Annotated in this window: 102 protein-coding genes, 8 pseudogenes and 1 riboswitch; of the genes and pseudogenes, 53 read left to right on the top strand and 57 right to left on the bottom strand. The window is 69.2% G+C overall.

Features of this window, described 5'->3' with window-relative positions; genetic code table 11:
• Positions 1-211: 211 nt before the first annotated feature.
• Positions 212-892 (top strand): snapalysin, encoded by a 681-nt coding sequence (gene snpA / locus M4V62_RS00535; RefSeq protein ID WP_249585184.1) that lies wholly within the window; start codon positions 212-214, stop codon positions 890-892.
• A gap of 290 nt (positions 893-1,182) precedes the next feature.
• Here snpA and fabV read toward each other — a convergent pair whose 3' ends face one another.
• The 5 genes and pseudogenes from fabV to M4V62_RS00515 form a co-directional block, all read right to left on the bottom strand.
• On the bottom strand, positions 1,183-2,391 hold the full coding sequence (gene fabV / locus M4V62_RS00530; protein ID WP_249585183.1) for an enoyl-[acyl-carrier-protein] reductase FabV: 1,209 nt from the start codon (positions 2,389-2,391) through the stop codon (positions 1,183-1,185).
• Positions 2,392-2,650: 259 nt separating this feature from the next.
• Positions 2,651-2,896 (bottom strand): hypothetical protein, encoded by a 246-nt coding sequence (locus M4V62_RS44065; protein WP_488212577.1) that lies wholly within the window; start codon positions 2,894-2,896, stop codon positions 2,651-2,653.
• Between the two features lie 154 nt (positions 2,897-3,050).
• Positions 3,051-3,614: a DinB family protein gene (locus M4V62_RS00525; RefSeq protein ID WP_249585182.1), complete on the bottom strand. Its 564-nt coding sequence runs from the start codon at positions 3,612-3,614 to the stop codon at positions 3,051-3,053.
• Between the two features lie 9 nt (positions 3,615-3,623).
• The gene (locus tag M4V62_RS00520) at positions 3,624-3,845 is read right to left on the bottom strand and encodes a DUF6233 domain-containing protein (protein WP_249585181.1); all 222 of its coding nucleotides are present in this window, start codon (positions 3,843-3,845) and stop codon (positions 3,624-3,626) included.
• 203 nt (positions 3,846-4,048) lie between these two features.
• Positions 4,049-6,199, bottom strand: a pseudogene (locus M4V62_RS00515) (FtsX-like permease family protein); the annotation flags it as partial.
• Between the two features lie 173 nt (positions 6,200-6,372).
• On the opposite strand from M4V62_RS00515, the gene M4V62_RS00510 reads away from it, so the two are divergent.
• The 3 genes from M4V62_RS00510 (at position 6,373) to M4V62_RS00500 (ending at position 9,872) form a co-directional block, all read left to right on the top strand.
• The gene (locus M4V62_RS00510) at positions 6,373-7,281 is read left to right on the top strand and encodes a zinc-binding dehydrogenase (RefSeq protein WP_249585180.1); all 909 of its coding nucleotides are present in this window, start codon (positions 6,373-6,375) and stop codon (positions 7,279-7,281) included.
• A gap of 99 nt (positions 7,282-7,380) precedes the next feature.
• Complete coding sequence (locus M4V62_RS00505) at positions 7,381-8,298, top strand: AraC family transcriptional regulator (RefSeq protein WP_249585179.1); 918 nt, start codon at positions 7,381-7,383, stop codon at positions 8,296-8,298.
• A gap of 77 nt (positions 8,299-8,375) precedes the next feature.
• Positions 8,376-9,872, top strand: a complete 1,497-nt coding sequence (locus M4V62_RS00500; RefSeq protein WP_249585178.1) for a HEAT repeat domain-containing protein — start codon at positions 8,376-8,378, stop codon at positions 9,870-9,872.
• 163 nt (positions 9,873-10,035) lie between these two features.
• On the opposite strand, the gene M4V62_RS00495 is transcribed toward M4V62_RS00500, so the two are convergent.
• Entirely contained in the window at positions 10,036-10,773 is a 738-nt protein-coding gene (locus M4V62_RS00495; protein ID WP_249585177.1) for a D-Ala-D-Ala carboxypeptidase family metallohydrolase, read from the bottom strand.
• Between the two features lie 141 nt (positions 10,774-10,914).
• Between M4V62_RS00495 and M4V62_RS43525 the strand changes: the two genes are divergently transcribed.
• Entirely contained in the window at positions 10,915-11,049 is a 135-nt protein-coding gene (locus M4V62_RS43525; RefSeq protein ID WP_283779055.1) for a hypothetical protein, read from the top strand.
• A gap of 76 nt (positions 11,050-11,125) precedes the next feature.
• Here M4V62_RS43525 and M4V62_RS00490 read toward each other — a convergent pair whose 3' ends face one another.
• Positions 11,126-11,545 carry an FKBP-type peptidyl-prolyl cis-trans isomerase gene (locus tag M4V62_RS00490; protein WP_249585176.1) on the bottom strand — a complete coding sequence of 140 codons (420 nt, stop codon included), beginning with the start codon at positions 11,543-11,545 and terminating at the stop codon, positions 11,126-11,128.
• Between the two features lie 409 nt (positions 11,546-11,954).
• Positions 11,955-12,632: an alpha/beta fold hydrolase gene (locus M4V62_RS00485; protein WP_249585175.1), complete on the bottom strand. Its 678-nt coding sequence runs from the start codon at positions 12,630-12,632 to the stop codon at positions 11,955-11,957.
• A gap of 144 nt (positions 12,633-12,776) precedes the next feature.
• On the opposite strand from M4V62_RS00485, the gene M4V62_RS00480 reads away from it, so the two are divergent.
• On the top strand, positions 12,777-13,175 hold the full coding sequence (locus M4V62_RS00480) for a helix-turn-helix domain-containing protein (protein WP_249585174.1): 399 nt from the start codon (positions 12,777-12,779) through the stop codon (positions 13,173-13,175).
• A gap of 101 nt (positions 13,176-13,276) precedes the next feature.
• On the opposite strand, the gene M4V62_RS00475 is transcribed toward M4V62_RS00480, so the two are convergent.
• Complete coding sequence (locus M4V62_RS00475) at positions 13,277-14,005, bottom strand: SDR family oxidoreductase (RefSeq protein WP_249585173.1); 729 nt, start codon at positions 14,003-14,005, stop codon at positions 13,277-13,279.
• Positions 14,006-14,080: 75 nt separating this feature from the next.
• On the opposite strand from M4V62_RS00475, the gene M4V62_RS00470 reads away from it, so the two are divergent.
• Both M4V62_RS00470 and M4V62_RS00465 read left to right on the top strand, forming a co-directional pair.
• A complete protein-coding gene (locus M4V62_RS00470; protein ID WP_249585172.1) occupies positions 14,081-14,458 on the top strand; it encodes a MerR family transcriptional regulator in 378 nt (125 codons plus the stop codon).
• Between the two features lie 198 nt (positions 14,459-14,656).
• On the top strand, positions 14,657-14,965 hold the full coding sequence (locus tag M4V62_RS00465; protein ID WP_249585171.1) for a hypothetical protein: 309 nt from the start codon (positions 14,657-14,659) through the stop codon (positions 14,963-14,965).
• A 108-nt stretch (positions 14,966-15,073) separates the two neighbouring features.
• Here the strand turns inward: M4V62_RS00465 and M4V62_RS00460 are convergent, their stop codons facing one another.
• Complete coding sequence (locus M4V62_RS00460; RefSeq protein ID WP_249585170.1) at positions 15,074-15,682, bottom strand: TetR/AcrR family transcriptional regulator; 609 nt, start codon at positions 15,680-15,682, stop codon at positions 15,074-15,076.
• 91 nt (positions 15,683-15,773) lie between these two features.
• Here M4V62_RS00460 and M4V62_RS00455 point away from each other — a divergent pair, with 91 nt between their 5' ends.
• Together M4V62_RS00455 and M4V62_RS00450 are read left to right on the top strand one after the other, a co-directional pair.
• Entirely contained in the window at positions 15,774-16,070 is a 297-nt protein-coding gene (locus M4V62_RS00455; RefSeq protein ID WP_249585169.1) for a putative quinol monooxygenase, read from the top strand.
• Between the two features lie 307 nt (positions 16,071-16,377).
• Positions 16,378-17,352: a CPBP family glutamic-type intramembrane protease gene (locus tag M4V62_RS00450; RefSeq protein WP_249585168.1), complete on the top strand. Its 975-nt coding sequence runs from the start codon at positions 16,378-16,380 to the stop codon at positions 17,350-17,352.
• 534 nt (positions 17,353-17,886) lie between these two features.
• On the opposite strand, the gene M4V62_RS00440 is transcribed toward M4V62_RS00450, so the two are convergent.
• From M4V62_RS00440 to M4V62_RS00425, 4 genes are all read right to left on the bottom strand, one after another.
• Entirely contained in the window at positions 17,887-18,561 is a 675-nt protein-coding gene (locus M4V62_RS00440) for an alpha/beta hydrolase (protein ID WP_249585167.1), read from the bottom strand.
• Between the two features lie 214 nt (positions 18,562-18,775).
• The gene (locus M4V62_RS00435) at positions 18,776-19,027 is read right to left on the bottom strand and encodes a type 2 periplasmic-binding domain-containing protein (RefSeq protein WP_249585166.1); all 252 of its coding nucleotides are present in this window, start codon (positions 19,025-19,027) and stop codon (positions 18,776-18,778) included.
• Between the two features lie 396 nt (positions 19,028-19,423).
• Positions 19,424-20,284 carry a SigB/SigF/SigG family RNA polymerase sigma factor gene (locus M4V62_RS00430; protein ID WP_425575248.1) on the bottom strand — a complete coding sequence of 287 codons (861 nt, stop codon included), beginning with the start codon at positions 20,282-20,284 and terminating at the stop codon, positions 19,424-19,426.
• Positions 20,285-20,420: 136 nt separating this feature from the next.
• Complete coding sequence (locus M4V62_RS00425) at positions 20,421-20,810, bottom strand: ATP-binding protein (RefSeq protein ID WP_249585164.1); 390 nt, start codon at positions 20,808-20,810, stop codon at positions 20,421-20,423.
• Positions 20,811-21,122: 312 nt separating this feature from the next.
• On the opposite strand from M4V62_RS00425, the gene M4V62_RS00420 reads away from it, so the two are divergent.
• Positions 21,123-21,296, top strand: coding sequence for a CsbD family protein (locus tag M4V62_RS00420; protein WP_249585163.1), 174 nt, complete (start codon positions 21,123-21,125; stop codon positions 21,294-21,296).
• A gap of 160 nt (positions 21,297-21,456) precedes the next feature.
• Here M4V62_RS00420 and M4V62_RS00415 read toward each other — a convergent pair.
• Positions 21,457-22,453 (bottom strand): annotated as a pseudogene (locus tag M4V62_RS00415) (phospholipase D-like domain-containing protein).
• A gap of 87 nt (positions 22,454-22,540) precedes the next feature.
• Between M4V62_RS00415 and M4V62_RS00410 the strand changes: the two are divergent.
• The 4 genes and pseudogenes from M4V62_RS00410 (at position 22,541) to M4V62_RS00395 (ending at position 26,037) form a co-directional block, all read left to right on the top strand.
• Positions 22,541-23,383: a DUF1206 domain-containing protein gene (locus tag M4V62_RS00410; protein ID WP_249585162.1), complete on the top strand. Its 843-nt coding sequence runs from the start codon at positions 22,541-22,543 to the stop codon at positions 23,381-23,383.
• A gap of 173 nt (positions 23,384-23,556) precedes the next feature.
• A complete protein-coding gene (locus M4V62_RS00405) occupies positions 23,557-24,360 on the top strand; it encodes an alpha/beta fold hydrolase (protein WP_249585161.1) in 804 nt (267 codons plus the stop codon).
• 2 nt (positions 24,361-24,362) lie between these two features.
• Positions 24,363-25,646: pseudogene (locus M4V62_RS00400) on the top strand (PP2C family protein-serine/threonine phosphatase).
• Position 25,647: 1 nt separating this feature from the next.
• Positions 25,648-26,037, top strand: a complete 390-nt coding sequence (locus M4V62_RS00395) for an STAS domain-containing protein (RefSeq protein ID WP_249585160.1) — start codon at positions 25,648-25,650, stop codon at positions 26,035-26,037.
• Positions 26,038-26,343: 306 nt separating this feature from the next.
• Here M4V62_RS00395 and M4V62_RS00390 read toward each other — a convergent pair whose 3' ends face one another.
• Together M4V62_RS00390 and yicI are read right to left on the bottom strand one after the other, a co-directional pair.
• Positions 26,344-27,459, bottom strand: coding sequence for an AI-2E family transporter (locus tag M4V62_RS00390; protein WP_249585159.1), 1,116 nt, complete (start codon positions 27,457-27,459; stop codon positions 26,344-26,346).
• Positions 27,460-28,476: 1,017 nt separating this feature from the next.
• On the bottom strand, positions 28,477-30,714 hold the full coding sequence (gene yicI, locus M4V62_RS00385; protein WP_249585158.1) for an alpha-xylosidase: 2,238 nt from the start codon (positions 30,712-30,714) through the stop codon (positions 28,477-28,479).
• 328 nt (positions 30,715-31,042) lie between these two features.
• Here yicI and M4V62_RS43795 point away from each other — a divergent pair.
• From M4V62_RS43795 to M4V62_RS00360, 6 genes and pseudogenes are all read left to right on the top strand, one after another.
• Positions 31,043-31,216: pseudogene (locus M4V62_RS43795) on the top strand (xylose isomerase); the annotation flags it as partial.
• Positions 31,208-31,519, top strand: a pseudogene (locus tag M4V62_RS00380) (xylose isomerase); the annotation flags it as partial. The pseudogenes M4V62_RS43795 and M4V62_RS00380, both read left to right, overlap by 9 nt.
• Before the next feature lie 124 nt (positions 31,520-31,643).
• Positions 31,644-32,909 carry an ABC transporter substrate-binding protein gene (locus M4V62_RS00375; protein WP_425575247.1) on the top strand — a complete coding sequence of 422 codons (1,266 nt, stop codon included), beginning with the start codon at positions 31,644-31,646 and terminating at the stop codon, positions 32,907-32,909.
• A gap of 10 nt (positions 32,910-32,919) precedes the next feature.
• Positions 32,920-33,879 (top strand): carbohydrate ABC transporter permease, encoded by a 960-nt coding sequence (locus tag M4V62_RS00370; protein WP_249585157.1) that lies wholly within the window; start codon positions 32,920-32,922, stop codon positions 33,877-33,879.
• A gap of 5 nt (positions 33,880-33,884) precedes the next feature.
• Positions 33,885-34,742 (top strand): carbohydrate ABC transporter permease, encoded by an 858-nt coding sequence (locus tag M4V62_RS00365; RefSeq protein ID WP_249585156.1) that lies wholly within the window; start codon positions 33,885-33,887, stop codon positions 34,740-34,742.
• Between the two features lie 26 nt (positions 34,743-34,768).
• Entirely contained in the window at positions 34,769-36,148 is a 1,380-nt protein-coding gene (locus M4V62_RS00360) for a GH1 family beta-glucosidase (protein WP_249585155.1), read from the top strand.
• A 64-nt stretch (positions 36,149-36,212) separates the two neighbouring features.
• Here M4V62_RS00360 and M4V62_RS00355 read toward each other — a convergent pair whose 3' ends face one another.
• Both M4V62_RS00355 and M4V62_RS00350 read right to left on the bottom strand, forming a co-directional pair.
• Positions 36,213-37,457, bottom strand: a complete 1,245-nt coding sequence (locus M4V62_RS00355; protein WP_249585154.1) for an ROK family transcriptional regulator — start codon at positions 37,455-37,457, stop codon at positions 36,213-36,215.
• Between the two features lie 174 nt (positions 37,458-37,631).
• Positions 37,632-38,504: a helix-turn-helix transcriptional regulator gene (locus tag M4V62_RS00350; protein ID WP_249585153.1), complete on the bottom strand. Its 873-nt coding sequence runs from the start codon at positions 38,502-38,504 to the stop codon at positions 37,632-37,634.
• 220 nt (positions 38,505-38,724) lie between these two features.
• Here M4V62_RS00350 and M4V62_RS00345 point away from each other — a divergent pair, with 220 nt between their 5' ends.
• The 3 genes from M4V62_RS00345 (at position 38,725) to M4V62_RS00335 (ending at position 40,357) form a co-directional block, all read left to right on the top strand.
• Entirely contained in the window at positions 38,725-39,045 is a 321-nt protein-coding gene (locus M4V62_RS00345; RefSeq protein WP_249585152.1) for a carboxymuconolactone decarboxylase family protein, read from the top strand.
• 74 nt (positions 39,046-39,119) lie between these two features.
• Positions 39,120-39,290 carry an AraC family ligand binding domain-containing protein gene (locus M4V62_RS00340; RefSeq protein ID WP_425575246.1) on the top strand — a complete coding sequence of 57 codons (171 nt, stop codon included), beginning with the start codon at positions 39,120-39,122 and terminating at the stop codon, positions 39,288-39,290.
• Between the two features lie 80 nt (positions 39,291-39,370).
• Positions 39,371-40,357 (top strand): aldo/keto reductase, encoded by a 987-nt coding sequence (locus M4V62_RS00335; protein WP_249585151.1) that lies wholly within the window; start codon positions 39,371-39,373, stop codon positions 40,355-40,357.
• Between the two features lie 205 nt (positions 40,358-40,562).
• On the opposite strand, the gene M4V62_RS00330 is transcribed toward M4V62_RS00335, so the two are convergent.
• Positions 40,563-41,018 carry a MarR family winged helix-turn-helix transcriptional regulator gene (locus M4V62_RS00330; RefSeq protein WP_249585150.1) on the bottom strand — a complete coding sequence of 152 codons (456 nt, stop codon included), beginning with the start codon at positions 41,016-41,018 and terminating at the stop codon, positions 40,563-40,565.
• Between the two features lie 72 nt (positions 41,019-41,090).
• On the opposite strand from M4V62_RS00330, the gene M4V62_RS00325 reads away from it, so the two are divergent.
• From M4V62_RS00325 to M4V62_RS00305, 5 genes are all read left to right on the top strand, one after another.
• Positions 41,091-41,882, top strand: a complete 792-nt coding sequence (locus tag M4V62_RS00325; RefSeq protein WP_249585149.1) for an SDR family NAD(P)-dependent oxidoreductase — start codon at positions 41,091-41,093, stop codon at positions 41,880-41,882.
• A gap of 141 nt (positions 41,883-42,023) precedes the next feature.
• Positions 42,024-42,191, top strand: coding sequence for a hypothetical protein (locus M4V62_RS00320; RefSeq protein WP_249585148.1), 168 nt, complete (start codon positions 42,024-42,026; stop codon positions 42,189-42,191).
• Complete coding sequence (locus tag M4V62_RS00315) at positions 42,175-42,966, top strand: PIG-L deacetylase family protein (protein WP_249585147.1); 792 nt, start codon at positions 42,175-42,177, stop codon at positions 42,964-42,966. The genes M4V62_RS00320 and M4V62_RS00315 overlap by 17 nt, the downstream gene beginning before the upstream one ends.
• Before the next feature lie 206 nt (positions 42,967-43,172).
• Positions 43,173-43,997 carry an alpha/beta fold hydrolase gene (locus M4V62_RS00310; RefSeq protein WP_249585146.1) on the top strand — a complete coding sequence of 275 codons (825 nt, stop codon included), beginning with the start codon at positions 43,173-43,175 and terminating at the stop codon, positions 43,995-43,997.
• Complete coding sequence (locus M4V62_RS00305; RefSeq protein ID WP_249585145.1) at positions 43,994-44,365, top strand: alpha/beta fold hydrolase; 372 nt, start codon at positions 43,994-43,996, stop codon at positions 44,363-44,365. Before M4V62_RS00310 ends, M4V62_RS00305 begins: the two co-directional genes overlap by 4 nt.
• A 218-nt stretch (positions 44,366-44,583) precedes the next feature.
• Here M4V62_RS00305 and M4V62_RS00300 read toward each other — a convergent pair whose 3' ends face one another.
• Both M4V62_RS00300 and M4V62_RS00295 read right to left on the bottom strand, forming a co-directional pair.
• Positions 44,584-45,702: a fatty acid desaturase family protein gene (locus tag M4V62_RS00300; RefSeq protein ID WP_249585144.1), complete on the bottom strand. Its 1,119-nt coding sequence runs from the start codon at positions 45,700-45,702 to the stop codon at positions 44,584-44,586.
• 7 nt (positions 45,703-45,709) lie between these two features.
• The gene (locus tag M4V62_RS00295) at positions 45,710-46,765 is read right to left on the bottom strand and encodes a ferredoxin reductase (protein ID WP_249585143.1); all 1,056 of its coding nucleotides are present in this window, start codon (positions 46,763-46,765) and stop codon (positions 45,710-45,712) included.
• 87 nt (positions 46,766-46,852) lie between these two features.
• On the opposite strand from M4V62_RS00295, the gene M4V62_RS00290 reads away from it, so the two are divergent.
• Positions 46,853-47,998 (top strand): PucR family transcriptional regulator, encoded by a 1,146-nt coding sequence (locus M4V62_RS00290; RefSeq protein ID WP_249585142.1) that lies wholly within the window; start codon positions 46,853-46,855, stop codon positions 47,996-47,998.
• Between the two features lie 140 nt (positions 47,999-48,138).
• Positions 48,139-48,477, top strand: coding sequence for a thioredoxin family protein (locus M4V62_RS00285; RefSeq protein ID WP_249585141.1), 339 nt, complete (start codon positions 48,139-48,141; stop codon positions 48,475-48,477).
• A 399-nt stretch (positions 48,478-48,876) separates the two neighbouring features.
• On the opposite strand, the gene M4V62_RS00280 is transcribed toward M4V62_RS00285, so the two are convergent.
• A complete protein-coding gene (locus tag M4V62_RS00280) occupies positions 48,877-49,323 on the bottom strand; it encodes a hypothetical protein (RefSeq protein WP_249585140.1) in 447 nt (148 codons plus the stop codon).
• A 120-nt stretch (positions 49,324-49,443) separates the two neighbouring features.
• Positions 49,444-49,701 (bottom strand): hypothetical protein, encoded by a 258-nt coding sequence (locus M4V62_RS00275; RefSeq protein WP_249585139.1) that lies wholly within the window; start codon positions 49,699-49,701, stop codon positions 49,444-49,446.
• Between the two features lie 869 nt (positions 49,702-50,570).
• On the opposite strand from M4V62_RS00275, the gene M4V62_RS00270 reads away from it, so the two are divergent.
• Entirely contained in the window at positions 50,571-50,759 is a 189-nt protein-coding gene (locus M4V62_RS00270; RefSeq protein WP_249585138.1) for a hypothetical protein, read from the top strand.
• Positions 50,760-50,876: 117 nt separating this feature from the next.
• Here M4V62_RS00270 and M4V62_RS00265 read toward each other — a convergent pair whose 3' ends face one another.
• The 5 genes from M4V62_RS00265 to thiM form a co-directional block, all read right to left on the bottom strand.
• Complete coding sequence (locus M4V62_RS00265) at positions 50,877-52,271, bottom strand: purine-cytosine permease family protein (protein WP_249585137.1); 1,395 nt, start codon at positions 52,269-52,271, stop codon at positions 50,877-50,879.
• Positions 52,268-52,957, bottom strand: coding sequence for a thiaminase II (gene tenA, locus M4V62_RS00260; protein ID WP_249585136.1), 690 nt, complete (start codon positions 52,955-52,957; stop codon positions 52,268-52,270). Before tenA ends, M4V62_RS00265 begins: the two co-directional genes overlap by 4 nt.
• Before the next feature lie 5 nt (positions 52,958-52,962).
• Positions 52,963-53,787, bottom strand: a complete 825-nt coding sequence (thiD, locus tag M4V62_RS00255) for a bifunctional hydroxymethylpyrimidine kinase/phosphomethylpyrimidine kinase (protein WP_249585135.1) — start codon at positions 53,785-53,787, stop codon at positions 52,963-52,965.
• Positions 53,784-54,422 carry a thiamine phosphate synthase gene (thiE, locus tag M4V62_RS00250; RefSeq protein WP_249585134.1) on the bottom strand — a complete coding sequence of 213 codons (639 nt, stop codon included), beginning with the start codon at positions 54,420-54,422 and terminating at the stop codon, positions 53,784-53,786. Before thiE ends, thiD begins: the two co-directional genes overlap by 4 nt.
• Positions 54,423-54,643: 221 nt before the next feature.
• Positions 54,644-55,420, bottom strand: coding sequence for a hydroxyethylthiazole kinase (gene thiM, locus M4V62_RS00245; protein WP_249585133.1), 777 nt, complete (start codon positions 55,418-55,420; stop codon positions 54,644-54,646).
• 47 nt (positions 55,421-55,467) lie between these two features.
• A riboswitch (TPP riboswitch) is annotated at positions 55,468-55,593 on the bottom strand.
• Positions 55,594-55,598: 5 nt separating this feature from the next.
• On the opposite strand from thiM, the gene M4V62_RS43695 reads away from it, so the two are divergent.
• Entirely contained in the window at positions 55,599-56,042 is a 444-nt protein-coding gene (locus M4V62_RS43695) for an Imm49 family immunity protein (protein ID WP_344646410.1), read from the top strand.
• A 288-nt stretch (positions 56,043-56,330) separates the two neighbouring features.
• On the opposite strand, the gene M4V62_RS00235 is transcribed toward M4V62_RS43695, so the two are convergent.
• Positions 56,331-56,921, bottom strand: coding sequence for a TetR/AcrR family transcriptional regulator (locus tag M4V62_RS00235; RefSeq protein ID WP_249585131.1), 591 nt, complete (start codon positions 56,919-56,921; stop codon positions 56,331-56,333).
• Between the two features lie 88 nt (positions 56,922-57,009).
• Between M4V62_RS00235 and M4V62_RS00230 the strand changes: the two genes are divergently transcribed.
• Complete coding sequence (locus tag M4V62_RS00230; RefSeq protein WP_249585130.1) at positions 57,010-57,972, top strand: alpha/beta fold hydrolase; 963 nt, start codon at positions 57,010-57,012, stop codon at positions 57,970-57,972.
• A 170-nt stretch (positions 57,973-58,142) separates the two neighbouring features.
• Positions 58,143-59,177, top strand: a complete 1,035-nt coding sequence (locus M4V62_RS00225; protein WP_249585129.1) for an NAD(P)/FAD-dependent oxidoreductase — start codon at positions 58,143-58,145, stop codon at positions 59,175-59,177.
• Positions 59,178-59,518: 341 nt separating this feature from the next.
• Here M4V62_RS00225 and M4V62_RS00220 read toward each other — a convergent pair whose 3' ends face one another.
• Complete coding sequence (locus M4V62_RS00220) at positions 59,519-60,112, bottom strand: dihydrofolate reductase family protein (protein ID WP_249585128.1); 594 nt, start codon at positions 60,110-60,112, stop codon at positions 59,519-59,521.
• 111 nt (positions 60,113-60,223) lie between these two features.
• Here M4V62_RS00220 and M4V62_RS00215 point away from each other — a divergent pair, with 111 nt between their 5' ends.
• Both M4V62_RS00215 and M4V62_RS00210 read left to right on the top strand, forming a co-directional pair.
• The gene (locus M4V62_RS00215; RefSeq protein WP_249585127.1) at positions 60,224-60,802 is read left to right on the top strand and encodes a TetR/AcrR family transcriptional regulator; all 579 of its coding nucleotides are present in this window, start codon (positions 60,224-60,226) and stop codon (positions 60,800-60,802) included.
• Positions 60,803-61,334: 532 nt separating this feature from the next.
• Positions 61,335-61,932, top strand: a pseudogene (locus M4V62_RS00210) (ATP-binding cassette domain-containing protein); the annotation flags it as partial.
• Here the strand turns inward: M4V62_RS00210 and M4V62_RS00205 are convergent.
• Both M4V62_RS00205 and M4V62_RS00200 read right to left on the bottom strand, forming a co-directional pair.
• A complete protein-coding gene (locus M4V62_RS00205) occupies positions 61,892-62,602 on the bottom strand; it encodes a zeta toxin family protein (RefSeq protein ID WP_249585126.1) in 711 nt (236 codons plus the stop codon). The pseudogene M4V62_RS00210 and the gene M4V62_RS00205 sit on opposite strands and share 41 nt — an antisense overlap.
• Complete coding sequence (locus M4V62_RS00200) at positions 62,577-63,479, bottom strand: LysR family transcriptional regulator (protein ID WP_249585125.1); 903 nt, start codon at positions 63,477-63,479, stop codon at positions 62,577-62,579. Before M4V62_RS00200 ends, M4V62_RS00205 begins: the two co-directional genes overlap by 26 nt.
• A gap of 189 nt (positions 63,480-63,668) precedes the next feature.
• On the opposite strand from M4V62_RS00200, the gene M4V62_RS00195 reads away from it, so the two are divergent.
• The 4 genes from M4V62_RS00195 (at position 63,669) to M4V62_RS00180 (ending at position 65,956) form a co-directional block, all read left to right on the top strand.
• Positions 63,669-63,983, top strand: coding sequence for a DUF1330 domain-containing protein (locus M4V62_RS00195; protein WP_249585124.1), 315 nt, complete (start codon positions 63,669-63,671; stop codon positions 63,981-63,983).
• 228 nt (positions 63,984-64,211) lie between these two features.
• A complete protein-coding gene (locus M4V62_RS00190) occupies positions 64,212-64,577 on the top strand; it encodes a VOC family protein (RefSeq protein WP_249585123.1) in 366 nt (121 codons plus the stop codon).
• A 16-nt stretch (positions 64,578-64,593) separates the two neighbouring features.
• Positions 64,594-64,863, top strand: a complete 270-nt coding sequence (locus M4V62_RS00185; RefSeq protein ID WP_249585122.1) for a DUF1905 domain-containing protein — start codon at positions 64,594-64,596, stop codon at positions 64,861-64,863.
• A gap of 355 nt (positions 64,864-65,218) precedes the next feature.
• Entirely contained in the window at positions 65,219-65,956 is a 738-nt protein-coding gene (locus tag M4V62_RS00180; RefSeq protein WP_249585121.1) for a dienelactone hydrolase family protein, read from the top strand.
• Positions 65,957-66,098: 142 nt separating this feature from the next.
• On the opposite strand, the gene M4V62_RS00175 is transcribed toward M4V62_RS00180, so the two are convergent.
• Positions 66,099-66,575, bottom strand: a complete 477-nt coding sequence (locus M4V62_RS00175; protein WP_249585120.1) for a hypothetical protein — start codon at positions 66,573-66,575, stop codon at positions 66,099-66,101.
• Between the two features lie 239 nt (positions 66,576-66,814).
• Between M4V62_RS00175 and M4V62_RS00170 the strand changes: the two genes are divergently transcribed.
• Positions 66,815-67,033, top strand: a complete 219-nt coding sequence (locus tag M4V62_RS00170; RefSeq protein ID WP_249585119.1) for a hypothetical protein — start codon at positions 66,815-66,817, stop codon at positions 67,031-67,033.
• Between the two features lie 109 nt (positions 67,034-67,142).
• Here M4V62_RS00170 and M4V62_RS43790 read toward each other — a convergent pair.
• The 6 genes and pseudogenes from M4V62_RS43790 to M4V62_RS00145 form a co-directional block, all read right to left on the bottom strand.
• A pseudogene (locus tag M4V62_RS43790) lies at positions 67,143-67,361 on the bottom strand (hypothetical protein); the annotation flags it as partial.
• Positions 67,301-68,425, bottom strand: coding sequence for a HEAT repeat domain-containing protein (locus M4V62_RS00165; protein ID WP_249585118.1), 1,125 nt, complete (start codon positions 68,423-68,425; stop codon positions 67,301-67,303). The gene M4V62_RS00165 and the pseudogene M4V62_RS43790, both read right to left, overlap by 61 nt.
• On the bottom strand, positions 68,374-69,261 hold the full coding sequence (locus M4V62_RS00160) for a HEAT repeat domain-containing protein (RefSeq protein ID WP_249585117.1): 888 nt from the start codon (positions 69,259-69,261) through the stop codon (positions 68,374-68,376). The genes M4V62_RS00165 and M4V62_RS00160 overlap by 52 nt, the downstream gene beginning before the upstream one ends.
• The gene (locus M4V62_RS00155; protein ID WP_249585116.1) at positions 69,262-69,948 is read right to left on the bottom strand and encodes a DUF7019 family protein; all 687 of its coding nucleotides are present in this window, start codon (positions 69,946-69,948) and stop codon (positions 69,262-69,264) included.
• 3 nt (positions 69,949-69,951) lie between these two features.
• A complete protein-coding gene (locus M4V62_RS00150) occupies positions 69,952-70,155 on the bottom strand; it encodes a DUF397 domain-containing protein (RefSeq protein ID WP_249585115.1) in 204 nt (67 codons plus the stop codon).
• 412 nt (positions 70,156-70,567) lie between these two features.
• Positions 70,568-71,083, bottom strand: a complete 516-nt coding sequence (locus M4V62_RS00145) for a hypothetical protein (protein ID WP_249585114.1) — start codon at positions 71,081-71,083, stop codon at positions 70,568-70,570.
• 521 nt (positions 71,084-71,604) lie between these two features.
• Between M4V62_RS00145 and M4V62_RS00140 the strand changes: the two genes are divergently transcribed.
• Positions 71,605-72,234, top strand: coding sequence for a class I SAM-dependent methyltransferase (locus tag M4V62_RS00140; protein ID WP_249585113.1), 630 nt, complete (start codon positions 71,605-71,607; stop codon positions 72,232-72,234).
• A gap of 58 nt (positions 72,235-72,292) precedes the next feature.
• Here the strand turns inward: M4V62_RS00140 and M4V62_RS00135 are convergent, their stop codons facing one another.
• From M4V62_RS00135 to M4V62_RS00095, 9 genes are all read right to left on the bottom strand, one after another.
• Positions 72,293-74,548 (bottom strand): tyrosine-type recombinase/integrase, encoded by a 2,256-nt coding sequence (locus M4V62_RS00135; protein ID WP_249585112.1) that lies wholly within the window; start codon positions 74,546-74,548, stop codon positions 72,293-72,295.
• Positions 74,549-74,781: 233 nt separating this feature from the next.
• Positions 74,782-76,062, bottom strand: coding sequence for a tyrosine-type recombinase/integrase (locus M4V62_RS00130; RefSeq protein ID WP_249585111.1), 1,281 nt, complete (start codon positions 76,060-76,062; stop codon positions 74,782-74,784).
• Between the two features lie 21 nt (positions 76,063-76,083).
• Positions 76,084-76,377 (bottom strand): GGDEF domain-containing protein, encoded by a 294-nt coding sequence (locus M4V62_RS00125; RefSeq protein WP_344646412.1) that lies wholly within the window; start codon positions 76,375-76,377, stop codon positions 76,084-76,086.
• Positions 76,378-76,443: 66 nt separating this feature from the next.
• The gene (locus tag M4V62_RS00120; RefSeq protein WP_249585110.1) at positions 76,444-77,904 is read right to left on the bottom strand and encodes a bacteriocin fulvocin C-related protein; all 1,461 of its coding nucleotides are present in this window, start codon (positions 77,902-77,904) and stop codon (positions 76,444-76,446) included.
• 11 nt (positions 77,905-77,915) lie between these two features.
• Positions 77,916-78,344, bottom strand: a complete 429-nt coding sequence (locus M4V62_RS00115; protein ID WP_249585109.1) for a hypothetical protein — start codon at positions 78,342-78,344, stop codon at positions 77,916-77,918.
• A 22-nt stretch (positions 78,345-78,366) separates the two neighbouring features.
• Positions 78,367-79,371 carry a ketoacyl-ACP synthase III family protein gene (locus tag M4V62_RS00110; RefSeq protein WP_249585108.1) on the bottom strand — a complete coding sequence of 335 codons (1,005 nt, stop codon included), beginning with the start codon at positions 79,369-79,371 and terminating at the stop codon, positions 78,367-78,369.
• Complete coding sequence (locus M4V62_RS00105) at positions 79,372-86,409, bottom strand: non-ribosomal peptide synthetase (RefSeq protein ID WP_249585107.1); 7,038 nt, start codon at positions 86,407-86,409, stop codon at positions 79,372-79,374.
• On the bottom strand, positions 86,406-96,149 hold the full coding sequence (locus tag M4V62_RS00100) for a non-ribosomal peptide synthetase (RefSeq protein ID WP_249585106.1): 9,744 nt from the start codon (positions 96,147-96,149) through the stop codon (positions 86,406-86,408). Before M4V62_RS00100 ends, M4V62_RS00105 begins: the two co-directional genes overlap by 4 nt.
• On the bottom strand, positions 96,146-101,410 hold the full coding sequence (locus tag M4V62_RS00095) for a non-ribosomal peptide synthetase (protein ID WP_249585105.1): 5,265 nt from the start codon (positions 101,408-101,410) through the stop codon (positions 96,146-96,148). The genes M4V62_RS00100 and M4V62_RS00095 overlap by 4 nt, the downstream gene beginning before the upstream one ends.
• 743 nt (positions 101,411-102,153) lie before the next feature.
• Here M4V62_RS00095 and M4V62_RS00090 point away from each other — a divergent pair.
• Positions 102,154-102,948 carry an alpha/beta fold hydrolase gene (locus tag M4V62_RS00090; RefSeq protein ID WP_249585104.1) on the top strand — a complete coding sequence of 265 codons (795 nt, stop codon included), beginning with the start codon at positions 102,154-102,156 and terminating at the stop codon, positions 102,946-102,948.
• A 323-nt stretch (positions 102,949-103,271) separates the two neighbouring features.
• Positions 103,272-103,877, top strand: coding sequence for a dihydrofolate reductase family protein (locus M4V62_RS00085; protein ID WP_249585103.1), 606 nt, complete (start codon positions 103,272-103,274; stop codon positions 103,875-103,877).
• 144 nt (positions 103,878-104,021) lie between these two features.
• On the opposite strand, the gene M4V62_RS00080 is transcribed toward M4V62_RS00085, so the two are convergent.
• Positions 104,022-104,198 (bottom strand): hypothetical protein, encoded by a 177-nt coding sequence (locus M4V62_RS00080; protein WP_249585102.1) that lies wholly within the window; start codon positions 104,196-104,198, stop codon positions 104,022-104,024.
• 391 nt (positions 104,199-104,589) lie between these two features.
• The gene (locus M4V62_RS00075) at positions 104,590-104,970 is read right to left on the bottom strand and encodes a hypothetical protein (protein WP_249585101.1); all 381 of its coding nucleotides are present in this window, start codon (positions 104,968-104,970) and stop codon (positions 104,590-104,592) included.
• A gap of 192 nt (positions 104,971-105,162) precedes the next feature.
• On the opposite strand from M4V62_RS00075, the gene M4V62_RS00070 reads away from it, so the two are divergent.
• Both M4V62_RS00070 and M4V62_RS00065 read left to right on the top strand, forming a co-directional pair.
• Positions 105,163-105,507: a transposase gene (locus M4V62_RS00070; RefSeq protein WP_249585100.1), complete on the top strand. Its 345-nt coding sequence runs from the start codon at positions 105,163-105,165 to the stop codon at positions 105,505-105,507.
• A 606-nt stretch (positions 105,508-106,113) separates the two neighbouring features.
• Positions 106,114-106,557, top strand: a complete 444-nt coding sequence (locus M4V62_RS00065) for a nuclear transport factor 2 family protein (RefSeq protein ID WP_249585099.1) — start codon at positions 106,114-106,116, stop codon at positions 106,555-106,557.
• Positions 106,558-106,638: 81 nt separating this feature from the next.
• On the opposite strand, the gene M4V62_RS00060 is transcribed toward M4V62_RS00065, so the two are convergent.
• Positions 106,639-106,914 carry a hypothetical protein gene (locus tag M4V62_RS00060; protein WP_249585098.1) on the bottom strand — a complete coding sequence of 92 codons (276 nt, stop codon included), beginning with the start codon at positions 106,912-106,914 and terminating at the stop codon, positions 106,639-106,641.
• A 901-nt stretch (positions 106,915-107,815) separates the two neighbouring features.
• On the opposite strand from M4V62_RS00060, the gene M4V62_RS00055 reads away from it, so the two are divergent.
• From M4V62_RS00055 to M4V62_RS00035, 5 genes are all read left to right on the top strand, one after another.
• A complete protein-coding gene (locus tag M4V62_RS00055; protein WP_249585097.1) occupies positions 107,816-108,016 on the top strand; it encodes a peptidoglycan-binding domain-containing protein in 201 nt (66 codons plus the stop codon).
• Positions 108,017-108,361: 345 nt separating this feature from the next.
• Entirely contained in the window at positions 108,362-108,886 is a 525-nt protein-coding gene (locus tag M4V62_RS00050; protein ID WP_249585096.1) for a 2OG-Fe(II) oxygenase family protein, read from the top strand.
• A 149-nt stretch (positions 108,887-109,035) separates the two neighbouring features.
• The gene (locus M4V62_RS00045; protein WP_249585095.1) at positions 109,036-109,182 is read left to right on the top strand and encodes a hypothetical protein; all 147 of its coding nucleotides are present in this window, start codon (positions 109,036-109,038) and stop codon (positions 109,180-109,182) included.
• 316 nt (positions 109,183-109,498) lie between these two features.
• Complete coding sequence (locus tag M4V62_RS00040) at positions 109,499-110,125, top strand: GrpB family protein (RefSeq protein WP_249585094.1); 627 nt, start codon at positions 109,499-109,501, stop codon at positions 110,123-110,125.
• 133 nt (positions 110,126-110,258) lie between these two features.
• Positions 110,259-110,639 carry an FKBP-type peptidyl-prolyl cis-trans isomerase gene (locus tag M4V62_RS00035; protein ID WP_283779054.1) on the top strand — a complete coding sequence of 127 codons (381 nt, stop codon included), beginning with the start codon at positions 110,259-110,261 and terminating at the stop codon, positions 110,637-110,639.
• A 119-nt stretch (positions 110,640-110,758) separates the two neighbouring features.
• Here the strand turns inward: M4V62_RS00035 and M4V62_RS00030 are convergent, their stop codons facing one another.
• The 5 genes and pseudogenes from M4V62_RS00030 to M4V62_RS00010 form a co-directional block, all read right to left on the bottom strand.
• Complete coding sequence (locus tag M4V62_RS00030) at positions 110,759-111,181, bottom strand: helicase associated domain-containing protein (protein WP_249585093.1); 423 nt, start codon at positions 111,179-111,181, stop codon at positions 110,759-110,761.
• A 35-nt stretch (positions 111,182-111,216) separates the two neighbouring features.
• On the bottom strand, positions 111,217-111,465 hold the full coding sequence (locus tag M4V62_RS00025) for a helicase associated domain-containing protein (protein WP_249585092.1): 249 nt from the start codon (positions 111,463-111,465) through the stop codon (positions 111,217-111,219).
• Positions 111,466-111,473: 8 nt separating this feature from the next.
• The gene (locus tag M4V62_RS00020; protein WP_249585091.1) at positions 111,474-111,935 is read right to left on the bottom strand and encodes a hypothetical protein; all 462 of its coding nucleotides are present in this window, start codon (positions 111,933-111,935) and stop codon (positions 111,474-111,476) included.
• A 411-nt stretch (positions 111,936-112,346) separates the two neighbouring features.
• Positions 112,347-112,619, bottom strand: coding sequence for a hypothetical protein (locus tag M4V62_RS00015; protein ID WP_249593230.1), 273 nt, complete (start codon positions 112,617-112,619; stop codon positions 112,347-112,349).
• A 19-nt stretch (positions 112,620-112,638) separates the two neighbouring features.
• Positions 112,639-112,683 (bottom strand): annotated as a pseudogene (locus M4V62_RS00010) (hypothetical protein); the annotation flags it as partial.
• Positions 112,684-113,003: 320 nt separating this feature from the next.
• Between M4V62_RS00010 and M4V62_RS43690 the strand changes: the two are divergent.
• On the top strand, positions 113,004-113,327 hold the full coding sequence (locus M4V62_RS43690) for a DUF6199 family natural product biosynthesis protein (RefSeq protein ID WP_347276977.1): 324 nt from the start codon (positions 113,004-113,006) through the stop codon (positions 113,325-113,327).
• The last annotated feature ends 298 nt before the right edge of the window (positions 113,328-113,625 follow it).

The raw sequence follows: 113,625 nt of genomic DNA, 5'->3' as shown, positions 1-113,625 counted from the left end.
ATACCAGTTGATGCTCTGTCGCTATCACCGAATGGTATCGGTACGAACGCGCCCCGCCTTCCCGATACTCGTCCCGACCGGAGGCGGCACCCCGCAGGCCCCCGGTCCCGGGATCCAGGGCACCCGCGTGCCCCAAAGCTCCCGGCCACCCTCGGCCAACCAGGCCACCGGCCGCCCCGGCCACCGGACATCCGGAAGGGACACACCCCCCGTGAACAGATCCCGCACCAGCCTCCTCGCCATCCTCGGCGCCGCCGCTCTGGTCAGCTCGCTCGCCGTCGCCCCCGCGGCGTTCGCGGCGCCCACGCCCGACACGGCCAAGTCCGCCTCCACGAAGGCCACATCGGCGTACGCAGGATCCGCCGAGGACGAGGCCGCCAACCGGCAGTTCTTCGACGCCGTCATGAAGTCGGCGCTGAAGAAGCAGGCGGCGCAGCCGGGCATCCAGGTCGTCACCGTTCGCTACCGCACGACCCGTGCGCCGAGCTTCCGCAGCCAGATATCGCAGAGCACGCAGATCTGGAACTCCTCCGTCAGCAACGTGAAGCTCCAGGAGTCCAGCTCGGGCGCCGACTTCGAGTACCGCGAGGGCAACGACTCGCGCGGCTCGTACGCCTCCACCGACGGGCGCGGCCACGGCTACATCTTCCTGGACTACCGGCAGAACCAGCAGTACAACTCCACCCGGGTGACGGCTCACGAGACGGGCCACGTGCTCGGTCTGCCCGACCACTACTCGGGCCCGTGCAGCGAGCTGATGTCCGGCGGCGGTCCCGGCACGTCCTGCACCAACGCCTACCCGAACGCGCAGGAGCGCCAGCGCGTCAACAGCCTCTGGGCCAGGGGGATCGCCGCCCTCCAGGACAAGGGCGAGCTGACGAAGATCCGCTGACCCTGCGCGCCACTTGCCGGGCGCAGGGTTGCTTACCGCGATCAGCCGCCGTGCTGACCCGGCCGCCTGCGGCGCGCGTTCTTCCAACAGGGGTCCTCATACTCCGAGGAGGACGTTGCGCTGCAGCGGCCGGCGAAGGTTCGTGGATGAGTAGTCCGGTCAACAGGCGCCAAGCCCGTGGGCTGCTCAACCAGCTGCAGTTCGACCAGGCTGAACCTGTCGAAGAAGGCGACAGGGCTGACGCTGCGACCTCGGTTTACGGCGTGATCGGGGGCGTTCCTGGGTGCGGGTCAGATGGTGGGGCGGGGCCAGGGGATGTTGGGTTCGGCGGCGACGGTGTAGTCGATGCCGGGGACTGAGAAGCCATACAGCCGTCGGACTTCGTCGCTGAACCAGTCGACGTCGGCGAGTTCGGTGATGGTGTCGCTGGTGGCGGTGTTCCAGCGTTCGGTGACGGCATTCTGCACGGCGGGGTCGAGTTCCCAGGTGTCGAGGCGGATGCGTCCTTCGTCGTCGAGGTCGAGGGGGCGGGCGCCGGTCAGCTGGTCCCACAGCTCGACCAGTTGGCCGATCGGGGTCACCATCGCGTCGCCGAGGACGCCGCGCAGCAGTCCGACGTACAGGGCGATGCCGGGGATGGCGGTGGAGGACTGGGTGACGGCAGCGGCGTTGACCGAGGTGACGGCCCTGCCGCCCAGGCTCTTGTTGAGACGCTCGTTCAACGTGCGTGCGGTGGCTTCGAGATGGGACTTGGCGGCGCCGATGGTGCCCTCTCGGTAGATCGCTGCGGTGAGCGGCGAGCCGATGTAGGACAGGGCGGCGGTGGCGAAGCCGTCGGCGAGCAGGGACCGGTCGGCCAGGAAGGTGATCCACCGTTCCCAGTCGGTGCCGCCCATGACCGCGACGGTCTGATCGATGTCGTCGCCGTCGGCCGGCGCGGTGGTGACCTCCTTGACCTCCGGGGAACCGGATTCGTCGAAGACGAGGGTCTTGGTGGTGTGCGGCGAGCCGACCGGTTTGAGGACCGAGGCATATACGTTGCCGGTGTCCGGGTCGGTGCGGCGCGGCGCGGCCACCGAGTAGATCAGGAAGTCGAGGCGTCCTGCGAACCGCTCGGCGATCAGGTCGGCAACCTGCTCCTTCATGGCATCGCTGAAGGCATCGCCGTTGAGGAAGACCATGTCCCGCCTGTGCTGTTGGGCGAGTCGGGCCGTGGCGGCGGTGCGATACCAGCCGGCTGTGCCGGTGCGTCGCGCGGGAGCCTTCTCGAAGCACACGCCGATGCCACGGATACCGACCCGGGCCAGGCCAGCGATCGTGGCGGCGAGGCCGTACCCGGCGGAGGAGCCGATGACCAGAGCCACCGGCCCTTCGCTCCCGACGGTGACTGGGTCGGGGACGGCTTGCCACATCTCGTCCACCAGCTGTCGGCAGCCGCCAGGATGGGAGTCGAGGAAAAGGAAGCCCCGGCTCTTGGGCGCAATGACGCGTTCGCTCACGGTGTGGTGTCCCAGGTGTCGTCACGGACAAGGACGAGGCGGCCGTGTGGGCCACCTCGTCCTGCCAGTCTGTGGCCGTGCGGAGAACCACGGTGATCTTGACCGGCACAACGATGCCCAGCCCTGCTTGGAGGGTTCCCCACTAGCTCCAGCGGGACTGCTGGCCGCATCGCGCGGGCATCGGACGCGCGATGCACTCGGGGCCCTCTTGGACATGTGTGCCTGGCTGCTCAGTGTGAGGAGACAGGCACCCGCGCTTTCAGCAAGCCTTCGTCCCCCAGAACGTCGACAAGCCGGTGAGGCGCTTGCGCTCTCGCCGCTGGTCACCAACGAACTTCAGACAGTCGCTGTCAGGCCCACAGGACCAGACGAACTTGTGGTAGACGGTGTATCCGCACCGATTGGTTGCCTGAGCCCAACCGCCGCTGAGCGAGTACGACTTCACGCACGAAGCCGCGGAAACCGGCGTAGCAGTCCCCAGCCCCAGACCCACGCTGGACAGCATCAACACCACGCCAATGGCTGCCCGTTCAGCCTGGCGCCGGTGCAGAAACGCGGGACCGCCGCTGCGAATCTGCAGCTCGATGACCGGGTCGGACGCTCCGCCCGGCAGCGCTACCTGGATCGTTTCCCAAGCTCGATCGCCGCTTACCGGAGAGTCATATTCGGCGCGGTTCGGCTCCGTCCTGCCAGTGGTAGAGGTCGCGCAGCAGGGAGATCTCGGCGCCGTGATGGATCAGCTCCCTGTTGACGTGCAGGACGATGCCCTCCATGGGGAACTGCTCGGGACCCACCTCGGGCGGATTCTCCAGGTCAGCGTCCGAGAGCTCCCGGACCCCCGCGTTCCATCTTCCATACATCTCATCGAGCTGTTTCAGCGCCTCGTCAGCGGTCCCCGCGTAGGCGAATGTCTCGGATTCGACGTCCTCGCCGCCGAAGTGCCATCCGACCCGATAGCCCAGGACGGAGACAATGACGTGCGCCAGCCGCCAGGCGATCGTGGTCACCGGCGCCGGCACCGGACCGGGCCACGCGAAGTCCATCGTCCATTCCCCCAAACCTTGCGACATCGGTGCGGCCGACGTGCCACGTGGGCGGATGCTCCAGCAGCCACGCACCGGCTCCCAGAAGTACTCCTCGTCGGCAAGACCATGCAGCCGCGGTCGCAGGTTCTTTTCCCAGTGCCGGTTTAGCTGGTCCGCAATGCGCTCACTTCTTGTCATGTCCGCACGCTACATATAACGGAGACTTTGCTGCGATCCTCGCGGACGCCGTCGCCGGCCGTGGACCGTGGGTGCGTGGCGCGCCGGGAGATGGTGCCGGGGCTGAGAGGACCGGCAGCCGAGCACGTCGAGCTCGGTGTCGGGCTGGCCCTGCGGGCAGGCGTCGACCTGTTCGTACAGGGCGCGGCGCGCCTGCTCCTTGGTAATGCCGCGTGGCCGCTTGCCTGCCATGTGGCAGTCGCCGTGGTGCACGTGTCCCGCTAGCCGCCCGCTGAGGGCTCTGCTCGATGAGCCAGTTCGAGCCGGCGGCCGGGCCTGCTCGCCGCGGGTGTGCCAGTCTCACGCCGATCCTGGGGAGTTCCACCGCTGGCTCGCGTCTGGGAGGTCATACGGGGCGGGAGCCGGGTGCCGGGCTCTCACCCGATATACGTGCGCTATGACCAGCGGCGTAGTGCTCCTCGTGCCGGGATCGTGACGGCGAGCAGCGTCAGCCCGCCGGCGGCGGCTGCGAAGCATCCGTACACGAGCGGGGGGACGTACGGTGCCTCGCCGGTCATGCCGTGCATCATCGGGATCAGCGTGGCCGCGGCGATCGCGGAGCCGAGGATGACGCCCGCGGCGGAGACCAGCAGGCCTTCCCAGCGGAGCATCTGCATGACCTGGCTCCGGGTGGAGCCGATGAGGCGCAGGGTACCGAGCTCGCGGCGGCGGTCGAGCACGGTCATCACCAGGGTGTTGAGGGCGGCGATGGCGGCGAAGCCACCGAGGACCGCGGCCATGGTGTTGTTCATCCAGGCGCCGGTCTTGGCGTCGAGGCTCTGCTGGGTGGCGTAGCCGGAGGCGTCGGTGACCGTGCCCAGGGCGGACAGAGACTGCCGCGAGCCGCCGCTTACGAGCAGCGTGCTGGCGAAGCCTGAGGTGGTGTGCCCGTCCAGGGATGCGCGGTCCATGGTCACTGCCGCGAGTCCGAGGCCGCGGCCGTAGATCGCGTTGATCTCGGGGCTGGCCTTGGTGCCGTCGGGGAGGTTGAGCGGGAGCCGGTCGCCGACGCCGACGTCCGCTGTGGCGGCCAGGGTTTTGTCTATGGCGATACGGCCGGTGCCTATCCGGTCGAGGCTGCCTTCCCTCACGTCCAGGTCCTGCACCTTCGCGAGCTCGGCGCCTGAGCCGGTGATGCCCTGGGTCGCCGCGCCCCGCAACGCCTTGAATTCGCCGGAACCGGTGGGCACCAGCACCTGCGTGTTCAGCACGCCGACTGCCGCGTCCACGCCCGGCGCCCGGGCTGCGCGCTGCGCCGTGTCGACGGGGAGCCGGCCGGGTCGGTGACCACGTGGTCCGCGGTGATGCCCGCGCGCAGCTGGGTGTCGGCGACGTGGCGCTCGCTCGTATTCATGAAGACGAGCGTCGAGGCGAAGGCCATGGCCAGCACGATCGGGGTGATCGCGGAGGCGAGGCGACGGGAGTTGGTACGGGAATTGGCGGCCGCAAGCGAAGCGGCAGGCCCCGCACCACGCAGCGGCAGGCCGAACAGGCCCGCGCACAGCCGCGCCACCAGCGGGCCGAGCAGCCCGACACCGAGCATGAAGCACATGACGACGCCGAGGGCGGCACCAGCGGCGTTGTCACCGGTGGAGCCGGCGGCGACGCCGGTGAGAGTGGCACCGCCGACGCCGGTGAGAGTCGCACCGCCGACCAGGGCGGCCAGGCCAAGTCCGGTACGGATCACGCCGGGCCGCAGTCGCTCCACCGAGGCTTCCGACAGCGCTTGTCCGGGCTTGATCTTCGCGGGCCGACGCCCTGCGATCCAGCCGGCGGCCAGCGCGGTGAGCAGCCCGGTGCCGACGGCGATGAGGAGGGGGATGCCGGAGACGTGTACCTGGACGGCTTCGGGGATCGCGCCGCGGCCCTGCAACTGTCCCAACCACCAGTGTGCGAGGCCGATGCCGGGCAGGGTGCCGAGGATTCCGGCGAGTGGGGCGACGAGCAGAGCTTCGGAGGCGACTGCGCGGCGGATCTGCCGGGGGGGGGGCGCCGATGGCGCGCAGCAGCGCGTATTCGCGGGCCCGCTGGGAGACTGACAGCGCGACGGTTCCGGCTGCGGTGAAGACGGCGACGATGGCGGCGATGCCGCCGAAGGGTCCGCCGATTCCGAAGAGGGTGTCCTTGGCGTAGGCGAGGCCCGGGTCCTCGACGGCGCCGCGGTCGTCGCCGGTATGCACCTGGGCGCCGGTGCCGGCCAGGGCCCGCTTCACCGAGTCGGCGAGGGTGTCGGCATGCGTGCCGTCCTGGGCCAGTACGGCGATGGCGTCCGCCTTGCCGGGGTGGCCGGCGAGGGCGGGGGCCTGGGCGTCGGCGAACCAGGCAATGGCGCTCGCGGCGCCGGTGCTTCGGGCGCCATCCGCGGGTGTGGCCTTGGCGATGCCTGCGACGCGGAAGTCTCGCTGCCCGGCGGCGGTCTGCAGCGCGACGGTGTCGCCGACATGGGCCTTCGCGGCGCGTGCGGTGCCGGAGTCGAGTACGACCTCGCCCGCGCCTGGCGCGGAGCCGTCGGTCAGCGTGGTGCCGGTGAAAGCGTGCGAGCCCCAGCGCCGTGAGCCGCACTGACACAGATCGTCAACTCATTGATCCTCACAGGTCTGGTCGCTGTCCCGGTCCTGCGAAAGGGTTCCGTGAAGGCGGCAGTGCGGCATGTGCGCACTCGATCCGATGCCGCGCCGAGTGTTCAGGCACATCCACGAGAGAAGGAAACACACCCCCTATGCGCGCCCTTGTGGTCGATCACAGTGAGGCCGGACCCGTCCGGTTCGCCGATGTCGATGAGCCCGTACCGTCCGCCGGTGAGGCGTTGGTGGAGATACGTCATATCTGTCTCAACTTCGGAGAGCTGAACTACGTGCACCAGTGGCCGGCTGGCGCTGTGCACGGTCACGACGCGGCCGGCGTCGTGGTGCGCGCCGCATCCGACGGCTCGGGGCCGCCCGAAGGTACGCGCGTCGCTGTGGGAATGGCTCCCCACGCGTGGGCGGAGCGGGTGGCAGTCAGCCCCGCCTCGCTCGGCACCGTCCCCGAGGGCGTGGACCTGGCCGACGCCGCCGCGTTGGGAATCGCGGGAGTCACCGCGCTGCGGGTGCTGCGCAAGCGTTCTCTGCTGGCGCGCAACGTTCTGATCACCGGCGCCAGCGGGGGAGTGGGGCACTTCGCCGTCCAGTTGGCGGCGCTGGCGGGCGCGCGGGTGACGGCGCTCGTCGGTTCGCCGGAGCGGGCGGCCGGACTGCGTGAACTCGGCGCCGACAGGGTCCTGACCGACCTGGCCGGGACCGGTGAGCGGTTCGACCTCGTCCTGGACACGGTCGGCGGGCCGCTGACGGCCCAGGCGTGGAGTTCTCTCGCCGAGGGCGGCACCATCCACGTGGTTGGTTACTCCTCGGGGCAGGAAACCACGTTCCCGTCAGGGGCCTTGTTCGGCTTCGGTGAGCCCCGCAGCATCGCCACGTACGGCGATATGACGCCGACCAGCAGGGAGTTGACGGACCTGCTGGGTCTCATGGCCGCCGGGAGGCTCTCGGCACCGGTCGGACGGCGAGGCAGCTGGCAGGACGTGGACGACGCCGTCCAGGCGCTGTTCGCGCGGAAGGTGCACGGAAAGGTCGTTCTTGACGTGGCCTGAAGCTGTGGACGAGAACACATGCGTCGTCGGCCGACGGCCGACGGCCGTCGGCCGTCGGCTGGCGGTGGGCGGTTCGCGGCAGTGGACGAGAATGGACCCATGGATGTGCTGGCGGAGGTGCTGCGTGTTTCGGGTGCGCGAGGGGCGCTCGGGGTCATGCTGAAGGCCGGAGGAACCTGGGGCCTGTGGCTGGACTCCTTTCCAGGAGCAGCACTGCACGTGGTGTCCCGCGGCACCTTGTGGCTCCACGTCCCAGGCGAGAAACCTCTGCAGGTGCAGGCCGGAGACGCCGTCCTGGTGTCGCCGGGCACCGCACACGGGATAGCCGGAGGCGCCAGCGTGACGATGGGTTCCTGCGACCGTGAGGCGGCGGCCCGGTCTTTCGGCGACGGCCGGGCCCTGCGTCTGGGCTCGGCGCCGGTGCAGACGGAAGTGATCGTGCTGCACTACGAGCAGGATCCGGAGGTGCGCACACCGGTACTCACCTCCCTCGCTCGGCCGATGCATGTCACAGCCCGGGAGAACGCGCAGCTCAGAAGGACCGTCGAACTTCTCGCAGCGGAGATCGCACAGCCGCAGATCGGCACCACTGCCGCGATCAACAGCATCGTCGACCTTCTGCTCGTCCAGTTCGTACGCGCCTGGCTGGCCCGCCACCCGCAGGAGCAGTCCGGCTCATGGCTGGGAGCGATGCGTGATCCGGTCGTGCGCGACGCTCTGGCATGTGTCCACGCCCAACCGGGACACCCCTGGACCACGGAGACCCTGGCCGCCGCGACGCGCGTCTCCCGGGCGACGCTGTCCAGGCGTTTCCGGTCCGCCCTCGGGCAGACGCCGGGCGCGTACGTGACGCAGTGGCGCATCGACCTGGCGTCCGTCCGGCTCCGCGACACCGACGAGCCGGTCGAGTCGATCTCCGGCGCAGTCGGCTACAGCTCTCCGCACGCTTTCAGCCGTGCCTTCCGACGTGCCCGAGGCACGGCCCCGGGCGAGTACCGTTCTCGGCTTCGCAAGTGATCCGGGCTCGGGAGAGGTCAGCACCAGTCGGGTGCGCAACCTCCAGTCGCCTCGGCAGTCTTACTTCCGGGGTGCACATGACGACAGAACATCAGGTCTCCTTCTTCTTGAGGGAGTTGGAGACGGGCGACACCTGGCGGCGGGCAGCGGCGGCGAAGGGGCTCGGCAGACTCGGCGGCACCGAGCACGCCGCGGTGCTCGTCCGGGCAGCCGCCGACCCCGCGCCCGAGGTGCGGGAAGGCGCGGCAGTGGGCCTCGGCAGGCTGGGGGTCCCCGAGGCCGGGGCGAAGGCCCTGCCCGCGCTGATGGACGACGACGATCCGTGGGTGCGCAGGCGGGCCTCTCTGGCGTCGATCCGGCTCGAGCTGCGTGATCGCGAGGTCGTGGACGCCTACGGGCGACTGCTCGGCGATCCTGACCACCACCTGCGGATCAACGCCTTGGAGGCATTGCGGGAGCTGGGCGTACCCGGTGATGTTCCCGCGCTCATCCGGCTGTTGGGTGATCCGGCCCACGGCGTCTGGGGTCGGGCGCGGGCCATGGTCTTCATGTTCGAGAAGGACCCGGACGTCGAGGCGGAGCTGGTCCGTACGGCCCAGTGGGGCGCGGACGCCGCCCGCGTGCACGCCCTGTGGATGTTGCCGGACCAGCACGCCGACCGGCTGTTGCCGTCGCTGCTGAGAGATCTGACCGACGCCCCTTCCACCGAGGTGCGCTGCGCCGTGGCTTTCCGACTGGCGCGCGTGGACCGCCCAGAGACGCAGGACGCGTTGTTCGCGGTTCTGGAGGCGGATCGGGACCCGGAGATGGCGAGACAACTGCTGTTCCAGCTCGGGAGATCGGGTGACGAACGGCTGCTGGGTCCGGCCTCGCGCTGGCTGAGCGACGAGCTGGCGGGGCCATCGGCCGCCACTGCCCTGGGGTACGTCGGCGGCAGGCCCGCCACGAGGCTTCTGCGGGCTCTCCTCACCGACCCGACAACGTCCGCCCCCACGCTCGCGGCAGCAGCAAGGGCCTACGGCGATATGGGGAGATGGGACGCCGTGTGGCTGCTGGTACCCCTGCTGGGCCATTCAGCGCCCGGGGTGTACGAAGGTGCGCTGCGCGGGCTGGACGCCATGGCGGACACGGGGTTCAGGCCGTGGGAACGCGCGGCGGTCGCCCGGGCGCTGGTGGCCCGTCTCGGCGTCGACGCCACTCTGGTCGGGGTCGCGGAGAGGGTCCTCACGGGCCTGGCGGAAGCCCTGCCCGGTCTGCGGGAACTGGTGGACCGGACCACCTCCCCCCTTGTCCGAGCCGCCGCACTGTCGCTCCTGGACCCGCACAATGCGATGGACACGGGCACCCCGCACGATCTGCCGCTCTTCGTGCGGCACTTGGACGACGTGGATATGTGGGTGCGCCAGGCCGCCGTGGAGGGGATCGCCCACTGGGCGGAGGTGACGGGCACGCTCCCTCCGGGCGAGGAGCGGCTGCGCGACCAGCTCACCGCCCTGGACTCAGACCCGTCCGATTCCGTACGCGGGGCAGCGGCCGAAGCGCTGCGTGCCCTGGACGGCTGCCGGAACAACTGACGCGGCAGGGGCGACAACGGCAACACCAGTGTCACCCTCACCCTTCACTCCGGAACCGCCCAGCTCAGCACAGCGGGGGCTCGTACACGTGAGTGGGCGAGGAGACCCACCGTGTTGGTAGGCAGGGCCCGGACCTCAGGGCCCGGGGCGCCCGCCGGTGCGTTCAGATGCCGCAGGCCGACGCCGACCAGAAGCGGCTAGTGCGGTGATCGAGGTGGGTGTGGTCGCTGTGGCCCGGGTAGCCAGGGCCGAGGATTCCGTTGAAGCCGTGGTTGCGGGCCTGCTGGGCGAGGCGGCACAGCGAGTGCGGGCCCGCGCCGAGGTCCGCCGCATCGCCGTACAAGTGGCGGCTGCCGGCTGCTCCGCCGACCGCGTCGTTGCAGGCATGCGAGCGGAAGCCGCTGGTCACGCGGAGGGGTTGGTCGCCGAGGGCATGTCGCAATGCCTCGAGCTTCCACATGGTGCGCAACGCGTTTGCTTTGGCGGTGTTTGCGCTCACAGCGCCTCCCGCCCAGGTGGAGTTGCAGGTGTTGAGCTCGGCGTAACTGAAGTGGATCGGTGTGCAGTCGTTGTCCTGGAGGGCGTAGATCTTGCTGAATGTCGCCGGGCCGGCAACGCCGTCGGCGGCCAGTCCGTAAGCCGTCTGGAACCCCTTGACCGCGGCAGTCGTCGCAGGCCCGTAGGCACCGTCGATTGCGAGCGGGCCGCCGCTGCCGGCGTGGCCTGCTACTCGTATCTGCAAGTGCGTTACGTCGGCACCCGAGGCCCCTTGGGACAGGGTGCGCGACCAGGTGTAGCAGCTGTCGGCCTGAGCAGTTCCCGTGGTTGCCACGAGACCGCCCAAGGTGGCGGCAATGAGCATGACAATCGATAGGGCGAGTCGTGCGGTGCGTCTGGTCATCAGAAGACTCCATGAGAAGCGGGGGATGGAGATACGCACGTGCATTCCGAGCCTGGCGGGATGGGCGGCACACGTCAACGGGATCTGAACAGCCATCATTTGTCGGACCATTGGCGATCGATGGACGGCCTGGATGGCGGAGTGCCAGATCGAGTGTGCACCGGGCTGCTCATGGACCTGCGGGTCTCCAAGGCCGCGCCCCGCACGGTGCAGGTGAAGTACGGGCAGTGCCCCTTCACCGAACGGTGGTCGGGCAGCGGGGAATGCAGGGCGTAGGCGCCTGCGAAGGCACGGTTGGTTGAGCGTCACACCCGGATCGTCAGGCGCGTCAGGCGCGTCAGACGCGCCAGGTTCAGGCAGAGCCGGTCGCGCCGGGCCGCGCTGCGGCGGTCCCGTCCACGACCGAAAGCAGGTCCACGATGAAGATCAGCGTCGAGCCCGCCGGGATCAGCGCAGAGGGTGACTGCTTGCCGTAACCGAGACGCGGGGGAACGATGATCTCGCGCCGGCCGCCGACCTTCATTCCCCGCACACCCCGGTCCCAGCCCTTGATGGCCCTGCCACCGCCCACGGCGAACTTGAACGGCCGGTCCTGCTCCCAGGAGGAGTCGAACTCCCTTCCGGACGCGAATGTGACTCCTACGTAGTGAACTCGGACGACCCTGCCCGGCTGAGCCTCGGGTCCGTCCCCCATCACGAGGTCCCGGGTCGTCAGCTCGGTGGGCGCGTCCCCCTCCGGGACCTTGATTGTGGGCTTCGTCAGTTCGCTCATCACGGTCCCATCGTTCGCCGCCGGAGTCCTTTTCACGGACCGGTCGGCCACATGGACATTCCATGCGCCATGTGATCACGCTACCGCCGTGCCCGTGCTCCGATTGGAATCCCGAGTCTGTGAGCACGTACTCGATCTCCAGCTGTACTGGGCGCCTGCGTGGCACACCTGCGTCCCTTCCCGTGGAGGATGGGGAGTGCAAGGTCCTTGACGTGGGTGTCGCGCGAGCCAAGCACCGCTCAAGCACGCCAGCCTCAACTGCCCGTCAAGCACGCCAGCCTCAATGGCCCGGCCCGGTCCGCCACAGCTTCGCGGGCCGCCCGCCGCACGAAGTGCTGCGGACCCTGCGCGACCTGGCAGTCGTCCAACTCGGGGAGGACGAGGGCACGGAGGACCGAACGGCCATGCGTCAGGCGATGTGGGGAGGCAACGCTCCGAGAACTGCCGCGAGGCTGTGCGGGTCGCGGCGGGCAATGTTGTGACCAACGGGAATCTCGTGAACCCGCCAGCCTGAGTCGTTGCGCAACCGTTCGGCCAGGTTCACGAACGGGCTACCCGTCCACGCGCCACCACTGATGAACGTTCGGCCGAGCGCACGGCTGGGTTTGCCTCCCAGCCTGATCGACTGGACGAAGCTCGCCATGGGGTGCGGTCGCGCGCGCGGGTCGAGCCCATCAGGAACTGCGACCCATCGACCGTCGGCGCGGGCGCCGGCCACGAACAGCTCCCGGAAGCTGTCGCTGGTCAAAGACCAACACGAATCCCCATCGTCCGGGACGTAGGCATCGATGAAGACGAGCTGATCGAGGCGGTCGCCGAGCCGATCGGCAACACCGGCGATCACCATTCCGCCATAACTGTGCCCGCACAGCGCGAGGGGTGCTTCGTCGCAACGGTCGATGATCTCGGCTACCTGGTCAATATGGGTGTCGAGGTTCGGCGGACGCTCTACATCGACTGGGGCGTCCACCTCCAACCCGGACAGGGTCACCGCCTCGACGTGGTGACCTGCTCGGTGCAGCTCGGCGCCCACCGAGTCGAACACCCAACCACCTTGCCAGCCACCCGGCACCATCACGAACTTCACCGCGTCAGGGTAGGCCACGCAGAGCCCGGGAGTACGACTGCTGACATCTTCCTCGCCCTGGAGGACGGAGCCCGTGCGGCGTTCCCGTAGGCGGCTTTCATTCACCGATGGGCGCCTTGTCGGGCTTGGAATCATGCTGGTCTCATGATGACTGTGCTGCTCGTAGCCGATGACGACATGATCAGGTCCTTGCGCCCACTGATCCACCATGGTCCGCATTACCGTGTCATCTCCCACGCCGCCAGCCCAGCTGTCGCTCTGGCGCAGGCAAGGGTTCTGCTCCCGGACATCGTCGTCATCGACACCGCTGTACCCGGGGCCCCAGCGGAGCTTTCCGCGCTGTTCCAGGAGCTACGCGGCTTGGACCCTCCCAGCGGGGTCATCTGGCACGTTTCGGCAGAACCCCCTGTCCCGTCTCGTCTGCTCGAAGAAGCCGAAGGCGGCGTGCACACCGTCCATCACGGCGATCAGACCGCCATGCACGCCGCCCTGCGCACCATCGGCCTGCGGCGCGCCAGCTGCGACCCGGATCAACCTGGCTAGCGTGTGTGGGCCAGGCCCCATTTGGGCAACTCCCTCAGCCGCTCAGGTACACCTCGGATGAGCACCAGGTGCGCCGCCACAGCCCTCGGGCGAGAAGCGCCTCAGGCCGCCGTTAGGGCCGCCAGGGCGCGGTCCATCGCGGCGTTGAACTCTTCGGGCGTCAGCGGCAGCCGGGACTTGACGTCTCGACTCCACTGGTCGGCGAGGACCTCGGCGGAGCCCGCCTCGACACCGTCGAGCGCCGCGTCGGCCAGGTCCGACGGCGCGATCTTGTCCACGGGCCAGCCCGCAGCCATGTCGGTGTCGGTCAGGCCGAGGTGCACCGCTGTCACGAGCGTGCCCTGTTCGGCGAGCTCCAGGCGGACGCCATTGGTCATGGCCCAGGCGGCGGCCTTGGTCAGGTGGTAGGCATTGGCGCCCTTGCCGCCGAACCACGACATGGCGGAGAGCACGTCGACGATCGCGCCCCCGCCGTTCCTGGCGAGCGCCGGCGCGAACTCCCGGATCATTCCGAGGTGGCCGAACACGTTGGTCTCCAGCTCGTGCCGCACCGCGTCCAGCGAACCGGTCACCAGGTCGGTTCCCGTCTGGATCCCCGCGTTGTTGATGAGCAGCGAGACGTCCGGGGCGGCCTCGGCGGCGGTCCTCACCGATGCGGGATCGGTGATGTCGAGGGGCAGCACCTCGACCCCGGGCACGTCCACGGTCTCCGGCCGGCGGGCCGTCGCGTAGACCTTGCGGGCGCCCCGTTCGAGCAGGCGCTGGGCGAAGGCGCGGCCCAGGCCGCGGTTGGCTCCAGTGACAAGGGCAACTGAGTCGTTGATATCCATGCCCGGTACGCTAAAACCTGACGTTGACGTCAGAGGCAAGCGTTGGTCATCAGGGCCGGGGTGAGAGGAATCACCATGACTGTCACAGAGGCCGCGGACGAGCGGCTGATCCGCATCGGCGAGGTGGCACGGGGTGCTGGCGTCTCGGTACGCGCCGTGCGCTACTACGAGCAGCAGGGGCTGCTCATCGCGGCGCGCAGCCCATCCGGCCAGCGCCTCTACCGACAGGACGCCATCGCCCTGGTCCGCTTCTTCCAACAGATGTTCGCCGCCGGCCTGACCAGCCGAAGGATCACGGAACTCCTGCCGTGCTGGGACTCCGGGCACACCGACGCCGGGCAACGAGCCATGCTGCGTGCCGAGCGCGACCGGATCCAGGCCAAGGTCGACGACCTGCAGGCTGCCCTGGACCGTCTCGACGAGGTCATCGCGATCACGGACATGCACCCGTAGGCGCGGCCGGTCGGACGTCGCGCCGGCGACCAACGGCTGGAGTGGACCCGCAGCACTGCCTGATGCCGTGCCGAAGATCCACGCGGGGGTTTTCATCGGTTTCTCATCCCCGGAGGCCGACAGAGACAGAGGCGAAATGTGCTGGCTGTGAGGATCGAAGGGCAGGCAAAGCAGCCCCCACGATCACGGAGACTCCACATGAAGAAGTCCATAGCGATCGCCACGTTCGCCGTCATCACGCTCGGCACGCTCGGTTCGACCGCCGTCGTCGCGAATGCGTCCACCGCCGCACCGAGTAAGGGACACAGCCGGACCGTCGAGCGCCCGGCAGGCACCGACTCCAAGCCCGCCAAGCGGACCGGTGAGGGGTCGTTCTCCCACGCGGTCAAGGTTCCGGCCGGTACGGACTCCAAGCCCGGGATGAAGGCCGAGAGCGCCACGCCGAACTACAGCAAGACGGTGGAGAGGCCGGCCGGGACCGACTCGATCCCCGGACACAAGCGGTAGCCTTCGCACCTCTCGGCTACCTCTCAGCCACCTCTCAGCCATCTCCGGCCCCTCGGCTCACCCTTGTGTGGGCCGAGGGGCCGGACGCGTGGCACATCGGCAGGTCAACTATCGGGTTTCCTCGGTGCTCGCGGGCGCTGGGAGTGGCCGCCTGGTCAAAAGGGGCAGGGTAATGCCGTCGACGATCCGGGTGATGGCCTCTTCGGACACGGGTTTCAGCGTCATCAGGACCTCATGGCGAAAGAGGTCGAACGGCAGCGAGATCAGGCGTGGCTCCAGGACGGAGACATCGACCTCACCCCAGTCCACGGCCTGTTGGACGATGGACTCGGCCACCGAGCGACGGCTGCCCAGGATCTGCTCACGCAGCTGCTCCGGGTTCGACCCCCTCTCCGCGAAGTAGCCGTCGAGGAGGACCGCGGTCGCCACGAGAAGATCGACGCGCTCCGTGTTGGCCGCCCGCATGACCGCGATGAGGTCACCGCGGAGTGTTCCCGTATCAGGGATCTCGATGACCCGTACAGAACTGGCGTGTGTGAGGGCGGCCTCCACCATCAGGGCCTTGTTGACCCAGCGGCGGTAGATCACCGGCGTGCTCGTGCCGGCCCGCTTGGCAACCGACTCCAGCGTGAACGCCGCGTACCCGCGCTCGGTCAGTTCAGCCCAGGCGGCATCGAGCAGGGCCTCCTCGAGCTCTTTGCCTCGTCTGCGCTGCATGCGACAACCCCCATCAAGATGTGTATGTGCTTCTTATTTTGACCGCCGGGCCTTCTCCGGCCCGAACGAAGCCAATGACAGGTGAGCGGCTATGAGCAGCCAAGACGCAGTGACCGTCCTCATCGAGATCCACGCCAAGGACGGGCAGGAGAAGGACGCCCGCGACAACCTGCTCCACGCGATCGAGACGTCCGAGAAGCCCGGTCTCGTCAGTTCCACGGAGTATGAGGATCTCAACGACCCAGGCACCTTCTACGCCGTCCAGGTGTGGGAAAACGTGGAGGCGTTCCACGCACACATGCAGGACGCCGCGGAGGCCGGCATGAGCGAGGCGGTCCAGGTCCTGCGCGAGCACCCGAAGACGGCGGTACTGCGCACCATCGGCTGAGGCGGCGCCGATGATCACAGGGACCCGTGGCTGTCGGCGGCAGTGAATGAGCCCGGCCTCGATGACGAGGCGGTGGCGACCGTGTAAGCGTCTGGCTGGATCAGGTGGCGAGCGGGTCAGCGCGACGCGGGCCGTGTCGTCGCCATGGGCTCCAGCGGTGGCCAGGTCTGCGTGAGCCGAAGCGCCGCGGTTCGTGCATCGAAAGATGTATCGGCATCTCATCCGCCGCTACGACCCTGGTGATCGCGTGGGCGCCGAGAATGGTGAACACCCCTAGTGCAGGCGGGTGTTCAGCAAGGAGAGAGCATTGACCGACCCTCGTCCCGACTCGTCCGTTCACTCGCTCCCGCCCCCTTCCCTCTCCGGGGTCCTGGGTCGGGCCCTGGGTGGCGGTCTCATCATGGCCGTGGCACTGGGGGCCGGCACCGCGGTGGGCCCGGTGGTTGCCGATGCCGTCGGAGTGAGCGGGTTCGCGGCCCGCCTGGTGCCTGCCGCGTTCGTCAGCGCGGTGGCCATGCCGCTCGTCGTGTTCGCGCTGCGTCGGCGGCGCGGCTCGCTCACTGACATCGGGTTCGGCGGTGCGGGCCCGAGTCTGCGGGCCCTGCTCGTCGGGGTGGGTGTGACGGCGGGGGCCGCGGCGCTGGTGCTCGGTGCGGGGACAGCCGCCGGGATGCTGCACTGGTCACGCCCTGATCTGCCCACGCTCGGCGGATACATCGTGACGAACGCCGTCATCGCTCTGCTCCTTGAGGCGCTGCCCGAGGAGACGACGCTGCGCGGCCATACGTGGACGTCGCTGAGGAGCCGGTTCGGCGGGGCAGCATCGGCGCTCGGGACGACGGCCGTGTTCCTGGTCGTGCCCGGTGTCTCGACGGTGGTGGAGGCAGGCGTGGCGCGCCTTGTCGGTGGCGAGGGCGGGACCGTCGGCCTCGCGCCCGGAGGGCAGAATCCGGTCGACTACCTGATTCTCCTGACCGTCTTCGGCCTGATGCTCGTCGCGGCCCGCACGGCGGTGCGGCACGCTCCGCTGTGGGTCGGCATCGGCGCGCATCTGACCTTCCTCACCGTCAACCGGGTTGTGTTCGAGGGCGATCGGCGAGGTGCGGGGTGGTCCGTGCAAACGACGCCGGGTGCGGAGCTCCTCGTACCCGTGTATCTCCTGGTCGCCACGGCTGTGTTCGCGCTGTGGCGACGGCGTGCGGCGGACCCGGTCGGCACCGGCCGGAAGGTCGCGACCGTGTCCGGCCGGCTCGGCCAGGAGGTCCAACCTCCGGTGCGCTGAACCTGGATGGCGAGGTCCACCCCTGTCCACCCCAGCCCGATCCGCGGTGACGGCCTGCCCGCCCGCGGTGAGCGCACCACGGATGAGCGCATCTCCCACCGCATGTCCGACCTCGCCAGCGCTGCCGTCCGGGCTCGCGACGCGGGCAAGCACACCACAGTGATCGGCCCCGGCGCCTCGCGCGAGTGTTGCGCCGTGCCAGGCCGGTGCTGGGGGTTCTGGTCGTAGTGGCCTTGCTGGCCGGGGTGCCGCGGCTGATCGCTCGCGTCCTCTACTGGATGGACTCCAACATCGAGGAGGTCACGGTCGGTTCCGAGACCGGACCCGCCGCGCTCGTCACCGTTCTGCCTACCGCCCTGGCTGCCGCCGTCGCGGGGCAGGGTGCGGCTTCGCACTGCCCGCCTTGCCGATCGCGCGGTGCGCGAGGTCCTGGTGGCGGTTCATCGGCCCTGGCGGATTTGTCATCCGACCGCGGCCCATGGTGCCGGGCGGCGTACAGGTACAGGTCACGCCAATGGCACCTCGGTGCGGGCTTTAACCACCGTCGCCTGGGCACTGACGCTGGATCAGGTCGGCCACGGCGGCCGGGCGGCCCAGGTAGGGCGAGTGGCTGGTGTCCCACGTTTCCGCATGAGAGCAACGCCCGGCGAAGCGGTCCGGAAGTGGAGTCGCGATGGTCCGGTCTCGCTGCCCGCGGAGGTAGAACGACGGGGTGTCCCGCCAACTCACGCGAGTTGGTGTGGCGTCGAAGATCGACGGAGGTTCCGGACGCAGCAACTCCACCGCACGCGTGGCCGCCGGTTCGTCGATGTCGCCGTAGAGTTTCGCCCGGGCGTCGTCCGGGTCCAGGCGGAGCCGCCCGTCCGCGTCCGGCAGCGCGATCAGGCCCTCGCCGGGCTCGCCAGGGGTCTCCGCGAGCACTGTGGCCGGGGATTCATCGACATCGAGAATCCAGCTGTTGAGGAAGATCAACGCGGCAGCGCCACGCACCGTCCCGGCGGTGACACCCCCGAACGAATGCCCCACTACCACCGACGGCTCCGACGACCCCGAGACGATGGCCTCGACCTTCGCGGTGCCCTCGGCGAGCGGCAGCTCGTAGAGGTCGGGCACCTCCACGGACAGATCCCGGGCGCGCAGCAGAGCGGCAAGTTCGGCGTAGTGAGCGGGCTGGTGCCAGGCTCCGTGAAGGATGATCACGTCAGTCACCTGTGCACATTAACGCTCTTTACGTGGCCGCGGTGAGGACCCCCAGGGCAGCCATTCGGGCAGGTTGGTGAGGACTTTGGCCACCAACCAGGTCGTATTCCGGGCCGTGTGCTGGAGCGCGCGGTCCCCTTGGCAGCCCCATGGGCTGTCGCGGCGGCCAGGACCGCACCGACAGCGGGCTGCCGCGGGATGGGCAGGCCGGAATGGATGTCATTTACGGTCTGCGTGGCGAAGGCGTTGGCCGCGACTGCCGACGCTCCTTGGAGAGCGGGGATGCGGGCGCCGCAGTCGACCCGAGCGCGGCGGTCACGAACGACGCGACGAGCGGGCGGCGGCCCTGCTCGTTCCAGGCGAGGACGAGGCGGCTGGGTGGCGCGTCGGTCGTCGGGACGCAGGCCAGGCCGTGCGGGACCGGTGCGACCAGCGAGCGGGGCAGCACCCCGATCATGCGGCTCACTGTGATCATGCGGATCATCTGCACCACGTCATCGACCTCGGGGCCGGTGCCATCACGCCCGGGGACCCCCTTCCAGCTTCCAGCGTGGCAGCGTTTCGCCCTCCGGGTCGAACATGTGCACCGAAGAGGGCCCGGCCAGGCGGTGCCCGGGCGGGACAACGATCGCGCGGTCCTCGGTCTGCAGGCTTCCGTCTTGAGGTGATCCTGGTCAAGGCGGAGGGGAAGGTCCCTCAAACCTCCTCAGGCATCACAGCCCTCTCCCTCCAGCTGCTGCCCGGTACCCCTCCACGGCGGACCTATGTCCCAACGTGCCGGTGCACCTTTGGCCGCTACCGCGAGAGCGTCAACGCCCTGGAACGAGCGGTCTACCAACTGGGTTCGTTGACCCGCAGCCTTGGGCAGTGGCTAGTTGGTGGTCATCAGGTCGGTGCGCAGCTTGGCGACGACGCGGGTGAGCAGCCGGGAGACGTGCATCTGCGAGACACCGAGTGCTTCGCCGATCTGCGCCTGCGTCTTTTCCTCGACGAAGCGGAGATGGATCAGCGTGCGCTCGCGGTCGTCGAGGTCGGCGATGAGCGGGGCCAGGGAGTGGAAGTTGTCGATGAGTTCGTAGGCGTCCTCTTCGAAGCCGATGAAGTCGGCCAGCGCGGCGTCGGACTCGTCGTTGCTGCCCATCACTGAGGCGTCCAGCGAGGCGGCGTTGTAGCCATTGGACGCCATCTGAGCCTGGGCGACCTCGGACGGCTCCAGCTGCATCAGCTCTGCCAGCTCGGCAGTGGAGGGGTTGCGGTCCAGGCGGGTGCGCAGTTCCTCGGTGGCCTTGGACAGTTCGATGCGGGCTTCCTGCAGACGCCGCGGCACATGTACGGCCCAGCTGGTGTCGCGGAAGAAGCGCTTGATCTCACCGGTGATGTAGGGGACGGCGAACGTGGCGAACTCGACCTCACGGGTCAGTTCAAACCGGTCGATCGCCTTGATCAGGCCGATCGTGCCGACCTGGACGATGTCTTCCATCTCCCCCTGGCCGCGATGGCGGAACCGGGACGCCGCGTACTGCACGAGGGAGAGGTTCATCTCGATCAGGCAGTTACGCACGTATTGGTACTCGTGCGTGCCCTCCTCCAGATGCCCGAGCCGGTCGAAGAACCGCTTGCAGATCTCCCGCGCATCCTTCGGCGCAAGGGAGGAGGGGCTGGCGTAGGCTCGCTCGACGAGGTCCTTCTCAGCCTGAGCGGCCCGGGTCTTCCCCTGCGTCGTCACGGTCATCATGCGCCCCGCCTTTGGTTGTTCCGAGCTTGCGTGCGGCCTTCCGTGCCGACGCGGATACCCGGCAGGGCGGCAAGTATGCAGGCAGAACACCGGTGATTGTTTTCAAGTAGTCCGTGACAGGTGATGGGCTCACTCAGGGCATAGCCAATGCGGCGGTGATGGTCTTGCCGTCGGGCTGTATGTCGACGGAGACGTGCGAGGCGAGTCGCTGCGTGATCATCCACCCGAAGCCGCCGGGCCGTCCGGGGTCGGGGCGTACGAGGTGAGGCGCCCTCGTGCTGCGGTCACTCACCTGCATCAGCAAGGATTCACCCTCGATCTGAGCGTGGAACTGGGTGAGGCCGCCGCCATGCAGGAGCGCGTTGGACGTCAACTCGCTGGCCACGAGCAGGGCATCCTCACGAAAACGCCTGGCCTGACTTGAGGGCAAAGACTGGCACGCTGGTTCCATGACGGCCCTGACCGCGGCGCGCGCGTCGTGACAGGCGATGTCCTGGATCTTGGGCGCCGCGGGAGCGGTCATGAAGACCTCAGCCCCTCTCTGCATCATTCTGCGAACTCGTCAATCGGCTGGTGCACCGTCGCGTTATCCCATCTGCCCGACCCGCCGCACGGCATTCCTCTCGTCCACCCAAAAGAAGCGTGCCGACCTTACCGAGTGCGAAGACGCCATCGGAGGCTCTGCCAAATACTGATCTGAGTTCCCGTGATCGCACTGGCCACGCTTCGGATGCTGTGGACCCGGGAAATTCGCTGCGGTGATGTTTGCGATATTGATCAGTGGCTACACGTGCCCACAGCGCAAGACGTCGTAGCCAAAGGAGCGTGATCGGACATGACTGCCAACGAGAAGGCCAAGGCGAAAACCGAGCAGGCCACCGGTGCCACCAAGGAGGCGGCGGGACGCGCTGTCGGCAACGAACGCCTGACCGTCGAGGGGCGCGCCGAGCGAAAGCAGGGCGACGCCCGACAGGCCAAGGAAAAGATCAAGGATGTCGGCAAGCACTAGCGGCCGAACGTCGCAGCGGTGGGGCGGACTTGCTCAGCAAGTCCGCCCCACCGCTGTTGGATGATCGGCCCTCGCTGTCTGCTGCGACATGAACGGGGAGTGCTGGTGCTGTCTGGAGCACTTGTGGGGTTGTCACCCGTTGTCGGCAGCAGTCCCGGGGTCAGAGGAAACGCCGGATGGGCACGACAGCTGCTTCTCTGGCGCGCTGGAAAGTCGAGCGGCGCTTCCAGCGTCCGGGTCTGATGAGCTCGCTGTGCTCAAGATCTTCGGTGAAATGCCTGTCTAGAGCAGCGGTGAACGTCTGGTCCAGGACGGCGAGCATGACCTCTTCGTAGTAGCGCTGGCCGGCCAGCCGGCAGACCCTCTTGTCGGTGTGCGGGCCAGGCAACAGGATCTCGACTGCGACCCCGCGGCGCGCGGCGGCGCACAGCAGCTTGCACTACGGCGTCCCCGTGCGGGGCGTGGTTGATGAACCGGTCGCGTCCATCGAAGAGTTCATCGTGACACTCGGCCCAGGTCTGGGCGAACGCGGCGGCCAGCCCGTCCACGGCGGGCCCACGTACCTGCACGTGGGTGTCGCGCCACTCGCCCGGATTGCGGGCATCGCCGCACCACTCCTCGGCGATACCGAACCCGCCGGTAAACCCGGTCTCCTCATCGATGACGAGGACCTTGCGGTGACAGCGGTGGTTCTGCTTCAAAGGTGAGAGATAGAGCGGTTTGCGAAACCAGGCCACCTGCACACCGGCCCGCTGCATCACCTCCAGCTGCTCCTTCTCGATGAGCCGGCTGCCAAAACCGTCCAGCATGAGGCGCACCCGCACCCCCTGGCGCGCCCGTTCGGCCAGTGCATCGGCGAACCGCTGGGCGACCTAGCCCTTCCAGTACACGAACGTCATCATGTCCACGGTGTGCCGGGCGGAGCGGATCCCCTCCAGCATCGCCCCGAAAATCTCGTCCCCGTTGCGCAGCGGGACCAGGGCGTTGCCTTCGGTCGCGGCGACCTCTATGAGTCTCTCCAGGCGACGTCTGGCACGCCGTGCCCGTTCATCAAGGTCGACGCTGACGTTCCCCTCTGCCCCCTCACCGGAGGGTGAAGGCTTGAGGGCTGCGGCCGTTTTGGTGGGCCCTGCGGGAGCACGTTGCGTGTGTGTCATGGGTGCACCTTCCTGGACGATGGGCACGAACAAAAGAAGCGGAGGGTTCGATCCAGGGATCGCACACCGGCCTGGGGGCGGCCAGGTATGGCAACTGGATCAGCAACAACACGCGGACGCAGGCAGGCCCAGCGTGCGGCGAACAGCACAGCAGTCTCGGGCGCGGCCCGAGCGGGCTTCGTGGCCCGTGGGGTCATCTACCTGCTCATCGGAGTGCTCTCACTCAGGATCGCCTTCTCGGACGGAGGCGGTGAACAGGCAGACCGGGGCGGTGCCATCGCCGAGATCGCTGAGAAGCCCTTTGGCGCCGTTCTGCTGTGGCTGCTGGGCATAGCGTTGGTGGGGATGGCCGTGTGGCGGCTGACCGAAGCGGCCTTCGGGCAAGCGGGGCCCGACGGCAAGAAGGCAAGCAAGAGGGCAATGGCCGCAGGCCGTTGCGTCTTCTACGGGTTCGTCGCCTACTCCGTGCTGTCGTATGCGGCGGGGGAGAAGGGCAGCGGCAGCGGGAGCTCCGACAAGGAGTCCCAGGACATCACGGCGAAGGTTCTGGACTGGCCTGGCGGGCAGTGGCTCGTCGGTATCGCCGGTGCGGTGGTGGCCGGCGCCGGCGTATGGATCACCGTCAGGACAGTCATGCGCAAGTTCAAGAAGCATCTGAAGATGTCCGAGATGGCACCGAAGGCCCGCACAGCGGTCATGTTCCTCGGGGTGTTCGGCGGCGCGTGCCGGGGCGCGGTCTTCGCCGTCGCGGGCGGCTTCGCCATCGCGGCAGCCCTTAAGCACAAGCCCGGCAAGGCCAAAGGCATGGACGACACCCTGCGCGCCTTCACCGACACCGCCGCCGGTCCCTGGCTGCTGGCCCTCATCGCACTCGGCTTCGCGGCCTTCGGTCTCTTCTCCTGGGCCAACGCGCGCTGGCGCAAGGTCTGAAGCCTTCACCTCTTGAGGCTCCACCCCGCTGACCTGAACCAGGCGAACCAGGAAAGCCGCCCTGCCGTGGGCTGCGCAAGCTCTGCACCGGTTGGTGTGGCCGTGGCCTCGGGCGTGCAGCCCGTAGTAGGCACCTACGTGTGGTTGTTGGGGCTGATGGGAAACTGGCGAGTATGGGTATCCGTCGTAGGAACAACGTCACCGTCACCGGTCGTGCGGAGGGGCCGGTGCTTGTGCTGGCGCACGGGTTCGGGTGTGACCAGAACATGTGGCGCCTGATCGTCCCCGCGCTTGCCCAGGACTACCGCGTGGTGCTCTTCGACTACGTGGGCTCGGGTGGGGCGGATGCTTCGGCCTGGGACGAGCGGCGCTACAGCTCGCTTGAGGGGTACGCGCTCGATGTGCTGGAGGTATGTGAGGAGCTGGACCTGCGGGATGCGACCTTCGTGGGCCATTCGGTCAGCGCGATGGTCGGAGTGCTCGCGGCTGCGCAGGCGCCACAGCGCATCTCCCGGCTGGTGATGGTCGCCCCCTCACCTCGCTACATCGACGACGCCGGCTACCGGGGCGGTTTCAGTGCCGAGGACATCGAGGAGCTGCTGGAGTCGCTGGAGTCGAACTATCTGGGCTGGTCGGCGGCGATGGCCCCGGCCATCATGGGCAACGCGGACCGTCCGGAACTCGGCCAGGAGCTGACCAACTCGTTTTGCGCGACTGACCCGGACATGGCGCGGGTGTTCGCTCGCACGACGTTCCTGTCCGACAGCCGGGACGACCTCAAGACGGTCGAGGTGCCGACGCTGATCCTGGACTGCACACAGGACGTGATCGCCCCCCCCCGCGAAGTCGGCGCCTACGTCCATGCCGTGATTCCCGGCAGCCGTCTGGTGACGCTGGAGGCGACGGGGCACTGCCCTCACCTGAGTGCCCCGCAGGCCACCGCTGAGGCGATCACCGAATTCCTCGGAGCGGCCTAGTGATGTGCCGCACCGACCAGACGTCCGAGCCGGGCGGGGAGCACGATGCGCACGCCACCGACGCGGTGTTCACCTCGCTGCTGGAGGACAGCGCCGAGGAGCTGTACGAGCAGGCCCCGTGCGGATACCTGTCGACGCTGATGGACGGCACCATCGCGAAGATCAACGCCACTCTGCTGCACTGGCTGGGTCTGGAAAGGGCGCAGGTGGTGGGCCGGATGCGGTTCACCGATCTGCTGACCGTGGGCGGCAAGCTCTACCACGAGACGCACTTCGCTCCTCTGCTGCAGATGAAGGGTGAGGTCAGCGGCATCGCCCTCGACATCAAAGCCGCCGCCGGCCGGATGCCGGCACTGGTCACCTCGAAGGTGAAGGAGAGCCAGGACGGTGAGCCGCTGCTGATCCGCACGGTCTTCGACGCACGAGACCGCCGCGCCTACGAAGCCGAACTGTTGCGCGGCCGCCAGGCAGCGGAAGAAGCACGCCGACAGGCCGAGGCCGATCGCGAACGGCTCCAGGAGGCCCTGGCCGTCCTTCAGTAGAGCCTGCTGCCCTCTGCACTGCCGGCAATACCGGGTCTGGAGGCCGCTTCCTACTACCACACGGCCTCCCCAGATCTGCTGGGCGGAGACTTCTACGACCTCTTCGCCCTGGGCACCGACCGGTGGGCGTTCTTCCTCGGCGACGTGTGCGGCAAGGGCCCCCAGGCCGCAGCCATCACCTCACTGACCCGCTACACCCTGCGCGCCGCCGCCCTGCACGACCCCGATCCGGCCACCATGCTGACCACCTTGAACAAGGTGCTCCACGAGCGGTATACCAGCGGCGACGCGCGCTACTGCACCGCCATATTCGGCACCCTGGAGCCCGGCGACGACCACGTCAGCGTGCACCTGGCCTCCGGCGGACACCCCTCGGCGCTGATCCAGCGCACCGACGGCACCGCCGATTACCTCCCCACCCCGGGAGGCATGCTCATCGGCGTCATGCCCCAAGCCGAGTTCGCCGCCACCTGCACCCGACTGTGGCCCGGAGACACCCTGCTCCTCTACACCGACGGCCTGACCGAAGCCCGCACCGGACCCGGCCGCGAACTGTATGGAGAGGAAGCCCTGCATGCCTTCACCACTGCCCAGCCCCCAGCGGGCCCGCAGGCCCTGATCACCGCCCTGACCGGGCTCCTCGCCGGCTTCGGCGACGGCCTGGACGACGACACCGCGCTGCTCGCCCTGGGAATGCCGGTCCCGCTTCCGTTCTCTGTTCCCGCCCCCGTGAGTGAAACCTGAGATGACCCCACTGACGATCACCTCCCGCGATGCCGCCACCGGTCCCGTACTGGAGATCACCGGTGACCTCGACTACACGACAGAACTCGAACTCCGCCAAGCCCTGCACAAGCTCACCCTGGACGCGGGACAGCTCTTGGTCCTGGACCTGTCCGGCCTGGAATTCTGCGACTCGAGCGGCATCAGCGTCTTCCTGGCGGCCCGGAACCTGGCCATCGAAGGAGGCACCGTAGCCGAGCGAGTCGGGCCGGGAGCCGCCGGGACGGGCCCGGGACAGCTCTCGGTGTCCGTCGGGCCGGTGCACGGCCATACGGCGCGGTTGGTGGCCAGCAGCCACGGACCGACGAACTGCGCATGGAGGCTGTCGTGTCCTCGAAGCTGCGTTTGCTGAGTCTGCTGCCCCGGCGGATGCGAGTGTGAGGGCCCAGGCGATGGCGGTGAGGGGGAGAAGGCCCAGGTGGTGCAGGCGGTCGGGTGTCGGCGTAATACCTCAAGCGCGGCCCCGAACGCATAGTTGCTGAGCGTCCGCGTCAGTCCCCTGACGCGAGCGCTTGCTCCTGCGGCGCACGGCGGCAGGTGAGCAGTACGCATCGGACTCACCGCGGACCTTGTCCGTGCTGAGTCCGGCGGTCAGCAACGGCCTACCCACTCGGCCGCCCCCGCGATCGGGAGGCGAGGCTGCGACAGGAAGGAGGAGCTACGACGGGGCCGCCGCGCCCGGGTGCGGGTCCTCGGTCTCCGGTTCTTGCGGCGGGTCGCTGAGCTGCTCGCGCAGATAGTTCCAGACCACCGCGATCAGGGCGGCTGCCGGTACCGCCAGCAGGCTGCCCACGACGCCGGCCAGGTTCGCGCCCAGTGTGACTGCCAGCAGGACCACCGCCGCGTGCAGACCCAGCCCGCGACTTTGGATGATCGGCTGGAACACGTTGCCCTCGAGTTGCTGCACCACGAGGATGATCGCCAGCACGATCAGCGCGTCTGTCAGGCCGTTGGACACCAACGCGATGAGCACCGCTACCAAACCGGCGAACAGGGCACCCACGATCGGCACGAATGCCGATACGAAGGTCAGCACCGCCAGCGGGAGCACGAGGGGCACACCCAGGATCCACAGGCCCAGACCGATGAAGACCGCGTCGAGCAGGCCGACGAAGGCCTGGGAACGGATGAAGGCGCCCAGAGTGTCCCAGCCCCGCGCTGCCACGATCGGGACGTCGTCGGCGAGCCTGCCGGGGAGCTGACGTGCGAGCCACGGAAGGAACCGCGGGCCGTCCTTGAGGAAGAAGAACATCAGGAAGAGCGACAGGAACGCGGTGACCACACCGTTCAACACGGTGCTCACTCCTGTGAAGAGAGTGGTGACCATGCTGCCGAGGCTGTCCTTGATCCGGGCGATCGCGGAGTCGACTCCGCCTGAGATCTGGGCGTCGTTGATGTTCAGGGGCGGCCCGGCGGCCCACTCGCGCAGTTTCTCGATGCCTTCGGCCACGCCGTCGGACAGTTCACCGGACTGGGACGCCACCGGCACTGCGATCAGCGCCACGATGCCCGCAACGAACAGAAGGAACAGAACGGTCACCACCGAGGCGGCCAGGGCGGGGGGCCACCCGCGCCGGCGTAGGAAGCGGGCCAGAGGCCAGGTCAGTGTGGTGAGCAAGAGGCCTACGATGAGTGGCCAGACGACCGACCACATCCGACCCAGAATCCACAGCGCTACCGCAGCGGCCACAAGAACCAGCAGCAACTCGACGGAGACCCGCGCAGATCTGCGGAGCGCGGCGGCGGTTTTCGTGGAACTCAGCGTGGCAGACATGGGGGACACCCTATTGATGCTTCAGTCATACTTCGGCACCGCGTTCGGCCGACACTGGTCCGGCAAGCTTTCTGCTGCTCGACCGGACGACCAGTACCCGGAGCAGGCTGCCCTGCTCGCGGCTCGGTCGAGGAGATGTGCGGCTGTGGTTGGGGGCGTGGCATCCCCTACGCAGCCCTGCTCCGAGGCCCGTTGGCTGTTGGGCAGGCGCGGTTGCTGGGCGGCTTCAGGGACGGGGGCGTTGGGCGCCGCCGATCGCCGGGCAGAGGATCCAGCATCGCCCGCGTAGTGCCGCGTCAGCGACGGGCATTGGCCCCGTGCTGTGTTCGCACGCGTCGGCGATGTCGTCGATGAGCCTGAGTATCTCCTCCGGCGCGGCGCCAGCGAGGCCACCTTCGGATGCCCTGACAACGGCCGCGGGACCGGGCGGAGTTCGATTGTGCCGGTGCGGATGCTGTCCTGGTGGAGGCGGGCAACCATGCGGTGGCCGGTCCAGGTTCGTCTCGGGTCTCGTCCGGAGCCGGTCAGCGGCCCTGCTCTGAGGTGAGCTGTATGAAGGAGGCCCGGCACCCCGCTCGCCGATGTCGTGAACGTGTCGGGCCGAGGCGCCCAACTCGTGCCCGCGATACCGGTCAGCGAGGTGGCGGCCGTCTTCGTATGTGTGGGTCTGCGGCGGAGCCGACGCACATGGGCGGCCATCGGGTCCGGTGAAACGGCCGCGCCGGACCCGAGCGCACGAACCACTGGCGCTCGCGGCAACCGAGCCGGCCAGCCAATGCCGCCCCTCCACGCCGCCGCGATCCACCCAGTGCACCTCCGCTGCCCGTCCAGAGGACACCTGCGTAACGAGACGCAGGTGCGCGAGCCTCTCAAGATGTCGCCTCGTCCGCGCAGCCGCCGGACGATTGTGGAGTCAGGTCGCCTTTGCACGCAGCCGCACTCCACAAGCGCCACTGGAACCGGCTCGCCCCGTGATACCCCCGTCCTTGACGGGGGTATCTGCCTGGGCTCCGGACGTCACAGGTCTGCCGAGACCACCGTGCGTGGAGCGCTGTGCCCTTCGGGCGGGGCCACGGTCACCGTCGCGTCCGTCGCCTCGCGCGTCACCTGGTAAGTGGCGGCAGGGCGGCCGGCGTGGTCGGGGACGGTGACCGTCACCTCTTGTGCGTCGGGGGTGACGAGCAGGGTGAGGCCATCGAGCCAGTCCCCGTCGGGTCGCTGTGTGTCGGAGCCCAGCGGGAGGACCGCTCCTGGGCGGACGTACAGGGGCAGGCTGTCGAAGCCGTGCCTTTCGCGGCGCCAGACCGGGCCCTGTACGTGTTCGCCGGTCAGGAGGTGGGTCCAGGTGCCCTCGGGCAGGTAGTACTCGACGTCGCCGTCGGCCGAGAAGACGGGGGCGACGAGCAGGTCGGGGCCGAGCATGTACTGCCGGTCCAGGCCGCGGGCGGTGGGGTTCTCGGGGAACTCGAGGAGCATGGGCCGCATCAGCGGCATGCCGGTGTGGTGCGCTTCGGCCGTGGCGCCGTACAGATAGGGCATGAGTCGGTGCTTGAGCCGTGTGAACTTCCGTGTCACGTCTACGGCTTCGTCACCGAACTCCCACGGCACCCGGTAGGAGCTGGAGCCGTGCAGTCGGCTGTGGGAAGAGAGCAGGCCGAAGGCGAGCCAGCGTTTGAAGACCGCCGGGTCCGGGGTGCCTTCGAAGCCGCCGATGTCGTGGCTCCAGAAGCCGAAGCCCGACAGCGACAGCGACAGACCGCCGCGCAGCGACTCTGCCATCGCACCGAACGACGACCAGCAGTCGCCGCCCCAGTGCACCGGGTACTGCTGGCCGCCGGCCGTCGCCGAACGCGCGAACAGGACGGCTTCGCCCGTGCCGCGTTCCTTTTCCAGGAGCTCGAAGACGGTGCGGTTGTACAGGTGTGTGTAGTAGTTGTGCATGCGCTCCGGGTCGGAGCCGTCGTGCCACACCACGTCGGTGGGGATGCGCTCACCGAAGTCGGTCTTGAAGCAGTCGACGCCCTGGTCGAGCAGCACCTTCAGCTTCGCCTGGAACCAGGCGCAGGCCTCGGGGTTCGTGAAGTCGACGAGCGCCATGCCCGCCTGCCACAGGTCCCATTGCCAGATGTCACCGTTCGCCCGCTTCACCAGATGTCCCGCGGCGGCGGCCTCGTCGAACAGGGCGGACTTCTGTGCGATGTACGGGTTGATCCATACGGAGAGCTTCAGCCCCCGTCCCTTGAGCCGGGCCAGCATGCCCTGGGGGTCGGGGAAGACATCCGGGTCCCACTCGAAGTCCGACCACTGGTACTCGCGCATCCAGAAGCAGTCGAAGTGGAAGACGCTCAGCGGGATGTCCCGCTGAGCCATGCCGTCGACGAACGACGTCACCGTCTCTTCGTCGTACTGCGTGGTGAAGGACGTGGTGAGCCACAGTCCGAACGACCACGCCGGCGGCAGCGCCGGGCGGCCGGTGAGCGCGGTGTAGCGGCGCAGGACGTCTTTCGGTGTCGGGCCCGCGACGATGTAGTACTCCAGCGTCTGGTCCTCGACGCTGAACTGCATCTGGCCGACCGCCTCCGAGCCGATCTCGTAGCTCACCTTGCCGGGGTGATTGACGAACACGCCGTACGCCCCGGCGGGGGAGACGTGCAGGCTGAAGGGGATGTTTTTGTAGGCCTGTTCGCTGCTCGTGCCGCCGTCGGCCTGCCACATGTCCACGACCTGGCCGTTCTTGATGAACGGCGTGAAGCGCTCACCCAGGCCGTAGACCTGTTCGCCGACGCCGAGCGCCAACTGCCCGGCCATGTGGTGCGCGCCGTCGCTGGTGGTGAAGAAGGCCGTGCCCTTGCGGCCCGCCGATGTCACCTCCCGGCAGTCCGCGTCACGGAACGACAGCGCCCAGGGCGAGGCTTGGTCCAGGCGTGCGGTCAGGGGGCCGCTGGTCAGCTCGATCATGTCGCCGTCGCGGCGCACCTGGCCGGCCCCGGTGTCGGCGCCCGGCAGTGCGAAGTCCGGGCCGGGGTGGAGCTTGCCCGCCAGGTGTGTGGTGCGGACGCCGATGATGCCCTCGGCGGGGGAGAAGCAGTCGACGGTCAGCAGAGGGGAGTTGAGGGTGTCGCCGCGGCGCTCGACGCGCTTGGTCGCTGCGTGGGCGGTGAAGCGGTCGGCGTCGGCTCGGACGCTGCGGACCTCGGTCGCGTACGAGGCCTGAACCCCGTCGCGCATGAGCCAGAAGCCGTCGGTGAACTTCATGATCTTCCTCAGGGTGGTGCGGGGTGGCAGTTCGGGTCGCAGGAGCCGTCGGACTTCCCTTGCCGGTGACGACGTCGGGCGGTGGCGTGGAGCGCCTCAACTGGCTTGCGATCTTGAGGGGGAAGTAGCTGCGCGGGCCATTTGATCGTACAGAAAACAAAACGGCAAGGGTCCTTCTTCGGTGTGGATGCGGAAGCGCTTCGATTCCTGGCAGCGCCAGGTAGCCAAGGTTTTGCAGGGCTTGAAGTTGACTCCGGGGTCTAGCGTCGAAGCGCTTCGTCGCGTATTAGTCATGTCAGAAAACAAACTCGCAGCAAAGGGCCGCACCATGTCCGACTGCTTCACCCCCACCCCCGAAGACACCTTCACGTTCGGTCTGTGGACCGTCGGTTGGCGGGGCAACGACCCCTTCGGCAACGCCACCCGCCCCGCCCTTGACCCTGTCGACGCCGTACACCGGCTCGCCGAACTGGGTGCGTGCGGCGTGACGTTCCACGACGATTTCAAGCCGGCGCGCACCGACGGTGTCGAGGGCGTGGGGGACTCCGCGAAGAACCGCATGCGCAACTCCCTGATTCTCAAGGAGCGTTCGGCCGGGTTCCGGACCGATCCCCAGGCGCGACAGGCGCTGCGCGACTCCCGACTCGACCAGCTCGCACGGCCCACCGCCGCCGAGGGCCTGGCCGAGCTCCTGGGCGACAAGGGCGCGTACGAGGACCACGACGTGAACGCCGCCGCCCAGCGCTCCATGGCCTTCGAGCGCCTCGACCAGCTCGCCATGGAGCACCTGCTCGGCGCGCGCTGATCCCGCACCCCGCGATCGAGCCCGTACGGCCGTGGCCGGAGCCGTACCGGGATCTGCGAACACCCCCGGCGGGACACGGGCGTCCCGCCGGGCCAGCCACCCCTCCCAGGCAAGGGCAACCACCGTGACAGCAGCACACATACCGGAGCGCGCGCGTGGCAGGCGTCGCCGCGCCGGTCGGCGGGCGACGGTCCCGCTCACCGTTGTCTCCGCGCTCGTGGCCACCGCGGCGCTCGCCGGCTGCGGCCAGCAACGCGACGACGACGTCTACACCGTCCTCAACTCGTCGACCGACGACTCGTATCACGGCTGGGACGCCGCCACCCTGTCCCGCTGCAGCAAGCGGCTCGGCATCACCATCGAGCAGCAGAGCGTGCCGGCCGCACAGGTCATGACGAAGTCACTGCGCATGGCGTCGTCGAAGTCCCTGCCGGACGTCATCCAGTTCGACGCCTCCGAGATGCCCACGTTCGCCGAGGCCGGCGGCCTGATCGACCTGCGCACGCTGGGCCTGTCCACCCAGGACATACCGCGGGGCATCGTCGACTTCGGCTCCTACAAGGGCACGTACTACGGGGCCGCGCGCACGGTGAACACCCTCGCCCTGTTCTACAACAAGGACACCTTGAAGAAGGCGGGTCTCGAAGTGCCCACCACCTGGGCCGAGATGCGGCAGAGCGCCAAGAAGCTCACCAAGGGCAAGCAGTACGGCATCGCCCTGAGCGCGGGCGGCGCGGAGGACGGCGTCTTCCAGTTCACGCCGTTCATGTGGTCCAACGGCGGCGACGAGTCGCACCTCGCGAGCAAGCAGGTCGCCCAGGCGCTCGACTACTGGAAGAGCCTCATCAAGGACGGCTCACTGTCCAAGTCGACCGTCAACTGGACCCAGGCCGACGTCAACGACCAGTTCATGGCAGGCAACGCCGCAATGATGATCAACGGTCCGTGGCAGGTCGAGACCCTCAACACCAAGAAGAACCTGGACTGGGGCATCGCCCGGATCCCCGTGCCGAAGGCGGGCGATGACTCCGTCGGCCCGCTCGGCGGCGCCGTGCTGACCGTGCCCAAGACCGGTGACACCGCGCGCGAGAAGACCGCCGCGAAGATCATCGACTGCATGGCAGGCGAGAAGGAGCAGATCACCTACGCGCGCAACAGCTGGATGGTCCCGGCCAACGAGAAGGCTGCCGCCGTCTGGCGCAAGGAAGTGCCCGAACTCGACGCCCTCGCCGACCAAGTGGCCACCGCGCGCTCGCGCACGGCCAAGGTCGGCGCGCGCTGGTCGTCGGTGTCGCTCGCCCTGCAGAGCGCCTTCCAGTCCGCCCTCACCGGGCAGTCCAGCGAGGCCGCGCTCCAGCGCGCCCAGCAGCGCGCCACGAGCGGGAAGTGACGTGACGAACATGTCGACCACCACAGCCTCCGCGACCGCACCCGCCGCCGATCACCCGACGACCACCGTCAAGAAGCCCGACCCGGCACGCGCCCGGCGCCGCCGCAGGCTCTCCCAGTGGGGCTTCATCGCGCCCGCGGTCCTCTTCATGGTGCTCTTCTTCGGCTACCCGCTCGTACGCAACGTCCTGATGAGCTTCCAGGATTACTCGCCCTCCACCTTCTTCGACGGCAAGGCCCCGTTCAACGGCACCGACAACTGGAGCAAGGTCTTCCAGGACGACCTGTTCGGCAAGGCGCTGTGGCACACCGTCGTCTTCACCATCGGGTCCCTGATCGGCCAGTTCGGCATCGGCCTCGCGCTCGCCGTCTTCTTCACCAAGAGATTCCCGCTGAACGGCGTGCTGCGCTCGCTGATCCTGCTGCCCTGGCTCGTCCCGATGGTCGTCTCCGGCATCGTGTGGCGCCGCATCCTGGACCAGGACACCGGCGTCCTCAACTCCTTCCTCGACACCTTCGGCCTGGGCGGCGCGACCCCTTGGCTGACCAGCCCCGGCATGGCCCTGTTCTCCGTCATCCTGGTGAACATCTGGATCGGCATCCCCTTCAACATGGTGATCCTCTACGGAGGCCTCCAAGAGGTCCCCAAGGAGCTGTACGAGGCCGCGTCCCTGGACGGCGCGTCCGCCTGGCGCACGTTCCGGTCGATCACACTGCCGCTGCTGAAGCCGGTCATCACCGTGGTGCTGGTTCTCGGCTTCATGTCGACGGTCAAGATCCTCGACCTGATCCTCGCCCTGACCGACGGCGGCCCCGCCGACTCCACCCAGACCCTGGGCACCCTCACGTACCAGAACTCCTTCGTGCAGCTGGACTTCGGCGCGGGCGCCGTCGTCGGCAACGTCCTGATTCTGATCTCCGCCGTCTTCGCGGTGTTCTACCTGCGGGCCAACCGCTCCGAGGGGAAGTGACCGCCATGGCGACCACCACCGTCACCCAGACACCCACGGCTCAGCGGCCTGCCACCAGGGCGAAGCGCCGCTGGGGCGCCACCGTCGTCGGCGTACTCATCCTGGGCGTGATGCTCTTCCCGCTCTACTGGATGCTCAACACGGCCCTGCAGCCCGAAGCTGGCCTCCTGGAGGTCTCGCCCATCCCGCACGGGGTGGACATGTCCGGGTTCACCTCCGCGATCCGCGAGCAGGGCGGCCACCTGCTGACCTCGCTCGCCGTCGCCTTCGGCGCCGTCACCATCTGCCTCGCGATCGCCGCTCCCGCCGCCTACGGGCTCGCCCAGTTCCGCCTCCGCGGCACCCGCACCATCGTCTTCGGCACGCTCATCACCCAGATGGTGCCGGGCATCGTCATCGCCAACGCGCTCTACAGTGCGTACGTCGATCTCGGCCTGGTCAACTCCTACTTCGGCCTCATGCTCGCCGACGCCTCGCTCGGCATCCCCTTCGCCATCGTTTTGATGCGCTCCTTCATGGTGGCCATCCCCAGGGAGGTCATCGAGGCCGCAGAGGTCGACGGCGCGGGCCGACTGCGCACCTTCGTGCAGGTGGTGCTCCCGATGAGCCGCAACTCCCTGATCACCGCGGGCCTGTTCTCCTTCCTGTACGCGTGGAGCGACTTCATGTTCGCGCTCACGCTCAACACCACCGACGACGTCAAGCCGGTCACCCTCGGCATCTACCAGTACATCGGCGCGCACGTCGGCGACTGGGGCTCCGTCATGGCCGCATCCGTCCTGTCCGCGATCCCGGCAGCGGTGCTGCTCGTCCTCGCCCAGAAGTACATCGCCGCCGGCATCACCGGCGGGTCCGTCAAGTAAGCCACGTAAGCCAAGTAAGGCCATCCATGAGTGACTTGCCCGTCTTTCCCTCCGGCTTCGTCTTCGGCGCGGCCACCGCCTCGTACCAGATCGAGGGCGCCGCGCAGGAGGACGGCCGCGGCCCCTCCATCTGGGACACCTACTGCCACACCCCGGGGCGCGTCGATGGCGGCGACACCGGCGACGTGGCCTGCGACCACTACCACCGCTACCCCGAGGACGTGGCCCTGCTGCGCGGCCTGGGGGTCGACTCCTACCGTTTCTCCATCGCCTGGCCCCGTATCCAGCCCACCGGATCCGGTCCCGCCAACGCCAAGGGCCTGGACTTCTACTCGCGGCTCGTCGACGAACTCCTCGAAGCCGGCATCGAACCGGCCGCCACCCTCTACCACTGGGACCTGCCGCAGGCCCTGGAAGACCAGGGCGGCTGGCGCGTGCGTGAGACCGCCGAACGCTTCGGCGAGTACGCGCACATCGTCGCCGAGCACCTCGCCGACCGCGTACCCCGCTGGATCACCCTCAACGAGCCGTGGTGCAGCGCCTTCCTCGGCTACTCCGTCGGCCGTCACGCCCCTGGCGCCCAGGAGGGCACCGGCGCCCTGGCCTCCGCACACCACCTGCTCGTCGGCCACGGCCTGGCGATGAAGGCGCTGCGCGCGACCGGCGTCCGGGAAGCCGGCATCACCCTCAACCTCGATCGCAACGTGCCCGCGAACGACACGCCCGCCGACCGCGCGGCCACCGTACGCGCCGACACCCAGCACAACCTGGTGTGGACGGAGCCGATCCTCGCGGGCCGCTATCCCGCGACCGAGCAGGACACCTGGGGAGAGCTGATCACCCGCCAGGACTTCCGCCGCGATGGGGACCTCGATCTGATCGCCCAGCCGCTGGACTTTCTCGGCGTCAACTACTACCGGCCGATCGTGGTCGCCGACGCCCCCTACCGCGAGCCCGACCCCGCCCATCGCGTCGCCACGGACAACCGCTATCAGGAGACGGCCTACCCGGACGTGCGGCGCACGGCCATGAACTGGCCCGTGGTGCCCGAGTCCTTCACCGACCTGCTGACCGCGCTGAAGGGCACCTACGGCGAGGCCCTGCCGCCGATCCACATCACCGAGAACGGCTCGGCCGAGTACGATGTCGTGGACCAGGACGGTGGCGTCCACGACACGGACCGCGTCGCCTATCTGCACAGCCACCTGACGGCCCTGTGCGCCGCCATGGAAGCGGGCGTCGACGTATGCGGCTACTACGTGTGGTCGCTGCTCGACAACTTCGAGTGGGCACTGGGCTACGCCAAGCGGTTCGGGATCGTACGCGTCGACTACGACACCCAGCAGCGCACCCCGAAGGACAGCTACCACTGGTACCGGCAGTTGATCGCGGCACACCGGGGCTGACACCCTCCCGGAGCGCGCGGCTGACCGGCACCGCCAGGCCCCCACCCCACCCCGGGCCGAGATGTCAGTCCGCCACGCGCTCCACGTACGCCGCCGGATCCGCAAGGACCTCGCGCACCACGCGCGCGGCCGCGCCCCGCGCCGCATCACCGGACAAGGAGGAGGCCCGCAGCCGCTTGCTGCCCGGCGTCCACAGACCCGACACCACACGGGCGGTCAGCTCCTCGTCGGCGGCGGGGGCCAGCCACGGCATGAGGTCGCGGAAGACACCGCCCAGAATCACCGCGTCCGGGTCGATCAGATTCACCGCGCCCGACAGCACCCGGCCCAGCCGGCGCCCGGCCGCGTCGATCGCGTTCCGGGCCTGCGGCTCGCCCTCGCGCGCCCGGCGCTCCAGCTCCGCGAGCCCGGTCAGGCCCGCGCTCTCGTCGAGACCCGCCGTCCTCAACAGCGCTGCCTGTCCCGCGTACTGCTCCAGACAGCCCCGCGCACCGCAGCGGCACTCGGGACCGTCCGGCTCCACCACCACGTGCCCGATCTCACCAGCGAACCCGTGGGCGCCGCGGAGGAGTTGACCGTTCAGCACCAGGGCGCCGCCGATACCGATCTCGCCGGTCAGGTAGATGAAGCTGGTCACGCGGTCGTCGCTGTCGCCGAACCACAGCTCGGCCATGGCAGCCAGGTTCGCCTCGTTGTCGGCGCTGACCGGCAGCGCGCGGTGCGTGGGATGCAGCGCCGTCAACGCCTGCGCGAACAGCCCCTCCACGGCCACCCGGTTCCAGCCCAGGTTCGGCGCCTGCCGCACCGAACCACCGGAGACCAGGGCGGGCAGGGCCAGTTCGGCACCGACGGGGCGAAGCCTCTGCTCCGTGGCGGACTCGATGGCCCGCGACGCGAGCCGCGCCGCCCGGGCCAGGACCGTGGCGGGCGGGGCGCCCCGGTTGTCGGTGCGCTCCACCAGGCGTACGCGCTCGGTGCCGGCGAGGTCGATGACGCACACCGTCACGTAGTCGATGTTGATCTCGACCCCGAGCCCGGCGGGCCCGGTCCGCGCCACCTGCAGCGCCGTACCCGGCCGCCCCGCCTGTCCGCTGAACGTCTTGCCCCACTCGGTGAGGAACCCCTCGGTGAGGAGCTGATCCACGAGCGAGGACACCGCGGCCCGGGTCAGCCCCACCCGCGCGGCAACCCCGGCGCGCGTCGCCTCACCCGCGTCATGGACCGTACGCAACACCAGGCTCAGATTGTGCCGCCGTACGGTCGCCTTGTCGGCCTTGGACGGCGCGGCGGACGGATCGTTGCTGTTCATCGTGGGTCCGACCCTATGCGAAGGGCCGCGACGACCTGCATGGCTGTGGCTGTGCCTCGGGGGTTCCCGAGGCGACACTCCTGCCAGCCGCTACAAGCAGCGAACAGCACCGGGGCCCAGCCGCCCCGGAAGGGCAACTGCCCGCCCGAGGGCGGCGGTGCAGGTGACTGGAGATCATCCACCCTCTGTGTGCTGTGCGTCTTCGGTGGCGGCCCAGGCCGAAAGCAGCCGCAGGGCGTCGCGGTCGCGGGTGTTCGGCTCGGCGCTGTATGCGGTGAGGGTCAGCCCGGGCTGGGCGGGCAGTGCCATGGCGTCGAAGTCCAGGGTGAGCTCACCGACCTCGGGGTGGCGGAAGGGCTTGCGGCCGGTGTGGTGCAGACGCACGTTGTGCTTGGCCCAGACGAGGCGGAAGGCGTCGCTGCGGGTGACCAGCTCACCGATCAGGTTGGTGAGGTCGGAGTCGTGCGGGGCGCGTCCGACTTCGGTGCGCAGCAACGAGACCGTGGTGTTGAGGGCCGCGTCCCAGTCGGGGAAGAAGTCCTGCCCGGCAGGGTCCAGGACCTGGAAGCGGGCGATGTTGACCGGCTGTGGTGCCGCGTCGGTGAACAGCGGGGCATACAGGGCGCGGCCTAGCCGGTTGATGGCCAGGATGTCCAGGCGCCCGTTGCGCACGAAGGCCGGGCTGTCGGTCATGGAGTCCAGGACCCGCTGGATGCTGGCCGGTACGGGAGTACGTGACCTCCTGGCGCGGCGGGCGGGCCTGCTGCGCTGCGCAGCAGCCAGGTCGAAGAGGTGGGCACGTTCGGCCTCGTCGAGCTGGAGCGCGTTGCAGAGGGCGTCGAGGACCTCCTCGGAGGCGCCGGCGAGGTGGCCGCGCTCGAGGCGGACGTAGTAGTCGATGCTGACACCGGCGAGCAGGGCGACTTCCTCGCGACGCAGTCCCGGCACGCGGCGGTTGCTGCCGAAGGCGGGCAGTCCGGCCTGCTGCGGGGTGATCTTGGCGCGGCGGCTGGCGAGGAATTCGCGGATGTCGTGGGCGGTGTCCATACCGTCAGGCTAGGGCTGACAGGTCTGACCTGGGGGGTTCTGCCAGTACCTGCAACAACAGTGCCTTCCGTGCGCTGGTGACCTGCGGTTTCGTCGATATCGGTAGGACTGCGCGTTTGCGGAACCGCTCAACCGCCGCCCTCTGGGGCTGCCGGTGGGGCAGCTTCCGCAGACAGTGGTCCTACCGGAAGGCACTCGACCTATTCCAGGGAGTCATCACATGGCGAAGCAGTCCGCGCCCAAGGAGCTGGCGCCGATCGCGCCGAAGCTGGTCCAGATCACCGACGACGTGCTCTTCGGAGACGTGTGGGAGCGTAGCGAGCTCTCCCCACGGGACCGGAGCCTGGTGACGGTGAGCGTGCTGGCCGCTCTGTACCGCAGCGAGCAGTTGCCCTACCACCTGGGCAAGGCCCTGGAGAACGGGCTGGCCGTGGAGGAGTTGTCCGAGGCCATCACCCACCTGGCGTTCTACGCGGGCTGGCCCAACGCGATGACCGCGATCAACCAGCTGAAGAAGATCGCCGACGAAATTGCGGCCTGACGCCGCCGCACGCATCACCGGGCCGGGCGAAGCCGTCCTCGCCCCCGGACGAGACGCCCTAGGAGCCAGCCCGGTTGGCCTCCGCACTGGTCCGCTTCACGCCCGGTGCCCGCATGAACTGGCATTCGCACGCCAACGGTCAGGTCCTCTACATCACCGACGGTGCCGGCCTGGTCGGTACCCGCGACAGCCGGTTCGCGGCCCCCACCGGCGATTTCACGGTCACCATCAACTCCGCCAGCTGAAACGCTCACCCAGTCCGGCCTCCCCGACACGCTCGGCCGGCCGTACTGTCAGCACCCCAACGACGAAGGAGACGCACTCCATGCACACACGCACACTCGGTCAGGGCCTCGAGGTCTCGGCGCTCGGCCTGGGATGCATGGGCATGTCGCAGAGCTATGGCCCCAATCCCGGCAGCCGTCAGGACATGATCCAGGTCCTGCGCTCCGCAGCCGACTCGGGTATCACCTTCTTCGACACCGCCGAGGTCTACGGCCCCTACGTCAACGAAGAGCTTGTCGGTGAGGCCCTCGCACCCGTACGGGACCAGGTGGTTTTGGCGACGAAGTTCGGCTGGCGCATCGAGAACGGCGCCTCCGCCGGACTCGACAGCCGCCCCGAGCAGATCAGGCGCGTCGCCGACGCCTCCCTGCGCCGCCTGCGCAGCGACACCATCGACCTCTTCTACCAACACCGCGTCGACCCCGAGGTGCCCATCGAAGAAGTGGCCGGTGCGGTAGGGGAACTGGTCCAAGCCGGCAAGGTCCGCCACTTCGGGCTCTCCGAGGCATCCGCCGTCACGATCCGCCGGGCCCACGCGGTCCACCCGGTGACCGCCGTGCAGAGCGAATACTCCCTGTGGACCCGCGACCCCGAGCCCGAGGTCCTGCCGGCCCTGGCCGAACTTGGCATCGGCTTCGTCCCGTTCAGCCCGCTCGGCAAAGGCTTCCTGACCGGCACGGTCGATGCAACGACACCCTTCGCCAAGGACGACATCCGCACCTCGATCCCGCGCTTCACCCAGGAAAACCGGGCGGCCAACCAGACCCTGGTCGACCACGTCGCCACCCTCGCCAAGAACAAGAACGCCACCTCCGGACAGATCGCCCTGGCCTGGCTCCTGGCCCAGAACCCGTGGATCGTCCCGATTCCCGGCACCCGCCGGATTCAGCGCCTGGAGGAGAACGCCGGGGCGAGCCAGGTCGCCTTGTCGGCGGATGAGATCGCCGACCTGGACGGCGTAGCGACCCGCCTGCGCATCCACGGCGACCGCTACAACGCCTTGCACATGGGCTTCGTCGGCCGCTGAACCGGAACTCGCCGGCACGTCGTCACCGAACCGACGCGGCCGACCGGGCTCGCCGGCGAACAAGGGCGATGCGCAGAGCGGGGCCGCGGGCGGGCAGAACCCTCGCCTGCCGCTGCATTCGATGCGCCGAGACCGCCGGGGAGAGGGCAGCGTGCGCCGTGCCAACGCCCCGACGCACAAGTGTGTCCTTGGCCGACCGACGGGCTCAGGCGTTGCGTACTGTCTTGCTCACCTGGTCGAGCAGCATCCGCAGCTGCGTGCTCTGGTCCGCTCCCAGGCCCCCGGTGATGTGACGCTCTATGTCGGCGATCACCTGGTCGGCGGCGCGCAGCGCTTCGCGTCCGACGTCGGTGAGGTGCAGCTCCTGCACGTGGCGGTGTCGCGGATGCTCGCGCCTCTCCAACTGCCCGCGGCCTTCCAGGCGCGCCACCAGCGAGGCGATGGCCTGGGGGGTCACGTTGAGGCGGCGGGCCAACTCGGCGCCGGCCAGGCCTGGTTCGCTGTGCACCGACATCAGCAGGGTGTAGTGCGCGGCGGCCATGCCCAGCGGGCGCAGCCGCTGTTCCTTGAGTGTCTGCACCGCCAGTTCCGCGCGGCGCAAGGCCCAGGTCACCCGGTCAAGTGCGCCGAGCCCGACAGGCTCCTCGTCATCGCGTATCACTCGCCAAGGATACGACACTTCATAAGCATCAAGCGTTTGACGGCCAGCTAACACTTGAGGCACGCTCAGGGTATGACTCGTACTACCGCGCTCATCACTGGCGCTTCCTCCGGCATCGGTGCCGAATACGCCCGTCTCCTGGCGGACGACCACGACCTCGTCCTGGTGGCGCGCCGCGCGGACCGGCTCGGCGACCTCGCCGGGCAGCTCCGCGCCCGGGGCGCAGCCGTGGAGGTGCTGCCCGCCGATCTCGGCACCCACGAGGGCATCACCGCTGTCGCCGGTCGCCTCGCCGCGGGGGACGTGCGCCTGCTGGTCAGCAACGCCGGCGCCGGCGGCTACGCCCCGCTCGTCGATGTCGACGCCGCCGACATCGACCGCCTGCTCACCCTCAACGCCGTGGCCCCCGTTCAGCTGGTCCGCGCCGCGCTTCCCGGAATGCTCGCCGCCGGAGAAGGCTCGATCATCACGGTGGCCTCTCTGCTGGCCTTCAGCGGGGGCCTCAATGATCCCCGCGCACCACGACGCACTCTCTACGCGGCGGCGAAGGCCGCCACCGTCGCCTTCACCCGGACCCTCGCAGGTGAGCTCGCCGAGACGCCCATCCGTACACAGCTGCTGTTGCCCGGTGTCGTGGCCACGGAGTGGAACGAAGGCGCCGGCCGTGACATCCCCTGGGCGATGACCCCGCAGGACGTCGCATCGGCCAGCCTGGGCGGCCTGCGCCTGGGGGAGACCGTGTGCACACCTGGTCTGGAGGACCAGGACGCAGCTCTTGACGCCCTGCTGGCCGCGGAGTCCGCTCTGCTCACCGGCGGCAACAAGCCCACCCCCGCAACTCGCTACCGCGGCGCGCAGGCGTAGCAGCGGGCGCATCCTCGGCGCTGCCCGCGACCCGGCCGTGGGGGGGCCTTCCAACGGCCGCGCCACGTCCGCCCGCCGAGGGCGCTTCCCGATCCGCGGCCACACTTGTTCGCCAAGCATCTGGTGCGGCACACGCTCCCCATGACCGCGACCACGCAGTTCTTCACGTCGGCCCTGCGCCGACTGCCGCCCCGTGTGTGCGGGAGGTTCGGCAACGACGCGCGTCTCTACGGATCGGGGAAGAAGCGCGCGAGCCCCTGCCGATTCGAGAAGAAGGAGTCACGATCGGTACATGACGACGAGAGATGAAACGGGCGGAGTCGGCTCGCATGGCCCGCTGCCGCCGCTTCCGGAGGACTGGCAGCGATGTCTGGCCGTGGCGGCGCATCCGGACGACATCGAGTACGGTGCGGCCTCGGCCGTCGCACGCTGGACTGCTCAGGGCAAGCAGGTGACGTATCTGCTTGCCACCCGCGGTGAAGCGGGCATCGACGGTCTGCACCCCACCGAGGCCGGACCGCTGCGCGAGGCCGAGGAGCGGGCCGGGGCCCGCGAGGTCGGTGTGGACACGGTGGAGTTCCTCGACCATCGCGACGGCGTGGTGGAGTACGGCTACGCACTGCGCCGCGACATCGTGCGTGCGATGCGCCGGTACCGGCCTGAGGTGGTGGTGACGGGCGCGTTCACCGTGCGGATGATCGCCGGTGTCACCAACCAGGCCGATCACCGCGTGGTAGGCCTCGCGGCCCTGGATGCCGCGAGGGATGCGGGCAACCGCTGGATCTTCCCGGAGTTGGCCGACGAAGGCCTCGAGCCCTGGGGTGGCGTCCGCCTCGTGTGCATGGCCGGCCCCGAGCACCCCACCCACGCCGTGGATGTCACTGGAGAACCCTTGGAACGCGGCATCGCCTCGCTGTCCGCCCACGTGGAGTACACCAGGGGGCTGGGGGAGCAAAGCTTCGAACCCCGTCCATTCCTGACCTGGGCGGCGCGGATGGGCGGCCCCGCGCTCGGGGTCGAGGCGGCGGTCCTCTTCGACGTACACCATCTGGCGTTCGAGGGGAAGCCGCCCTGGGACGAGTAGGCTCCACGCCCGCAGCCCGCGCCGGCCGCCGGGGGACAGGAAGGTGGCCAGCCGGGCGGCGAACTGTGCGAAGACGGACGGCGTCGCGACCTCCGACGACCGACCGCGAAGGGCGTCGTCGTGGGCGTGCGGGTGAGGCCGTCGTGTCGGCACTCGTTGCGTGGAGACACGCACAGCGGGTGCCCCCGCTCGACTGGAGTTCCCCCTTGAATACCCCTGCCCCCTCCGGCTCCGTTCCGCAGGACGTCGTCCAGTCCTTCCTCGAGGCCTTCTGGGTCGGCGACTTCGATACCGCCGCGAGCCTGGTCGCCGAGGAGGCCGTTTGGCACGTCGACGGCGACCCCGGGGTCCCGCCCACAGGGCTGCGTCACGGCCGGCACCGTGTGAGGCAGTGGACGGACGTCTTTCCTGGCGCGTTCGAACCGCGCGGCGGCTCCGTCCTCACCACGGTGGCGCAGGGCGAGGACGTGATCGTGTGCGGCCGCTTCCACTTCCTGATACGGCCGACCGGCAAGGTGATCCAGGGCGATTACGTGATGCGGTTCACGGTCCGTGACGGGCACATCGCCCGCTACCAGATGTTCGAAGACTCCCTCGCTCTCGCCAACGCCTTCGACGTCGCCTCGCAGCCTTGCCGGCCCTACGCGCAGCGCATCCGGGTGAACGACACCATCTACGGCTACGACGACACTGGCGACGGTCCGACCGTCATGTTCCTGCACGGCCTGTTCGGCGACCGAACCATGTTCCAACACCAGGTCGAGGCGCTCCATCCGCAGCACCGGTGCGTCGTGCTGGACATGCCGGGGCACGGCGCCTCGGCCGTCACCGCGCAGCGCTGGACCCTCAAGGACATCGCCGATGACCTTGCCCTGCTGATCGAGCAGAAGAACTGGGGTCCGCTGGCGCTCGTGGGCCACTCCCAAGGCGGCATGGTCGCCATGCTGCTGGCCGCGCGTCGCCCTGACCTGGTGAACAACGTGGCCCTGCTCAACACCGGTGCACGTCCCGTGAAGCGCAGCAGACCATGATGCGCGAGGTGCAGGGCAGCGTGACGAGCGCTCAATGGCGCAGCAACAGCCCCGAACCCGCAGCGGCCGAACTCCGCGTGATGACCAGTCAGGATCCTCTGGCCATGCGCCGCGCCCTGGACGCAGCCGTGCTGGAACGCTCCGACATGCGGCACCTGCTGCCCGGGATCCAGGCCCGCACCCTGGTCCTGGCCGGTGCGGACGACCGCGCCGTGCCACCTGTGCTGTCAGAGGAGATCGCCACCCTGGTCGAAGACGCACACCTCACCGTGCTTTCGACTGTCGCCCACCACGCTCCGGTCGAAGCACCCGAAGAGTCGCCCGTTGCCTCCAACAGTTCCTTGCCGAAGAGACCGCAGAGTAAGTGACCTGACCACAGGCTCCTGGGTTACAGACCGCGAAGTGCAGCTACGCCCGAGGGGCCTGAGGTTATGTGCTGAGCTCCAGGCGCAGCGCAGCCGGACACCGGCCGCCCCGGATCCCGTGCCGTACGGTCTGACGTCGCGGTCGCCCACCGTCCGCAACGGATCCCACCGAGCCCGGCGCTGCCGCCGGTAGGCCGAGAGATCCGAACCCATACCGGGAATCAGGCAGCGACGAGCTCCTGCTCGCGGTCCGGCGTTTCGACCTTGGGCTTCTTGTTCGGCAGCGAGAGCCGGAAGACCTTGTGCCACGCGGAGAACACCTGCTTGGGCAGCGGTCCGGTGACGTACTCCAGCTCGTACTTCTCGAACAGCGCGCGCACCTTCACCGCGACCTCGGCGTACCGGTTGCTCGGCAGGTCCGGGAACAGGTGGTGCTCGATCTGGTGCGACAGGTTGCCGGTCATGAAGTGCATGGCCTTGCTGCCGCTGATGTTCGCCGAGCCCATCATCTGGCGCAGGTACCACTGTCCGCGCGTCTCGCCCTTGATCGACCGGCGCTCGAAGACCTGTACGCCCTCGGGGAAGTGCCCGCACATGATCACCGAGTGGGTCCAGAGGTTGCGGACCAGGTTCGCGGTGAACGTGGCGCCGAGCGTGGGCAGGAACGACGGGCCCGAAAGCAGCGGGTGGATCACGTAGTCCTTGAGCACCTGCTTGCGGATCTTGCGGCCCACGGCCTTGGCCCGCGCGCGGAACTCCGGGCTCTTGCGGCGGCGCTTGTTCAGGTTCTTGCCGAGCTCCAGGTCGTACGCCGCGATGCCGTACTCGAAGAAGCAGGCGTTGATGAAGTTCCACAGCGGCTGGCCGAGGTGGAACGGGTGCCACTTCTGGTCCTCGTCGACGCGCATGATGCCGTAGCCGAGGTCGTTGTCCTTGCCGATCACGTTGGTGTACGTGTGGTGCAGCTCGTTGTGCGAGTGCTTCCACTGCTCGGACGGCGAGACGTGATCCCACTCCCAGGTGGTGGAGTGGATCTTCGGGTCCCGCATCCAGTCCCACTGGCCGTGCAGGATGTTGTGGCCGATCTCCATGTTGTCCATGATCTTCGCCACGGACAGGCCGGCGGTGCCGATCAGCCACGCGGGCGGGAAGATCGAGAACAGCAGCACACCGCGGCTGACCAGCTCGAGCTTGCGCTGCGCCGAGATGACCTTGCGGATGTAGGCGGCGTCCTTCTCGCCACGGTCGGCGATCACCTCGTCGCGGATCGCGTCCAGCTCGCGGCCCAGCTCCTCGATCTGCTCCGAGGTCAGGTGGGCGGTGGGGTCGATGGCGGTCAAGGTGCTCCTACCGTTCGATGTCGCAGGGGCCCGCCGCGGCGGACACGCAGGTCTGGATGAGGACGCCCGGCTCGGCCTCGGTGATCTCGCCGGTGCGCAGGTCGCGGACGGCGCCCGCCTTGAGCGGCGTGACGCAGCCGAAGCAGATGCCCATGCGGCACCCGGAGGGCATGAGCACGCCGGCCTCCTCGCCGATGTCCAGCAACGGTGTGGCGCCGTCCGCGTCGACGGTCTTGCCGGTGGTGCTGAACGTGACGTCGCCGCCGTCGCCGGCGACGACGATGCTGGGGCGGAAGCGTTCGGTGTGCAGGCGCTCTTGTACGCCGTGCTCACTCCAGTGCTCTTCGGCGGCGTCGAGCAGGCCCGCGGGCCCGCAGGCCCAGGTCTCGCGCTCGGTCCAGTCGGGCACGAGTTCGTCGAGACGGGCGATGTCGAGCATGCCGTCGGTGTCGGTGTGCACCTCGGTGAGACGCAGCTTCTTGTCCGCGACCAGGCCGTGCAGTTCGTTGCGGAAGATCACATCTTGCGGCTGTGGCGCGCAGTGGATCATGACGACGTCGTCGAACGCGATGTCGCGCAGCATGCCCATCACGGGCGTGATGCCGCTGCCGGCCGTCAGGTAGAGCACCTTGGCGGGCTTGGCCTGCGGCAGCACGAAGTCACCGGTCGGCTGGTCGAGCTGGATCAGCGTGCCCGGTTTCGCCCTGCGGACCAGGTGGTTGCTGACCTTGCCGTCCGGGATGGCCTTCACGGTGATCGTGATGCGGCCGTCCAGGCGGTTTGTCGGCGAGGTGAGGGAGTAGGCACGCCACAGGCGCACCCCGTCGATGTCGACGCCGATCCGTACGTACTGACCGGCTGTGTGGCCGCGCCAGCCCCGTCCCGGCCTGATCACGATGGTCGCGGCGTCGCCCGTCTCGGGGTGCACAGCCTCGATGCGCCCACGCAGGTCAGCGCCCGCACGCAGCGGGCTGACCAGGTCGAGGTAGTCCGACGGCAGCAGCGGCGTCGTGACCATCTCCAGCAGTTTCCACGCCCTGCTGCGGAGGGCTGTACTCGTCATGACCCCAGCTTGGTGCGCCTCAGGGCGTAAAGTCCTGACCACAGGACGTAAATCTGGTCGACTGAATTGTTCGCAGGGAACAAAAACGTGAGCCATGCACTCCGGAGGGCCAGCGAACTGGCCCTGGACGAGACAACGGTCACCGCACTTCGGGCCGTGCTGAAGACCACCGCCGACGAGGTTGTCCAGGCGATCATCGACGAGGTCCCTTCCTACGCGAACGCCCTTTCGGGCCGCATGGGCGGCACCATCCGCCGAGCCGTCCGCACCGCCCTGGGGCACTACCTGGACCTCGCGAGCGGGAACGCCACGGGCGGCGACGCCGGTGACGCAGCCTACGAGCTGGGCCGCGGCGAGGTGCGCGACGGCCGTTCGATGGACGCCCTGCTCAGCGCCTACCGCGTCGGCGCCCGCGTGGCCTGGCGATGCCTGGCAGCGGGTGCCGTACCCGCAGGTCTGCCCGCCGCCGAGGTCGCCAAGTTCGCCGAGCTGACCTTCGCCTACATCGACGAGCTCTCCGCCGCGAGCGCGGCGGGCCACGCCGACGAACTGGCCGCCCGGGGCAGGGCCCACGAGCGCCACCTGGAACAGCTGGCCCGCGACCTCCTCGCCGACGCGAGCCAGGACGTGCTCCTTGCCTCTGTTCGACGGGCCGGTTGGCAGCCTCCGGTTTCGCTGACCGCGGTCCTGCTGCCCGCCGCCCAGGCCCGGCCTGCCTACCGTGCGCTCGACCCGAGCACCCTCATCCTCGACGATCTGCCGGACGCCACCGGTGTGCTGCTCGTCCCCGATGCCGACCGATCACGTCTCTTGCGGCAGCTGACCGACCGCACAGCCGTGGTCGGCCCGGCCCGGCCGTGGACTCGCGCGTCCGCCTCGTACGCACGAGCCGTACGAGCGCGCTCCCTCTCCTCTGATATTCGCGACACCGAGGACCACCTGCCCGAGCTGGTGCTGAGCGCGGACGTGGACGCGTTCGCAGACCTGCGTGCCCGAGCCCTCGCACCATTGCAGACCTTGCCTGTCGCGACCGCACGGCGGCTGGAGGAGACCTTGCGGGCGTGGCTGCTGCACCAGGGCAGACGGGAGGAGGTGGCGGCGGCGTTGTTCGTCCATCCCCAGACAGTCCGGTACCGGATGTCACAGTTGCGGGAGCTGTTTCCGGATCTCGCATCGCCGCACCGGGTCCTTGAACTGACGCTGGCGGTCGGTCTTGGGGCCGGGGGGACGTGAAGACCAGATAAGGCCTCAGGTAGCCCGTCGGGGTCGCTGTCTCTGAGAACAGGTCAACCGGACGGCCGACCAGGTCGGCCTGCCACACCGCGCGAGGGATGATGGGGATGGAATGACGCAACGTGAGGTCAGGAGCTGAAATGGCGAAGCGGGTTCACCGACCCCGTGAGGACGCGGAGTTCAATTTCATCCTCGGGATGGGCGGAGTTCCGGTCCTCGCATACTTCACCGGGACATGGCCCAAGGCAATCGAGCCCTGCCGGGTGATGGACCTGGTCGTGGGTGGCATCGCCGACGACTACACGGGCCGCCTGACGGTCGTCCGCACCGACATCACGCGTTGTCCGGCCGCAACCGAGCGATACGGGATCACCGGAGCCCCGTCCTACGTCCTGCTGAAGGAGGGAGAGGCGGTGGCGCAGGGCACCGGGCCTATGACCAGCGCCGAGGTACGGAAGTTCCTGGACGGCCACCTCTGAGCGGCCGCTGAGGCACGTGGCCGCGACGCCCGTCACATCTCGTCCATGGGAGCTGCGCCGCCTGAGACACCTTGGGGCTGAGAGCCCCCCACAGGTCACATAACGCAGTCGAACGCGGACGCGTCCGGCAGTCACCCGGCCGACGTCGACGGACAAGCCGACTCGAAAACGAAGCCTTCCTCGGCCTCGCGGTCTGCCTGATCACCCACCGCCACGCACAACGCTTTGTTAGTGCCTTTAAGGCCGGATGGTGCCCGGCCGAGTGGTGTAGAGAGCCGGACTGGCCGCGGAGCTGCAGGAGGCCTACCTGTAGCCGCTTGACAGCGGGGAGGTGTTGACGTGGTCGGGGCGGGGCGTTGGCGTTGTGCTCGGTTTCGTCGGTCCGGCCCGCCGTCGTGATCAGCCTTCGGCGGGTGCGGGTTCGGCGTGGACCGACACGGCGGTGAGGTAGGGGCCGTTGCCGCTGAGCCGGAGCGTGGGGGGCAGGCCCTCGCCGAGGGCATCGGAAACCTCTGTGGTCGGGTAGCCGAAGAGGTCGATGCCGCGCAGGACGACCGGGCAGGCCGACGGCCCGGTGTGGGTGGAGGGGTGGCGGGTGAGACTGATGCCGGCCAGGCCGGGGGTGTCTGGGTGGCGGCCGCGGGGGTCGGTGGTGTCGCCGTGTGCGTCGATGGTCAGGCCCCGGTAGTGCGCGCCGAAGGCCCAACGGGCGCCGCAGACCCAACCATCGCGAACGTCCGCGACAGTGGCGAGGGCCCACCGGGCAGTTTGCTCGTCCGTGCCGAAGCGCAGGGTGCCGGCACGGCCGGGGAGCCGGAGACCGGCTCCGGGGAGCAACTCGAACATACGAGGGATGGTCCCAACCCATGGCACTGCGCCACAAGCCGGAAATGACGCTCACCCACTGCCGGAGTGCCGGGGGCGTCTTGTATCAGGCCGGGCCGGGCCATCGGAACATGGGTGCAGTTACTTCGTCGTGGGTGCCCACGTGGCATTCGTCGCAGGCGGCTCCGTGGCAGGAGTTGCCTGGTCCATCTCGGCCGCGTCCATGTCGACTGCGCAGCCTTCGGGGATCTTCTCGCTGGAAGTCGCGCAGGCCGAGGGATCGGCATCGGGGCCGGTCTGGCTGGCCTGGCGCTGGCTCTTGCCCTGTTCGTCCGGGGCCGAGGTGCCCGAAGACGGGTTGACCTCCGGGGGCGACGAGCAGGCCGCCGAGCCCATCATCGTGCACAGGATCAAAACAGCCGAAGCTGCAGCAGTACGAGTACGCATGGAAGTCCCCCCGATGCAGACGCGGAGTGTCCGGCCCGCCAGCCGATCAACGATGCCATCCTGAGTCGTGCAGCTGGCGTGGGAAGTGTGAAGAAAATGCAGGCCTGCTTGACGAGTTCGCGGCTGAATCCGGCATTCGGCTTCCCCGAGCCAGCGGGGATGGTCCCGACGGCGGCGCGTGCTGTCTCCGTGAGGTCGTGTCCCGCAGAGTGGTCCAGAGATGCGGAGTTGAGAACTCCGCAGGCCATGGCGGCGGGTGGGACTGAAGCGTCGCCACGCCCCGGCCCCAACCGTGGCTAGCAGAGTTGAGAGCAGGACATGCCGCTCGAGTTGCTGCTCACCACGCGCTGCATCCGGAGCCAAACAGGTCGGCTCTCTCCACCACTTTGCGGGGCACGACCCCGGGAGCGGTCCGGTGCCCTTCCTGCGGGGAGGAGTGGGAAGGCCGCTGGAGGGAGGGAGGCAGCCGCTGCTCCGGCTGCAGGTGCTCTACGGGGCGATAGGTCTGGGTGTCTCGTCTGGTGGGGAGTAGGCGGGTGTAGGTGACGTGTTGTTGCTCGGGCTGGCGGGTGGGGGAGTGTCGGCGGGGGCCGACGGGTCGTCCCGGGAGAGGAGCCGTGGCAGCACCGGGAGGGCTGCTGCCAGGGCCGCGGTCAGGAGGACTATCGCAGCCTTGCGCAGTGCCGGGTGCGTGATGGTCCGTACGCGGGTCGATGGCGGGAGCGCCGGGGGGGGCCGGGGTTGACACGTCCTTGCGGGTGGTGGGCCTGTTGATGATGTCCTCGCCTGCCCGGTGCCTCGGGGCGGACGGTGTGGCGGCGGTGAGGAAGCTGAGTATTCCGACGCTTCTCGTGGTGTCGCCCGGTGACATGCAGGGCGCGGTGGAGAAGCAGGTCCGTGAGGTCTATGTGGCCTCCGTAGGCCGCAAGAAGCAACTGGTCATCGACAAGAGCGGCTTCCACGGAACGGACATGATCAAGCGGGCAGGTGTTTCGGGGGCCGCGTTGTAGGACCAGGTCATCCGGTTCGTGGTGGATTCCTACGCCGCCGCCCGCTGAGGACGGCCTTCACCTGTACCCCGGGCAACGGCCATGAGCGGGACCGGACGCTCCGGGCCGGTCCTGTACTCACCGAGGGAGACATGATGAAGAGACATAAACGCGCCGGCGCCTGTAGCCCACGGCGAGGGTGGTGAGGGCAGCTACCGCGAAGGAGAGCAGGGAGGCGCTCATCCACGGCTGGACGGTGAAGCCCACGGCGTCCTGCAGCGAGGTCCAGAAGTCGGACCAGCCTGCGATGTTCGTCGGTGCGATCAGCTGGTAGGTGGCGAAGCCGAGCGCCCAGGGCAGCAGCATGACCCAGCGGGTGGGCGCCTGTTCGGAGACGTCCCAGGTGCGGTGGCCGCCGAGTACGAAGAAGTCCACGACGAGGACGGCGAACATCGGGATGAACACCGCGCCGATCAGGTAGAGGAAGCTGGCGTAGCTGTCCATGTTCACCAGAAGCGCCAGGGCGGTGGCCAGGGTGCCGCTGATCAGGCACAGGACGCGGCGGTCGGCCCGAGGCAGCAGGTTCTGGGCGGAGACGGCGGTGGAGTAGACGTTGGCGAAGGACTGGTCGACCTCGCGCAGGACCAGGACACCGAAGCAGATCACGCCGACGCTGGTGGCGGTGAAAGGGTCGAAGACCTTGTACGGGTCGGTGGTGTCGAACGCGATCATGGCGAGGGCGGCCACGCCGAGGACCGAGCCCGCGACGCCCGCGAGGGTCTGGCCGATGACCAGGCCGCCGAATGCCTCCTTCTCGCTGCGGGAGTGCCGCGAGTAGTCGGCGACCAGCGGCAGCCAGGAGATCGACACGGCGATCACGCTGTCGGCGGCGAACCAGAAGTCCTTCCAGGAGCCGCCCTCCATCGGAATGCCGCGGCCGGCCAGGTCCCAGCCCAGGTAGCAGATGGCCAGGACGACGGCGATGGTGACGTAGCGGCGGATGATGCGCAGCGCGCCGAGCGGACGCAGCGTGAGCGCTGTCGTCACCGCGCCCGCGACGAGTACGTACAGCCAGCCGGGTCCCGGGTCGCCGAAGGCCTGGCGGGCCAGGATCTTCAGGCCGGTCGAGATGACCACCAGCTCGAAGACGGCCCAGCCGACCATCTGCAGCACGTTGAGGACGGTGGGGAGGTAGGACGCCTTCGCGCCGAACAGGCCGCGCAGCAGGACCATCGAGGGCGCGCCGGTGCGGGCCCCGGTGATGGCGGCGAGGCCGAGGGCGACGGTGCCGATCAGGGTGCCGACGACGGACGCGGTGACGGCCGCTGCGAACGACAGGGTCGGACTGCCGGTGCCAAGGGGGTCGAGGACGACCAGCATGCCGCTGAAGCCGAGCAGGCTGACGCCCAGGTTGGCCCAGAAGGTGCCTTGGTCCAGGCCGCTCAGGACCTTGGGTGTGGGCTGGTCGAGGGTGAGCGGCGCCTCGTTCGCCGGGGCCGGTCCCGGGGTGGTGGGTTCGGTGGTGGTCGTCACTTCGCGGGCTCCGAAACCTGGACGGGAGCGGCGCCGACGGGCCAGGACTCCATACGCCAGGCGGCGTCCCAGAACATCCACTCCCAGGTGGACGCGGTGGTGAAGGCCGTACGCATCCGTGCGCGGGTGGCCGGGTCGGCCTGGTCCGCAAGCCGGTTGACGATCTGCCGGGCGTGTTCGGTGGCGGCTTCGAACTCCTCGTCGGCGTACGTGCCGATCCAGTCGCCGTAGGGGTGGGTGGTGAGGTCGCCGGCCAGCTCGAGGAGCGCCCGGCCCACCTCGGCGTAGATCCAGAAGCAGGGCAGGACCGCGGCGGTCAGCTCCGGGTAGCCCTGGGTGTGAGCCACGGAGAGCAGGTAGGAGGTGTATCCGGTGCCGGTGGGGGAGGGCGTCCAGGCGTCGACGTCGACGACGTTGCTCTCGTGCAGGGAGCTCTCGACGACCACGGCGTCGTGGGCGGACTTCGCGAAGAACGCGATGTCCTGCGGCCGGTCCGCCTTCGCGGCGGCGCTGGCCAGCGCGCGGGCGTAACCGCGCAGGTAGTGGGCGTCCTGGGCCAGGTAGTAGACGAACTTCTCCCGGTCCAGAGTGCCGTCGCCGAGGGCGATGACGAACGGCAGCTTGTCGATGGCCGCACGTATCTCGGCCGTGGCCGTCCACAGCTCGTCGCAGAACGTGGTGGTCATGGGGCTCAGCTCCAGTACTGGTGGAAGTGGTGGACGGGTCCGTGGCCGCGGCCGATGTGCAGGGTGTCGGCCGCGCGCAGGGCCCCGGTCAGGTACGCCTTTGCGGCACTGACGGTGGTGTGCCAGTCGTCGTGCTGCGGGCGCAGGGCGGCGATCGCGGCGGAGAGGGTGCAGCCGGTGCCATGGGTGTTGCGCGTGTTCACGCGAGGTGCGGACAGCTCGGTGAAGCCCGAGTCGGAGGCGTCCGTGGCGTCGACGAGGATGTCTACGGACTCGGCGTCGTGTGTGTGGTGGCCGCCCTTGAGGAGGACGCGCCTGGCGCCGGTATCGAGGAGTGCGTGGGCCTGCTCGATGGCTTCGGCGCGGTTCTTCGCGGCGGCGGTGCCCAGCAGGTCGCCGGCCTCGGGGAGGTTGGGGGTGATGAGGTCGGCGAGCGGCAGCAGACGGTCGCGCAGCACCGTCACCGCATCGGCCTCGAGGAGGCGATGGCCGCTGGTCGAGACCATGACGGGGTCGAGGACGACGTACCGGGGGCGGTGCCGCTCCAGGGCTTCTGCGACGGCGGTGGCGATGGCGGCGTCGGCCAGCATTCCGATCTTGACGGCGTCCACCGGGACGTCGGCGAACAGAGTGTCGAGCTGCTCGGTGACGAACGCCGGGGGGACGGCATGGATGCCGGTGACACCTTGAGTGTTCTGTGCGGTCAGGGCGGTCAGAACCGCTGTTCCGTAGGCGCCGTTGGCGGAGAACGCCTTCAAGTCGGCTTGTATCCCGGCGCCGCCGGAGGGGTCGCTGGCGGCGATGCTGAGGGCGATGGGTGGACTGGTCATGCGGGGATCTCCTGCCGCAGAGTGCGAACGAGGGAATGGGCTGCGGCCTCGGGGTCGGGCTGCCCGCAGACCGCGCTGACGACAGCGATCCCGGCCGCGCCCGTTCCCATGACCGCGGCGGCCTCGGACACGCCGATCCCGCCGATGGCCACGCAGGGCAGCGGGCTCTCCCGGACGATCTGGGCCAGGCCGCCCAGACCGAGCGGGGCGTCCGCGTCTGGCTTGGTGGACTGCGGGAAAACCGGACCGACACCTAGGTGGTCGACGGTGTCCGGTACGTGCGCCAGCTGCTCGGGACGGCTGACGGACAGGCCGATGTACGCATGGTGACCGAGCTGGCGCCGGGCGGTCTCGGGTGAGACGTCCCGCTGCCCGAGGTGGACGCCGTCCGCGTCCAACCAGACCGCCACGTCCAGGCGATCGTTGACGATCAAGGGGACACCAGTGCCCGCGAGTTCGGCCTGGATCACCCGGCCGAGCGAGAACAGCGTGCGGGCGTCCGCGTCCGGATCGCGCAACTGGACGGCGGTGACGCCGCCCTTGACGGCCGCTGCAACGGTAGGGGCGACACCGCGGTGGCCGCAGAGTCCGGTGTCGGTCACGAGATACAGGGACAGGTCGAGAGGAGGTCGCACGGGTTACTCCTTGGGGTCTCCCGGCCGGGGAAAGGCGTGGGAAACGCATCGGGAGGTACGGGGGAAGGCAGGCCCTGAGGTGCAGGGACTTGAGTTGTTCACAGGGGCGAGATGGGGAACAGGGCAGCCGGACTCGGTGCTACGGCGCCAGGGCGGGCACTGTGCAGCGGGTGGCGTCCAGGCCACTGCTCACACGCAGGACCTCCGCAGTACGCGCATGCTCAGCGCAGGTCGAGAGCCTCGGCGAGCCGCTCAGGGCTGAGCTCGTACAGCGCGTCGATCAGGGCGACCGCGAACGTGCCGGGCCCCGCGGAGCGGGTGGCGGCGTTCTCCGCGGCCACGGTGAGCAGGCCGGTCGCGGCAGTGGCAGCCAGCAGCGCGTCGCCGGTGACGGCTGTGCAGGCGGCCACCAGGGCGCCGAGTGAGCAGCCCGTTCCCGTCACCAGGGCCAGCAGCGGATGCCCGTTGGCCAGGCGCACCACTCGCGTCCCGTCCGTGAGAACGTCCTGTGGACCGCTCACCGCGACCGCGCAGCCGTAGCGCCGGGCCAGCGAGCCCGCCGCGGCCAGCGCCGCCTCGGGGGCGTCCGTGCTGTCCACGCCGCGCCCGCCCGTGCCGCCGTCCAGTGCCAGGATCTCGGAAGCATTGCCGCGAACGGCCGCTGGGGGTGCGCTCTCCAGCAGTTCGTGGGCGAGCTCGGTGCGCCAGGGCAGCGGGCCGACCGCCACCGGATCGAGCACCCACGGCCGCCCGGCCCCGGCCGCTTCGGTGACCGCGACGCGCATCGCCGGCGCCGTCACGGACGTCACCGTTCCCAGGTTGACCAGGACACCCCCGGCCATCCGGGCCAGCGCTCCGGCCTCCTCCACGCTGTGCACCATCGCCGGGGCAGCCCCCGCCGCGAGCAGCACATTCGCGGTGAACTGCGACACCACGACGTTGGTCAGGCAGTGCACAAGGGGTGCGGAGGTCCGCAGGGACGCGATCACATCCGCCACGGCTTCACGGGAAACGGCAGTGCCGTGCCGGGCAGGTACGGAGGCAGTATCCATCGTCAACACCCTTCCTACGCCGGCATTACCCGGTCCAGGTTCATGCGGTCGGCGGAAAGGGGATCAAGTCCCGTCCGCCCTCTCAGCCCGGCTACTCCCGAGCTCCCGCGGTGGTCGCTACGCAATGTACCTCCTTCAGGAACAGGAGTTCGCACTCGGGTACCTCACGAAACGACAGGGATCTGTTGGCGGAACTGAGGGGGGATCCTTTGGCCACCAGGGCCCGCCGGACTGGTGCGTCAGGCCGACGGCGGCCACGCCGAGCCCGACCGCTATGCCTGCCAACTGCCAACTGCCAACTGCCGACGGCCGACGGCCGATCTGGCCTGGCCCCGCTTCAATGCGACCGCCACGGCCGCCTTCGCCGATGAGTACGGCCCCAGGAATGCGTCATCGACCGCACGGTGCGCACCTGCGAGCCATCGGCCCGAGGCCTTCAGCGGATGCGGGCACCTGGCTGGAGGCATGCTGGCCGGCTGTCATCTGCCGCGAGCAGGAACGGATGACGCAGCTGTGCGAGATCCCGGTCGAGCGCTGGCGCGCTCCGAAAGGCCGGCAACGACAGTGAAGCTCTAAAGCTCTCCTTCGAACGAGCCGACAGCGCGCCCCGGTGTTGCATGAGAGAAGCCGCGTCGAGAGCGAAGCCGCCCTGGAGATCTACCGGTTGCTGGACGGGGTCACCATGTCAGGACGGACCGTCACTGGCTATACATTCCAGGGTCGCTGCCAGGTGTCGTCGGCTGATTTCGGTCTTGGGATGCTCAGGCCCCAGGGCCCTGATTCGCATCTCCAGGACGGCCCGGTGTTTCCTGGCGGTCCCGCCCCGGCAGCCGCCGTACCCAGGCGAAACGGCGGGCTAGCTCCGGGCATGCAAGGCATGTGAGAGCGCACTCATGCTGATGTCGATGACCGTGCGGAGCTGCTTCTGGCTCGCCCTGGCCCTGCTCATCACGGCCAGCGATTGGTTGACCGCCGTGAGGTGAACCGCGAAGTCGTCGGCATCGCCCTCGGCCAACTGCGCGGCGTTCAAAGCGGTCCGCAGCCGCGCATGCTGAAGGCCTAGAGCTTCGTCCGCGCGTGCGGCGATGGTGGGGCTGAGCACCGGTGTCGCCATCGCGGTCTGGGCGATCAGGCATCCATCAGGTACGTCAGGGTCGGCGATGCGCTGCAGGGTGACATCGAAGAACGCCCGAACCGCCTGGAGCGGTTCCTCGGACGCACGTGAAAGCGCCTGGTCGTACCTGTTTCCGTACCGCGCGGCGTAGCGGTCCAGGCAGCGCAGGTAGAGCGAGTCTTTGTCGCCGAACGAGGAGTAGATGGAACTGCGGTTCAATCCGGTCGTCCTGGAGAGGTCGTCGAGAGACGTGTCGGCGTATCCGACCCGCCAGAACTGGACCATCGCCGCGTCGAGCGCGATGCCCACGTCGAACTGCTTCTTCCCGGCCATCACGCATGCACCTCGCTCTTGGACCAGCCGTTGTGGCTCTGCCATCCTATCTTGAACTAACCAGTTCAAGATGCAGTAGGCTCAGGACATGACTGACGACGCCATAGCCCCGAAACGCTCCTGCGACCAGGACCAGGACCAGGACCAGAACCCGGTCCCCGGGTTGCCGCTGCACGACCTTGCGGGTTTCACTCACCGCTGGGTCGATGCGGAAGGAATCCGACTTCACGCCGTGGAAGGCGGCCAACCGGCCGGGCCCACTGTCGTGCTCCTCGCCGGATTCCCGCAGACCTGGTGGGCTTGGCGAGAGGTGATGCCAGGCCTTGCCGAGCGATTTCACGTGATCGCGATCGACCTGCCGGGTCAGGGCCACTCCGACCGCCCTCAAGGGGGCTACGACACGCACACCGTCGCTTCGCGTGTCCAGGCCGCGCTGACCGCGCTCAACGTGCCGAAGTACTGGCTCGTCGCCCACGACATCGGCGCCTGGGTCGCCTTCTCGCTGGCCCTGAAGTACGAAGAGCGCCTGCATGGCGTCGCTCTGCTTGACGCCGGCATTCCCGGAATCACCCTCCCGGACTCCATCCCGACGGATCCCGACCGGGCCTGGAAGACCTGGCACTTCGCCTTCCACCTGGTGCCCGAACTGCCCGAGACTCTGCTCGCCGGCCGCGAACGTGACTACGTGGGCTGGTTCTTGAAGGTCAAGGCTCTGTCCCCGAACACCTTCGACGACGCCGAGATCGACCATTACGCCGCCGCCATCGCGGCCGAGGGAGGTCTTTCAGCGTCTCTCGCCTACTACCGCGACGCCGCGGAATCAGCACGCAAGAATCATGACGCTCTCGAACGAGGGCACTTGACCGTCCCGGTCCTGGGAGTCTCCAGCTCCCATGGCTCGATCCCCGACATGGCCGCCTCCATCAGCCCGTGGGCAGAGAACGCGACCGGCGTCCTCATCCCACAGGCCGGACACTTCATTCCCGACGAGCAACCCGACGCAACTGTGGACGTGTTGACCGCGTTCATCGATCACGAGCGTGTCGAGTAGTTCGCGACGCGCAGTTCGCGACGCGCTGGTCGGTCCGGTGACGTCGGCGGATCAGCCAGTAGCCGTGCCCCCGCAGCAAATTCCGTTGCACTGTGCCGGCAGCGGCCCGACTGTGCTTCTACGGCTGCAGCCACAGCCTGAACAGTCGTTGGCCTACCGAAGAGGACCTCATGTCAGCCGTTGTTGTTGTCGGTGCGGGAATCGTCGGCTCCTCAGTGGCCTATCACCTGGCACGTCGGGGCGTCCCGGTCACTTTGCTTGACCAAGGACCTGCACCGGCCACCGGGGTCACCGGAGACTCCTTCGCCTGGGTACGCGGTGCGGGAGGCCACTGGCCCGGCGGAGCACAAGACCTTCGCGAACACGTCCTGGCGGACTACCGACGCCTGGAGAACGAACTGCCCCACATCGCCGTCCGCCGGACCGGCTCGCTGACCTGGACCGGCACACCGGCGCAGGACTCACGGCCGGGACCAGGCCAGTTCCGCATCGGACGAAGCGACATCGCAGCCCTGGAGCCCAACCTCCGACACCCACCTGACCAGGCCATCCACACCCCGAACGACGCAGGCGTCGACCCAACGGCCCTGACCCACGCACTCGTAGTAGCAGCCGGCGCCCACGGAGCAACCGTGCTCCACAACACCGCGGTCAACTCCTTGCAGGTGACAGGCGGACGCGTCGGGGGAGTGCTGACCTCGACCGGACTCCACGCCGCCACAACCGTCGTACTCGCTGCCGGGACAGGGGTCCCCAAGCTCTGCGAACCGCTCTCGGCCAACCTGGCCATTGCTGCCTCCCCGGCCACTCTTGCGCGGGTCACAGCACCGCCTGGACTGGTCAGGACCATCGTGGCCAGTCCGGATTTCGAGGTCCGAGAGGTACGGGACGGTGACCTCTTGCTGGTCGTGCCGCACGTTGAAGGCACAGCAGCGTTGGAGCAGGCGCAAGACGCGCTCCAACAGCTGAAGACGACCTTCCAAGGAAGCGACCAGTGCCGCCTGCTGGGCTACCGCACGGGCCAACGCCCCATGCCCGAGCACGGACCCGTTATTGGATTTGTGACGAACGATCGATCCGTCTACGTCGCCGCCATGCACTCCGCCATCTCCCTGGCGCCCACCGCCGGACGACTCATCGCGGACGAACTCGTGACCGGCAGTCCAGCCCACGAACTACGACGGTGCCGCCCGCACGCCCACTGACATCACTTCTCAACGAAATTGATCAAGAAGGTCGGAGTTCAGCGACCCCACGTGCTCGACGCGAGCGCGAACCTGCTTTCGGGATTTGTTGTGGGCCTGCTCCCAGCACCCGGCGGACGATGCGACCTCAAGCCCCTCGCGGCCCTTCTCGAACGCTGCCGCCGCGGTCCTTCTTCGGGTAGAAACCGGTGCGGGTCACTTCGGCCTCTGCGGCATCGGCGCCTGCAGCTGACAGCCAGACGTAAAGGGACACAGACCACTGAAACCGCCCGATCTCCTCCTTCACCGGAGCGACGCGGTCGGATGGTCCGCCGGGACTCAATGCTTCACGTCTTCACGTCTTACTTCTTCGTATACGTGAGGAAGATGGTGCCGCTCTCCAGGATCTTGCTGTCGGTCAGGGTGAAGAACGCCGGGTCGAACGAGGTCTTCCGCCCGAAAAGCGGCGTTCCCGACCCGACCGTCATTGGCGCCAGCTTGACGATCAGCTGGTCGATCTCCGAGTAGAGTGCCCCGGCCAGCTCGCCGCCCCCGCACAGCCAGATGCCCTTGCCGCCCTCCTGCTTGAGCTCGCGCACCTTGGCCACGGGGTCCGTGGAGACGATCTCGATGGCGGGATCGGGCGCTTCGGTGAGGGGCCGGGAGAAGACGAGGTGCCTCAAGTGCGGGTAGGCGTTGTCGATTCCGGCGTCCACGCCGTTCTGATACGTCCGGCGCCCCTCGAGGACGGTGTCGAAGTGCGCGCCCTCCCCGCTGATCCCGAATGCGTCCCGCGCAGGGCCAGGCAGTGTCTCCGGGTATTCGGCGGCGAGGTGCTGCACATAGTCCTCGCTGATGGGCCAGAAGGCGTCCGGCCCGCTGGTGGGGTCGGCCCCGTCGGGGCCCGCGATGCATCCGTCGAGGCTTACGGCGATGTAGTACACGAGCTTTCGCATGCGATCTCCTGGTGACGTCAACCGATGTACTCTGTATGAAGTGGTGAGAACATAGTACTGCACTTGCAGTGATGTCAACGGTCTCTAAAGGTCTTCCGGAAGGAAAATGTCATGCGCCAAAACCCGGCACGAAGGGCCGCCCTCTTGGATGGCGCGATCGAGGTCCTTGCCCGCGAAGGCTCGCGCGGCCTTACTCTGCGCGCGGTCGACGCCCAGGCCGAGGTCCCCAAGGGCACCACGACCAACTACTTCGCCAACCGCGCAGACTTGCTGGCCCAGGTAATGCAGCGCATCCAGGAGCGTCTCACCCCAGAGGAGGCTCAAGTGGCAGGCGCCTTGCGGGAGAAGCCGTCCGACGAGGTCGTCGCCACCCTCCTCAAGCAGCTGCTCGGCCGCATGCGCGTCGACCGCAGCAGCTGGCTCGCCCTGATGGAGCTGCGCCTGGAGGCCACCCGCCGCCCCGAACTGCACGCAGAGCTCACCCGGTTCTTCACCGCTCAGCTCGATGGGAACATCGCCTTCCACCTGGATGCGGGCCTGCCGGGCGACCGCACCGCCGTCATCCTGCTGTATCTGTCGATGCTCGGAATGATCTTGGACGACCTGACGGTGCCGGAGCTTCTAGCGCCGTATGCGGCCGACGAGTTGATCGACGAACTGGCACGGCGGATCCTGCGAGTGGCGGACTGAGTCCGCGACGTCATCTCGACAGAGCGACTGCTCTCTGATGTGGATGGTCATGCTCGAGGGGTTTTCCCATCGATGGCTTCGGCTGCAGCGGAGGTCGCATCGTGGAGGAGCCGGCGGACAGCCTCGAGCCAGCCGCGCGCAGAGGGGGGCGTGGGTTGAGAAGCTTGCTTGCGAGGCACCAGGGCGATCGCCGAATCGAAGCGTTCCTGGCAGAGAGGGCGCCACTCATCACGGCGAGCGTTTGAAACGGATTTACGCGTGGCGAGACCGGTGTCTATCCTGGTGAGCGGTCCTGTTGTCGCCGATTGTGGTGGATTTTGCGCATCTGAGGTACGTGCTCCTGCTGTCAGCACGGCGTTCGCCCGTGCGGCCCTGCCGCGGTCGGTCACGCCGACGGTGGCGGATGTGCATGTCACCTCGGCACCTCCCCGGACCGCCCAGCCGGTGAACCCCTGTCCGAGCTGCCTTCCCTACCCGGGTGTCCTGCGCACTTCCGCCTGCCGTCGTGACTACCGAGCGCGTGCTGCCCCAGACACCCGTGCACCGCGGCGACTTCACCCTGGGGCCTGTCTCGCTGCAGATCGACCGGGCCGACCGCGTTGCGATCACCGGCGCGAACGGATCAGGCAAGTCGACGCTGCTGTCCGCGCTGCTCGGCCGTATCCCGCTGGACACCGGCCATCAGGCGCTGGGCTCCGGCGTGGTGATCGGCGAGATCGACCACCCGCGAGCTGTTCCACGGACGTGAATCGCTGCTGGACGCCTTCCGCGCCGCCACGCCCACGATGGAACCCGCCGAGGTGCGCACCCTGCTGGCCAAGTTCGGCCTGGGCACCGAGCATGTGCTGCGCGAGGCAACCACCCTCTCACCAGGCGAACGCACCCGCGCCGCACTCGCCCTGCTCCAAGGCCGCGGGGTGAACCTGCTGGTCCTGGACGAGCCCACCAACCACCTCGACCTGCAAGCCATCGAACAACTGGTGTCCGCCCTGGACACCTACGACGGCACGCTCCTGCTCGTCTCCCACGACCGCCGCCTGCTGGAAGCAGTACGGGTCACCCGACGGCTGGGAGTATCGGACGGCGCCGTCACCGACACCCTGGGGGCCTCCTTGCCTCCAGTCCATTGAGGCTGTGACTACTGGGGTGACGGTTGTTGTGAACGACGATGCTGCAGATCCCAGCGACGAGGGCGTGCCGGAGCGGCGCTGGGCGAGCAGCTGCTCGTTGCACCATTTGATCACCAGGTTCACCTGCTCGACAGTGACGCCTGACTCGGCCCGCGTGGAGCAGCTGACGGCCGAACGGCAGAAGCCATCGGCTCGATGCAGGCTCTCGACGACGCGGACGCGGACGCGGGAGGGGAGGGGAGGGGAGGATGGGGCGGGGCGGCGGATCGCAGAGCGGTACGAGGCGAGCTCGAGGGGGCTGGCTGGCGACCAGAGCGGCCCGGCCAGGCGCGTGGGCAGAGCCGCGACGGGTGCGGGGGCCGTCAGTCGTTGGGGCTGCAGTGCGGTGGGCATCAACGGCCGGGCCAGCATCCCGGTCGACCGTGACCGCGCCGCCGCGGCCGTTCAGCACCAGATGCAGCACGTTGGCCAGCCGGGTCTTGCCCGCGCCGGGCTGCCCGGCGACGAACACCACCACCGGCCTGTCCTGCGGCGCCGCGTTGCGGCGTCGCCGCGGCGTACGACTCGGATCGGACCCGGGGCCATCATCGGATGCTGATCGGCCGGCGTAGCGGGGTCGTGTCGGACGCTTGACCTCTTGCGCGTCAGTCCGGCAGCCAGTGCAGCTCATGCGCCAGGGCTTTGGCGACGGCACGGATGCGGCGGTGCAGCGGCGACTGCTCGCGGGGGAGGACCAGGTGGATCGTCAGGCTGGGCGCGCCCCGCAGCGGTCTCCAGGTGAGACCCGCCGGTTGTGCCGTGGCCGCGGCTTCTCCGGCCGGGGCGAGGGTGGCCCCGTCGCGCAGGTCGCGCTGAGACATGTCGAAAGAGACTGCGGGTGTGTGGAAGCGGGGGTGTGGTCGGGTGTCTCGGAACAGCGCGGACAGTTGATCGTGGATCACGGGGTTGGCCGCACGGTCCGGGAGTCGCAGCGGATACGCGGCCGCGTCGGCGATCTCGATCTCCGGGTGTTCGGCCAGCGGATGGTGCTGCGCCAGCTGTACCCCGATGCGCGCACGCCGCAGCAGGAACCGGCGCACGCCACGGTCCGGCTGTTCACCGCGGGTGATCCCGGCATCGATGCGGCCGTCGGCGACCGCGGGGGAGATCTCCGGTGTCGCCATAGGGACCGCGCCGACCTCGAGTCCGCTGTTGTCGCGCATCAGCCTGTCCACCAGGGCCGGTGCCGTCTCGGCCCCGGCGCTGAGGCTGTATCCGATGCGCAGCGTGCCCAGTTCACCGGCCGCCGCGCTCCGGGCGGTGTCCCATGCCCGGTCCAGCGCCGCCAGCGCGGGCGGCGCGGACTCCGCCAAAGCCGCACCGGCCGTGGTCAATACGACGCTTCGCGTGTTGCGGACCAGCAGGGCCGTACCGAGTTCCGTTTCCAATCGGCGCATCCGGGCGCTGAGTGCGGGCTGTGCGATACCGATCCGTGCGGCCGCGCGGGTGAAGTTCAACTCCTGCGCCAGCACCAGGAAGTACCGCAGGCTGACCGTGTCCGGCGCCACCGTGGCCTCCCTGCCGATTGATAACGATCCGTTCTGAGTCTATCCCGTACCGGTCTTTCCCTAGACCGCACATCAAGCCCTAGCCTGCGCGTATGTCGATCCAACTGACCGCAGAACCCGTCGCCGGGATCGATCGATCTGAGTGTCAATTCGAAGTCGGACGTGTCCGGCCCAACACAGGAGGTTTCCATGGCTAAGGGCTACTGGGTCAGTGTCTACCCCGCCATTTCCGACCCCGCGAGGCTGACTGCCTACGACAAGCTGGCCGGTCCGGCTGTCCAGGCCGGGGGCGGGCGCGTTCTGTCCCGGATCCCGTCCCGTGGCGGTCGAGTCGTCGCCCACGAGGCCGGAATCACGCAACGCGTCGTTCTGATCGAGTTCGACAGCTTTGAACAGGCCGTCGCGGCATACGAGAGCGAGGCATACCAGAAGGCGCTGGTGGCCCTCCCCGACGGTGTCGAGCGCGACTTCCGCATCATCGACGGCATCGACGGCATCGACTGACCGGCGGGCCCAGCCATCGCTGAGCCGACCTGCCCCCGGACGTCGGCGCCATCCTCGCCGCATTGCCCCAGGAGGAATCCGTGGTGGCCCTTGCATGACCCAGTGCCGCATCAGGCGACGTTCGCCCTGTCGACGAGGCACTCTCCGGTCGAACGTCGTGGCCAGCGATGAGTTTCCCCGCCTGCCTCCGTCTTACCTGGTGAACATCAAGGAAGCGGAGGCCAGGGGATGGACAAGATCACCCACATCACACAGGTGGCCACGGTCGGGATTCGCGTCACCGACCAGCAGAAGGCAATGGAGTTCTACGTCGGTGAGCTCGGTTTCGAAGTGCGCCGGGACGTACCCTTCGGCGACGGGCGCTGGATCGAGGTGGCACCGCCTGGGGCGACGACGACTGTCGCGCTCGTTCCCGAAGGGGCCCCGGCTGGCATCCGTCTTACGACCCGGGATGCCGACGCCGACCACGCGGACCTGCGCGCACACGGCGTCGATACGGACGCAGAGGTCGTGCGGATGGGGCCCGCAGTACCGCCCATGTTCGCTCTGCGTGACCCGGACGGCAACAACCTCATTCTCATCGAAAGCTCCTGAACAGGCGGAATCCGTGATGGACAAGCAGTTCACTGCGACCCTGCAGAAGAGCCCGAACAAGGGCGGCTGGACCTACGTCGTGTGGCCCGAGTCGGCCGATTTCTTCGGTACCCGCGGCCTGGTGAAGGTCCGGGGCACCATCGACGGGCACCCTTTCAACAGCTCGTTCATGGCCCTGGGGGACGGCACGCACAAGCTGCCTGTGAAGGCGGACGTGCGCAAGGCGATCGGCAAGGAGGAAGGGGACACTGTGACCGTCCGCCTGGAGGAGCGGGTGGATGCCTGACATCCGGCACGATTGCCCTTGCCATGAGCAGACGCCCGCCCCATGCACCACACCGCCTGTCGCGGCACTCTCAGTCAGCCCGGCAGCCACGCCAGTACCAGATCCCCGAGCAGGAGGAACACGGCTCTATCGCTGCGCGATAGAGGAAATCGACCTCTGAGGACCATCTTCAAACGGGTGAAAGGCCTGACCCGGATACGGGTCAAAGGGGCAACGGGATGGATAGCTGCCGTGGGGGCGAGGTTTGTGACCGTTCTTGTGAGCCCTCGCCGTAGTTTATGGGGATGCCCGTGCTGCTCTGCCAGCGGCAGAACAGCGGCCGGACCGGGCTCGACGATCACTACAGTCCGGTCTCATGACGACGATGACGACGCGTGCGGTCGAGTACCCGGCCGACGGTCTGACGATGATCGGGCACCTCGCGCTCCCGGCCGGTGTCGACCGCCGGCCCGCGGTGCTGCTCGGACCAGAGGGCACAGGGCTCAGCGACGTCGAGCGCCGCCGGGCCGATGCTCTCGCCGAGCTGGGATATATAGCGCTGGCCTTCGACCTTCACGGCGGGCGCTATTTGAGCGACCCCGAGGAGATGCTGGCCCGTTGCATGCCACTGCTCGCTGATCCCGACCGGCTGCGAGGCATCGGCCATGCAGCGCTCGACGTGTTGCACACCGAACCGCGGACCGACCCCGACCGGATCGCCGTCGTCGGTTACGGCACCGGGGGAGCCGTGGGGCTGGAACTGGGGCGCGACGGCGTCAACTTGCGCGCGATCGGCACAGTCAACGCACTGACCACGGGTCGACCGGGCGAGGCAGCACGCATTCACTGTCCGGTGTGGGCCGGGGTCGGGTCGGAAGACCCGATCATGCCGCCCGCACAACGGAACGCGTTCACCGCTGAGATGCAGGACGCGGGCGTCGACTGGCGCCTGGCGGTCTACGGTGGCGCCTTGCACGCCTTCCATCACCCGCCGGTCGATCACCCCACTGTCCCCGGCGTCGGCCACCACCCACAGCACGCGCAGCGAGCCTGGCGCGACGTCGTCGACCTGCTCGCCGAGTGCCTGCCCGTGACGGAGGATCTGGGGGCATGACCCTGGCAAGGCCGGGCGCGGGTCTCGGCCGCCGCCGTTGTTCTTCGCGGCCACGACCCGGGCGAGGTCGGCCTCTTTCGGTCGATCGCGCTGTTCCCCAGGGGTAAGTTCACGTAAGTCCCCAGGTTCTGGCCTGAGAGGGCTAGGAGGTTGCGCGGGGTAGCCCAAGAGCAACCATGAGGGCTGAGGAGAGCTCTTCCGCGAACAGCGCGGACCCGGTGAGCGTGTGCCGGATGGCTTCCTCATCGGGCGTCAGTCCGGCAGCGGCCGACCAGGCAAGGGCGTCGGCTACGGCGGATTCGATGGGGAAGTGCTCCAGAGGTATCTCGTAGCTCTCTGCCATCTCGCGGTTGAGCAGGCCCTCCCAGCCGATGCCGTCCGGCGTGAGGGCCTCGATGAACCCCACATCGCTGTCGTGGAAGGACACCAGGACCGCCGGTGTCCCGGTTCTCTGGACGAGGGCCGACAGGCTGCGCTGTCCGGCGTCGGAGAAGTCCGTCACCTGCCAGTCCTCTGCCAATGCCTCCGTGTCGTCGATGCCCGTGAGCCCGGCTTCCCGCATGAGGCCGTGCAGTTCCCGTGTGGCTCGGGTCGTCAACGATCCGCCTGAGTTTCCCATGGTTCGCAAGCTAACGGATGCCTCTGACAAGCCAGCTCGTGCCGCTCAGACGCCGGCAAGGGAAGCCGCGGCGACGGACTCTGGCGGCCTTTGTCGGTCGAGTTCCTGGGGCGCTCGTTGGGGGGGGCAGCTGGGCCCGTGGGGCCGGTCCGTTCCGGATGCGCTGGAGCACCTGATAGGCAGCCGCCGGGTGCCGGGTGCCGGGTGCCGGGTGCCGGGTGCCGGGTGCCGGGTGCCGGGTGCCGGAGCCGCTGGGCACGCGCTATGCGGGCGGGAGCGGCTGGTTGGCGCCGTCCACCCTCGCCTGGTCCGTCCTCGCGGTCCTCGCCGGGACGGGAGCGGTCGGCGCGCTCCTCCTATGGCCACGCCACGACGGCCGAGAAGCCACGACCAACTCCGTGGCACTTGCCCAGCACGCGCCCAGCAAGGAGCGGTCAACCCTGTCCAAGGCCGCGTGAACCGCCGCGCACAGCGCTTCGCCTGTGCGCGGCAGGTCGGCGCGTCCAGCCGCAACTTCGGCCTGCGGATCCGGTCCCACACTGTCGTGGCGAGCGTGTAGTACGTGTAGTAGGCGAACTGGTCGAAGCAGATGCTGAACTTCACCGCGTCGAAGTGCCCGGTGCCGTCGGCCGACCAGCGCGCGGGGATGGCGAATGCCCGCTGCCTGTGAGTGGCTGCCCGCCCGTCTCGCCGGCTCCAGTCAGGCGCGCCTGGAAAGCTCGTGATTACAGCCCCAGCCGGACTTCTCGGGCCTCGGCGATGACGTCGAGCGCCTCGACGTGCCACCCGTAGAGGTGCGCGGCCGTGAGGCAGTGGGCCAGCACGCGCTCGTGTGCCTCGTCGGTGTTGATCCGCAGCAGGCCGCGCACGGCAGCCTCCCGCGTATGCGGGTGCACGTCGGCATCGAGCAGCGCAGCCAGGGGCTCGACGCAGTCGGGTGTGCCCCGTTCACTCAGCGCGGCGGACGCGGCCCCCTGGGTCGGGGGCGCCGCCGCCGCAAGCCGCCCCAGGGCAGCCGTCGCCTCGGTCTCGGGGCGGGCGGCGAGCGCCGCGACAAGCTGGTCTGCCACATCCTTGCTTACGTCGTCCGCGAGCCGGACGAGGATGGGCAGGCCCGGGGCGCCGATCCGGCCCAGGGCGCGCACGGCGGCCCGTGCGACGTCGGGCTCGGAGCCGTGCGCGACGACCTCCTCGAGGGCCCGGGCCGCCGCCAACACCGGGAACCCGCCCAGCGCCGTCACCGCACGCCCCCGTATCGCCTCGTGCGGGGAGCGGGCGCAGGCCAGCACCACCGGCAGCGTGTCCGGTGCGCCGATCAGGCCGAGGGCCCGCACGGCACGGGCGCGTACGGTGCCGGGCTGCTCCTCGTCCTTGGCCAGGGCCGCGAGCGGCGCGGCTCCCGCCAGGAGCCGAAGGGCGCCGAGCGCGTCCGCGACGGAGGTGCGCACCGCCGTCGGGGCTGTGTCGTCCGCCAGGGCGGCCAGGAGCGACGGTACGGCGGCCGCGTACCGGGCCGCCCCCAATGCCCGGGCTGCGTTGCCCCGTTGACTCGGTGGCCGGTCCGTGTCGGCGAGCAGGGCCAGGACCTCCCGCAGCGGTGGCTTGTGCAGGCCGGCGAGCAGGTCCGGCACCGCGTCGCCGATCCGCGCGTCGCCCAAGGCCTCAAGCAAGGCCGCCTTCGCCCCGGCCTCCGCGCAGGCGGCGAGGGCCCGGGCGGCAGCCCGGCGCACGGTCGGTGCTGCCGCTTCCCGTAGGTGGTGCCGGAGCAGGGCAACGTACGCGTCCTGGCCGGGCGCGTCTACGCCGAAGAGGCCGGGGGCCTCCGCGACGCGGTCGCAGACGGCGGCCACGGCGTGCGGCGGGCACGCTGCATCGTGCGGTGAGTGTGCCGCCGCGCGGAGCACACCCCACAGATGCTCCCGGCCTTCCTCGGTCCTGGAGAGCAGGGCGGTCGCGAGGCGGCCCGTCTCGGGGTCGGGTCGCGCTGCGTCTCGCGCAGGACCTCTTCGGCGGACGGGTAGCGGCGTCCGGGCGGCCAGGCGGCGGGGCGCAGCGCGTGCAGCGCCCTGACCGCGGCCCGGCGCAGGTGTGTGTCCGAGGCGGATGAGTGTGCGAGGACAAGGAGCGCGGAGGCCGCGCGCGGGTCGCCGATCGCGCCGAGCGTCCGCACTATGTGTTCGGCGTGGTTGGGCAGGTAGTGCCAGAGCGAGGCGAGGAGCGGTGTCACCGCCTCGCGCGGGCGCAGCTGGGCCAGCGCGTCGAGCACCAGCACGGCCGTGTACCCGTAGCCGTCCATCGCCACTTGGTCGAGTACGTCGAGCAGTCCGCGCACGGCCTCCGGCCCGCCGATGGCGGCCAGTGCCCCGCACGTGGGCCGGTCCAGTTGTGCGCTGCCGTGCCGCTCCTCGGCCAGCAGCCGCAGCAGTTCCGGCACCGCACGTTGCTCCCGCAGCCGCCCCAGTGCCGCGGCGGCCTGCCACCGCAGCCCGGGATACGGCTCGTCCTTCCGTCGCAGACAGGCGAAGAGCGCCTCGACGGCCTCCGGTGACCCCGTGCTGCTGCCCAGCATTTCAGTGGCCGTCACCGCGACGTGATGGTCAGTGGACCGTGTGGCGCGGCACAGGCCCGTGACATCGCCCTCCATGCGCATCCGTACCAGCTCGGCCTGCGACGCCGCCTGCCTCACTCACGCCTCCCCGTCGTCCCCGGGCTTCCGGTCCGACATCGCCACATACATGGGTGTCCCGATGACGACCGCCAGCTCCCGCCCGTCCTCCCGCATCACGGTGCCGCGCATCAACTGCCGGGCCAGGAACTCGCAGTGGACCGGCGGCACCGTCAACGCCTCGGCGCACTGGGCGACTTCGCGCATGATGGAGGGGCTGTCCGTGCGGAACCCACGGCTCCGCCAGCGCACATTCATCTGGGGCTCCCACTCGGGCGGGAAGTCCCGCAGCAGTCCGAACATGGATGGCAGCCCCGAGAAGCCGACCTTGGGCATGTCGGGCGCGACCTGGTAGCCGATCAGGTGGTGGGCCGACCCGATGAGTGCGACCAGCGTGTCACCGTCCGCGCCCATCATCAGCGTCGGACCGTTCGCGTCGCCATACCCCGCGATCCGCAACGCAAGGTCGCCACGGAACCAGGCAGTCGGTTCCGACATCCAGCTGACGTCGAACTCCCGCTCCAGGTAGGTCTCTACGAGGTCCAGCCGGTCGTACGCACTCGTGTCGGTACGCGACGACTGCACAGCCACGCTCACGACCTTCAGGTCGACCTTCGCCTCGACTGCGAGCCGCCGCAGGAGCTTCGGCGGGATCTGCCCGTACAACATGTCCACCTTGGCGGTGGAGACGTAGATGTAGTACCGCACGTGTCAGCTGCCCTCAGGGGTGGCGATGCGGGGCGGGGAGAGGAAGGCGGACCATGTCGTCGGGGTGACGGTGAGGCGCCCTCGACCGAGGGCCTTGGAGTCGCGGATGTGGCTGGTGGTGGGCTTGGGTGCCATTTCGCGGTAGTTGCCGTCGTCGCTGCCGTTGTAGCTGGACTTGAACCACTCAAGTCCGGTGCTTTCGCTCATCGCTCTCCTAGCGGCCGGCGCAACAGGCGCTTTGTGGCGTGCAGTTGAGGGTTTCGGTCCGCAGCATTCCATACTTGCGGGCCAAGACCGCCGCTTCGCCCAGGGGTGGTGATCAGGCGAGTGGAACATACCGGGCACCAGGCGCGTCGTGTGCAGTGAACACGTGCTCCCGATCCTCTCTCACGGCCCCCTCTGAGGCTCCACCGTCCCCTCGGTGATCGAGAGCGCACGGCAATGAGCCTGGAACAGCGGCGAGTTGCAGCGCAGGGTGTGGTGGGTGCGGGGGATGACAGCGACGGAGCAAGGTCGGCTGCGGGCGAACCACAGTGCATATCGTTTCCGCACCGGCTCCGTGTAACTCAAAGGCGATTACCCGGAGCCAAGACCGACCGCTCCCAACACGGCCCCCGCATTAACACTCCAGCCCGCTGACCCCCTCCCTCGCCTGCTCATCCGCGTGGATGCCCGGTTCGGTAAGCGTGTTCTGGGCGTCGGCGAGGTAGGCCTCGTACGCCCGGAAGGGTTCGATGAGCTGCCTCAGTTCGGCATCCTGCGCCGCGGTACGCCGCAGATCCGTCAGGACCGCAGCAGCTGCGGAAGAGCCATCGCGAGAGACGGACAGACGGGCGAGATCCACGACAGCCGCACGTGTCTTCAGCGATTCTTCTGCGCGTGCACTGAACTCCGGTACCAGCGGCGCAGCCAGACGAGCGTAGGCGGTATCCAAGTCGTCCAAAGCGGCTTGCAGCGTCTCTTGCGACACGTCTGCGCGGTGGAAACTGCGGTCGAGCACGAAGCCCTGAACACCTGCCGCATCGAGGTGGAATATCGCGCCGGTCATATCCATCGCCACTGCGTATAAGTCCTCGCCAGCCGTGGTGACTTCGTCGGGGCCGTGGAGTGCGACGGCTGGCATCGCGTTGTGCATGCTCCGCATCGCCTCGCGCAGCGGCTCGTACAGGGCCGGGTCGAGGCGCTTGCGGGATTCGATGTCGCCGCGCCGGGTGCGCGCGTATTCGGGGCGGGCGACCGCTTCCCATGCCTGCCCTGGCCGTCCGGCGCGGCGGCCGTTGATGGAAGGAACTGCGGCGTGCTGCGGTTCGGCGAGGAGGGCGCGGCCCGTGGCTTGCTCTCGTACATGGCGGCATCGGCGGTGCGCTGGAGCAGCTCCAGGTCGTGGGTGCCGATCGCGTCGGGAGAGGCGGCCCCGAGCGACGCGGCGACCTCGGCCAGGGCGCCGTCGTCGACCTCGACCGGCTGTGAAAGCAGGGTGGTGAGCTGGGCGAGTCGCAGTTGGCGTCGGGCGGGTGCGGTCCGTACGGCGATGGCGAACTCTTCTCTGAACTAACGAGAGCGTCCCGTGATCAGGTGACGGGACGATCAGCCCTGAGGGAACCGGTGTGGGGCCGGAGAACGGCTGCGAACGGCGCGGGTGTTAGTTTCCTTCCCGTGTTAGGACACCAGGACGAGACGAGGGCGGCCTACGACGGGGTCGTCGATCTGTACGCGTCGATGTTCGCCAATGGGCTGGAGACGCATCCGTTCGCGCGGAACATGATCGGCACTTTCGCCGAGCTCGTGCGTGGCACGGAGAACCTGCGGGTAGCCGACGTCGGGTGCGGCCCCGGTCATGTGACGGCGATGCTGCATGACTTGGGGCTGGACGCCTTCGGGCTCGACCTCTCCCCAGCCATGGTCGCCCACGCCCGGCGGGCCCATCCGGCGCTGCGGTTCGACGAAGCGCGGATGGAAGCCCTGCCGGTCGAGGACGGTGCGCTGGGCGGAGTGCTGTCCCACTACTCGATGATCCATACCCCACCTGGAGAATTGCCCGCGCTTCTCGCCGAGCAGGTGCGTGCCTTGGCCCCAGGGGGCCTGCTCTTGGTGTCCTTCTTCGGGACCGAGGGACCGGAGCCGGTTCGCTTCGACCACAAGGTGACGCCCGCCTATAGCTGGCCGGCGGAGCAGTTTGCCGAGTTGCTGGCCGGTGCCGGCCTCGTCACGGTGGCTCGGTTGCTCCACGACCCAGCGTCCGAGCGGGGCTTCCTCGACACCCACTTGCTGGCCCGCCGCCCGTAGAGCGTGGCCCGTGGCCTGGGTCAGGGTGGTGTAGATCATCCGCGTGGATGAAGCTCGTCTAATTTGAAGATCCTCTTGCCGTACTGATTCGTGTCGCGATCTGGCTGAAGTGGGGCATGCCTAGATCGATCACTTGGCGTTGACGGACTTGCTCTGCATCGAGCTGGATGAGCTTCTCCTCTGCGCTGGCGAGGCTGACTTGGAGTCCTTCGATCTCACCGAGCCATCCCTCCTGTTCTGCTTCGGTGATTCGGGCGATCAGGTTGTCGCGGATCTCGACGAGGCGGTGTCTCTGATCCGGGTCCGGCCGGAGCATGGAGCATCGAATACACGCGTGTTCGTGGATGCAGGGCGTTCCGAATGCGCGAGCGCAGATTCCGATGGACAGTTTGCGTCGCTCGAAGTGCCCGAGGAAGGCAACCCATTCTTCGTTGGTGGGGGTTCGGTACTCCTCGCTGGGCCGGAGTGTTCGGCGCCGCGCGATGAATGCGCGATGGGCTTCGATGGCCTCGCCGGGGTAGATGGCGTTGTATCCCATGGTCGTGTTGATGCTGGTGTGCCCGGCGATGACCTGCGCGATGTGCGGGGGAAGGCCGCTGCGGATGGCGTCGGTGATGAAGATTCGCCGAAAGTCATGGGGCGAGAAGTCCAAAGGCCGTCCGGCTGAATCGGTCAGATTCGTGGAGGCCAGCACCTCTTGGAGTGCTTCGCGCAGGAGCTTCGGGGAGAGGCGGGAGCTCTCGCCGCTGCGGCACCACTGGAAAAGCAGTGGCATCTGCGGATTCCAGGTCTTCTCTGCCATGTCATAGCTGGAGACGTAGGGGACGGCACCGGTGCGAGGGTCGCGGATGCGGGCGATGATCGCGCTGAGCACGTCGGCGAGCTCCGGGCTGACCAGGATGACTCGTTCCTCATCGGTTCTGGAGGGCGCGATCTGCAGGAGGGGGACAATCTCGCCGGTCGTGGGCAGTCTGTACTGGATCAGGCTGTGATGGCTGGCCTCCAGCATCTCCTCGATGCGGACACCAGTGTGCTGAAGGAACTCGACCATCGCCCAGGCCCAGAACGCTCGGCTCTCCGCGAGGGCCAGATCGACGCGCCGGCCGGTGGCAATGTTCACCGCCCAGGTCGTTCCGTCCTTCGCTGCCCGCATGAAGGTGTCACCCGCGAAAGCGAACTGACCGCCTGGCCGGGTGTCCATCAGTGCCTGTAGTCGGGCTTTGGCCGCGTGGAGGCACGATGAAGCCGCTCGGGCAACAGCAGGCAGAGCCGGAAGTCGTTCCCGCGTCCGGTGGTCCATCCGAGCTTTGCGCCGCTTGTTGTCTTTCACCACAGCGACATCCGCGTCCTTGATCGGACTCGGCACCGCCCAAGGCCCCCAGCGTGCCGGCTCGTCGATGGCCCACTGACCGATGTCGAGATAGAACGCCCGGACGGAGATCATGATGCTGGCGACGTTGGCGCGTCCGGTCACCACTTCACGCACTTCGCCGTCCGGCTGGCGGCGCCGTTCGATGCGGGTCCGGCATCTCTGTTTCCAGGCCGCGCTCACCTCGGGCGCCAGGTGGAGAGAGTCGATCCCGAGATGATGCTGTTCCAGGTCACCCCAGAAGTTGCTGGCCAGGTGCCGGGACAAATTGTTCAGGGACGTGTAGTCGAGACCCGGCTGCCGCTCTTTGAGATAGTCCACCAAGAGATCTCGGACAGGGCGGCAGCGGACACCGAACCGGTCGACGAGCTGCTCCATCGACACCTGGCCACTGGTGTTGGCCAGGTAGCGCAAGGAACTGGGTGCTTCTGCGGGCAGGGTGCCCAACTCTCGAAGCCAGGCGTAGAAGAGGGTGTTGCCGCGCGCTTTGACGTTCGCGGCTTTGTTCGCCGCTTTGAGTGCGGCGAGATACTCCACGGCGTCGCCGACGGTGATGTCCGCCAAGGTGCCGCCCTTGGCGGCCACGATCTTGACCAGGGAGTGCAGGGCGTGACGCCCGACTTTGGAGGACCACGTGGCAGATTCGATCATCGCTTCAAGCTGGGCGAAACCTTCCAGGTCACGGGCAGGGATCAGCCCGATACGCAGGCTCGTCATGTTGGCCGAGGCCCGTGACAGCAGCCAGGGGAGGGCGGGCCTGACAACGTCGGCGCAGATCAGACTCAGCAGCCCTCCCGACAGTGCCTGCCGTTGCGAGGGACCAGCAGCCGTTCCGATCCAACCGGGTGCCAACCGGGCCCAGTCGTTGCCAGGGCGCGTGCTCGCGGGACTGGTATTCCAGCGCTGCTGCCAGGTGACCCCCGGGAAGGTCTCCAGCCACTGCAAGGTCTGGCGAGCTCCGCGGATCCTGGCTCGGTGCTGCCTCACGTCCGCCGGCCGCAGAGGAGGCTGCTCCAGACAACTCAGGATGTCGGCCTGCGTGCCTGCCGTGGCCGCCCAGTGATCCTCAGCAGGTCTGGGAGGGAAGCGCAAAGCGACGGCTTTCAATGCCTCCCCGGCCAGGCGCCGGGACGTGGGAGGTGCGACATGCGTCGCGACGGACATGGTCTCCGTAGGTGTCACCAGGCAGTCCCGAAAAGGTTGTTGAGGGATTCAGGGTTGTAGCCGGCTGCCGGAGGCGCGGGAGTCCGCTCGGCGGACTTGGTCCGGCGGGCATGGTGTGCCCGAACGTGTTCGATCACCTCGTCCCGGTCGGCCGGAAGATAGAGCTGTGTCGTCGAGAGGTGTGCATGACCGAGCACCCACTGCACGTCGGTCAGGGGCATCTTCGGATCCCTCGCCAGCCGATAGGCGGCGGTGTGTCGAAGATCGTGGAGAGTCCAGTTCGTACCGAGCAAACTGTTGGCCCGGTTGAACATCGCTCGGGCCGCCGGATAGTTCAGGGGACGCCATGGGCGGCGCAACGTCCACCACAACCCCTCGTTCTGTCCGCGGGGTACCCCAGCCCGCCAGGCATTCTCCTGATAGAGCCGTAGCCAGACGAAAGCATCCGCTGAGCAGGGGAGTTGTTGATAGGCCCGGCTCCCCTTGCGGACAACCCCCAGGACCTGTTGGCCGGGCAGCGCGTCGCGTTGCCGACTCGTGAGCAGTTCCTCAGCACGAGCCCCGTTGGAAACCCAGAACGCCAGCAGAGCTCGATCACGGTCGTGCTTCAGCGCGGCGAAGAGCGCGTTGAACATCGCATCGGAGATCCGCCGAGGCGCTCGTTTGGGGATGACCGGCCGGTAGCGGCCCTGCCGTTCGTGGCGAAACCGCTCGTCAGGATTGTGGTGAGCGTGTGCCCTGCCATGGCGCCGGGAGCGATCCAGCGGAAACGGGTTCAGGATCGGCCCTGTTCCCTCGGAGAGGTGGAAGTCGTAGAAGACCCGCAGGACGGTCTCGCAGTGCGCTCGCGTTGTCGGCGCATATCTCGGCCCTGGTGACGACTTTCCCGTGATCGGATTGGGGGCTCCGGGCGGCAGCTTCTCTGGTACCGGCTTTGGTGCTGTCTCCGTCTGGATGTCTTGTTGGTGGCGCCAGTGCAGCGGTGCGGGCTTGTTCACGATCTGCATCCAGCGCGAGAAGTCCCGAGCGTCCGACCGGACTGCACGATCCCAGGCGATTCCCCAGCCCCGCAGGAAGCGCCACCAACGCAGCAGATCCATTCCGTACGACCGGATCGTGGCTGCTGACCTGTCACAAGCCAGCAGCTCCGCGAAGAAGGCGGCCACGGGTTCGATCTCAACGCCGTCCGCGTCCAGGAGGACAAACGGCCTCCATCGGTCTCCTGTCTCCGTCAACTGTCCGGCCTCGGGCAGCACGAAGCTTGCTAACTCCCTCTCGGGATCACGTCCAAGCATCCACGGAAGCTAGCAGAAAGGCTATCTGACCTGCGAAAATGCTGGATCTAGTTCAGTCAACGGATCATCGCCGCCCAGGCGGCCGACCACCCCGCGGCTGCGCGCCCAGGCGGTGAGCCGCTGCGCGGTCATGGCCAGGACGCGGTCGCCCGCGGCGTGGCCGCCGGGGCCGTCATTGACCTGCTTGAAGTGGTCCGGGTCCACGATGACCAGCCGCGCGCTGTCGCCATACCGGGTGGTGATCTGCCGGGCCTTGGTGGTGTAGCCGTCACGTCCGAGCAACCCTGTCAGAGGGTCGCGCCGGACCGCGTCCACCACCGACCCCACGTACCACGGCCGCCTAGCCGCCTAGCGGAAGGCGCAACCCACGTGCGGACAAGCTCAGTTGCAGAGCCCGCTGCATGGAGCCAGCCACAGTGGGCCGCAGCCGTAGTCCGTCCAGGTGCACCCGCCGTAGCACACCGAGGAGCAGCTTCCGGTCCCCACCCCGCACCGGGAATTGCAGTCCTGGGCCTGGATACCTTGGTCGCGCCGAGGTGCCGCGCTGTGCGTGCCGGCGGGGCCGAGCGTCCTGAGCACCGCGCGGGCGCCGCTCTCGCCGAACGCCGACACGACCGCCGTCTCCAGATCGGCGGCGGCCGCTCCCTTCCCGCGTCCTGCGATGATCTGCGGTGCCAGCCGCGTCGCGTCGTCCAGGACGGCGGACTGCCCGGCCGACAGACCCGGGTGCGTCTTCCGGTAGTGCGCGAAGTGCGCGACCCACAGATCGCTCCGGGCCGAGGCGGACAGCGCTCCGTAGACGGCGCGCCGGTAGTCCGCGGGATAGGAGACGAACTCGGTGTAGCCGGTGGGCAGTCGGTCGGGGTTTGCCTGCACCCAGCGTGACGCCTTGCTCCCCTTGACGCGGGACACCGCCTGCGCGGGTGAGGCCGCCAGACCGCCGGTGACCAGGAACGTCCCCAGGGCCAGCCCCGGCACGGCCTTGAGGATTCCCCGACGGCCCGGTGACCGCAGCGCGTCGAGGCCACGGAGCGCGCGCACCACCCGAAGCGAGTCCGCCGGTCCCAGCAGCCGCGCCAGGCGGAGGGACAGTGCGGTTCCGGTCCAGGCCCGCACCTGGTCGCCGTCGACCGCCAGCAGGGTCGGGGCCCACTTGGCCCCTTCCCCCAGAGCACGCACGCGCAGCGCACGGACCCTGGGTTCCGTGAGGCCCGCGGTGGTTAACGTTCCATCGACGGAGTTCCCCACCCGATCGACGACTTCTTCACAGAATCCGCAGTCGGCGTCGAATGCCAGAATCCACTCGGTCATGAACTTCTCCTCACGTTTGTGTGGCGAACCGTTCCATGGAGCCCGTCCGGTGAGCGTTCGCACGCCTTTCGCGGCTTGCGCGGCAATTCGGCACTGGAGCGCGCTCCGGAGACAACCGAGGAGAAAGCCTTCTCCGGGGCGTCGGTGAGTGTCAATCATTTCGATGAGATAAAGCTTCGTGCTGGTCGGGGGCTTCAGCGTCCAAGGGGCCGGCGCTGCGAGGCTGACGGTCGGCTCGTAGACGGCGAAGACCGTATCGAGGCCAGCAGATCCCTGGCCGGGCTTGGCGGTGACGCTGTGGGTGTAGGACTTGGCGAGTTGGGCCTCGCCGAAGGTCTTGGTGCCGGGCATGGTGCCGCTGTAGGTGTAGCGGGCGGCCGAGGGCCAGCTGGTCTTGATCTCCGGCTTCACAGTGATCTTCAGTCCGGCCGCGGGAACATCGGGGCTGCTGGACATCTCACTGAAGTGGAACGTGTAGTCGATCTTCCTGCTGTTCTTGGGGACGGTGCCCACGACCCGCAAGTTGAACATGCTCTGCCCGATCACCTGGTGGTCGCGGATCCAGGTCTGGTCCAGGTCTGGATGAAGGAGGTGCCGGTGCACACGGCGAACCGGGACTTCACATGAAACTTCTTGGTGCTGCCCAGGCCCTTGCGGCACTCATCGAGCGTCATCTTGCGCGGCGGCTCCGGGTAGACAGCATCTCCCGGGGCCAGCGCCGACCGGTGCTGCCGGACAGCAGCGGTCGGCGGGGGCAGGGTAGCCGAGCGTTCCTGATCGAGGTGCGCATATGCCGCGGCGGGGCCCAGTGTCTCGGCCGCGGCGAGCGAAGCCTGCGCCTGCTTTTCCCGGGCCCGAGCGTGCAACCGCGTCATTGCCCCCTCGTCCTCAAGCTGTTCGTCGCTGCGGCGGGCAGGAGGGTGGCGGCGAGTAACGCCGCCAGGGCGCCACGGCAGGCCGTGCCCAGTCATGGGTGATCTCTCTCCTCTGGTCTCACAGGTAGTGGGTTGCCGCGGCGTCGCCGATTTCCACGAGCAGCAGGCTCCACGCGGCGGCCGGGCTTGCGCTGAGCAGTACGGCGCGCTGCCCGTCCTGGAGACCGCCGCGTTCGAGCTCCGTGTGGAGGTTCAACAGGACGTCGTTCGGGCCGAGATGCCCGTAGCGCCGGAGGTTGTCGAAGCACGTCGTGCTGATCTTGATGTCGAGTGCCTCCTCGGTGAACCGGAAGCCCCCCGTGGACAGGTTGTGGCTCAGGTAGCAGTCGATGTCCGCCGTCGTGAGGCCGTTGCGTTCCAGGAGGCGCTGATGCAGGGCGTGCAGACGGTTGCGGGTCTCCACCGCGAGCTTGAAGGAGTACGCGGGCAGGTCGCCGCACTCCTCGCGCCATTGGCCGGTGGGCCGGTCCCGGAAGTCGACGTGGAAGAGGTCCCAGTACTCGCCGTTGGTCTCCTGGACGATGTCGAGGATGCGGACCGGGCCGCTGCGGGAGATCACCGCGGCAGCGCCGCCGTCGCCGCTGACGGTCACCGGGTGCCGGTAGCGCTGCGGCGTGGGCGGCTTGCTGCCGTGTGCCACCAGGACGTACTCCAGGTCCGGGTCTGCGGCGAGCAGTCCGCGGGCCGTGAGCAGGGCCGGCGTGAGGGAGACGCAGCCGAGGCCACCGACGGAGAACGTCGCTGCCCGACGGGCGCCGAGCAGTGCCTGCAGCCGGGTGGCCGAGGAGCTCATCAGTGTTTCGGGGGCACGCGAGTCGATCAGGATCAGTGCGCCCAGGTCGTCCGCCGCGAGCCCGGCCTCCACCAGAGCCCGCTGCGCGGCCTGGGCGGCGAGGTCGAACGCGGACAGCGAGTCGTCCGCGCGGACCTCGTCGATGCCGAGCTGAGCGCAGGTCTCCCGCTCGACCTCGCCGAGCTGGTCGAGGCCGGGCAGCTGCGCGACGGGCAGCACGCCGTCCGGCTGGTGCAGAGCCAGCGCGTTCAGGGCAGTCGCCGGGGCCATTCAGCGGCCCCCGTCCGTGTCGACCGCGCCTTCCGCGGCGGCGAGCTCGGTGAACGCCTCGACCAAGTGGTCGGCGAAGTTCTCCATGTCGGCGTCGGCCACCGATCCCCGGGACACCACACCGATCTCGAGTGCTCCGTCGATCACATGGCTCTCGACCACGATCGGCACCTGGGCGAGGAGCGACTCCGGCAGGGTGGACAGTGCCATCGACCGCATCCGGATCGATGCGCCGGCCAGCTTGGCGAGCCCGTTGTTGGCGTTGGCCAGGTGCTCGACGAGGAGCTGCGGCTCTGCCAGCTCGCGCAGCCGTGCGACCTCGGAAGTGTGCGGGCTGAGGTGGCGCAGGACGCCGTACCCGATGCCGTCGTTGGGAACGGCGAGTGCGGCGCCGGCCGCCGAAAGGATCTCGGCGGGTCCGGCCTCGGGCGCGACTCGCAGGAAGGCCGGGAACAGATGGGTGAACCAGCCGAAGGACACGCTCCGGTCGCCGTGCCACAACGCGTTCGGCGCGGCCCCCATGCCCAGCGCGCTCAGGAAGGCATCGGGCGTGCCGCGCCACCGGGACCAGGCCACGGCGACCGCGGCCAGCGCGGCCTGCTGGCCGGCGGGCCCACTGTCGGAGAGCTGGGACGCGACCTTGCCCTCGACGGTACGGCGGATCAGGCTGGGCGGCTCGTCGGCCGTGCCGTTCTCGGGCGCGGGTTCCGTCCCGGAGCCGGCGCTCAGGATGCCCTTCCAGTACGGGAGTTCACCGGCCACCTCGTCGGACGCGGCCATCGAACGCAGCTGGCGCGTCCACTGCCGCCAGGCGGCGGGGCGCGCGACGGCCGGCGCCTGTTCATCGAACGCCGCGTTCAAGTCGTCGATCAGCGGCACGAACGAAAGGGCGTCGTAGACGAAGTGGTGGATGACGAAGAGGATCACACCCGGCAGGTCGGCACCGCGGTCGTAGAACCTGGCCCGCAGCAGCGGACCCCGGCCGAGGTCCACGCCCGCGAGGAGCTCGTCCAGGTCGGCCTCCAGATAGGCGTCGAGCTGCTCTTCGTCCAGCGGCGGGAGCACCCTGACGTCGACGACCGGGGAGGTCTCTCGGTCGGCACATTCGATGCGCCAGCCGAGGCTGTTGTGGCGGAACCGGTAGCGCAGGGGCTCCTGGACCTCGACCAGGCGCTCGAAGGCCGCGCGCACCATTTCACCCCGGATGCCCGCGGCGGTCTCCAGGATCACGGGCCGGATGAAGTCCTGTGCCGCGTAGCCCGACTTGGCGAGCATGGCCTGCACCAGCGGGCTCGGCGGTACCGGCTCCGTCACAGGTGCGAGGGCGGCGGCCGGCGCGGCCGGCTGTGGTGCGGCAGCGGGCGCGGAGACCTTCCCGGCGAAGGCGGCGAGCCCGCGCAGCGTCGGGTGCTCGAGCACGTTGTGCGGTGTGAGGCGCAGTCCGGCGCGCGTGGCGCGCGAGGCGATGGCCACGCTGAGCAGCGAGTCGCCGCCGATCTTGAAGAAGTTGTCGCCGGGCTCCACCCGGTCGATGCCGAGCAGATCGGTCCAGATGTCACCGAGGATCCGCTCGGCCTCGCGCCCGGCCGCGCCGAGGACCGCCCCTGGGGTCGCGGTCGTGGTCACGGAGGTCAGCTCGTCGATCGTGTCGTGGTCGAGCACTTTGGTCTCCTTCATCCTTTTGCGGTCGAGCTTTCCGTTGCTGGTCTTGGGCAGGTCGGTATGGCGCTCGACGTGGCCGGGCACCATGTACTCCGGCAGCGCGCGAGCCACCCACTGGGTCAGCTCGGCCTCCTCGGGTACGTTCTCGCCTGCGACGTGGGCGACAAGGAGTAGGGCGCCGGAGCGCTGCCGCTCGGCGTGGACGACCGCTTCGTGGACCCGCGGATGGTCCATCAGGACCCGCTCGATCTCGGCGGGCTCCACGCGCTGGCCGCGCAGTTCGAGCTGGTGGTCCTGGCGCCCCTGGAATGCGAGGGTCCCGTCGTCGCGGATCAGCGCCAGGTCGCCGGTGCGGTACATCCGGGCGCCGGGCTGGTCCGTGAAGGGGTCGGCCACGAACCGGACCGCGGTCACGCCAGGCTTGCCGTGGTAGCCGCGGCCGACGTTGACGCCGCCGAGATAGACCTCGCCCCGCTCACCCCGCTGCACCGGCCGCCCCCGGGAGTCCAGGAGGTACACCTGGGCGCCCGGCAGTGTCCGCCCGATGTCCGGCAGCCCCTGGGCCCCGGCCTCGGCGACGGTCACACGGCCTGCGGTCGCGCAGAGCCCGCACTCGGTCGGCCCGTAGACGTTGAGCAGCGTGAACGGAGTCCGGCGCGGCGGACGCAGCCGGAGTGCGTCGCCGCCGGTGAGCATGAAGCGCAGCTTGAGGCCCGGCACATCGGGGAGTTCGGTGAGGATCAGCTCGGCGAGCGGGGTCGGCACGCCGGCCACGGTGACGCCGAGCCGGGCGAAGTCGGCGAGGAGGTTCTCCGGAGTCTGCAGCCGGTCCTGCACGAAGCACAGGGTCACCCCGTGGTACAGGGCGCACAGGACTTCGAACGCGGCCAGGTCGAAACCGGCGGCGGCGAGCTGCACCATCCGGTCATCGGTGGTGAGTCCCGCCTCCTCGCCGAACCAGCGCAGCAGGTTGATCAGAACGCGGTGCTCGACCTCGCAGCCCTGCGGGTGGCCGGTGGAGCCCGAAGTGTGCACGACATAGGCCAGGTTGGCCGTCCCCGCTCGCTGGGGCGGCGCGGCGTCGTGGTCCGTGCCCGCGTCCGCGGTGTCCAGGTCGGCGATCCGCAGCACCGGGAATCCGGCGTCCTCGTAGCCCTCCATGCCCGCGCCCACGAGCAGTACGGGGGCGGTGATCCCGGCCAGGACGGAGCGCACCCGCTGCTCCGGCACGCTCGGGTCGACCGACGCGAAGGCGCCGGCCGCCTTGAGGACGGCGAGCCAGCCGACGACCAGGTCCGCGCCACGGTCCGCGATCACGGGGACGGCGACGTCCGGGCCGACGCCGTGCTCGACGAGGCGCCGTGCCACCCGGTTCGCCCGCCGGTCGAGCTCCGCGAAGGTGTGCTCGCCCGCCGCGTCGACGACGGCGGTCTCGTCCGGGCGCAGCGCGGCGTGCTCCGCGAACACGTCGCTGATCAGGCGCTCGTCGGGCGACGCGAAGGGCTCCCCGGCCAGGAGCGAGGGCCCACGGTCCGTCAGGAGTTCGGCCAGGGGCCGGTCGGGCTCGCGCATCGCCGCCGCGGCGATCTTCTGGAAGAGGTCGACCAGGCGGCGCGCGGTGGCGGGATCGAACAGGTCGACCGCGTACTCCAGGTAGCCGTCCATCGGGCCGCCGTCCTGGTCGTACAGGCCGAAGGTGAGGTCGAACTTGGATGTCCCGGGCGCGACTCCGGAGACCGTGGAGAGCTCTTCCCCGACTCGCTCGGCGGTGAGGTCCGCCAGGTCGAAGGGGGCCGTGGCGGTGTTCTGGTGGGTGTAGCAGACGGTGAACACCGGGTGCCGCGACGGATCGCGGTGGTCCGTGTCGGCGACGATCTTCGCGAAGGGGATCTCCTCGTGGTCCAGGACGCCGGTCGCCGTGGTCGCGCAGCGGGCCACCAGCTCGCGGAAGCTCAGGCCGTCGTCGACCCGCGTACGGAACGGCAGGAGGTTGTTGAAGTAGCCGATCAGGTCGTGCGTGGCGGCGTTGAAGCGGCCCGTGGTCGCCGCACCCACCACCACGTCCCGGTGGCCCGCCCACAGGTGCAGGACCGCGTCGATCACGGCGAGCATGGTGACGAAGCTCGTGGTGCTCTCGCTGACGCTGAAGGCGCGCAGCTGCCGGGCGAGTTCATCGTCGAGGCAGAACCTCACGCTGTCGCCCGCGAAGGACTGCACGGCCGGGCGCGGGCGATCGATCGGCAGCTCGGGGGCGTCCAGGCCGCGTAGCTGTGTACGCCAGTACTCAAGGCCGCGCTCCATGCGCTCCGCGTCCAGCCACTGGCGCTGCCAGGCCGCGAAGTCCGCGTACTGGACAAGCAGTTCGGGCAGCTCGGGCCCCGGGACGCCACGACGGGCCGCGTAGCAGGCCGCCAGCTCCCGGTAGAAGACGGCGGGGGCCCAGCCGTCGAAGGCGATGTGGTGCCAGGTGTGCGCCACCACATGGTCCTGCTCACTGAACTTGATCACCACGGTGCGGAACAGCGGTCCACGCGCCATGTCGAACGGCTCCGTCGCCTCTGCCGTCATCGCCCGCGTCACCTCCGCGCGGCGCTCCGCGTCCGGCAGCGCCGTCAGGTCGCGGAAGGCCAGCTGCGGCTCGGGCAGGTCGGCGAGCGCGTACGGCCTGCCGTCCTCGTCCAGGATGCGCGTGCGCAGGACCTCCTGCCGGGCCACGACGTCACGCAGCGCGCCCTGGAACGCGTCGAGGTCGAAGGGGCCGATGTAGCGCAGGTTGACGGGGATGTTGTAGAGCGCCGTGCCGGGCTTCAGCTGGTCGAGGTACCACAGCTGCTCCTGGTTGTACGAGAGCGGCAGCCGGCCGGGGCGCGCTATGGGAGTGATCGTCCAGTCGTCCCGGTCCGGACCCGCCGCGCGCAGCACGTCGATGCGCGTGGCCAGTTCACGCAGCGTGGGGTACGCGTGCAGATCGGCGAAGGTGAGGCGCACGCCGAAGAGGTCCTGCGCCTTGCGCAGCACCATGATGCCCGCGATCGACGTGCCCCCGAGCTCGAAGTAGTTGGAGTCCGCTGTGACCTCGTCGGCCTTGAGGACGCTCGCCCAGATGTCCGCCAACTCCGGCTCGGTGTCCGCCGGTTCGCCGCTACCGGGCTGAGGGGCGGGCCGCTCGGCGACGGCTGCCCCGCTCGTGCGCGCGGGCAGCGCCGGGGCGCCCGGCGGACGGCACCAGCAGGCCACCTCGTCGACGTCGAAGGGGTAGGTCGGCACCTCGATGCGGTGCGCCTCGGTGCTCTCGTAGTAGCGGTTCCAGTCGAGGTCCGCGCCGAGCGAGTACAGCGCGCCGAGCGCGGAGAGCACGCCCTCACGTGTGGGATCCGCGAAGAGACGTACGACCGGCAGCTCCGGCGCGATTCGTGCGATCTCGCGCGACAGCGCGCCGTCCGCGGCCAGTTCGACCAGGACGGCGCCCTCGTCGGCGAGGCTGCGCACCGCGCGGCGAAGCCCTTCTTCGTTGACCTGGCTGGTGAGCGGGGCATTCATGGCCTTGCTCCGTGCCTCCGCCGCCGTCGCGGGGTCCTGAACGGAGCGCACCACGAGGTTGCCGATGCCGTTGCCGACCAGGCGTGACTCGGTCAGCCCGAGGGAGCGCGCCAGTCGGTACGCCGCGTGCAGCCGGGCGAGCAGCAGGGCGCCGGGCGAGGCGTCGTCGGCGGCGTCTTCCTCGTCGGCGAGCCCGGGGAAGGCCGCGCGCAGGCGCGTCCATGTCTCCTCGCCGAGCTCGGCGTCACCGGAGAAGAGCAGCACCACCGGTGCCTGGGCGGCCTGCTCGCGCTCGCCGGGGTGCGGCGCGCGCAGCCGGTCGGCCAGCTCCTTGTTGTTGTGGGCGGTCGCGGCCAAGCGGTAGGGGTGGTCGTCGCGGCCCCGGTTCAACGCGTGTGCGACATGGGGCAGGTGCTGCCCGGTCCGGTCGAGGAAGTCGGCGACACGCTGGGCATAGGCGTCCAGGGCGTGAGGCGACTTGGCGGAGAGGGTGACCAGTTCGGCCACGGTGTTGCGCTGCGCCGTGGCCTGGGCCACGGCGGGCGGCTCCTCGACGACGGCGTGCACATTGGTGCCGGTGAGGCCGAAGGAGCTCAGGCCCGCCCGGCGGGTGCTGTCCGTCGTGCGCTCCCAGGGCATGGCCTGCGTGTCGACCTGGACCGGACCCGTGAAGTCGATCAGCGGGTTGGGCGTCTCGAAGTTGGGGTTCTTGTACCGGGTGGCGTGCCGCAGTCCGGCGAGGACCTTGAAGAGCCCGGCGATGCCGGCGGCGTGGTTGAGGTGGCCGATGTTGCCCTTGACCCCGCTGATCCCGCACGGGCTGTCCGAGGCCACCTCCGCGAAGGCCTGCCGCAGCCCTTCGGCCTCGATCACGTCGCCGAGCCGGGTGCCCGATCCGTGGCACTCGATGTAGTCCAGCGTCCCGGGCCCGGCCTGCTGCCAGGCCTCGACGAGTACCTGGGCCTGACCGCGGGCGCTCGGCGCGCTCATGCTCGTGGCGCGGAAACCGTTGTGGTTGACGGCTATGCCGCGCAGCACACCGTGAATGTGGTCCTCGTCGGCGATCGCGTCGTCCAGCCGCTTGAGGAGGACGAGCCCGCCGCCCTCACCTCCGGTGGCGCCGTCCGCCCGTGCGTCGAAGGGGCGGCACACCCCCTCGAGGGACTCCAGGCCGGGCGTGGGTACGCGCTCGTGCTCGGGCGCGATGACGGGGAAGACGCTGACCCCGCCCGCGAGCGCCAGGTCCGCGTGGCCGTTGCGGAGCTGGTCCATGGCGACCGCGATGGCGGTGAGGCTGCCGCTGCACGCGGTGTCCAGGACCAGCGTGGGCCCGGCCAGGTCGAGGAGGTAGGCGATGCGCCCGGCTGCCGCGGACGGGTGCGAGGCGAGGATCTGCTGCGGGTCGTCTTCGGTGTAGAGGCTCGCGTAGTGGGGTTCGGGCGCGCTGAGGACGACCGCGGTGTTGGAGCCCTTCAGGTCGCCGGGTGCATAGCAGGCGTTCTCGATCGCCTGGTGGGCGAGCTGGGCGGCCAGGCGCTGATGCGGGTCCATCAACTCCGCTTCACGCCGGGAGAGTCCGAAGAACCGGTGGTCGAAGAGATCGATCCGGTTGAGGTAGCCCATCTTCACGTAGTCGGCATCGGTGCGCGCCCCGGCGAAGTGGATCCGGTCCTTGCTCGGCGCCCGTACGCTGATCCGCCCGTCGAGCAGGTTCTGGTGCAGGGTGTCCAGATCGTCGGCCTCGGGCAGGGCCATGGCGACACCGATGATCGCCACGGCCTCCGGGCCCAGGGGAGTGCCTCCGGACGGAGTCGGGGTCGGGCTCGGGTGCGTCATAGTTCATACCCCAATTCGTCAGTGGTTTCGCGGGCGGTCGTGCCGTCGGCTTCGTCGAGCAGGCCGGCCATCGCCTCGATCGTGGTGTGCTCGAAATAGGCGCTCAACGGCACGTTGTTCAGGGTCAGTTTGGCCAGGCGGCTGCTCAGCGCGAGGAGGGAGAGGGAGGATCCGCCGGCCTCGAAGAACTTCTCGTGCACGCCGATCTCGTCCCTGTCGAGCAGGTCGGCCCAGATCGCGGCGACCGCGTGCTCGGTGGGCGTGCGCGGCCGGACCACGGCGGCCTGGGGCCGGGCCTCGGGACTTCGGGGGCTCGGCAGGGCGTGACGGTCCACTTTGCCGTGCCGGGTGAGCGGCAGGGTGTCGAGCTCGACGAAGGCGGACGGCACCATGTATTCGGGCAGGCTGCGCGCCAGATGCCCGCGCAGTTCCTCGGGCCGGACGGGCAGATCCGCGGCGTCGGCCGGCACGACGTAGGCGATCAGTTGCCGCCCCCCGGTGCCGCCAGGGGCCGGCCGCGCGATCACGGCCGCCCCGGCCACGGCCGGATGGGCCACCAGCGCGGACTCCACCTCGCCGGGCTCGACCCGGAAGCCGCGTATCTTCACCTGGTCGTCTGCGCGCGCCTTGAACACCAGATCACCGTCCGTCGTCCACACCACCACGTCCCCGGTCCGGTACATGCGCTCACCCGCGCCGCCGAACGGGCAGGCCACGAAGCGCCCGGCCGTGAGCCCCGGCCGGTGCGCATAGCCCCGCGCCAGGCCCGAACCCGCGAGGTACAACTCGCCCTCGACACCCGGTGCGACGGGCCGCAGGCGTTCGTCCAGGACGTAGGCGCGCGTGTTGTCCATGGGCCGCCCCACCGGGAAGGACGTACCGACCCGGTCGGCGGCGGTGACGCTGTGCGTGGTGGCGAATATCGTCGACTCGGTCGGGCCGTAGGCGTTGGTGACCGTGATGGCGGGGCAGGCCCCAAGGATCCGCGTCACCGCATGCGCGGGCACGGCCTCGCCGCAAGGCAGCACCTCTCGCACTCCGGCGAAGCTGTCCGGGCGCTCGTTCGCGATCACCGAGAAGAGCCCGGCGGACATGGTCAGTGCGGTCACCCGCTGCTCGGCGATGACCGTGGCGAGCGCGTCCACGTCCAGCCTCCCGGGCGGGGCCACCACGATCCGGCCGCCGTTCAGGAGCGGCACCCACATCTCGTAGCCGGAGATGTCGAACGTCGTCGCCGCGTGCATCAGCACCCGGTCCTGGGCGCCGCCGCGCCAGCGCCGGTCCACCGCGAGGTCCACCGCGGCGCGATGGCTGACCCCGGTGCCCTTGGGCACCCCGGTCGACCCCGAGGTGTAGATGACGTACGCCAGCCGGTCCGGGCCGCCCGCGTCGGGCAGGTCGTCGCCCGGCTGGGCGGACATGGCAGCGGCCGTGTCCGGGTCGTCGACGACCAGCCGGGGGCAGGCGCCCTGCGGCAGGGCGTCAGCCACCGCGGAGGTGGTGAGCAGCAGTGCCGGGGAGGCGTCCCGGAGCATGAACTCCAGCCGCTGGGCGGGGTGATCGTGCGCCAGGGGGACGTAGGCGCCGCCGGCCTTCAGGGCGGCGAGGACGGCCACCACGTACTGGGCCGACCGGGGCACCGCCACGGCCACCGCGGCCTCGGGGCCCACGCCTCGCCGGACCAGCTCCCGGGCGAGCCGGTTGGCACGCTCGTTCAGTTCCCGGTAGGTCAGTGTCTCTGTCCCGCTCACGACCGCGAGCGTGTCCGGTGTGGCCCTGGCCCGCTGCTCGAAGAGCGCGGGGAGCGTCATGCGCGGTGTGTCCACGGCCGTGTCGTTGACCTCGCGCAGCAGGTCCCGCTCGGCGGGCACCAGGGCGTCCACCGCGTCGAGCCGCGTCTGCGGATCGGCCGCCAACTCCCCGACGAGGCGCACGAAACGCGCGGCCAAGGCGTCCGCCGTGCCGCGGTCGAACAGGTCGGTGGCGTACTCGACGAGCCCGCGCAGCCCGTGACCCGGCTGCCCGTCGGAGCTGTCCGGCGCGGCCGGCTCCTCGATCTGGAACAGCAGGTCGAACTTCGCCGTACCGGTCACGACCGGCTCGGGGACGGCCCGCAGACCGGGCAGTTCGAGACCGGCCAATTCGCTCTGCCAGAAGAGCGCCACCTGGAACAGCGGGTGGTGGGCGGTGGACCGCTCGGGATTCAGCGACTCCACGAGCCGCTCGAACGGCACATCCTGGTGGTCGTACGCGTTCACGGCCTTGTCCCGCACCTGCCGCACCACGGACTCGAACGACGCGTCGCCCGCCAGTGTCACCCGCAGCACCCACGTATTGACGAAGAACCCCACCAGATCGGCCAGCCCCTCATCGGTGCGCCCGGCGATCGGCGCACCGAGGGTCACGTCATCGCCGCCGCCCATCAGATGCAACAGCACCGCGAGGGCCGACTGCAGCACCATCGGCACCGTGGCGCCCTGCGTCCGCGCCAACTCCCCGATCCGGGCGTGCACGTCGGGTTCGATGGTGAAGGAGACCGTGTCCCCTCGATGGCTCGCCACCGGCGGCCGTGGCCGGTCGAGAGGAAGCTGGAGCAGTTGCGGAGCCCCGGCGAGCTCCTTGTGCCAGTAGGCCAGTTGACCCGCGAGGCGACTGTGGGGGTCATCCGCGTCTCCCAGTAGCTGCCGCTGCCACAGGGTGTAGTCCGCGTACTGCACCGGCAGGTCCGCCCACCGCGGCGCCGCGCCGCGCAGGCGGGCCGCGTACGCGGCCGCGAAGTCCCGTGCCAGCGGGGCCATCGACTCCCCGTCGGCCGCGATGTGGTGCATCGACAGGACGAATACGTGCTCCTGGGCGCCGCACCGCAGCACACTCGCCCGCACGGGTATCTCCGCCGCCAGATCGAAGGGGCGGCCGACTTCCCGGGACACCGCGGCGCTCATCGCATCCGATGCCACGTCCCGCACCGGAACGTCGAGCACGATCTCGTCCGCCGGCACCACCACCTGGGCCGTGACGCCCCTGGCGTCCGCCACGAAGAGCGTCCGCAGGCTCTCGTGCCGCGCGACCACGTCATGGACCGCCGACGCCAGGGCTCGTGCGTCCAGGGGGCCGCTCAAGCGCACCACGAGCGGCAGGTGGTAGGTCGACAGAGGTTCGAGTTCGTCGAGGAACCTCAGGCGGCGCTGCGCGAACGACAGCGGCACCTGCTCCGGCCGCGGCGTGGCCCGCCGCAGCACCGGCCGCGACGACCGCACCCCGGCGCCCAGGTGCTGCACCAGCTGCGCCACGGTCGGCGACTCGAACACTGCCCGGACGGAGACCTCGGCACCGAGCACCGAACGCATCCGGTTGACCAAGCGCGTGATCAGCAGCGAATGCCCGCCCAACTCGAAGAAGTTGTCGTCGATCCCGGCCTTCTCGACGCCGAGGACCTGCGCGAACAGCTCGCACAGGAGCTCCTCCCGCGGGGTGCGCGGCGCCCGGTAGGGGACCGTGCCGGTCAGATCGGGGGCGGGCAGTGCCTGGCGATCGAGTTTGCCGTTGGGGGCGAGAGGGAGGCGGTCGAGAGTGACGAAGGCGGCGGGGACCATGTACGCGGGAACGCGCTCGGCGACGAAGGCCCGCAGCTCCGCCGGGGTCGGCTCCCTCATGCCCTCGCAGACCACGACGTAGCCGACCAACAGGCGTGCGCCAGCAGTCTCTTGAGGGTCATGGGCCAGTACGACAGCCTGGTCGACGCCCTCGTGGGCGGCCAGGACGGCCTCGATCTCGCCGGGCTCGACCCGGAAGCCGCGGATCTTCAACTGGGAGTCCGCGCGGCCCGCGTACTCCAGCAGACCCCCCTCGTTCCAGCGCGCGAGGTCGCCGGTGCGGTACATGCGCGCGCCCGGCTCGGCAGCGTAGGGGTCGGCCACGAACCGCTCGGCCGTCAGGCCCGCCCGCCCGTGGTAGCCGCGGCTGACGCTGCCCCCGACATACAGCTCGCCGACCACGCCCACCGGCACCGGTTCAAGGCCTGACCCAAGGACGTAGGTGCGCATGTTGCCGAGGGGGGAGCCGATCGGCGCGGCGGCCGACGGCTCGTCACCGGGTTCCAGGCAGTGGGTCGTGGCGTAGAATGACTCGGTCTGGCCATAGGCGTTGACGACGCGGGTACCGGGAAGCGCCTCGCGCACCCGTCGCACCAGGGACGCGGGCAGCGCCTCGCCGGCGAACACCACCGTGTCGGCGGTGACCGGGCCCTCGGCCGTCTCGAGCAGCTCGGCGAAGACCGAGGGCACGGTGGAGAGCACACCGCCGCTCCATCCACCGCCCTGGCCGATGGCGAGCACGTCGCGGACGACCTCGACGGTGCCGCCGTGGGCGAGGGTGGTGACGGTCTCGTACACGGAGACATCGAAGTTGACAGACGTGCCCGCCAGGGTGCGGGTGCCCGCTGTGATGCCGGTGCGCTCGGCGAGCCGGAGCACGCCGTTGACGATGTTGGCGTGGGTGACCGCAACGCCCTTGGGGGTGCCGGTCGAGCCGGAGGTGTACATCACGTACGCCGTGTTGTCGCCGTGCAGCGCAACGTGGGGCTGTGTGGCATCGCCTGTGGTCAGCGTCAGCTCGTCGAGCAGGAGGTGCGGTACGTCGATGTCGCCCCGCGGAAGCGTCTCGCGGGTCCCGGCGTCGGTGAGCAGCAGCACCGGGTGCGCGTCGGCCAGGATGTGCGCCAGGCGCGCGCTCGGGTAGCGCGGGTCGATCGGCAGGTAGGCGCCGCCCGCCGTGAGGACCGCCAGCAGGGCGACCCACAGGTCCGCGGACCGTGGCAGGGACAGGGCCACGACGGTCTCCGGGCCGACCCCGCGCGCGATCAGTTCGTGGGCGAGCCGGTTGGTGCGCGACTCCAGCTCCCGGTAGGACAGCGTGAGGTCGCCGTGCTCGACGGCCGGTGCGTCCGGGGTGCGCTGCGCCTGCCGCGCGATGAGGTCGGGGACCGTCGCGTCGGGGGTGGGCGCCTGGGTGTCGTTGAAGCCGTGCAGGACCCGCTCCCGCTCGTCCCGGTCGAGGATGTCCAGCTGCCCGGTCAACAGGGCTGGATCTGCGGCGAGTTGTGCGAGCACCCGCTGGAACCGGTCCGCGATCCGTCGCACGGCTTCGCGGTCGAGGACGTCCGGCCGGTGCTGCAGCGTCAGCCGCAGGTAGGGATCGACGACGGCGTTCACGGTCAGCGGGTAGTGCGTGCTGGACAGCGGGCGCAGGCCGGTGACCTCGATGCCCGAGGCGGCGTGCGCCTCGCTGAGGCCGAGGCTGTCCACGGGGTAGGAGTCGAACACCACGAGCGTGTCGAACAGGACGCTCGTGCCGGTGGCCCGGTGGATCCCGCTCAGGCCGTAGTGGTGGTGGTCGAGCACCGCGGCCTGGCGCTGTTGCAGGTCGGTGAGGAGCTGGGCGAGGGGAGTTCCGGGGGCACATCGCACCCGTACGGGAAGGGTGTTGGCGAAGAGGCCCACCATCGTGTCCACGTCAGGCACCTCGGCCGGGCGGCCGGACACCGTCGCGCCGAACACCACGTCCTGGCGCCCCGTGAGACCGGCTAGCAGCACGGCCCAGGCGCCCTGCACCACGGTGTTGAGGGTGATCCCGAGGCCGGCCGCCCGCCGGGACAGCTCCCGGGCGGTGTCCGCGGGCAGCGGCACCTCCACCTGTCCATAGCGGGCTCCTGCTGCCGCGGACTCTCCCGGCGGCTCGGGGGCGGCAGCGCCCGGTGCCACCAGCAGGGTCGGGCCGTCCACGCCGTCGAGTTCCCGGGCCCAGGCGCGCGCGGCCGCCTCCTGGTCCTGCCGGGAGAGCCACCGCAAGAAGTCCCGGTACTCGGGAGCCCGCGGCAACACCGAGACGTCCCCCGCGGAGGCGTACAACCGCAGCAGATCCTCGATCAGCAGCGGGAACGACCAGCCGTCGAACAGCAGATGGTGCGCCGTGAGGATCAGTTCGGAGCGGTCCGCGCCCAGGCTCACCAGACCGATCCGCAGCAGCGGCGGCGCGGTCACATCGAAGCGGCGGCTCAGGTCCTCGGCCAGGAAACGCTCGACGGCCGCGTCGCGCCCCGCCTCGTCCAGGCCGCTCGCGTCGATGTGGCGCCATGGCAGCGACACGTCCTTGACGACCAGCTGCACCGGATCCCCGCTCTCGCCCGGCACGAAGGCCGCCCGCAGACTGGCGTACCGGTCGAGAAGAGCCTGTCCGGCCGTGCGCATCCGCTCCGGGTCCACGTGCCCGCTCAGGTGGAACACCAACTGCATGTGGTAGGCGTCGAACGACGCGTCGGCGAGGAGCGCGTGGAACACGAAGCCGGACTGCAGGGGCGTCAGTGGCCACACCTCCGCAAGGCCGGGGTAGGCGCCTTCCCACTGCTCGATCTCGCGCTGCCCCACCGCCACCAACGGCACGTCCGAGGGCGTGAGCCCGCCCGCGCCGGGCGCGGCGGCATGCCGGGCCAGTCCTTCCAGGGCCGCCCGCCACTGCTCCGCCAGCTCCTGGGCTTCCTCGCGCGGCAGCGCTCCGGCGGCGAAGGCGAACTCGGCCTCCAGGCAGGGTCCTTGAGCGGTGTCGGTGGCGAGCGCCTCGATGTGCAGGGCGGCGAGGGCGGGCATGCCGGTGTCCGGTGTGGCGACCGGCTCGGCGGCTCCGGTGACCTGGTGGAAGCCGAGGCCCTGCAGGTCCTGCGGCATGTCGGCGTCGGAGAAGCGGCCCAGGTAGTTGAGTTCGATCTGCGGTGCGGGGTACTGCCGCAGCTCCGCGGCGGTCCGCGGGTTCAGGTGACGCAGCAGTCCGAAGCCGAGGCCGTGGTCGGGGATCGACAGGAGGTGTTCCTTGACGGTCTTGAGGAGTGCTCCGGCGGCCGGTCCGCCTGCGACCACCTCGTCGAGATCGCATTCGGTGAGGTCGATGCGGATCGGGAACAGGCTGGTGAACCAGCCGATCGTGCGTGTCAGGTCCGCGCCGGGGACGGCGCTTTCCTCGCGGCCGTGGCCTTCCACGCCGATCAGGACGGAGGGGGCGGACCGTGTGGATGAACCCGTCGGCTCTGCCGTATTGGATGGACCGGCCGGCTGTGTCGTATCGGATGGACCGGGCGGCACGCGGTCGCGGCGTGCCGCTTCTCTGCGGGCGATGGCCACGGCGAGGGCCGCGAGCAGCCCGTCCTGGACTCCGCAGCCGAACGCGGCGGGCAGCGCGGTGAGGAGTGCCTCGGTGACCGGAGCCGAAAGCCGCATCTGCACGGTGTCCACCGTGTCCGCGCGGTCCAGTTCGGTGTCGAGCCGCCTGGAGCCGATGACCGGGTCGGGGGCTGAGTCCGGTCCATCCAGGATGGACCGCCACAGCTCCAGCTCGGCGACCCTGTCCTGGGCGGTCGCCTCCGCCGCGAGCGCGTGTTTCCAGCGCCGCGCGGACGTGGCCACCTGGGGCAGGGCCGGGGCCCGGCCCGCGCGGATCTGGGACCACGCAGCGGCGAGGTCCGGCAGCAGAATTCTCCACGACACCCCGTCCACCACCAGGTGGTGCAGGACAAGGACGAGTCGGCCCGTGCCGCCGCCGGGCGCCGGGTCGAACCAGACGGCCTGGACCATCACTCCTGACTCGGGATCCAACCGCTCTGTTGCGGTGTCGAGTTCGGCCTGCGCGTCCCGCTGCCAGTCCTGGCTCCAGCGGCCGTCGCAGGTCACACGGTGGATCAGCGCCGCCGCGTCGACTGACCCCGGCGGCGCGACGTGCAGGCTTCCGTCACCGGCGGACTCCAGGCTTGACCGCAGTATGTCGTGGTGGTCGATGACCGCGCCCAGGGTGGCCGCAAGGCCTGCGAGGTCGATGCCTTGGGGGAGCTGGAGCAGTGCGGACATGGTGAACCGGTTCCAGCTGCCGCCGAGTTCGCGGATGTGCCGGGCGATCGGCGGCAGCGGCATCGGGCCGACACCGCCGCCGTCGAACTCCTCCAGCGCCGCGTCCGACGCGTGCTGGCGTTGCGTCGAGGCGAGCCGGGCGAGAGCGGCCACCGTGCGGGCCTCGAAGATCTGGCGTGGGGTGACCTCGACGCCGCGGGTCCGGGCCCGGGACACCACCTGGATGGAGCGGATGCTGTCCCCGCCCACGGTGAAGAAGTCGTCGTCGGCGCCGACCCGGTCCACGCCGAGCACCTCGGCGTACACCGAGGCCAGGATCTCCTCCACTGGTGACTGCGGCGCCCGATAGCTGCCGCCGCCGAACTCGGGGTCGGGCAGGGCAGCCCGGTCCAGCTTTCCGTTGGGTGTCAGCGGCAGCCGGTCGAGGACCACGAACGCGGCCGGGACCATGAACTCCGGCAGCCGCTGTGCCGTGAACCGGCGTACCTCGCCGACCGGCACGCCGGGGGTGAGGGCGATGTCGTCGCCGCCCCCGCTCCCGACGGCGCCGGGTGTGGGCACCAGGTACGCGACGAGCTGGCGACCGGCCCCACGGCCCTCGCGCGCGGCCACCGCCGCCTGCGCGACATCGGGGTGCGCGGTCAGGGCGGCCTCGACCTCGCCGGGTTCGATGCGCAACCCGCGGATCTTCAGCTGGGCGTCGGCGCGGCCCGCGTACTGCAGCTGCCCCTGCTCGTTCCAGCGCGCCAGATCCCCGGTGCGGTACATCCGCGCGCCCGGCCGGGGAGCGTAGGGGTCGGCAAGGAACCGCTCGGCGGTGAGCGCGGGCCGCCCGTGATAGCCGCGGCCCACGGCGCCCGCGACATACAGCTCGCCGACCACGCCCACCGGCACCGGCTCGAGGCCGGGCCCGAGGACGTAGGTGCGCATGTTCCCCAAGGGCCGGCCGATCGGCGCGCTGCCGGTGCCACCGCACGCGTCCGGTCCCCCCGCGTCGTGCCCGGCCGGGAGCTCGGCCACGGTGGCGTAGAAACTCTCGCTCTGCCCATAGGAGTTGACCACGCGCACCCCGGGCAGGGCGGCCTGCACCCGTGCCACCAGCGCGTCGGGCAGTGCCTCGCCGGCGAAGACAAGGGTGGCCACGTCGATGCGGTCGGCGATGTCATCGAGGAGCTCCGCGAAAACCGAGGGCACGGTGCTGATCACCGCGCCGGTCCAGCCGGTCCGCTCGGCGAGTTCCAGGACGTCCCGGACCACTTCGACCGAGCCGCCGGCCGACAGTGCGGTCAGGATCTCGAACACCGACACGTCGAAGGCGACCGATGTCGCGGCGAGGATCCGCGACCCCTTTGAGACACCGGCCGGCCCTGCGAGGCGCAGTACGCCGTTCACGACGCCGTGCTGGGTGATCGAGACGCCCTTGGGGGTGCCGGTGGAGCCGGAGGTGTACATCACGTAGGCGAGGTTGTGCGGAGCCAGCGGAGCCGTCCGTTCGTCGTCTCGCAGGTCCGCGCCGTCACCGTCGTCGAGGTCCAGCTCGTCCACGAGCAGCCGGACGGGTCCGTCGTCGCCGTTGCCGCCCTGCGGCAGGATGCCCTGCGTCGAGGAGTCGGTCAGGAGGCACCGGGGGCGTGCGTCGGCCAGGACGTGGCCGAGCCGGCGGCTGGGATAGCGGGGGTCGACGGGCAGGTGCCCCGCGCCGGACTTCCAGATGCCGAGCAGCCCCACGATCAGGTCGGCCGAGCGTGGCAGGGCGAGTGCCACCAGCTGCTCCGGCCCTGCACCGTGGCGTACGAGTGCCCGTGCGAGCCGGTTCGCGCGGGCGTTCAACTCCGCGTAGGTCAAGGTCACTTCGCCGCACACGACTGCGGGGGCGTCCGGTGTGGCGCTCGCCTGCCGTTCGAAGAGCCCGGGAACGGTGAGGGCGGCGTATCGGCGGCCGTGTCGTTGAACTCGTGCAGCAGCCGCTCGCGCTCGCCGGCCTCCAGGACGTCAACGGCCCCGATCCGCAGCCCGGGTTCGGCGGCCAGCTGCCGTACGATCCGCACGAGCCGCGCGGCGAGCGCCTCGACGGTGCTCGGGTCGAAGAGGTCGGTGGCGTACTCGATCTCGCCCGAGATCTCATGGCCGGATCCCTCGGACATGCTGAAAAGGAGGTCGAACTTGGCGGTTGGGGTCGCGACGGGTGTGAACTGGGCCTGGTGGCCGCGCAGTTCGATGTTCTCGCGGCCGTTTCCCTGCCAGGCGAACATGACTTGGAACAGCGGGTGACAGGCCGTGGAGCGCTCGGGGTTGAGGGCCTCGACGAGCCGCTCGAAGGGCACGTCCTGGTGGTCGTACGCGCTGACGGCCTTGTCCCGCACCTGCCGCACCAGGGACTCGAACGAGGGGTTGTCCGAAAGGTCGGCCCGCAGTACCCACGTATTGACGAAGAACCCCACCAGATCGGCGAGTTGCTCATCGGTGCGCCCGGCGATCGGTGCGCCGATCGTCAGGTCGTCACCCCCGCCCATCAGGTGCAGCAGCACCGCGAGCGCGGACTGCAGCACCATGGGTACGGTGGCCCCTTGAGCGCTGGCCAACTCCTGGAGCCGGGCGTGGACGTCGGGTTCCAGGGTGAATTCGACCGTGTCGCCCCGGTGGCTTGCCGCCGGTGGCCGCGGCCGGTCGAGCGGAAGCCGCAGTGGTTGCGGCACCCCCGCGAGTTCTGTGCGCCAGTACTCCAGTTGGGCGGTCGCGAGGCTCTTGGGATCTTCCTCTTGCCCCAGCAGTTCCCGCTGCCACAGGGCGTAGTCCGTGTACTGCACCGGCAGGTCTGCCCATGCGGGCTCCTCTCCGCGCTGACGCGCGTCGTACGCCGTGGCCAGATCGCGGGCCAGTGGAGCCATCGACGCGCCGTCGGCAGCGATGTGGTGCATCACAAGGACGAGTACGTACTCATCGGCCCCGCGCCGCAGCACACACGCCCGCACGGGTATCTCGGCCGACAGATCGAATCGGTGGGCGACTTCCTTTGCCACCGCGGCGGTCACGGCATCCGGCGTCACCTCGCGCACGGGCACATCGAGGACGACATCGCCTTCCTCCACGACCGCCTGCGACGCGACACCCTGGCCGTCCGCCACGAACAGTGTCCGCAGGCTCTCGTGCCGCACGACCACGTCCCGCATCGCCAACGCGAGTGCTTCCGGGTCAAGTTGGCCGCTCAGCTGCAGCGTGTAGGACAAGTTGTACGTTGCCGAAGGGCCCTCATAGCGGTCCAGGAACCACAGCCGGCTCTGTGCGTAGGACAACGGCACCCGCTGCGGCCTCACCGGAGCCCGCCGCAGCACCGGACGCGAGGACGGCTTGCCCGCATCCAGGTGCGCCGCGAGCAACGCCACGGTCGCCGACTCGAACACCACCCGAAGCGGCAGCTCCACCCCGAGGGTCGTGCGCATCCGGTTGGCCAGCTGCGTGGCAAGGATCGAGTGCCCGCCCAGGTCGAAGAAGTTGTCGTCGATCCCGACCCGCTCGACCCCGAGGATGTCCCCGAACAGTGCGCACAGGGCCTGCTCCTGGGGTGTGCGAGGTGCGCGCCCGCTCGTCCCGCCCGTGTAGTCGGGTACGGGCAGGGCGCGCCGGTCCAGCTTCCCGTTCGGATTCAGCGGCACCTCGGCGAGGGCCACGACGGTCGAGGGCACCATGTACTCGGGCAGCCGCTCGGCTACGTGGGCGCGCAGCTCGGCGGAGGTCGGCAGGGTGGCGCCCGGGGCGGGCACCGCATAGCCCACCAGGCGCCGGTCGCCGCCCTGCTCGAGGCAGACGACCACGGCCCGGGCCACGCCCGGGTGTGTGCCCAGCACGGCTTGGACCTCGCCGAGTTCGATGCGGAAGCCGCGGATCTTGACCTGGTTGTCCGCGCGCCCGTGGAAGACCAGCTGGCCGTCGGGGGCCCGGGTGACGATGTCGCCGGTGCGGTACATCCGGCGGCCGGGTGCGCCGAAGGGGCAGGCCACGAAGCGTTCGGCGGTCAGGCCCGGCCGGCCGAGGTAGCCGCGGGCGAGCGCCTCACCCGCCACATACATCTCACCTGCCACTCCGGTCGGCACCGGGCGCAGCGCGTCATCAAGGACGTACAGCTGGGTGTTGGCGATCGGCCGGCCGATGGGCGGAGTGCGGTCGTCGGCGACCAGGGGATCGCTGAAGGTCACGATCGCCGTGGTCTCGGTCGGCCCGTAGGCGTTGACCAGGTCCCGGCCCTCTGACCATCCGGTCACCAGCTCGGGCGTGGCCGCGTCACCGCCCACGGCGAGGGAGGCCACGCCCGGCAGTGTGCCGGGCGGCAGCGCCGCGAGGACGGCAGGCGGCAGGAAGACATGGGTCACCCGCCGCACGGCGAGGGTGTCGATCAGCGGGCTGCCCGGGGCGAGTTGCTCCTGGGCGGCGAGCACCAGGGTGGCGTCCGTGAAGAGCGCCATGCACACCTCGTAGACCGAGACGTCGAAGCTCGGCGAAGCGAACTGCAGCACCCGGCTCGCGGCCGTCAGGTCGAGGCGCGCTTGCTGCGTCGCGATCAGACTGGCCACCCCGCGATGAGTGACGGCCACACCCTTCGGCCGCCCGGTCGAACCCGACGTATAGATCACATACGCGGTGTTCGCGACGGACACCGGCCCACCGGGCCGCTCCTGGTCGGTCACCGGAGTGCCGTCGTGCCGCGCCACCGCTGCGGCGGTCGCGGGGTCGTCCAACCGCAGGACCGGCACGGCGAGGTCGGGCAGTGCGTCCGCCGTGGTGGTGTCCGCCAGGATCAGCAGGGTGCGGGAGTCCTCCAGCATGTAGGCGATCCGGTCCGCGGGGTATGCGGAGTCCACCGGCAGGTAGGTGCCGCCGGCCTTCATCACGGCGAGGAGAGCGACCACCAGGTCGGGGGAGCGCGGCAGCGATACCGCCACCACGGTCTCCGCCGCCACGCGGTGCCGGATCAGTTCACGCGCCAGCCGGTTGGCGCGCGCGTCCAGTTCCCGGTACGTCAGCGACCTGTCTGCGCACTCGACCGTCACCGCGTCGGGTGTCGCGGCGGCACGCTGCTCGAAGAGGCCGGGGAGGGTGGCGGCCTCGACGGGCACGGCGGTGTCGTTGTGCCCGTGCAGCAGCAGGTCCCGCTCGGCGGGTCCGAGCAGATCGAGGCGGGCGACGGGCAGTTCGGGGTCGGCGGCGATCTGTTGGAGGAGACGGGTCAGCCGTTTGGTGACGGCTTCGACGGCGGGGCTCTCGAAGAGGTGACGCTGGTACTGCACGGTCACCTGGAGGTGGGGCTCGGCGTTGACGGTGACCGTCAGCGGGTAGTGGGTGCCGGCGGACGAACGAACCCCGGTGACCTCGAAGCCCACGTCGGCACCGCCTGGGCGGTCCACACGGTGGTTGCCCAAAGTGTACGACTCGGACGTCACCAGGGTGTCGAACAGGACGCTCGTGCCGGTGGCCCGGTGGATGTCGGCCAGGCCGCAGTGGTGGCCGGAGAGCGCCTGATGCCGCTCCCGCATCCCGCGCAGCAGATCAGCCGCAGTGTCCGTGGGCGCGAGCCTGACCCGCACCGGGAGCGTGTTGACGAACAGCCCGGCCATCGAGGCCACGCCGGGCACCGCCTTCGGGCGTCCGGGCACGGTCGCCCCGAACACCACGTCCTGCTGCCCGGTCAGCGCGGCGAGCAGCAGCGCCCAGGCGCCCTGCACCACGGCGTCCAGGGGGACATCCAACTCGGCGGCCCGCCCGGCCAGTTCACGCACCACGCCTGCGGTCAGGGCCACCTTGACCTCGCCGATCCCTGCTGACGCGTCGCCGCCCGCCCCGGATCCGATGACGGGGGCCAGCAATGTCGGGTCCTCCACCCCCGCCAGCTCCTCGGCCCACACACGAGCCGCCGCATCCCGGTCGTGCCCCGCCGACCACGCCAGGAAGTCCCGGTACTCGGCCACGCGCGGCAGCACGGAAGCGTCCCCGTCGGCCGTATAGAGGTGCAGCAGATCCTGCATCAGCACGGGCAACGACGCGCCGTCGAACAGCAGATGATGTGCCGTCAGTACCAGCTCGAACCGCTCGGCACCCACCTTCACCAGCGCCATCCGCAGCAACGGCGGCACCGTCACATCGAAGTGGCTCCGCAAGTCCTGCGCGAGGAAGGCTTCGAAGGCCGTACCCGGCTCGAGCTTCGTCTGCGTCTCTTCGTTCAGGTCCACTTCACGCCACGGAAGCTCCACCCCGTCGACGACGACCTGCACCGATTGCCCGTCGGCTCCCGCCACGAAGGCCGTCCGAAGATTCGCGTACCGGTCGAGCAGGGCCTGACCTGCCGCCCGCATCCGGGTCCCCGCCACCGGCCCGCGCAGTGTGATGACGAACTGCATCTGGTAGGTCCCCCGCGAGGCATCGTCCAGGAGCGTGTGGAAGAGCAGCCCCGACTGCAGCGCCGTCAGCGGCCACACCTCGGCGAGTCCCGGATAACGGCGCTCCCACGTTTCGATCTCGCGCCGGCTCACCGGTGCCAGTGACACCCCGACCGCCCCGATCCGCAGGTGGGGCTGGGCCACCACCTGGCGAACGACCTGCACGAACCGCTCTGCGAGTGACTGCGCGGCTTGCGGCCCGTGCACGTCACCGTCGCACCGGAGCGTGCAGACCAGCCCTTCCCCGGCGGAGCGGGGGAGGGGACTGAGCAGCCCGCAGGGGACGTCCTCAGAGGCCATCGGGCTCTTGGCCCGGTCCCGTAATCGCGTCACCAGCGCGGTGAACGACGGCTCCTCGCCCCCCGGATCCCCCTGCGCCACCGACGTGTCGGCGCCGAGCCACACCAGCCGTGCCGCACCCTCGTCGGGCGACCCGGCCACGGACAGTCCCACCGTGAGGCCGTCGCCCCCGCCGAGGCGGTGCAGCAGCACCGTGAACGCCGCTTGCAGCACCACGGGCGCCGTGGTGTCGCACTCCTCGGCCAACTCCGAGACTCTGCAAAGGAGTTCGCGGTCGAGCTGGAACTCCACCGAGACACCGCCAAACTGGATATCGCCCGGCTCACCCGAGCCGGACCAGTGGGACGAGGCGAAGCGGCCGAATTCGTTCAGCGAGGTAGCCACGGAGAACCGCACTCCCATCAGTGGGGGCAAGACCAGTACGCCCCCTGCGCGGTAGCACAGCCGGGACTGGCGGCGGGAACATCCACTGACGATGCCGGACAGAGCGCCCTACGGGTCGATTTCTCCGGTCGCTCGGAAGCCCGCCTCAAGCTGGAGTCAAGTTCCGCTTATTGCCGGGATGGATCGAGACTCCCGTACGACGCGCTCTGCCGGGGAATCGCCCCCGACTTCGTCGGTCCCACCGATCTGGACCGTGCGCGTCGCGAGTGGCAGGTCCTGGATGGGCGCCGCTGTCTTCTGCCGATGGCGCGGCCGCGTCAGATGACCGGTGACGATCCCTCGCCGCGCACCAGGCCGGGTCGAGGGTCGGGCATCAGCCATGGCGAATGCCCTCGCGGGACCGGTCAGGAGGGCATTGCCGATGCGGTAGCGCCGTGCTCGTTCGTCCCGCTGGAGCAGAGGACCCGCGCCTTGCGGCCCAAGACGGCGCTGCACCGCCTTGATGCTGGTCAGCGTCCCGCCGGTGCGGGACGGCGGAATCGGGAGGGATGGGTGCTCGGCGAAGTGCTGCGGGATGGCGTCGTGCGACGCCGCGCCGCCCGGGTCGGTGATCCGGTGCAGCCCGACCGGGGATCGAATCGAGCGCGACAGGTGGGCGGCGGGTGGGCAGACCACCGAGGTTCAAACAAGCGTATTAAACGAATGTCTTGTACGTGTGTATAGATCTGCTCTACGGTGAAGCCATGGATACCGACATCGCCAAGCGATCCGCGCTCACCATCGACGGCCGCACACTTTCCTACATGGACTTCGGCGGCACCGGCCGCCCGCTGCTGGCCCTGCACGGGCACATGTCCGAGGGCCTGTCGTACGCCGGTCTCGCCGCACGTCTCGCCCCAAAGTGGCGGGTCATAGCCCCCGATCAGCGCGGCCACGGCGAGTCCGGGCGGGCGGCCGACTACAGCCGGGAGGGCTACCTCGCCGACCTGAAGGCCCTCATGGATCACCTGGGTCTGGACCGGGCGGCGCTCCTTGGCCACTCGCTCGGCGCGATCAACGCCTACCAGTTCGCAGCCCGCCACCCCGAGCGCGTCACCGCGCTGATCAATGCCGAGGGATGCGCCGAACTCGGCCTGGACGGCAGCAATCCGCTGGCGTTCGTCCTGAGTCTGCCGGAGGGCGGCGCCCCTGACCGGGAGACGTTCGTCGCGCAACTCGGCCCGTTCGCACCGCACTTCGAGTCAGCCGTGCGTGAGCGGCCGGAGGGCGTCTGGGGCCTGCACTTCCACCCCCAGGACATCTACGACTCCGAGGACCAGGTGCACGGCGACCACTGGGCCGACTGGACCGGCTCCGCCTGTCCGGCGCTGCTGCTACGTGGCGCCAAGGGCGGCGTCCTGCCGGCGGAGCAGGCAGAGCAGATGGTCACCCGGCGCCCCGGCACCCACCTCGTCGAGCTGGAGACCGACCACTTCGTCTACGCCAACGACCCGGCCGCCTTCGCTACTGCGGTCCGCGGCTTCCTCGACGCGGTCTGACACAGGCCCGCAGCCGTCCCCGAGACCAAAGGCCAGCGGATGGTGGGCGGCCTCTGGTTGAGCGCTTTACGTCCTGAGTGCTGTAGTTGGCGAATCCCGCCAACTACAGCGCTCGGTCACAGTGTGTGACTGAGCGTTTCAGTTGGCCCCTGAGCGTTGCACTCGGCCCGGCTGAGAGTGACGGTCGGCCTGGGCCGTTCGAGGGTGGGCTGAGCTGGGGCTGTGGCAGGGCTCAAGCCCGCCGTCCCCACTCCATAGCGCGGCCGATGAGTTTGGATGTCGCGGCCGGTCCAAGCTTGTGACGCCTCAGGAAGGGAACCGCCATGCCGGAGCTTCTCGTCGACTTCATCACGTCCCTCGACGGCCATGCCTCGGGAGAGGGGTGGCCCGGGTTCTGGGGCCTGGAGGGCCCGGAGTACCTTGCGTGGCTCGGTGAGCAGCCCGAGGTCACCTACCTGATGGGAGCAAACACCTACCGTCTGATGTCGGGTTTCGCCGCAGGCGAGGTCCCACATGGCCAAGACGAGTTCAGGCCCGAGGAAGAGGCGTCCGTCGACGAGCTCACGCAAGCGTCCAAGGTGGTGTTCTCCTCCTCGCTCGAGGAGGAACTGAAGTGGGCCAACTCCACGCTCGTCCGTGACGATGCCGTCGAGGCGGTCCGGGCCATGAAGTCCAGTGGCTCGGGGCTCCTCAGTACGATCGGCAGTCTTAGCCTGTGCCGGTCCCTGCTGCGAGCCGGACTCGTCGACCGCTTCCGGGTCGTGATGTTCCCGGTGATCACCGGGGCCACGGGTGAGGAACGCATCTACGACGGCTATCCGGACGTTGCCCTGGAGATGATCGGGCACCGCACCTTCGACGGCCGCATCCAGCTGGTCGAGTACAAGCCTCGCGTGCTTGAGCACCCCCCGCTCGACGTCCCCGCGTGACCTTGCCTTGTCCGCCGTTCGACTGCCCGCCAGGCCGGCGCTGGCGGGCGCGAAGCAAGACCTAGGAGTGCAGTAGGCGAGGTAATGCCCTGTTTCGGGCTCGGAGTTGGGTGAGGGGACCTGGCCAGTGGGGTGGATCGTCGATCAGGTGCGGGGCTGTGCGAACAGGCCGGGTTCGGGTTCGGTGAGGACGCCTCGTGTGACCAGGCGCTTGAGCTTGGACCGGATGCCTTCGGTGTTCTTCGGGATGGTCGGCAGGTCGAGGGCCCCGCACAGGTCGCGGGCCCGCAACGGGTGACCCGCGACAGGGGCAGCCATCATCGCGGCGCCGAGGAAGGCACCAGCCCCATCCAGCTGGCCTCCGCATACATTTCATGCCCCGACAGGCGGTAACTGGGCCCCGCACTCACCTGCAACCGGACCCCGTTCTCGCTTACGAAGCCACTTGTCGGACCTGCGAGTTCGGGCCACGGTCCGGACGCATCGGCAGAGGTTCACGTCAGGTCGTCGCCGAGGGTCGGTCAGGAACCTGCTGGTCAGTACAGGGCGATCACGTCGACGACGATGGCCCGCCTGGAGATGTAGGCGTGCACGTCCCGGGCGGGCAGGTCGAGTCCGACTCGAACCGCCCGAGCCAGGTTGGTGTGGGAAGGAGGTGGGCAGCGCGCGCCCGTACGTCGCGCGTAAGGGCGCTGCCCATGGATATGCCAGGTCAGGAGGTGTACAGGTACACCTTGGCCTGGCTGCCCTTGCCGAGGTTCCAGTCGAAGGACTTGTCGGTGCCCACTCCGCAGGCCGACTTCTTCCTCTTCTCGTCGTTGCGGGGGTTCGTCGCCTTCACCCGGGCACACTTGCCGTCCATCCTGGTGTCCTTGACGTGGCCCCGAACGTGGACCTTGCCCCTCTCACAGGTGATATCCCACTCGGCCTTGCCGCCGGGGACGGTGACCTCGTTGCCGGTGTCCGGGCATGCACCCATGACCGACGAGCCGCCATGGGGTGTACTGCTGGTGGCCGTGGCGGTCCCGGCGCTCACGCCGCCGGCCAGGAGCAAGGCGGCCGTCATGGACGTGACGAGTCGTTTGGTTCGCATCTGAGCTTCCCCCGTTGTGTGCCGTCTGGTCAGTTTGGGGCGGCACATCTCCCCGGTGGCATCGGCTGATGCACGTGGCTGACTTTTCCACCGTGCCCCGGCGGAGGTCATCGTGTTTCGGGCGTGCCCGAAACACTCAGAGTGCAGTACCTGATCTTCCGTCCGGCTTGTCATCGCTCACTGGTCGAACCCGTGATCACAGCACGGAAGGTCGCGCATCCGTCGGTCAGCGGCCACCAGGGCAGATACGCGATGCGCAAGACCGTGAACGCGATCTTGTACCAGAACCGCAGCGGCTGCCAGTGGGACCTGCTGCCCCACGACCTGCCGCCTGCCGGGGCAGTGAAGTACTACTTCTACAAGTGGCGCGACAACGGCACCGACCAGACCATCCACGGCCTGCTGCGGTGGCAACTACGGGAGAAGAAGCAGCGATTGGCCGCCCCGAGCCTCAGTCGCCGAATCGAACCGGGCGGCACCAAAGCGGCTGTGTGCTGTGGCAGAGTCGCGGAGAGCTGTGAGAAGGGCGTCGAGTAGGGATTCAGTGAAGGTGGTGCCGCGATGGTCGATGTCGGTGCCGGGGGCCAGGCCGGCCAGGTGGGCCAAGCAGGCATCGCGGTCGACGTCGGCCAGGTGGGCCAGGCAGGAGGCGTGGTCTGGGACGTGGATGCCGCGGCAGCCGACGGGGTCCTCCGCGATGGCGCCCTGGCCACAATGAGCCAGGCAGGCGGAGTTTGGGACGGTTGGGACCTTGGGTGTGCCACGCCCAGAAGGCGATCCGTCACGGCCGGGTAGCTGCCGCCTTCGCTGCCGTGGCTGCAGCACTGGAATCCTCGCTGCAGCACTGAAGGACGCACTGAAATGAATCGTGCGCTCCCGCGAGGGGGGCATGCCCAGGAGCATCACGCACGCGGGCGGACAGTTCGCGCCCCTGACCGTCGACACCGGTGCGCGGGACGGTCGTTGCGCGCAACTGTCCGCAACGCGCTCGAGGGGTCAAGGGCCGCTAGGACGTGCATCAAAGCGGATCTTGGTGATGGGCTTGCCTTACTCCAGAGGTAATCGCCTCGACCGACTTGCGCTGGCAATGTCGGTGATCTCACCACGTCGACAGGGCGTGGACCTGGAGGGGAGAGGTCTGCCATGCCTATAGCCGCACCTACAAACACGCGCACGGTGGTTGAGGAACTGCTGCGCAGGATCGGCGAGGGCGACCCCGAGCGCATCTCCGAGCTGTATGCGGAGCGGGGCGATTGGAAGCTTGACTGGCCGGAGGCCGAGCACGGCCGCACTGCCACGCCGTGGATCCGTCACCGGTCCACCCGAGCCGACGCAGCCGCCCACTATCGCGAGCTCGCCGAATGCCACATCCCGGAACACGTGGCGACCGAGGTCGAGTGCATCCTCATCGACGGAAATGAGGCGGTCGTGCTCGGCGAGATCCGCCAGACCGCCCGGCCGACCGGACGTGCCTATCGCGCGCGGTTCGCCCTGCACCTCACCGTCGAAGACGGCCTTGTCACTCGGCACCATGTCTACGAGGACAGCCTTGCTGTCGCCCAGGCGTTCGAGGCGGAGAGTCAGTAAACGGCCGTAGGGACGATCGCGTATGGCTGCCGGGCCGGCACCACCTTGAGGGCGACGATCCGGCCCCGGCCCCGGCCCTGGTCAGGAGGGCTCGGTGAGAACCCACAACTCCCAGACTCCGGCGGCTCGGCACTCGTAGGCGCGTACGCCGTTCTCCAAGTACCACCGGCCGCGCTCATGACAGCGGTTCTCCTCGGTCGGAGGAAAATCCGCCACGTGGTGCCAGCCCGGCCCTGCTGCCGGCGTGGACTGTGCAGGCGTGGGTGCGGGCGCGGAGGCCACGGCCGCTGCGCCGTGGCTCGCCACCAGCAGCGATGCGGCCGCAGCCGCGAGGAGAACGCGTTTCATGGTTCGCATGGAACGCATCCTTCCGCAGCCGGCGGGCCCACATCGATGGAGACCGCTCCGCCTTCCCCCGATTGGCCTAAAGGGTGATGCGGGCAGTCAGGGCAGCCAGGGCGCCCAGGTGTGCAACGTCGGCTGCGAAGGCAGCCAAGCGCCCCCTCATACCCAGCGGATACGAAGTGACCTGGCACCGCGCCGCAGCGCCGACCGCGCCGCGGCCGGTTCATGCCCGAGGAGCGGGCGTGCGACGTGCTGGGGCTTAGCTGGCCCTGAGTCATCAATCAAGGCAGCCTTAAGGATCACAGTTCGGGGCCGGCAGCGGGGGAGTGGCGCCGCACGGACGTCTACGTTCGATCTTGTGAGTTACCAAGCAGCCGCCCCGGACCCGTCCACGTACCCCGCGCTCTCCTCCTACCTGACGCAGACTTCGACGCGCGCGTCGCAACGACGTTCGCGTACGGCGTTGGGAGTGCCGCGCCCGATGGACGGGCTGACACACGTGGCATCCACCCCGGGCAGAAAGGGAAAGGGACACCACCGCGCGACCGCCTCCAAAGGCAGACAGCCTCGGTCCCGCCCCCATGCCCGCCATGGCGCGATCAAGCCCAAACGGGGCTTCCCGCCGCTCTCCTACGGCTATGCGTCCGCGGCGCTGCTCGCTCTCACCGCCGGGCTCCTAGCCCAGTCCCACGGCCACCCGGCCCCCGCCAGTCCGCACGCCGCGCCTCCCGCTCGGCAACCGCACGCTCCCGGTCACGGGTCTTCGCCCGTACCCGACAAGGCACCCACCGCGCCCACCCCGCCCAGCAAGCCCGCACCACACCCAAGACTCCCGGGGAGCGCCGAGCACGACGCCCCGCCTGCCCGCTCGCATCAGGCAGCCGGCAGCGCAGCCGCGTCGAGCGTGCTGCACGTGGGCAGCACAGGCACCTCGGTTCGGCAGTTGCAGGAGCAGTTGGGCCGACTACGTCTCTACACCGGTCCCGTGGACGGCTACTACAGCCACGACGTCGCGACCGCGGTCGCGCGCATGCAACAGGCACGCGCCATCAACGAACCCCTCGGCGTCTACGGCCCGGGCACCCGCAACGCCATCAGCACCGCGGCGATGTAATTCTGGCTCCCCTGTGCCAGGGCTGCTGAGCAGAGGATCGGCGATGAGCCCCGGGCCTCGTCAGCCGCCGTCGCCGACGCACTGGAGACGCGAGCGCGGGAAGTGGACCGCCGGATGCCCCGCTGAGCGGCACCGAACCGCAGAGCTTCGTCCGACGACGCCGCCGACCCTCAACCCCCGCAGCGCCCAAGCATTCCCGCGGCACCGGCGCCCACGGTTGAGGCGGGCCCGGCCAGGGAGGGGAGCCCTCGCGGCCGGTACTGCCCACCCCCAGCCTCCTCGGAGCCGTCACCCGGCTTCTTCCACGAGCCGTTCGCGAACTGCTCCGCGCTGATCCAAAGCCTGGTGGTGCTGGGAGACCAACTCCTCGCGGCCTGCGCCCAAGACCTCGCGCTCAAGGGTGCGCTCACCGATTCCTGTCGGGCCTCACCCATGCACCACCTGGGCCTCAACTCCTACCGGCCCGGGCACGGCGCCGACATCGCCAACAACGTCGACTACGCGATGTCCCCGCACATCGACCACGCCTACTTCACCGTCGAGCTCCAGGACACGCCGGGCCTGCAGGTGCAGGACGAGGACGGCACCTGGCTCTCGGTTCCCCTGGTCCCTGACGCGGTGTTCGTCTCCCTTCCCGACTACCTGCAGCGGGCCACGAACGGCGTCTACCGTCGGGCGACGCACCGGGTCGGCACGGTGAGAGCCGGCCGCATCTCCATCCAGTACAAACACCGCCCCGACTACAGCACCGTCGTCGCACCGCTGGCGCCGTGCACCAGCGCGGACACCCCGGCCCGCTACGCGCCGTTCGACACGGGCACCCGGTACGCAGCCCTACTCCAATCCCTCCTGAACCGGTACAACCGGTAGAACCCGCCCCCGCGCTCTCGGCGTGCAGTGTTGCTGACACACCGCGGCGAGGAGGAAGTCACCGCGGAGCGGCATTCCGGCGCCCGGGAAGCCTCCCACCGGATTGGGGGCGCTGTGGTTGCGGCGATGCACTGCCGCAGGCCCCGCAGATGATGGTCCTTGAGCTCGACGCCGAAGGCCCGGGACGGGACACCGCCGTACTCGGCCATGCCGTCGCCGATCACGCCTCCGAGGTGATCGGCGACGGCCACAACGCCCTTGGCCAGCCCCCCCGAATCCCCGGATCGGCGGTGTAGCGGTGATGCCGATCAGGCTCGCGAGCCCGGCGTAACTGATGCTGCCAAGGGAGCCACCGAACACCTCGTCAAGCCGACGTGAGCCAAAGGCCATACACACACTGCAGAGGGCTGCCCCGACTTCGAAAGGAGCTTCAGCGAACGGCTGGGGGACGACGCCCGTGCCCTGACGGCACAGGTTCGCGGGGTTGCTGGTCGTGGCGGTTGGATCTGCGGCGGTGCAAGGATGACCACCAACCGCGCCGGGGCCGGAAAGCCATCAACCCATTGCCGAGAGCCCTGGCTTCATGGCCCCAGAGCGCAGACGGGAGCTCCCATGTCCGGACGGCCCGATGACGAAGTCCCGCGCATACCCATGACCGCCGAGGAGATCGAGACAGCCCACCTTGTCGCTCCGCCCAAGCTCAACGGCCAGGTCACGCTGCGGGAGTACGACCCGCGGTGGCCCGCGGTCTTCGAGCAGGAGGCCGTCCCCATGAGTGAGCGCCTCGGCCACGTCGACCACCGGATCGAGCACGTCGGCTCCACCTCCGTGCCGGACCTGCCCGCCAAGCCGGTCATCGACATGCTCCTGACCGTCCCCGATCCCGGCGACGAGGCGTGCTACGTACCGGCCCTGGAAAACCTTGGCTTCACGCTCGTCATCCGAGAGCCCGAATGGTACGAGCACCGCGTTCTGCGCAAATACCACCTCGCCCCAGGCGTCGAATCGGCCAACCTGCACGTCCTGCCCGAAGGCTGCCAAGAAGCCGTCCGTATGCTGCGCTTCCGCGACCGGCTGCGCACCGTCAGCAGCGACCGCAAGCTATACGCCGACGCCAAACGGTCACTTTCCCTGCAGTCCTGGGAATACATGCAGAACTACGCCGACGCCAAGTCCGAAGTCGTTGCGGAAATCCTGGAACGGGCGATGGCGGGTGAGAGTTCCAGGCCGGACGCGTAGCGAGTCGGATTCGGCCTCAGCCATGACTCCAGGAGATCAGCGTTCAGGACGGCATGATGATCTACCGCATAGAGTGACCCTGCACCTGGCTGGTCTGTATGAGGGCTTCCGGCGGCGAACGAATGAGGCTGCAATGAGTGAACTGACGAAGCCCGAGATCGACCTTCCGGAGGGTGACGCTCCCACCGAACTGACAATCCGCGACCTTGTCGTCGGGGACGGGCTTGAGGCGAAGCCGGGCAGGGTTGTCCGGGTTCACTACGTCGGGGTCACCCTCGAGTCCGGAAAAGAGTTCGACACCTCCTGGGGCCGGGGCCAGACGTTCAAGTTCGCCGTGGGCGGTGGCAAGGTCATCAAGGGCTGGGACCGCGGTGTCAGAGGGATGAAGGTCGGCGGCCGGCGCGAGATCATCGTTCCGCCGCGCCTCGGTTACGGCAACCAGTCACCCTCGCCGTTGATCCCGGCGGGCTCGACACTCGTCTTCGTGGTGGATCTGTTCTCCGTCGCAGTCTGAGGCCTTCTGCTACCCGGCTCTCCGTCCGGAACCAAGGCCGGGAAACACTCGCCGGCCGACGCCCTCCGCCGGGATCGACTGCGGGGCGCTGCTGACCGCGGGTTCAGCCTGGAGGGGGCTCACGAGATCAGCCTCACGGCCCAGCCCGCGCTGCACCGGGCGAGGTCGGCAGCACAGTCGCCTTGGTGCACGACGTCGCCCGGCTCGGTCGGCAGAGGCCGGCCGGCCTCCAGGTGGAGCAGGACGAGGTGGAAGGCACGCTGCCACTCCACCCGCCAGGACGCGTCGATGTCCTCCAGCTGCTCGCGCCGCTCGTCCGACATCGCCCCCGCCGACGACTTCACCGGCAGGCTCTCGGCCCGCCGCTGCTCGATCTCCTGCGCCTTGCGGGCGGCGGCCCGCGCGTTCTTCAGCCAAATCCCCACCCGATAGCCCTGATGCGCGGCGTCCAGCGGGGCCAGCAGGTGCCCGTTCACCTCGGCCCATCCACGCGCCGCCGCGAGACCTTCCTCCCACGCGACGTCGAAGTGCGACCACACCATGCCTAGCTTGTCCAGCTGCTAGATGCGGTCCTCGTTCATGTCTCCGCGGGCGTAGAAGCGCCGGTTGTCGGCGATCCACTGCCCGAGGGGGAACGCGGCGAGCGAGGCCAGCCACCCGCCTGGTCCTCGCCACCGGGCACACGGTAGGTGAAGGGCACCTTCAGGTCGCCGTGCTCGCGGGCGTAGATGACGGCGGCCTCGACGCCGCGCCGCCAGTGCTCGTGGTCGGGGTTGAGGACTCGCAGGTTGATGAACGCTGCCAGCTGCGCCGGGTCGCGCGGCACGGAGAACTTCAGCAGCTCTCGCGCGGACGCCGACGGGCCGCCGGACCCGTTCCCCTCGCCCGGCTCTCCTGGCCCTGCGCGGCCTTCTGGACGGGCTTGTAGTGGCTTGGGACCTGCTGTTCGGCGAGCTGTTCCACTACGCGTGCGTCGTGCGCCCAGAGCGCTTCCAGCAGCTTCGCCAACCCGCCGCATGCCCGGGAGGTGAGCATGTTGTCCGCTGTCTCGCCCGGCCCGAGCAGCACTGGCACCATGAACAAGGCGACCTTCCCCTCGCCTGGCTGCATCCGCAGTGCCCGTCCCACGGCCGGGACGAGGCCGGGCATGGAGCCGCGTACGTCGGCGAAGTAGACGGAGTCGCAGTTCTTGGTGTCGACGCCCTCGCGCAAGACCTTCACCGAGCTGAGGAAGCCCTTCTCCACGACTGTGCCGTCCGTGGCGATCCCGGCCGCGAACGCCTCGTCTTCCTTCACCACGTGATGGAAGACGAACGTGCGTCAGAAGCCTTCCTCGGACGACGCCTTGAGCAGCGCGGGCTGCAATCCGGGCCCCACGGACCTCGTCCGAGCGTCCCTCAGCACCCAGGAGCTGCGCAGCCTGGAGCTGGGTGTCGGTGATGTCCACGCACACCACCTGGTACGGCGCGCAGATCCCCCGGCCGATGGCCTCCGACAGCATCAGCGTGTAGCAGCGCGCGCCGAACTGCCCGTCCGGGCTGTCCTCCATGCTTGCGACCAACTCGCCCGGCGCCCCTCGGTATCCTCGTCCCCGAGCTGCCACAGTCGGGGCGTGGCCGTCATGTAGAGGCGACGCAGGGACGGGATGCGGGTGTGTCGTGGACGACAGCCCAGGGCTTGCCCAGCCGACCCGACGTTCGGTGCGCCTCATCGACCACGATCAGCTCCCAGCCCGGGAGGCCTGCCTTGTGCGCGCTCCAGGGTGCCGAGCCCGAGGGACGCGTACGTGGCGAACACGGTGACCTTGTCGAACAGCCGGGCCCAGTCGACCAGTTCCTTCACGTCAGTGGTGTTGGGGAAGGTCACGTCCTCGCCCTGGAGGGACGAGACCCCGATCATCGGGCCCGTGTGGCCGCTCTCACGCCACGCGGCCTCGGTCTGGGCGAGCAGGTCCAGCGAGGGGGACGAGTACCAGCACACGGCCTGCGTGGAGCTTCTCTGCGCTGCGGGCCGCGACCCGGGTCTTCCCGGACCCGGTGGCCATGACACCTGAGTCCGGAGTCCTCGCTCAGGCACAAGCGATCTTGCAGGCAGTTCGAGGGCGCGCACGACCGCGTCAATGGTCTCTCGCTGGGCTGCCTCGCGTTGGTCAGCGTGGCCTGTGATGGACATGCTTCGCCTGCCTTCTGCTGGGGTGTATCCGGTTTAAGAGGGGCCGTGAGGGTTGTGGTTGGACTGACGTGGCTGGCTGCTCTGCCCGTCATGGTCATCGGTACGGCTGTGGGATGGATCTCGATAATCCTTCGGAGCGGGCCTGGCGGATAGGCTCTGATTCCAGAGTCTATCCGATACTGAAAATGAAGCATGCTACCCTCATCTGATCGACACTGTTTCCTGGGAAGCACCCCGGGCACTCGGAGAAGCATGAATCGCGACGCAGTCATTCAAGCCGCTTCCGACGGCGACAGCAGTCCAGTCCTCATCCCGCTCCTGTGCCTCTTCCTGATCATGGGGCTTGTGCAGGTCATACGGCCTCAACTGCTTTGGAGGATGAACAGAAACATGCAGAGAGGGTGGGTGAAGGATCCGGATGCGACCGAACCCACTAGTAAGGGGTACGCGATGAAACGAGCGAGCGGGGTGCTGGTCCTGGGATTCGCCATATGGATGCTGGTGCAGCAGATCTGACTGGAACTCACGAACCCCCCAGCCCCTTCTGCTGCTAGGCCGTTAGGCCTGTGAACACCCGTCAAGGTCCGCCAACTAAAGCGGGTCGGGTGGGTGCTAGATCGGAGGCCCTGGAGGCGAAGCCGGAGGGGCCGTTGGGTGGGGAGCGAAGCGGACCCACTGGGCCAGAGCGCAGCGAGGCCTGCACTCCGGAGCTGCAGCGGTGCACTCCGGGAGCGCAGCGGACGGAGTGTCACCCGCCTTGCGCAGCAAGGCGGGTGAGCGTGGGGCGCAGCCCCACGCCAGCGCTCCCGCGGGC

It is taken from the genome of Streptomyces durmitorensis, from assembly GCF_023498005.1.
GTDB lineage: Bacteria > Actinomycetota > Actinomycetes > Streptomycetales > Streptomycetaceae > Streptomyces > Streptomyces durmitorensis.
This window is presented reverse-complemented; position numbering and strand designations above follow the sequence as displayed.

Coding starts and splice junctions, on each gene's coding strand:
- M4V62_RS00495 (WP_249585177.1), bottom strand. CDS start 10,773: ATGACCAGACGCACCGCACGACTCGCCCTATCGATTGTCATGCTCATT.
- M4V62_RS00520 (WP_249585181.1), bottom strand. CDS start 3,845: ATGGCAGGCAAGCGGCCACGCGGCATTACCAAGGAGCAGGCGCGCCGC.
- M4V62_RS00295 (WP_249585143.1), bottom strand. CDS start 46,765: ATGACGAGTACAGCCCTCCGCAGCAGGGCGTGGAAACTGCTGGAGATG.
- M4V62_RS00115 (WP_249585109.1), bottom strand. CDS start 78,344: ATGACTGGGCACGGCCTGCCGTGGCGCCCTGGCGGCGTTACTCGCCGC.
- M4V62_RS00360 (WP_249585155.1), top strand. CDS start 34,769: ATGAGTGACTTGCCCGTCTTTCCCTCCGGCTTCGTCTTCGGCGCGGCC.
- M4V62_RS00490 (WP_249585176.1), bottom strand. CDS start 11,545: ATGAGCGAACTGACGAAGCCCACAATCAAGGTCCCGGAGGGGGACGCG.
- M4V62_RS00425 (WP_249585164.1), bottom strand. CDS start 20,810: ATGACCGCTCCCGCGGCGCCCAAGATCCAGGACATCGCCTGTCACGAC.
- M4V62_RS00120 (WP_249585110.1), bottom strand. CDS start 77,904: ATGTTCAACTTGCGGGTCGTGGGCACCGTCCCCAAGAACAGCAGGAAG.
- M4V62_RS00110 (WP_249585108.1), bottom strand. CDS start 79,371: ATGGCCCCGGCGACTGCCCTGAACGCGCTGGCTCTGCACCAGCCGGAC.
- M4V62_RS00285 (WP_249585141.1), top strand. CDS start 48,139: ATGGCGAAGCGGGTTCACCGACCCCGTGAGGACGCGGAGTTCAATTTC.
- M4V62_RS43695 (WP_344646410.1), top strand. CDS start 55,599: ATGTACCTCCTTCAGGAACAGGAGTTCGCACTCGGGTACCTCACGAAA.
- M4V62_RS00305 (WP_249585145.1), top strand. CDS start 43,994: ATGATGCGCGAGGTGCAGGGCAGCGTGACGAGCGCTCAATGGCGCAGC.
- M4V62_RS00175 (WP_249585120.1), bottom strand. CDS start 66,575: ATGGGAAACTCAGGCGGATCGTTGACGACCCGAGCCACACGGGAACTG.
- M4V62_RS00030 (WP_249585093.1), bottom strand. CDS start 111,181: ATGGTGTGGTCGCACTTCGACGTCGCGTGGGAGGAAGGTCTCGCGGCG.
- M4V62_RS00500 (WP_249585178.1), top strand. CDS start 8,376: ATGACGACAGAACATCAGGTCTCCTTCTTCTTGAGGGAGTTGGAGACG.
- M4V62_RS00395 (WP_249585160.1), top strand. CDS start 25,648: ATGACCCCACTGACGATCACCTCCCGCGATGCCGCCACCGGTCCCGTA.
- M4V62_RS00480 (WP_249585174.1), top strand. CDS start 12,777: ATGATGACTGTGCTGCTCGTAGCCGATGACGACATGATCAGGTCCTTG.
- M4V62_RS00145 (WP_249585114.1), bottom strand. CDS start 71,083: ATGCACAACGCGATGCCAGCCGTCGCACTCCACGGCCCCGACGAAGTC.
- M4V62_RS00335 (WP_249585151.1), top strand. CDS start 39,371: ATGCACACACGCACACTCGGTCAGGGCCTCGAGGTCTCGGCGCTCGGC.
- M4V62_RS00410 (WP_249585162.1), top strand. CDS start 22,541: ATGGCAACTGGATCAGCAACAACACGCGGACGCAGGCAGGCCCAGCGT.
- M4V62_RS00510 (WP_249585180.1), top strand. CDS start 6,373: ATGCGCGCCCTTGTGGTCGATCACAGTGAGGCCGGACCCGTCCGGTTC.
- M4V62_RS00185 (WP_249585122.1), top strand. CDS start 64,594: ATGGACAAGCAGTTCACTGCGACCCTGCAGAAGAGCCCGAACAAGGGC.
- M4V62_RS00190 (WP_249585123.1), top strand. CDS start 64,212: ATGGACAAGATCACCCACATCACACAGGTGGCCACGGTCGGGATTCGC.
- M4V62_RS00180 (WP_249585121.1), top strand. CDS start 65,219: ATGACGACGATGACGACGCGTGCGGTCGAGTACCCGGCCGACGGTCTG.
- thiD (WP_249585135.1), bottom strand. CDS start 53,787: ATGACCAGTCCACCCATCGCCCTCAGCATCGCCGCCAGCGACCCCTCC.
- M4V62_RS00405 (WP_249585161.1), top strand. CDS start 23,557: ATGGGTATCCGTCGTAGGAACAACGTCACCGTCACCGGTCGTGCGGAG.
- M4V62_RS00105 (WP_249585107.1), bottom strand. CDS start 86,409: ATGACGCACCCGAGCCCGACCCCGACTCCGTCCGGAGGCACTCCCCTG.
- M4V62_RS00460 (WP_249585170.1), bottom strand. CDS start 15,682: ATGCAGCGCAGACGAGGCAAAGAGCTCGAGGAGGCCCTGCTCGATGCC.
- M4V62_RS00355 (WP_249585154.1), bottom strand. CDS start 37,457: ATGAACAGCAACGATCCGTCCGCCGCGCCGTCCAAGGCCGACAAGGCG.
- M4V62_RS00390 (WP_249585159.1), bottom strand. CDS start 27,459: ATGTCTGCCACGCTGAGTTCCACGAAAACCGCCGCCGCGCTCCGCAGA.
- M4V62_RS00505 (WP_249585179.1), top strand. CDS start 7,381: ATGGATGTGCTGGCGGAGGTGCTGCGTGTTTCGGGTGCGCGAGGGGCG.
- M4V62_RS00035 (WP_283779054.1), top strand. CDS start 110,259: ATGAGTGAACTGACGAAGCCCGAGATCGACCTTCCGGAGGGTGACGCT.
- M4V62_RS00220 (WP_249585128.1), bottom strand. CDS start 60,112: ATGCGAAAGCTCGTGTACTACATCGCCGTAAGCCTCGACGGATGCATC.
- M4V62_RS00525 (WP_249585182.1), bottom strand. CDS start 3,614: ATGACAAGAAGTGAGCGCATTGCGGACCAGCTAAACCGGCACTGGGAA.
- M4V62_RS00470 (WP_249585172.1), top strand. CDS start 14,081: ATGACTGTCACAGAGGCCGCGGACGAGCGGCTGATCCGCATCGGCGAG.
- M4V62_RS00225 (WP_249585129.1), top strand. CDS start 58,143: ATGTCAGCCGTTGTTGTTGTCGGTGCGGGAATCGTCGGCTCCTCAGTG.
- M4V62_RS00325 (WP_249585149.1), top strand. CDS start 41,091: ATGACTCGTACTACCGCGCTCATCACTGGCGCTTCCTCCGGCATCGGT.
- M4V62_RS00365 (WP_249585156.1), top strand. CDS start 33,885: ATGGCGACCACCACCGTCACCCAGACACCCACGGCTCAGCGGCCTGCC.
- M4V62_RS00060 (WP_249585098.1), bottom strand. CDS start 106,914: ATGCGAACCATGAAACGCGTTCTCCTCGCGGCTGCGGCCGCATCGCTG.
- M4V62_RS00150 (WP_249585115.1), bottom strand. CDS start 70,155: ATGAGCGAAAGCACCGGACTTGAGTGGTTCAAGTCCAGCTACAACGGC.
- M4V62_RS44065 (WP_488212577.1), bottom strand. CDS start 2,896: ATGCTGTCCAGCGTGGGTCTGGGGCTGGGGACTGCTACGCCGGTTTCC.
- M4V62_RS00280 (WP_249585140.1), bottom strand. CDS start 49,323: ATGTTCGAGTTGCTCCCCGGAGCCGGTCTCCGGCTCCCCGGCCGTGCC.
- M4V62_RS00370 (WP_249585157.1), top strand. CDS start 32,920: ATGTCGACCACCACAGCCTCCGCGACCGCACCCGCCGCCGATCACCCG.
- M4V62_RS00235 (WP_249585131.1), bottom strand. CDS start 56,921: ATGGCCGGGAAGAAGCAGTTCGACGTGGGCATCGCGCTCGACGCGGCG.
- M4V62_RS00320 (WP_249585148.1), top strand. CDS start 42,024: ATGACCGCGACCACGCAGTTCTTCACGTCGGCCCTGCGCCGACTGCCG.
- M4V62_RS43690 (WP_347276977.1), top strand. CDS start 113,004: ATGCTACCCTCATCTGATCGACACTGTTTCCTGGGAAGCACCCCGGGC.
- M4V62_RS00420 (WP_249585163.1), top strand. CDS start 21,123: ATGACTGCCAACGAGAAGGCCAAGGCGAAAACCGAGCAGGCCACCGGT.
- M4V62_RS00215 (WP_249585127.1), top strand. CDS start 60,224: ATGCGCCAAAACCCGGCACGAAGGGCCGCCCTCTTGGATGGCGCGATC.
- M4V62_RS00345 (WP_249585152.1), top strand. CDS start 38,725: ATGGCGAAGCAGTCCGCGCCCAAGGAGCTGGCGCCGATCGCGCCGAAG.
- M4V62_RS00465 (WP_249585171.1), top strand. CDS start 14,657: ATGAAGAAGTCCATAGCGATCGCCACGTTCGCCGTCATCACGCTCGGC.
- M4V62_RS00315 (WP_249585147.1), top strand. CDS start 42,175: ATGACGACGAGAGATGAAACGGGCGGAGTCGGCTCGCATGGCCCGCTG.
- M4V62_RS00080 (WP_249585102.1), bottom strand. CDS start 104,198: ATGATGGCTGCCCCTGTCGCGGGTCACCCGTTGCGGGCCCGCGACCTG.
- M4V62_RS00435 (WP_249585166.1), bottom strand. CDS start 19,027: ATGATCACAGTGAGCCGCATGATCGGGGTGCTGCCCCGCTCGCTGGTC.
- M4V62_RS00065 (WP_249585099.1), top strand. CDS start 106,114: ATGCCTATAGCCGCACCTACAAACACGCGCACGGTGGTTGAGGAACTG.
- tenA (WP_249585136.1), bottom strand. CDS start 52,957: ATGACCACCACGTTCTGCGACGAGCTGTGGACGGCCACGGCCGAGATA.
- M4V62_RS00045 (WP_249585095.1), top strand. CDS start 109,036: ATGATGGTCCTTGAGCTCGACGCCGAAGGCCCGGGACGGGACACCGCC.
- M4V62_RS00205 (WP_249585126.1), bottom strand. CDS start 62,602: ATGAGCTGCACTGGCTGCCGGACTGACGCGCAAGAGGTCAAGCGTCCG.
- M4V62_RS00230 (WP_249585130.1), top strand. CDS start 57,010: ATGACTGACGACGCCATAGCCCCGAAACGCTCCTGCGACCAGGACCAG.
- M4V62_RS00275 (WP_249585139.1), bottom strand. CDS start 49,701: ATGATGGGCTCGGCGGCCTGCTCGTCGCCCCCGGAGGTCAACCCGTCT.
- M4V62_RS00090 (WP_249585104.1), top strand. CDS start 102,154: ATGGATACCGACATCGCCAAGCGATCCGCGCTCACCATCGACGGCCGC.
- M4V62_RS00085 (WP_249585103.1), top strand. CDS start 103,272: ATGCCGGAGCTTCTCGTCGACTTCATCACGTCCCTCGACGGCCATGCC.
- M4V62_RS00475 (WP_249585173.1), bottom strand. CDS start 14,005: ATGGATATCAACGACTCAGTTGCCCTTGTCACTGGAGCCAACCGCGGC.
- M4V62_RS00430 (WP_425575248.1), bottom strand. CDS start 20,284: ATGACCGTGACGACGCAGGGGAAGACCCGGGCCGCTCAGGCTGAGAAG.
- M4V62_RS00075 (WP_249585101.1), bottom strand. CDS start 104,970: ATGCGAACCAAACGACTCGTCACGTCCATGACGGCCGCCTTGCTCCTG.
- M4V62_RS00455 (WP_249585169.1), top strand. CDS start 15,774: ATGAGCAGCCAAGACGCAGTGACCGTCCTCATCGAGATCCACGCCAAG.
- M4V62_RS00130 (WP_249585111.1), bottom strand. CDS start 76,062: ATGCTTGGACGTGATCCCGAGAGGGAGTTAGCAAGCTTCGTGCTGCCC.
- M4V62_RS00350 (WP_249585153.1), bottom strand. CDS start 38,504: ATGGACACCGCCCACGACATCCGCGAATTCCTCGCCAGCCGCCGCGCC.
- yicI (WP_249585158.1), bottom strand. CDS start 30,714: ATGAAGTTCACCGACGGCTTCTGGCTCATGCGCGACGGGGTTCAGGCC.
- M4V62_RS00040 (WP_249585094.1), top strand. CDS start 109,499: ATGTCCGGACGGCCCGATGACGAAGTCCCGCGCATACCCATGACCGCC.
- M4V62_RS00195 (WP_249585124.1), top strand. CDS start 63,669: ATGGCTAAGGGCTACTGGGTCAGTGTCTACCCCGCCATTTCCGACCCC.